The following is a 113,999-nucleotide window of genomic DNA, read 5'->3' on the forward strand; positions in this document are numbered from 1 at the left end:
GTGAATATTCGGATATCGACCTTTAGTGACGGATGCGTTTCGCCGTCGCTGGTAGTGCGAATGCCGGGGCGCGCAAAAGTCTGAGCGACATAGTCGCCACGGGTAATCTCACCCCAGACTTTGGTGGTGAGCTTTTCCCCGCGGTAGGTGGCCTTGCTGCCATAGCCCTTCGCCGGCTTGAAGAACAGATTACGACGGTCGTGCCAGAGTGCGTCAGCATTATTCTCCGAAACAATACTCGTCTTTGGAACGCATTCGCGAAGCACTGCGATCAGATCAGAAGCCAGTCCCCAGTCTTCGAGCTGGGCACCGTTCGACATCAGGGCAAGATTGCGCTTGTCGGCCAGCAAGGCGTGCACGTGCGGGTTCGGTGTGAGGACGACCCGCCCTTTCTCATAGGCCGCCCGCAATGCCGAATGACGCGTCTCCTCCAAGCCAAAATCGACCAGACGATTGTAGACAAGGTAGATCTTTTGACCGTCAAGCGCGAGCGTTTCACCATCGAATTCGAGGGTTGCCGCATCAGCGATTATCGTTTCGAAACCTGAGGCGTCGAGCAGGGCCTCAGCCAAGCGGAATTCGGGATAGAGAAACTGTCCAATCGGGTCATCATCGACGATAGCGATACGCACAGGCTCACCGATCCGGCCTTGCAACTGCCATTCGGCAACGAACATCTTCTTTACCGCGTGGGCGAAGCTATCCTCTGTTGTGCTGGCAAACGGGACCCTGCCGCCAGCACAGCACGCTCGCTGCGCCCGTGCCAAAAGCGCGTTTAGAAAAGCGCCGCCAGCATTCGAATTGACCTCGATCAGTTGCGGGCCTTTCGGGGTAATGTGGAAATCATATCCCATGAAGACACCGAGCGGTCCGAAATCCCTGACGGCGATTGCCGGACCATAGGCGAGCGCGGCGGCTTGGTAGCCTGCCAAGCGCGACACCGTCTCGATCGCGGTGATCACATGTACAATTTGGTCGAGCGTGTCGGTTGGAACGAAAATTGGGACATTGGAAAACAAATTTGGATGGGTGGCCGCGAGATCAGCAGCGAAGCCGGCCTCGCCAACCTCGTGATCAAGTGCGGCTGCCAGATCAGGCTGATCGAGTGTAATGCAAAAGCAGCCGCGGTTGAGGCGCTCCGCCCGGTTATCGGGCCCGTCAGTGGTCGTTGGATCGATGTCAGCCTCCTGTGCGATTGATGTCGGACGCTGGACCGTTGTCCGCCGGTACGATCTGTCCGCGTCGCGCCGATGCGATCGCCTGTTTAATCTGATCTGCACCGAGCCTCCCGACAAATAGCCGGTTGCCCATAACAAGTGCAGGCGTTCCGCCGATATTGAGCAGTCGTGCCTCGCGATCGGTTCGTTCCAGGCTGGCGTCGATGTCGCCACGATGGGCGTCGAGATCGACCAGCAAGCGTTGCCAGTCGGTGCCTGACCGCGCGGCTTGCGCGGCCAAGGACGTATCATCGAACCCTGTCGTGCCGCGCATCAACACATCATTCATGGCCGCGTGACGACCTTGCCATTGAGCGGCGATGGCAAGGCGGGCGGCGCGGCGCGAGCGATCCCCAAAGATTACCCAGTCCTTGTAGACAAGGCGCACCCTGCCATCATCCGAAACTGCCTTCTCAAGGTCCTTATGCAGCAGGCGGCATGACGGACATTGGTAGTCCGAGAACACGTAGATCGTCAGATCGTAGCGGGGCGGCGCGCGTGACGGCGCTACCGGATCCGCTAATTGCTCGGGTGACGTCAGAAGTACCGGATCGGGCAATCCGGGTGGCATGAGACGGCTACGCGCCAACAGGAGCAGTTGCGCTCCAACCACCAATGCGAGCATCGCCGCCAGGAGCTTGATGCTGCGCCATCGACCGCGGATAAGCTCAGGCTTGGCAGTCTCTGTGGTCATCCTAGAGCGTCACCGTGCGCAGCCGCAGGGCGTTGACGATGACCGAGACCGACGACAGTGCCATCGCGCCGGCAGCGATGACGGGGCTGAGCAGGATGCCGAACACCGGATAGAGGACGCCCGCCGCGATCGGAATGCCCGCGGCATTGTAGACGAACGCCAGCCACAGGTTCTGGCGGATGTTGGCCATCGCCGCATGGCTCAGCTTGCGGGCGCGGACGATGCCGGTCAGGTCGCCCTTGATAAGCGTCACGCCTGCCGCCTCGATCGCAACATCGGCGCCGGCTCCCATGGCGATGCCAACATCGGCGGCGGCGAGCGCGGGCGCGTCGTTGACGCCGTCACCTGCCATCGCGACCTTGCGGCCCTCTGCCTTGAGCCGCTGGATGACGGCGCTCTTCATCTCGGGCGACACTTCGGCCTCGATCTCGGTGATGCCGACCCTTTTCGCTATCGCTTCGGCCGTTGCCCGGTTGTCACCGGTCAGCATGACGACGCGCAGGCCGAGCGCCTTAAGCTGCGCGACCGCGTCGGCCGTTGTCGGCTTGATCGGGTCGGCAATTCCAAGAACTGCTGCCAGCTTACCGTCGATGCCGAGAAAGACGGCGGTTCGGCCCTCTGCACGCCAGGAATCCGCGGTGGCGGCCGCTTCGCCGGTATCGATGCCGTTTTCGGTCAACCATGCTTTGGTGCCGGCGATGACGGAACGGCTCTCGATGCGGCCACTGACGCCCTTGCCGATCGTAGAAGCGAACGCGTCCGCAGCTGGCAGCGTCAACTTGCGTTCGTGCGCGGCGGCGACGATCGCTGCTGCCAGCGGATGCGCGCTGCCCTGCTCGAGCGCCGCCTCGAGCCGCAGCGCGTCGTCCTCGCGGACGCCGTTGAAGGTGACGATGGCCTCGACCTTGGGTTTGCCCTCGGTCAACGTGCCGGTCTTGTCGACGACCAGCGTGTCGATGGTCTCGAGCTTCTGCAGCGCCTCCGCCGAGCGGATCAGCACGCCGATGCCGGCGCCGCGCCCGACTGCGACCATGATCGACATCGGCGTTGCTAGACCGAGCGCACAGGGGCAGGCGATGATCAGCACCGCGACCGCGGCGACAAAGCCATTGGCGACCGTGGGGGCGGGGCCGAACGCCACCCACGCGGCAAACGCCAGCACCGACGCAAGCAGCACCGCAGGCACGAACCAGCCCGCCACCGCATCCGCAAGGTTCTGAATCGGCGCGCGGCTGCGCTGGGCATCGGCAACCAGCGCAACGATGCGCGCCAGCATCGTATCGCGGCCGACAGCATCGGCGCGCATGACGAAGCTGCCGGTCTGGTTGAGCGTGCCACCGATGACCTTGTCGCCGGCAGCCTTGGTCGCCGGGATCGACTCGCCCGTGACCATCGCCTCGTCGACCGCGCTGCTGCCCGAGACGATGACGCCATCGACCGGCACCTTGTCGCCGGGACGGACGCGTAAGGCGTCACCCTTTGCCACCTGGTCCAGGGGAACCTCCTCGTCGGCACCGCCGTCGCGGAGGCGCAAAGCGGTCTTCGGAGCGAGATCGAGCAGCGCGCGGATCGCGCCACCGGTTTGATCGCGGGCGCGCAGTTCGAGAACCTGCCCGAGCAGGACCAGGACCGTGACGACGGCGGCTGCCTCGAAATAGAGCCCGATCATGCCGTGGGCATCGCGGAATGCTGGGGGAAACAGCTGCGGTGCCGCAACCCCGACCAGACTGTAGAGATAGGCCGCGCCAGTACCGATCGCAATGAGCGTGAACATGTTGAGCTTGCGGGTGACAAGCGAGCGCCAGCCTCGCACGAAGAACGGCGCACCGGCCCACGCGACGACCGGGGTTGCCAGCGCAAGTTGCAACCACGCGTTGACCGTATTCGAGATCGGTAGGCGCAGTCCGAAGACATGGCCGCCCATCTCGATAATGAACAGCGGTAGCGCGAATACCAACCCGATCCAGAAGCGCCGCGTCATGTCGGCGAGCTCGACGTTTGGCGGGGCGTCGGCGGTGATCTCGACGGGCTCAAGTGCCATGCCGCAGATCGGACATGCGCCCGGCCCGACCTGTCGGATTTGCGGGTGCATGGGGCAGGTGTAGATTGCGCCGGTTTCCGCTGGCGCGTCGGTCAAGGGTTTCGGCGTCAGGTAATGGTCCGGGCTGGCGACAAACTTGGTCTGGCAGCCGGCCGAGCAGAAATGATATTGCATCCCTGCATGTTCGGCGCTTAATTTGGTTGTCGCCGGATCGACAATCATCCCGCAAACCGGATCTTTCTCCGATGCCGTCGACCGTGCGTCATGATCGTTGCGGATTGTCGATTGAAGCATGGAGTTGTCGGTCATGGCAGTTCTTTCACGGCGGGCTGACGCAGCTGTCGTTCGACCGACGAGGGGAAGAGAAGCGGTATGAACACCCAGTATCTCCTTACCCAAGGCATCTAGGGTCTGACACCGTGCCATGGTCAAATGTCGATCATGCGCGGCTAGGGAGCCTGCCCCTGTGACTAATACGCGACCGGGAAGGTTTGCCCTTATAAAGCTGAGCCAGGCTGGACATCACGGCAAGCCCCTGTCGATCAGGGTCAGCGTGCTCGTGCGACTGGGGATGAGGGCAAATAGCAAGCACCGCGTAAGCGATGTTAGAGGGCGGGAGTGAATAGCATGGACGATATCGACAAAGTGCTGGCGAGACTCGCAGCTGCTCCCATCCCGGCCGGGTTAGATGGACTGGAGGCGCGGGTGTTCGCACGGATCGGGAAACAGCCGACCACGCGGTCTGCCGGGCTCGGCCTGGGTGCCATTATGGTTACAGCGCTGGCGATGGGCATGGCGAGTACCGGCATTCCCGCAGCAGCGAGCGCGGATGCCAGTGCCAGTCTCATGCCGCTTGGCGGCATTTTCCCCCTCGCACCCTCGACCTTGCTTGCAGGCACGCCATGACCTCGACCCCGAAGCTAGCCTTGTGCATCGTCCTGGCCTTCATTGCGGCGATCGGCGGCGTGTTCATCGGGCGCGCGCTGTTGCCCGCTCCGAGGCAGCCGAGCCAGGAACTGCACGATGTGCTGCACGAGAAGCTTGCCCTCGACAGTGGTCAGCAGGCTCGCCTGATGGTCCTCGAACAGCGGTACGCAGTGCAACGGCGTGCGCTCGAGCTTGAATTACGCGCCGATAACGCGCGGCTCGCCGAGGCGATCGAGGCAGAGCACGGCAACGGTCCGCGCGTCGCGGCCGCGGTCGATCAGAGCCATGGGGCGATGGGCGAGCTGCAGAAGGCGACGCTGGCGCACATCTTTGCCATGCGGCAGCTGTTGCGGCCCGACCAGACATCGCAGTTCGACCGGGCGGTGGTGAAGGTGCTCACCGACGATGCACGGTGAGCCTCGATTTAACGGCACTTTCCGATGGAGAGCTTGCCGCGCTTAGCCTCGCTGGCAGGCAAACCGCCTACGCCGAAATCATGCGCCGCCACGGCTCTGCTGTGTTCCGGCTGATACGAAACCATATCGGCGACCCGGACGAAGCGCTGGATTTGTCCCAGGACACGTTCATCGCGGCGTATCAGGCGCTACGTCGTTACGATCAAGCTCGTCCCATGCGGACATGGCTTTCGGCCATCGCGCTCAATAAATGCCGTGATTGGGGGCGGAAGCGCGCGGTGCGCCGCTTGTTGTCGTTTGCCGTTCCGATTGGCGCTCAAGCCGAGAACATCGCCGATGAGACGCCGTGCATCGATGACGCTGCCGCCGATCGGCAGGCCCTGGAGCGGGTGTCGCGCGCCATTGCCGAGTTACCCGTCAATTTGAAGGAACCACTGATCTTGCGAACGATCGAGGGGTTCAGCCAAGCCGAAACGGCGGCGATCCTGTCGATCAGCGAGAAGGCTGTCGAAACCCGGCTCGCCCGCGCCCGCGCCAAACTCGTGGAGAAACAGAGTAGCTGTTGAGGGCAGATATACGGGGCCGCGTATCACAGTTGAACGGACCAATGCGTCCAGCAGCGATCCAGGAGTCCCATGACCCGTATTCTCGACCGTCGCCAGCTGTTGCGCGGTGCTGCCGTCGCCGGCGGTGGACTCGCGCTCGTGTCCTGGATGCCCGCTTGGGCACAGACGGTATCGCGTGGCATTGCCGCGCCGCTACCAACCGTGTCCGGTCAGGACATCGCGCTCACCATCGCCCGCCAGACGATGATGATCGATGGCCATGAAAGCCACGCGATCGGCTTGAACGGCACGGTGCCGGGGCCGTTGATCCGGCTTCGTGAGGGCCAGAATGTTCGCTTGATCGTCAACAACGACCTCGACGAGGACAGCTCGATTCACTGGCACGGTCTGCTCGTTCCGATGCAGTTCGACGGTGTGCCCGGGATCTCCTTTCCCGGCATCAAGCCGCGCTCCCGGTTCGTGTACGAATTCCCGATCCGGCAGGCGGGCACCTATTGGTATCACAGCCATTCAGGGCTTCAGGAGCAGCTTGGCCATTACGGTCCGATCGTGATCGATCCGGCAGGCGCCGATCCGGTCCAGTTCGATCGAGAGCACGTCATCGTGCTCTCCGACCACAGCCAAGAGAGCCCCGACGTCATTTTCCGTCACATGAAGGTGATGTCGGGCTATTATAACCGCCAGAAGCAGACGCTTTCAGGTGTTCTCGCCGGAGACGATCAGCCGCTCGACGAACGTGTCCGCTGGGGCGGGATGCGAATGGACCCGGCCGACATCGCCGATGGCACTGGGGCTACCTATACCTATCTGGTAAATGGTCACGGACCGCGCGACAACTGGACCGCGCTGTTCAAACCGGGCGAGCGCGTGCGGCTGCGCATCATCAACGCGTCCTCAATGACGACATTCAACGTTCGCATTCCCGGACTTCCGCTGACGATCGTTCAGGCCGACGGTAACGACGTCAGGCCGGTCGAAGTCGACGAGTTCCAGATCGGCGTTGCGGAAACCTATGACGCCATCGTCACGCCGACCGACGACCGCGCTTATACGCTGGTCGGCGAAAGCGTCGACCGGTCCGGGATGGCGCGGGCCACCCTCGCCCCGCGCGTTGGCATGGTGGCGCCTGTTCCCGAGCTTCGCAAGCGCCCGCTGGCGACGATGAAAGACATGGGCATGGATATGCCAGGCATGGGCGGCATGAAGATGTCGGGTGCCGACACGATGGCGAAGCGCGGGCTCGATCCCAGCGCCGAGCAGAACGTGTCGGCCGCGCTTGCTACGGCGTCTGCCGCGGTATCAATGCCGACGGATCGTGGCGCGATGGCCGGCATGGATCACAGCAAGATGACTGGAATGCAGGGCGGTGCAAGCGGGATGGATCATGCCGCGATGGGTGGCATGCCAGGCCAGATGGACATGGGGTCGATGTCGATGCGCGACTTCTCCAAGGCACCCGACGTGAAGAAATCTGCGGGCGTATCGACAATCGCCGCCATGCCGATGGACCGAACTGACTATCCCGGACAGGGCCTGGAGAACGTCGGGCACCGCGTGCTGACCTATCGCGACCTGATGGCGACAACCCGCAATCCCGACGTGCGCGCGCCGTCGCGCAGCCTCGACATCCATCTGACCGGCAACATGGAGCGCTTCATGTGGTCGTTCGACGGGGTCAAGATGTCGGATACGATGGAGCCGTTCGCCTTTACCCAAGGCGAGCGCGTGCGGGTGACCTTGATCAACGACACGATGATGGCGCACCCCATCCACCTTCATGGTCACTTTTTCGAATTGGTGACCGGTCACGGCGACCATGCGCCGCGCAAGCACACGGTAATCGTCCAGCCGGGTGGCAAAGTAAGCTGGGATCTTACCGCCGATGCGGTCGGCGACTGGGCCTTCCACTGCCATCTGCTTTACCACATGCATGCCGGCATGATGCGCACTGTTAGCGTGCGTCCCAAGGGGGACGCAGCATGAAGTCGCTGCTGGTTGTGACGGTCGCTGCGACAATGCTCGGTCTGTCGTCGGCCGCGATGGCGCAGGACCATTCGATGGACGGGATGCAAATGCCGGGCATGAACATGCCGATGGCTAAAACGGCCACGCCCAAGAAAGCCGGCTCTCGCAAGCCGACACTCGTGCAACCGCCTCAGGGCGCAAACTCGATGGGCCAGACGAAGCCGACTCCGGCTGCTGCCCCCTCGGTGCAAATGCGAGGAATGGCCAGCGAAACGGGCGCGACACCGTCGCCGCAGTCTGACCAGGTAATGCCCGGAATGCAGATGCAGGGCGAAACAGATCAGAAGCAGATGGGCGCGATGCCCGACATGCAGATGTCCGGGACGGCGCTTTCCGCCGGCACTGCACCGCCGCCGCCGCTCCCGAGCGATCACTATGCCGATCGGTTCTTCCCCAGCACGGTAATGACCGATGCCCGTGACGGGATGATGCATGAGCAAGGCGGCCAGAAATTTTATCAGGTGATGTTCAATCTCGCGGAACTCCAGATCCGCCACGGCAAGGATGGATACCGTTGGGACGGCGAGGCGTGGTTCGGTGGCGACATCAATCGCGTCACGCTTAAATCCGAAGGCTCGGGCGCATTTCGCGAGGGCGTCGATAGTGCAGAAGTCCAGGCGCTCTTCAGCCGGGCGGTGGGACCCTATTTCAACCTTCAGGCCGGCGTTCGCCACGACTTCCAGCCATCACCGACGCGTACCTATGCCACCGCCGGATTCGAAGGGCTTGCGCCCTACATGTTCCAGTTAAGCGGCGCCGCATTTCTCTCGGAAAAGGGGGATTTGCTCGGTAGGCTCGAAGGCTATTACGACCAACGCATCACGCAGCGACTGATCCTGCAACCCCGCGCCGAGCTTAATTTCGCGGCGCAAGACGTTCCGGAAAATCGTTACGGCGCGGGCCTCGTCAACGCCGAGCTCGGGCTAAGGCTGCGCTACGAGATTGCCCGCGAGTTCGCCCCTTATATCGGCGTCTCCTATGAAGCGAAGACCGGACGCAGCGCTGACTTTGCGCGCGCCGACGGACAGAGCTCGACGACGACGAGCTTCGTCGCCGGGATCCATTTCTGGTTCTGACCGCAGCGAGGGACGGGACTTCACGATGAACAAAGACACTCTCCGACGCCACCTTCCCAGCATGACATTTCTTATGGTCACCATCGCAATCTCTTTAAGCGTGGCCGCGGCAGTCATTTTCTCGGGTGCATATAACGTCGCCGCTGATGAACCACACACGGCAGCGGGTTTCCAGCTTCTCGACAGTGTGCGCGAACGCTCGATCGCGGTTCGCGCGCGCGACATCAGTCCCCCTGCCGACCTGTCGTCGCCAAAACGGATAGCGATTGGGGCAGGCTTGTACGCGGAGATGTGCTCGGGTTGCCATCTTGGGCCGGGCGTCGAGCGCAGTGAGCTAAGCCAGGGCCTCTACCCCCGGGCGCCCGAACTTGCGCGACCGCAGAACATGACAGCGGCCGAGCAGTTCTGGATCATCAAGCACGGCGTCAAGATGAGCGCGATGCCTGCTTGGGGAAAGACGCATCCCGATCAGCTGATGTGGGATATGGTTGCGTTCGTCCGCGAAATGCCAAGCATGTCATCGGCACAGTACCGCACGCTCGTCGCGAGCGCCCCTGCCGACCACGATAAGATGATGGGCAAGGGCAGCGAAGATCACGACGGCCACATGCATTAATGCTGCCAGCGCATCTCTAGCCGAGCCGCAAAATTACGACGAAGGGAGGCTGACAATGCAACAGGGTGAAAAAATGAAGATGGGGTACGGCCGCTTCGCAGCGATGATCGCGACGTCGACCGTCGTAATGTTCGGCCTTATGTACCTGAACACCTATGCGTTGAGTCACGTCTTCTACAGCCAGACGCGAACCTGGATGGCTATCTACATGGGCGCAGTGATGGCGATCATCATGCTCGGTTTCATGTGGTCGATGTATTCGAGCAGCCGCGTTAATCTGGCGATCGTTGCGGGCAGTGCCATCGTGTTCGCCGGCGCACTCTGGCTGGTGCGCAGTCAGCAAACGGTCGATGACGTTTCCTACATGAAGGCGATGATCCCGCATCACTCGATCGCGATTATGACCAGCGAGCGCGCGCACATCAAGGATCCAGCGGTCCGCAAGCTCGCAGACGGCATCATCAATGCACAGGTTCGGGAGATCGCCGAAATGAAGAAGATGATCGCTAGGCTCGAGGCCACGCCGGTCCCGGAGGGTGCACCAGATCTGCCATCGTATCGCGACAGAGGCGCCGCCCAACCAACGCCGCAGACCAACGAAAGCGCCGGCATCAATACGCTTCAGCCGATCCATTGAAAGAGTCCGCTATGTCTGACGCCGTTCCTGAACTGCTTTCCGACGCGCAACGACGGCAACGCGCTCTAGCAAGCTGGGAAAATGAAGGCGGAGCCGGCCCGAACGGGCCTTTGGAGGCGGTTCATTTGCTCGCCGGAAAGGGGCCACTTCCCAAAATGGGCGAAGCCGAGATGGTGGCGCTGCACGTCAGGATAATCGCGCTTGAAAATCTTGTAGTCGCACTTCTTGCAACGGCATCGCCCCATCAGCGTCAAATCGCACGAGACATGGCCGCCTACATATCGCCACGCCCCGGTGCGACGGCGCATCCGCTGACGACACTTGCTGCGGGCCACATGAACGATCTTGTCGAGCGGGCGCTTCGCTTCGAGGCAATCGCGACGGACATCTCCAGCTCCTGATTGCGCTGGTGCCGCCGTCTGCCAATTAGCTTTCAGCTGTGCCGCCTTTACGCTGGGCCGGGACTACTCATCGACAGCGAGCTTTCAAGGGACATAGGCAACCGTGCCGGCGCGACCGGCGGATCCTTTGCCTAGTCGGGGTTAGGAGCGCTCCGCCCCTTCTCCCCCAGCAACTACAATCAACCAGGCTTGGCTCACTGCGCTGCGCCTTCACCAACACTTGGTCGGATTGCCATTTCTCCCTCTCTCGCGGCTGTTCGCCACGAGGCAAGGCCGATGGCGCGGTGCCATCGCCCTAACGGCAGATTGGAGAGAAGAGAGTGAACACTCAGCCCATTCTTTCGAACGACCTTGTTGCTAGCCCCCGCAAGGTGCGCAAGGTGAGCCCGACAGGCGAGGTGGGCTGAGAAGTCGCGATCAACGATCGACCCGTTTCGGCACCGGAAGTAACTCACTGAACGACCAGAGTCGGGCAATAGTTGCCGACCGCACATAGTGAACGTGCGGTCGCTTACCTCATCTCGCCGCCGCAAAGCGGTCGGGCCGGTTTCCTCCGTGATCACCTTCCGCGAAGGGGTGCCGTTTCCGACAACGCAATCTTCGGACTCCCTCCTTTCTCGAGCCCTTCGCCATGGTGCTCGTCACGACCCGCCGCCTTTCCGCAGCGCGCCATGACGTTTGAGGAGCCGTCCCATGTCCGCCAACGTCGCCGGACTTCCGTCCCGCTATCTGCGAACCCCAGAAGCTGCGCGCTTCCTAAGCCTGTCGCATCGGACGCTAGAGAAGCATCGATGCTACGGTACCGGTCCGCGCTATTCGAAGGTCGGCGGCCGCGTCATCTACCGGGTCGATGACCTTCAGGCTTGGGTCGATCGGGGCGTCAAATCCTCGACCAGCGATCCCGGCATAGACACCGTTCTTCCCGCGAAGCGTCACGCCGCGATCGCGCCGGCATACGCCACTAGCAATCGCTGAGCCTGCCGCGCCGTGCCGCACCGCAAGCGATCTTCAGAGCGCGACCAGCTCGAACTCTTCCGCCCGACCGCGCGCAACATCGCCCCACGGGATGCGCAGGATCTGATGGCCTATCCGTTCTTCAGCCTGGCCAAGTCGCGGCGAACGAAGCCGATCGATTTTCGCGCCGGTGACATCAGCGTTCGTGTCGACGCCGACAATGCCTACGGCATGGCGACAATCTGGGACGCCGATATACTGATCTGGGCGGCAAGCCAGATCGTCGACGCCCGCGACGCCGGCTTCCCCACTTCGCGCCTCATGGCGGCGACGCCGTACGAGATCCTGACTTTCATCGGGCGCGGCACCTCAGTTCGGGATTACCTGCGGTTGAAGGCCGCGCTTGACCGCCTCCAGGCTACAACCATCGCGACCTCAATCCGTCAGCCAACCGCGCGGCGGATGCACCGCTTTTCTTGGATCAACGAGTGGAAGGAGCGCGCAGACGGCCAAGGCCGCGTCACCGGTGTCGAGTTGATCCTTCCCGACTGGTTCTATTCAGCGGTGGTCGACGACGCGCTCGTACTGACGATCGACCCGGCTTACTTTAATCTGCTCGGCGGGTTGGAGCGCTGGCTATACCGCGTCGTCCGCAAGCATGGCGGCCACCAGCGCGGCGGCTGGCATTTCGATCTCCGCTATTTGCACCTGAAGTCGGGCAGCCTGTCGCCACTTCGCCGCTTCGCGTTCGAACTGCGGGACCTCGTCCGCCGCCAGGCACTGCCCGGCTATCGTCTAGGACTTGTCATCGAGCGCAAACGGACACTGCTGACTTTCGCGCCCGCCTGTGGACAGGCTGTGGAACCGCTCGTGCTATCGGGAACACCGGGGCTCGTGCTATCGGGAACACCCCGCTCGTGCTATCGGGAACGAAAATCCGGCTTAAGCCTTGGATATTATGCGGCAATTCCGCTTCGTAACTTAGAGTCTAACCAAGAATCTAACTTGGTTGTAGAGCGCGGCCGATCTGGGGATGGTTCTCCGACGGTCGCCTCGAACCGCCGAACGGCGCGATGATCGTCGCCTTGCTCAATCAGAAGGGCGGTGTCGGCAAGACCACGTTAGCGCTTCACCTCGCCGGTCGTTGGGCCAGAAAGGGAAGGCGCGTTCTCGTCGTCGATGCCGATCCGCAGGGGTCGGCGCTCGACTGGTCAGAGCAGCGCGCCTCGCTCGGCCATCCGCGCTTGTTCGGAGTTCTGGGGCTGCCGCGCGAGACGCTGCATCGCGAGCTTCCGGCAATCGCCGCCGATGTCGATCACGTCATCGTCGACGGTGCGCCGCGCATTGCCGGCGTCGCGCGCTCTGCGCTTCTCGCCGCCGATATAGTGCTCGTGCCGGCAACGCCGTCGCCGCTCGACGGCTGGGCGTCGGCCGAGATGCTGCGGCTGCTCGACGAGGCGCGCGTGTTCCGCCCGGACCTCGTCGCGCGCATGGTGCTCAACCGCTGCGCCACACGTACTGTAATCGCACGCCAGACCGCCGAGGCTATGGCCGACCAGGAACCGCCGGTTCTGATAGCACGGGTCGGCCAGCGAGTAATCTTTGCGGAAGCCGCATGCACGGGGCAGTTGGCGCAAGAGCTCGATCCCGGCGGCCTCGCTGCCGCCGAGATCGCCGCCCTGGCAACCGAGATCGACGGACTGAGCCGATGAGCGCTCCGCGGCAGTCCGCTCGCTTTGCAGCGCGACCCGGCACTCCGGATGCTTGGGTTAAAGCCAGCGCGTCGGATGGGCTATCCGTGAAGCCCGATCCGTACGATGCCCGGCTGACCATCGATATCACGACGACGCTGCGCGGGCGGATCAAGGTTGCCGCGTTCAGCCGCGGGCTGACGGTTGCGGACATGCTCCGGACCCTGCTTGAGCGTGAGTTCGGCGAAGGCGGCGGGCCATTGCTATGACCAATATCACCGAGGTCGAATTGACCCACATTCCCGGTTACATCGAGCGCTGGCTCCGGTTCGGCAATCCGGTGCGAGACCGCATCGTCGACCGCCGCCGGCGCATTATCGAATTCGCGCCAAGGCAGGTCTTCGCCTTCGTGCGCTGGGCGGCGAACGACCATGGGACCGTGCTCAGCAGGATCGATATTGCCCGTACGGTCGAAGCGGGAGAGCCGTCGACCACGATCCCCAGTGTCCGACCGGGTGGGGAAACCCTTCTGCGCCTGTCGGGTTGGCCGAAAGTCCAAGCTGTGCTCGCCGCGATCGACGCCGCCGAGAAAGTCGCTGCGGCGACTGACGTGTGCCCGGACCACTGGCGACACGTCCATCAACGGCTGACGGTCGGAGAACCGGCTCGAGCCTATTCGCGAGGTCAGCATCGCGCGTGGGTTCTCAGGCGGAGGGTCGGGCTGTGAACCGCTCCTCGCCATTGGCTGCAATCGCCGCGACGATGTCGATAGCAGCCGCGGTGCTGGCGACGGTAGCGTGGAAGATGCCACCACGGCTCATCTGGAATGTGTCCGCTAGCATTCCTCTAGGCCTGTACCTGGTCCGCCCGTCGCCTGATCCCCAACTGGGCGAACTGGTCGCCGCAATGCCACCGGGAGCACTGGCATCGTTCATGGCGACGCGGCGCTATCTCGGGGTCGGTGTTCCGATGCTGAAACATGTCGCCGCGCTTACCGGCCAGACGGTTTGCCGATCAGGGCGGCGGGTTCGCATCGATGGAGTCTTCATTGCGAGCGCGCGGCGCGTGGACAGCCTCTCGCGCGCCTTGCCGATTTGGAGCGGCTGTCATCGGGTGACGAGGAATGATGTGTTCCTGCTCAATTCAAACGTCAGCGACAGTTTCGACGGGCGCTATTTTGGGGTGCTGGCACGATCAACGGTGATCGGTCGCGTAGTACCGGTGTGGACCTGGAAACGCGAAGCATGACGCGAATGGGCCGCCGCTTCCGAATCAGCGGGGTTGCCATCACAGTTATCCTGCATGCGGCCGCGGCGACCGGCGAGACATTCCCGATCCGTCCCACATGCCGCGCCTTCATTGCTGACGCGGCACGAACAGCGGGGCTTCCTGATCCGTGGATAGCTGCCGTGATGCGCGCGGAAAGTGGCGGCGACCCAAATGCAGTTTCATTTGCAGGCGCTCAAGGCTGCATGCAGATTATGCCGTCGACCTGGCGCGATCTGCAGGGCCGCGGCATTGCTGGGCCCGATCCGTTCGACGCTCGGGCCAACATGCTTGCTGGCGCGATCTACCTGCGCACCATGCACGATCGCTTCGGTTGGCCCGACGCACTTGCCGCCTATCACGCCGGTGCCGGTCGCTTTGAAAACTATCTTGCCACTGGACGGCGGCTGCCATCCGCGACCTTGGTTTATGTCGATCGGATCTCGTCCTGGCTTGGTGGGGTGCGACCGGCGACGATCGTATCACCGGCCGTTGGTCATTTACGGCCATGGACTGAAGCACCGATTTTCATCGTCAGCAACACTCCTCGACAAAGTGCTGACAGAAATCAGCTCGGGCCGAGCGCACCTGTCCCGTTTGCCGGTGATGTCGACGAATTCCCCTTCGAGGAGACCGGGAAAAGCGCTCGAAGCCCGATCTTTGTAGTCAGTCGCCCATGATCTGCCCCCACGAGATCGATCGTAGGATATCGCACACTGGAGGGCCTGTGTGTGAGATGCAGCTCATTGGAAAGGCAAGGATAGGCGAGGGCAGGATAAAAGCCGCAAGGTGCGAGGCGGTCGGGGAGGCAAATAGCGCAGCGATATCAAGCATCGCTAGCACCTTGCGATCGAGCATGCCAATGTTTGCCGACGCGGAAAACGGCGGCTTTCCGCCATTTAACGCACCTTGCGTCGAAAATCGCGATGTCGACTGACGACGACCTTCGCATTCGCCCTGGACGCGTCAGAGCCGGCGGCCCTCGCGTCGAGACATTTCTCAACAGGGCCATCCGCGCCGCGCAAAAGGCGGGTGGCCTCCGGGTCCGGTCAGGCAAAGCCAGTCGGTTCGGTCGCGGTCGATCGGCGACACTGGCCGCATCCCACCGACTAGCCGACCGGTCGCGCGGTGCGATTATAAAGGCGCGGGTCGTGCGTCGGATGCGGACGCCGGGCGCGCTGGCGGCGCATCTGCGCTATCTCGGCCGCGACGGCACGACCCGTGACGGCGAAGCCGGCCGCTTATTCGACGCGCAGATAGATACGCCGGACCCGCATGCCTTCGCGGATCGATGCGACGGCGACCGCCACCACTTTCGCTTCATCGTCTCGCCCGACGACGCCGCCGATCTCGCCGACCTGAAAACTTTCACCCGCGAGTTGATGATCCAAGCCGAGCGCGATCTCGGCACGAAGCTCGACTGGGTCGCGGTCGATCACTGGAACACCGAGCACCCGCACATCCACGTTCTCGTCCGCGGTCGAGCCGACACCGGCGACGACCTCGTCATCAGCCGCGACTATATCAGCCGCGGCTTGCGCGCGCGGGCTGCGGGCCTGGTCACCCTCGAGCTCGGTCCGCGCACGGAGATCGAACTGCGCCGTAATCTCGACGCGCAGGTAGACGCCGACCGGTGGACAAAGCTCGATCGCGCGCTAGCGACGGAGACCAGTGACCGGATCGTCGATCTGCGGCCCGACCCCTTTGCCGTTCCCGATCCACTGCGCGAGACCAAGATTGGGCGGATCCGCAAGCTCGAACGCCTCAGGCTCGCCGAACCCGCAGGCGTAGGTCGTTGGCAGCTCGATGTTGACGTCGAGCTGCGACTTCGCGCGCTCGGCGAGCGCGACGACATTATCAGGCGGCTACATCGCAGCCTCGGCAATGATCGCAGTGCGAGCCTTGTGCTCGACGGCGAGCGCCAGCCGACCGGCGTCGTCGGCCGTCTCGTCGCTCGCGGCCTCGACGACGAGCTTCGCGGCAGTGCCTTCGCTATCGTCGAAGGCATCGACGGCAAGGCGCATCATCTCCGCCTCGGCAGCTTAGAAGCGACCGGCGACGGCCCGGTTGGCTCGATCGTCGAGCTGCGGCGGTTTGCCGACGCCAAGGGACAGCATAGAGCCGCGCTCGCGGTGCGCTCGGACCTCAGCCTCAAACAGCAGATCAGCGCAGACGGCGCGACCTGGCTCGACCGGCAGCTGGTCACGCGCGCACCGCTGCCGCTAAGCGATGGCGGTTTCGGCAGCGACGTCAGGCAAGCGCTGGGCGACCGGGCCGAATATTTGGCGGAGCAGGGCCTCGGGACGCGCGACGGCAACGGGCATTTCTCGCCGATACGAAATCTGCTCCACCGGCTGCGCGACAGAGAGGTCGCGGCGACAGGGCAGCGTCTCGCCGCCGAAACCGGTCTGACGCCGCACCCCCACGTGCCCGGCGAGCTCGCCGCCGGCCTGCCGGTCTCGGGCACCTACCGCAAGCGGCTGACGCTGGCGTCAGGAAGGTTCGCGATGATCGACGACGGCCTGGGTTTCCAGCTCGTTCCGTGGTCGCCCGGGCTTGAGCGACATCTCGGGCAGGCAGTATCGGGCGTCACGATGCCCGGCGGCGGGATCGACTGGACGATGGGGCGCAAGCGCGATCTCGGCATCTGACAATCGTCCGTTCTGCGCGCTGCGCTGCGACTGAGCGCGATCATTGATGCTGCACCCTTGAGCAACGCCGCCGATGGTGGCGAACGTGCGAATATGTCAGCAACGCGGATCCTTTGGGGCCAGCTGCTCCTAGTTTCGGTGATCGCTTTCGGATCTGTTTGGGCGGCTACGGAGTGGACGGCATGGCGGCTAGGCTTTCAGGCCGAGCTGGGCGCGCCGTGGTTCATGCTGGGGCATTGGCCGGTCTATGCGCCGCTGAAGCTGTTCTTCTGGTGGTACTGGTTCGACGTCTACGCCCCCCATGTGTTCGAGCGGGGCGCCGCTATCGCGGTGTCGGGCACGATCCTCGCCATCGCCGCGGTGCTGACGCTGTCGGTCCGCCGCGCGCGCGAAGCAAGCGAGGTGACAACCTATGGTTCGGCGCGCTGGGCGACGCGCAACGAGGTGGGCGCGGCCGGCATGACCGGCGACGCCGGCGTCATCCTCGGTCGATACGACGCGCACTACCTCCGCCACGATGGACCCGAGCATGTGCTGTGCTTCGCGCCAACGCGGTCGGGCAAGGGCGTCGGGTTGGTCGTGCCGACGTTGCTGACGTGGCCGGCGTCGTGCATCGTTCACGACATTAAGGGCGAGAACTGGACCCTCACCGCCGGCTGGCGCGCCAGGTTCGGCCGCGTCCTGCTGTTCGATCCAACCAACGCGGCGAGCGCCGCCTACAATCCGCTCCTCGAGATTCGCCGCGGTGCCAACGAGGTCCGCGACGCCCAGAACATCGCGGACATCTTGGTCGATCCCGAAGGCGCGCTCGAACGCCGGTCGCACTGGGAAAAGACCAGCCACGCGCTCCTTGTCGGGGCCATCCTGCATGTGCTCTACGCGGAGGCCGACAAGACGCTCGCCGGCGTCGCCAACTTCCTGTCCGATCCGCAGCGGACGATCGATGTCACGCTAAAGGCGATGCTGGCGACTCCCCACCTCGGCGACCGGCCCCACCCGGTTGTCGCCTCGGCGGCGCGCGAGCTGCTCAACAAGTCCGACAATGAGCGCTCAGGCGTGTTGTCGACTGCGATGTCGTTCCTCGGCCTCTATCGCGACCCCGTCGTGGCAAAGGTCACAGCGCAGTGCGACTGGCGGATCGACGATCTGGTTTCAGGGGACCGGCCGACGACACTCTACCTCGTCGTGCCGCCGTCCGACATCGCGCGGACCAAGCCGCTGATACGGCTCGTGCTCAACCAGATCGGTCGCAGGCTGACCGAACGGCTCGATCATGCCGGTCATCGCCACCGCCTGTTGTTGATGCTCGACGAATTTCCCGCGCTCGGCCGGCTTGACTTCTTCGAGAGCCAGTTGGCGTTTATGGCGGGCTACGGCATCCGCGGCTTCCTGATTGCCCAGAGCCTCAACCAGCTTGAGCGGGCCTACGGCCCCAATCACGCCATCCTCGACAACTGCCATGTCCGCGTCGCTTTCTCGACCAACGACGAGCGAACCGCCAAGCGGGTGTCGGACGCGCTCGGCACTGCCACTGAGATTCGCGATGCGCGCAACTATGCCGGGCACCGCATGGCACCGTGGCTCGGACATCTGATGGTCAGCCGCCAAGAGACGGCTCGACCGCTGTTGACGCCCGGCGAAGTGATGCAACTGCCGGCGACTGAAGCTGTCGTGCTGGTCTCCGGCCTGCCGCCGGTGCGGGCGACGAAGGCGCGGTACTTCGCGGATCGGCAATTGGCACGGCGAGTGTTGCCGCCCCCGGCAGCGACAGTCTGGCGCACCGCGCGAGATCACGATTGGGACGCAGACGCTCCACTTGTCGCTGCAGTGGCAATGGCGACCGAGCAGGTCGGCAAACAGACGGCCGATGGCGGGCTACGCCGCGAGCCGGAGCTTCCTGAACACGAGGAGGTGACTCCGCAACAGCCGACCATGGACGAGCCGGCGCCCGCGCCGGAAAACGAATTTGAGGCCGAAGTGGTGCGCACGCGATCGCTTAACGGCCAGCAGCGCGTGGCGGCGCGTCAGGCGTCGCTCGATCCCGGCGATGGGCTGGAATTCTACTGATGCGCAAGCAGCAGCTGACGGTGTATCTCGAACCGGCGACATTCGCCGATCTTTCGGCCTACGCGAGCCGACGCGCCCATCCAAAATCGCTGGTTGCGGAGGCCGCGATCGCATCGTTCCTTTCGCCAGACGCCGCCGGACGCCAGGAGGCAGCAATCGCCAAGCGCCTCGATCGGATCGTGCGCGTCTTAGAACGGCTAGAGCGGAACGACACGATCGCGGTCGAGACGCTGGCATTGTTCATTCGCTCCTGGTTGACAGCGAACCCAGCGACGACGGATCAGAGTTCGCCCGCAGCGCGGGCAAAGGGCGCCGAACGCTATGATCGCTTTGTCGAAGCTCTTGGTCGGCGGCTGTCGTCCGGCACTTCACTGGGTCGCGAAGTCGCGCAGGACATTCCGGCGGGGCTTACCAATTTAGGCGACTGATAAACTGACTCTCGCCCATTGATCAGGATAGCCCTGTAAATTTGCGGGCGGACTTTGAACCGAGCCGACGTCTTGAGAACGCGCCCGTGATCTGCTAGTGGTATTTCACTAACTAATGAATATTATTCAACATAATCCATATTATCGGACTTGAGATGAATGGGTAGGCCAACGGGAGATTGTAGCGTCGGCAGTAAAGCCAACCTGCATAGCCCGCCCGGCCGGCGACGGCGTCCCACAGCCGTAGCCTCAGTCGTCCTTGAACTCCTTGAACCACGCATTCCTCTTCGAAGGTCGTATCGCCCACAGGCACTTGCCGGACCGATTGTCGAACGGTCGCTTCCAGGGGCCCGAAAATCGATGCACGATGTGCCCTTCGCGCCCGTGGATTTTGTTAACGAGCGGCTTCTCGCCAAACTTTTCCGAAAAGGTTTTGAGCATCAAATGCTCGAAGTCCTTGAACGCGTTCGGCGACCGGCCATCGCCAACGGTCTCCATAAAGAACTTGAACGGCACGTCCCGTAAAGAGAGCGACATGTCGAAGATCCAATTGACCAGGTGCGAGCGGAGCCGGTTTGCTATTCTGCCGCGGCCAATATACATGACTTCCGACGGCCCGCACTCGTAGTTTACCGCGAAGCCGCCGCCAATTGCGATGACGTAGACGCCGTTGGCGATCCGGTTGAAGTCCTGCGACGCCAAGTAGTCGTTATCGTAGGATGCTCGCCACGTCTCCCGCATCTGCTGAATGATGAAGTCAACGGTCAGCTTGCGGATCGAGAGTTTAACCTCCGGGGGCTGCAAGGTATACCTATTAAGGTCGAACCCAAGCTGTCGCGCCACGTCGAAGATACTGATCGGACCCGTCTCCGCCCACCCGATCTCGATGCTAGCCATGCCTTATTCCATAACTCACGCGTCGCACAGCGCGCGCAACCGGTCTCGCATCCCCGTATGCTTGGCTATGTCGATTGTTGCTACCTCTACCCGATCATCGCATCCTAAAAGATTGATGCGGTATGCGTCTGCCAACGGCGCCTCTCCGAGCGCCTGGTTATGCGGATATAGCAACGTCACTCGGGGACAACTGTAGAGCCGACCATAGGTCATCATTTGGTAGACGTCAGCTTCGCTGACCCCTTGCTTCGGATCATCGACCCGCTCCGCCACGCGCTTCCATTTAATATCGATCACTTGCTCCACAAGATCACCACGCATCACGAGAATATCGGGGCGCGTCTGGAATAATCCGCGATCGTTCGCGTCGCGTAGGCAATGAAGCCGGCCGCCCTGCGCCACCACGCGCCGTCCGCTGCCTGCCAGCGCTCTTGCGAGCATCCGTGCGACGTAATCTTCGAAGAGGATGTTCATCTCGAACAGCAGCGAGAAGCCCGGCGACGCCCCCCTCGAAGTCGTTTGGAAACGATCGCCGAGCAGAAGCCGAGCGAAGTTCATCAGCGAACGCCAGCGCTCGTTCGTGCGATCGATTACCACCTGATCCCATCGCAGCTTGCTCAAAGCCACGTCGGCGATCTCGGCGTAGGCAAACGCGAGCTCGGCCAGGCGCCGCCTGTTGTCATCCGCCCGCGCGATCCGCGTCAGCCGAGTCACCACCGCCTTCATAATGTGATTAAGCGCTATGTCGCGCGACAAAGCGTCATAGCGACAGGCGAGCCGGTGCGGTGTTGCCGCGAGCCGCGTGAATTGCCGCATCACGTCCAGACGCCCGCGCAGTGTCGGCAGATCCTCTTCCTCCGCGATGTAGCGGCGCGGCATCCCCCGCCGGACCGCCTCCACCAGCCGGGTCGAGAACAGGCGGATCAGGATCTCAAGTAGCGTCTCGTCCTGGTCACCATGCACGGCAATCTCGCCTGCCGCCACCTCGAGGTCCAGCGCAACAGCGAGCATGTGGATCAGTCGACGTCGAATACCTCCGTCTCCGCCGGCGCCGTCTATTTTGGGAAGGATCTCCAGTACGGCCCCCTCCGCGACGATCATGCCGACCACACCGCGTGCCCGGAGCCCCTTGCGGCGATGCTCCAACACTCCGTCACCGCCACGGCCGGCGAGCGGCGACGCAGCTGCGACCGCAGCCAGGCGGTCTCCGAGATGCTCTGGGATGGTTGCAGGATCGTTCGGGTCTAGCCCGAACGGCAGATGCTCCCATTCCAGCAGCGTGCGCGGCCTCATGCCGTGGGCACAGCGAGCTTGTCGTAGGCGAAGTCCTCAGGGGCCCGTACAAGCCAGCGATAGCGCGTACGTCCCCCCTCCTCATCCTTTCCGAACGGCGACGCCAACGGCTCACGAATGAGAAAGCCACCCTCGTGCCGCTTGCCATCATCGGGGAAGACGTCGCCAAGTACCGCGGCGACCTTCGTCCAATCTTCGTAGAAATATTCCTGCAGCAGCGGGATTATTTTGTGCATCATGACTTCGTCGACGTCGCTGCGGCTTCTGCATGGCATGAGATAGGCGTGTCCAATCTGATGCTCGCGATCGAACAGGAATTCGATGCGATCGTTGATAGTGCTGAGCACTGCCGGCAGATCGATGCCGTCCACGTCCCCAAGTAGCGCAGGATTGGGCATCAACTCCTCGAACGTGAAGCGCCGACGGAGCGCGGTGTCGAGCAGCGCGATCGAACGGTCCGCGGTGTTCATCGTGCCGACGATGTGGAGGTTGGCGGGAACGCCGAAGTCGGTGACTTTGGAGTAGGGTAGCGCCACACGCAGCTCATTGTCCGCACCGATGCGCTTGTCTGCCTCCAGCAAAGTGATGAGTTCGCCAAACACCTTCGAGATGTTCGCTCGATTGATCTCGTCGCAGATCAGCACGAACTGCTTAGGCGTCGTCGGCGCCCCCCCGGTACCGGGCAGCAGCAGCGCTAGCGCCGCGCGATTCAGATGCTCCTCGCGCAGCAGATAGCAAGAGCGCATCGTGAACGGCTTGTCGTAGAAGGTGATGGGCTGCGGCTCATCCGGTAAGTAGAGCCAGCGCACGGCTCGGCGATGATTGTAGTCGCGCTCGCCGGTCGGCGCGTATTCATAGTCGCCCGTGATCTCTCCGATCGCCCGGTAACGCGAGTTGCCGTAGGAGACGACGACCAAATCACCCGTCTGCATCGAGCAGCGGAAGCGCCATAGTTGACTGATATTGCCGTCGTTGCCGCTGGTGCCGGGATGATCCTCGTTCCAACGCCCGTGGATGGCCTCGTAGCTGTCGAATGGCGTCCAGTCGACCTCGCCACCCCAGCCGAGAACAATATACTTTCCCTCGACCGCCGCGTCGAAGATGTGGTCCTCCTCCCCCGCGCGGCCCAGTGACATCTTGAACACTTGGCGCGCGCCGACATCGAACGGAACTCCGCCCGCAGCTGCGCGAGTAGCCTGCTCGGCCAGCGCCGAGATCTCGCGGAATACCCCAGGTTGCGCCTCGAGCCGAAATCCCGCCCCACCTTGCTCACCCTCCGCGCCGGTCGTTGGACGCAGGCCTTCTACGAAGTCCTCGTAGGAATAGCTCTGGTGGAAGGTGACAAAGCGAATGCGCCCGGCATCGGCGAGTTCGTCATAAAGCGCCTTTAGCGACTGGGGATCGCGATTTGCTTCCTCCCCGCAAAGCGCCACCGCGCGCCGCCGCGTCGTATAGGTCTTGCCGGTGCCAGGCGGGCCGTAGAGGATCAGGTTGGTTGGTGCGGGCATGGTCGGAATCTCGTTGTCGGAGGCGGGAGGCGATTGGGAGGCGTCGCTGAGCACAGACTGGCAGGTGCACCAGAGGAATCCCTGCACGTCCCAAAGGTCGCGTGGTCTCCAGTCCCATTCGTCTCGCATCACGTCCAGAATCGCCTCGGACATTGTCAGCGTGGCAGCGTATTCCTCGGCGGTCAGCGGGTTCCATCCATAGAGCTTCTTACCAAGCAACACCGTGCCGGCATTGTTGAACGGCGTCGTTCGCACGAACACGGCATCCGCAGGGCGGGTCAGCGCCAAGAGCAAGGTCGCGATGATCCTGCTATCGCCGTAAGGCTTGCTCGCCTGTCCCTCGACCATAATCGGCCAGACGACATCAACGAACGCCTTCACCGACACCGGGCGATCGTCGTCGGACCGCACCAGCGCGCCCGCCGCCGCGTCAAAAGCGCCGCCGCTACGCTGCCGCCACTCCTTGAGCAGCTCGTAGGTTTTGAAGTAGCCCAGCAAGTTGTGCTGCCTGCTGGCGGCGAGATCGAGCAGCGCGCTGCCCAGCACATCATCGGCATCGGCGGCATGCATTGACATCAGCCGCCGCGCCTCAGCTATGATCGGTCGCTTGTAATCGTCTTCCTCTAAGCCATAGCCCCCTAGGTCCACGAACGTGCGGAAGTCGGCGAACTTGGCGAGGAAGATCGTGCGCAGCCGTTCAAGTGCAGCACGATTTAGCTGCATGGTGCCTCCATCATACCAGTCGAGAACTCTTGCCAGTTCGGTAGGTGCGCCGATCGTCACGAGTGCCACGGCGCGGGCCGTGCCACCACCTGCCGGCGAATGCTTGAGGCGAGCGGGCAGGTTCGAATGGCGCGGCTGTGTCGCGAGATAGTGGCGCACCGTCAGCGCCGGCGGAGCCCGTTGTGCAGGCTCATCCTCAACCCACAGCTGAATACCAGAAACGTCGCGCTGCAAGGCGACCGCACGGCCATCCTTCAGCTCAAACCCCGCCATTTTTGCTGTGTCCGTTGAAGGCTGGCCGTACCGCCGCCGCAACTCGGTCTCGGCCCAGCCTACCGGCTCCCGCGCCTTGAGGTCGTAGGTGTAGCGGACGGTCGAGCTGTTCGCGGGGCCCTGCCGATCGACGATGCGAAGGTCAGCCATTCGCTCGAACGTGTTGCCCCCAATGGCCGAGCACACTGCCGGCATCGCATTGTCGAGCTCCATGGCGCGGTGCACGTCGCCGGTGACGACCGTCACCTCCTGCTCGCCGCGCGCCCTCGCCGGCTCAATGATGGTCGTTAATGTGTGCTGCCTGATCCGATCCGCCTGTCGCATGAGCGTGGGTTCGCCCCCGCCGCGGAAGCGCTGGTAGGCGGCCACTGCAGCACGGTACGACGCGAGGCTGTCGTAGAGATCCCCGTCGATCTTCAGCCGTGACGGGTTAGCTCGTCCTGCTCGTTGATCCTCCATGGAGTAAGCGAGCGATGCCATGATCGCCGCCAGACCGTCGCCATCGAACGCCGCGTCGAGATCACCGTAGTTCGCTTCGACACGACGCGCATCGGAACGACGCGTCGCGACGCTCGAGGACATTTGTCCCTCCGCCGCCAGCCAAACGCTAAAAGCATCGTCCTGCACTAGCCGATTCGCCTGGCGAACGTCGCCTCGAACTTTTGCATTACGGTCGATGCCCAGTGATGCTGCGCTTCCCAGTCCGCATCCTCATAGCCCTTGTCCAACGTTGCACGGATCACCGTCTTTTTGCGGCCTTCTTTCTGGTCCCACAGCAATCCTTCGCCAATCTCGGCATGGATCGCCGAGCGGTCCGCCGACAACCGCCCGAACTTGTGGCGTTCAGCGTCGTCGTCATTGTTGAGGTTCACCTGGATCTGATTTGCTGCCACGCTGAGACTGACATGCGAGCCCCGCACGAGGGGCGTAAGCGGCACCCAGTTCTGCCCGGGCTTTCTTACCGGCAGCCCCGCCGCCTGTGCCTCTGCGAAAAACATATCCAGATACCGCGTCAATCGTTCACTCATCACGTCCCCCCATTTGTGCGCTGACCCAGCGCATTGGTCACCGGCCGGTGTTCCTACGATTACCGCGTCCAGCTTAGGCTGGTTGAGATTTTGCAGCCCGAATAGCGCGCCGCCGAAAAAGAGCGTCGGTCGGGACCCACACTCGGCGGAGATGCCATATGCGATGATCGGGAGTAAGTGCCGTGCTGGGATACTCCCGGAAAAGGATGTCCGTGGGGGTATCGTTTAAATTCAGCAGATGCCGACGAAGCGTCATTGCGCTGATCGCAGGTGAAACACTGGTCCGTGCCAGCAATAGCGCCAGCTATACCGCCCTGCGCGTCCGACCCTAAAAGTCGTGGCGACGCGGACCCTAACACTCGGCTGCAGCTTCCGTCATTTCTAGGTCGCCGACCACCAACTCGAGCAGTGGCGGCGCTTCCGGTGACTCCAGCGTCTCGACGTCGCGAAGGCTCCTGGTGACCGCCCGGGTGCGCCGGCCAGCCTCATCGACAGTGCGCTTGGCCGTGTCTAGCTGCTTACCGAGCCTTTCCCAGACGTCACCGTACTTGACGAACTCTGCCTTCGCGAGGCCAAGGACCTGCCACACTTCACTCGACCGCTTCTCGATAGCCAGCGTCCGAAAGCCCATTTGAAGGCTGGTGAGGAGGGCGGCAAGCGTGGTCGGGCCCTGGATCATAACCCGGTGCTTATTCTGCAACTCCCTGGCGAGGCCGGGACGGCGGATCACTTCGGCGAACAAGCCCTCGGTGGGCAAGTACATGATACCGAAGTCGGTGGAGTGCGGCGGGTGGACGTATTTCTCGCAGATCAGCTTGGCTTGGACCCGGATGGCGCGCTCGAGCGCCGCGCCGGCCTTCTCGATTTCGTCGGCAGCGCCGCTGTCCTGCGCCACCAGCAGCCGGTCGTAGTCCTCATGTGGGAATTTGGCGTCGATCGGCAGCCAGAGCGGCGCCTCTCCGTGTCCCGGCAGACGCACAGCGAACTCGACGCTCTCACCCGAGTCCGGTCTGATGCGGACGTTGCTGGCGAACTGGTCGGCGGTTAGCATGTCACTCAAAAGCATGCCGAGCTGCATCTCGCCCCAACCGCCGCGCGATTTGACGTTGCTGAGCACGCGCTTGAGATCGCCGACGCCGGTCGCGAGGATCTGCATCTCGCCCAGCCCCTTATGCACCTGCTCTAGCCGGTCGCTGACCAACTGAAAGGATTCGCCGAGGCGCTTGTCCAGCGTGCCCTGTAGCTTCTCTTCGACTGTGGCGCGCATTTGCTCGAGCTTGTCGGCATTGTCGGCGCGCAGCTTCTCTAAGCCCTCCGCTACGGTGCCGCGCAGCGCCTCCTGCTTCGTCTCGTTGCTCTCGATGAGCTGACCGACCTTAGCGGTCACGCCCTCGAGGGCAATGCGCTGCTCGTCGCGACCGTCCCGCTGCGCGGCGAGCAGTCGGTCCGATAGGCTGGTAACGGCGTCGTTGGTCTCCTTCAGCCGTTCGGCCTGCGCGGCCGTGAAGCCGTCCGCGTTGCGCTGCACTGACTGCTCGAGCCTGTCCCGTCCATCGACGGCCTCGGCGCGCATGGCGTCAAGCCGGTCGGCTTGACCCTTCTCCAGCTTGTCGCGGCCGTCGGCCGCTTCGCGCCGCATCTCTGCGAGCTGGTCGGTCTGCGCCTTGCCGGCCTCCCCAACCCTCGTCTCTAGGCCGGCAAGGCGCTGGCCGATCGTCTCACCCTGCCCCGATACCGCGGATCGCACGTCCTCGCGCGAAATGTGCGCCTCGTCGCGGAACGCCGCCTGCAGATCGGCAGCCACCTGTTCCAGCACGGCAATTCGGGTTGCGAGCTCGGGCGGCATGGCAGCGGGCCTACCAGCCCTTATCAGCACGACCGCCGTCATGATCGCGATGGCGACCAGAATGACGAGACATGCGTAGACTGCGAACACCACCGGTGGGCTCCTTCTTTACCTGGCGGGCCGCCGCGAGGGACGGCCCGCCGGTCTCACTTCTCGAACACGGTCGTTTCAGGACTTGCCTTGCCGTGCTTTGTCGTTACGTAGCGCCCGCTGCCGGCGCTGCGGTAGTGCCCGCCTGAGTTGCCACTCTTGCCGGCCGCTTCTCTTACTGTCTTCCCGGGGTTTGAGCGACCGCTCGCGGCGCTGACGTAGCGGCCGGTGCCCGCGCTGCGATATCCACCACCTTTGGCCATCATCCGTTCCTTTCCGTTGAGCGGGTCGAGTCGCCGCCCGCATGCGCATCCTGTTCCTCGACGATGACAAAAGCTGTCACTATGGTTCGCTCACGCCACCAACAACTGCGGCTCGGTCCAGCGGCGTGCGTCCGCCGAAGCGGTCTCGAAGAACAGCACGGCGTCCTCGGAAAGCCGGATCGCCTGGCGCGCTCCGATCTTGATCCGCTCCCCGGCGCGCATGAGCCACAGTTCGCTTCCGGCCGGGCGTTTGGCTCTGGCCAGCAGGGTCGCGGGATCCACCACTTCGGCGTCGATGCCGAACAGCTGGCCGTCGATGTCGATGATGTGGCGCATTTCGATGTTCGAGATTTTCATATTCGTGACTCCACTGTCGATGGAGGCACTTTCGCGCGCGTGGGTGTCAGAATAGGTCACCCCCATGTTCCCGTAGCATGCAGAGCGCGTTCACGAGCGCCATCTCCTCGACGGTCCGGCACGGCGTCTCAAGCAGGAGGGGGCTGGCGAACACCATGGCCGCTGCCTGCGCCCGGGAGACGGCCACGTTGATGCGGTTGATCGAGAACAGGAACGCGATGTCGCGCGGCAGCTCCTCACCGCTCGAGGTCGTCATCGAAACCAGGCAGACGGGCGCCTCCTGTCCCTGGAAGCGATCCACGGTGCCGACCCGCACCGCTGGCGGCAACGCTGCCCGCAGCGCGTTCACCTGCGCGTTGTAGGGCGCGACGACGAGCACGTCCCCGAGACTCACGACGCGCTCGACCCCAGCGCGGTCGCGGTAGATTGCGCCGACGACCTGGTCGATGCGAGTCCGGATCGCCGCGATCTCCTCGGGGCTGGTCTGGGATCGCCCGAAGTGCTCGACCGCGCGCATGCCCGCACCGACCAGGTCGGTGCCGTCGGGAGCCGTCAGCGTCTGCAAACCGGCCGCCTCGTCGCTATCGAGACGCCCCTCGTAGACCGCGGTCGAGATGTAGCGGCAGACCGCCGGGTGCATACGCCGGCTGATCGGCATGAACACGCCCCGATCGGATGAGACGACGCGCTCGCCGTCGACGAGGTACTCGAGGCACGAGCGGCCGCTGTCGCCGGGATGCGTGCCCTGGATCGGCTGCGGCAGTTGCATTGGATCACCGACGAGGACGATGTTTCGCGCCGCTCGCGCCATCGCGAGGATGTTGGCGAGCGACACCTGGCCCGCCTCATCGACGACGAGGTGGTCGAACGCGGGCACCGCGTAGCGGGCGAAGTGCCAGGCGGTGGCGCCGACTACGTTGGCGGTGGCGATCTCTGGGGCGTCGTTGTCGGCGACCAGCGTAACCCCGGCGCGCTCGTCGTCGTCGCCGTCCTCGGAGGTCTTTTGGACGATGCTGCACCGGAAGCCCTCGGCACCCGCCCGCGCCGCGACGGCGGCAAGCAGATTGCCGATCGCCTTGTGACTGTTGGAGGAGACCGCGACGCGACGGCCCGCGCGCACGAGGTCGACGATCGCCAACGCGCTGACATAGGTCTTGCCGGTTCCGGGCGGTCCCTGAATAGCGAGCGTGGTATCCTCCATCGCCGAGATCGCCCGGCTGGTCTCGGCCGGCAGATCGCCGTCTGCGTCAACGATGCAGTGGCGCTGACCGTCCGTGAATGTGGGCGCAGCGCGCGCGAGCAGGTGTTCCGCCGCCTGGACGCGGCCGCTGCCGGCGATGATCTCCTCGGTCACGGCCGCCACCGCCTCGCGCAGCGCCCTCTTGTTGATCGGCTGCGGCGGCAGCAGATCGAGCCGGTCGTGGAGCGGACCCTTCTTCGTGGACCGCCTTAGCGTCAACGTGAAGCCGGCGTGGTCGATCTCGCGAAGCGATGCGTCCTCCAACCCTGTAGCGGGCTTGATGCTCGGCGTCTTGCCCGGCCGCAGCTTCGTCTCCTGCGGCGGGAAACGATAAGTGCGCTCCCACGACTGGGCGGTAACCTTCGACGCCGGACCGACCGCTTCGCACAGCGCGACGCATTCGAGGTCGTCGACCAACTCGGCGCTTTCCTGCGCGAGACGGTCGAATATGCCCCAGTAGGTTGGCTTGTCCTCGCGCTTGTAAAACAGGCTGAGGTCGAGGAGCAGATCGGCGACGCGTTCTCCGAGCCGGGCGCGGACCGGCGCGAGCCGGACCCGCAGCGCCTCGAGCTCTGCATCTTCTTCGTCGACGTTCGACAACGTGCCGGCATCGGGAACCTGGCCGAGCACGGGCCACGGCATCTCAAGCGGTCGCACATTGGCGACCAGCCAATCGCGCAGTAGCTGGGTCGAGACGCAGTCCGTCCTGTTGTAATCGTGGATTCGGTCGAGCAGCGACTGGTCGGCCGTCTCACGCCATTTCTCGTAGAAGACGATACTTGCGCCGGCGGTGGCAACATCGCCGTCGCGCTGATCCATGTAGAAGGCCTCGAGGTCCTTGATCGAATAGCCCTTCTCAGATGCGATCATCGCGCCCGACACGACCTTGAACAGGTCGACGAAGCGGCGCTCGCGCTGCAGCTGATCCATTGCCGCTTCGGCGACGCGGTGGTGGGCGGTCAGGCGTCGCAGCGCGGCGATTTCGTAGTTCGCGTAATGGTAGACGTGCGCGCGCGGGTGACGGCGGAGGTGGTCGACGAGAAACGCCAAGAGGTCGGCGACAGCGCGCCCTTCGGCGTCGCGGTCGTGCGCCCAGAAGGCGCGGAACGCCCACTCGCCATCCTGACGCAGCCAGAGCCCATGCAGGTATTCGAGGCCGCCCGGATAGTAAGGGTCGCCCTCGATATCGTAAAACACGTCTCCGTCGTCTGCGGCGGGCAGCATACCGAACCCCTTGCCAGGCTCGGCGTCTCGCAGTTCGAACGCGGGCGGGCCGCCGATGCGGCGAGCGGTCTGCAGACGCGCCTGCGCAGTGAGCCGGGTCTGGGTCTCGGCAGCCATTCGCTGCACTCTGTCGGCGCGCGCCGCGAGTCCTCCCATCGTCGCGACACCCGCCGCCTCGAGCTTCTGCCGCTGCGAGCGGCTTATGCCGGCGACGAGCGACAGGCTGTCCTCGCGTTCCCACTGCGCGCTGCAGCGGTCGCGCCAACGACACTGTGGGCAGGCGGTGACCGGCTCGGGCCGCGTCTCGGGGCGTTCAACCAGGAACGCCTCCAGCACGCGGCGCGCATGCCGGGCGTAGGCCGATACGTTGGCGAGCCGGACGGTAAAGCGTTTGCCGTCGCCCAACTGGAGGTGCGCCGCCTCGGGCGCGACGCCCTGCACCTCGGCTAGCAGATCGGAGTAGAGGCACAACTGGAGGACGTGCTTGGGATCGGGCTTCCGCTTCAGCTTGGTGTCGACGACCTCATAGGACCAGCCGCCGAGCGTCGACGGTCGCTCGACGCGCTCGAGGAAGTCCGAGTAGCCGCCCCACGCGCCGCCGAGCAGCGCGCCTTGAAAGACAATGTCGGGGCCCTTTGCCATCGCCTGATGGGTCAGTGCGACCGAAGCTTCGAGCGGCAGTCCGTCCTTGGGAACCTCGACGACCGATCGGCCCTGCCCCTTCAGTTCGTCCAAGAACGCGAGCTCGTGCGCATCCCCTTGGCGCTGGAGAAGTTCTGCTTCCGCGCCATCGTCGGCTGGCGCGAGGTCGCCGGCTTCCATCATGCGCAGATCAAGCGTGGTGGCATGGCGGCAGCCTTTGAACCGCATCAGGTCCGAGGCCGAGAGCCGCAGGGCACCATCGATCATCCGCATGCGCATTCCCCTTTCCTTGCCTATAGCAGTGCAGGACGACAAAAGCTGTCATGGGAGGGGAACTATGTCGTTCGCGAAGGCCCAGGAACTGCTGAAGCTCGCCATGATGGCGACACGCAGCGGCGGGGTAACACTCGAAGAAATCGTCGAGGCGTTCGGTTGCGTTCACAGGTCGGCGCAGCGAATGACTATCGCGCTCGAAGCGGCGTTCCCGCAGACCCGCTCGGACCACGACGATGACCGTCGACGGCGCTGGCGCATCGAGGCAAAGCACATCGCGCCGCTGCTCACACCTACGTCGGAGGAGATGGCTGCGCTTGGCGCGGCCATCGATGGCCTGGACGCAGCGGGCATGCGCAGCGAGGCATCGCAAGTGCGCGGGCTGCGACAGAAGGTGCGCGCACTCGTGCCGCCCGCAGCCGGCAGGAGGCTTGCAGTTGACGAGGAGGCGCTGGCAGAAGCGCTTGGCCACGCCGCCCGCCCGGGGCCTCGGCCCGCTGCGAACCCAGAGGTCGACGCCGCACTCTACGAGGCGTTAAAAGGCCCCTTCCTGCTACGCTTTCCTTACCGGACACGCGGCCAGGCGAAGCCGAAGGTGCGTACGGTGAGGCCGCATGGCCTGTTGCTTGGCACCCGCCGCTACCTCGTTGCGCGTGACACGGCGAAGCCAGCGTCGGCGCCGCTTCAGCACTTTCGCGTAGAGGAGATCGAGCGGGCCGAGGTGCTGCAAGAGAGCTTCAACCTCGACGCGAATTTTGACGTCCGCCGCCATGCCGAGAAAGGTTTCGGATCGTACGAGAATGCGGCAGAGCACGACGACGTAGTGTGGCGCTTCTCGGCCGAGGCAGCGCCGCACGCGCGGCGCTTCGTCTTCCACCCCTCCCAGACGGTCGAGGAGGAAGCGAGCGGTTCCCTGCTTGTCCGCTTCCGCGCCTCCGGGCACCTCGAGATGTGCTGGCACCTTTATGCATGGGGCACGTCCGTCGAGGTGCTCCAGCCGGCGGGGTTGCGCGAGATGGTAACGGGGCACCAGCGCAGGTTTGACGCGCTGCCCTGAGCGGCGCGCCCCCGCTGAGCATTGCGCCCAAGTTGCGGGCACCCGGTGTTACCGGAGAGGCCGAGGTGATCGTGGTCCGGCCGTGGGCGCCTACCTGCGGGGACGATTAGCGGGGTGGCCTGCCCGGACGTTCGCACCGGATATCGAGCGCTTTCCGCGCCTTGCACTAGGTGAAGTGCCCTTTGCGTTGCGCTCATACGGAACTACGGGCAAGATCATCCTCCGGCCTACTGAGGGGGTGGCGCTCGAAAGCCGATTAGTTGAAGGGGGAGCAATTCTGCGTTTCGTCGATCTTTTCGCCGGCCTTGGTGGTTTCCATGTTGCCTTGCAAAGACTCGGGCACGAGTGCGTGGCTGCGGTAGAGATCGACGAGAGCCTGCGCGACCTGTACGAACGCAACTTCGGCATGAGACCTTTCGGCGACATTCGGAGGGTAGATGCTGCCGATGTCCCTGCCCACGACATTCTCTGTGCTGGCTTCCCTTGCCAACCGTTCTCGAAGGCGGGAAGGCAGGAAGGACTCGACTGCGAGCGAAACGGGGACTTGGCCGCTGTCGTTATCGATTGGGCGCGGCGCTCCAAGCCGTCCTACCTAATCCTCGAGAACGTGCCGAACCTCCTGATGCACGACAGAGGCCGAACCTGGCGCTGGTTCAACCAGGAGTTGCGTCATGCAGGATATTCGGTCGACATCCGCGTGGTATCCCCGCATCGCCACGGTGTCCCACAGATTAGGGAGCGACTGTTTATCGTGGGCGCCCGCGACGGTCTCGATCATTTCGAATGGCCCGAGCCCGATCCCAGCGAAACCGATCTGCGCACCGTGCTGGAGCGCTACCCCAACGACGCGCTGCGCCTGTCCGACCACCACCTTGAGGTCCTGGACACTTGGGAGGCATTCCTAGCGGCGTACCCATCAAGTCATCGCAAACCGTGGTTCCCGATCTGGGCGGCCGAGTTTGGCGCCAACTATCCGTTCGCTACGGTCGCGCCAGGATCGTTGCCGGAGTCCGTTCTCCGGAAATGCCGTGGCGCGTTCGGTCGGCCGATCGCCGACGCCGCCGAAAACGAAGCTGTGTCGCTGCTGCCTCCCTACGCGCGGACGACGATGCCCATTTGGAAGGCCAAGTTCCTCCAACTGAACCGCGAACTGTACGAGCTCAACCGGTCATGGATCGACCCCTGGCTTCCCCGGTTGGCGCCGTTCGAGCACAGCTTCCAAAAGTTCGAGTGGAACTTCGACGGTGATGCCCGGACCCTCAGCAACTGCGTGATCCAGTTTCGTGGATCAGGCGTCCGCGCCCGCGATGCCTCGGCGGCTCCGGCGCTGGTCGCGGCCAGCACGACACAGGTTCCGGTAGTCGCCTGGGAGCGGCGATTCATGGGCGTCCGAGAGCGGGCCCGACTGCAGGACCTGGGCGACCTGGATCACCTTCCGCCGACCAGCGGGGCCGCCACCAAGGCGCTGGGCAACGCGGTTAATGCCCGCGTGGTCGAACTGATCGCCCGTAGTCTGGTCGGCAACCGCGTTGCGCTGTCCGTAGCGGCCTGAGTAGGAAGAGCATGGATCGCGTGAATATCCGCCCGGGCGTCAGCATCCTGTCGGTGCTCCCCCATTTAAACTATAAGCCATGGTACGCCCTCGCCGAATTCGTAGACAACGCGATCCAGAGCTACCTCAGCAAAAAGGCGGTGTTGCGCAGCGTTGAGGGCCAAAAGTTCGTACTTTCCGTGGATATCGACATTGACCAGTCTGCGCAGCGGATCCGAATCCGCGATAACGCCGGCGGGATCGAGCGTGCGAACTTCGCGCGGGCATTCCGTCCAGCGGAGGCACCGCTAGACGCGAGCGGCCTCTCCGAGTTCGGGATGGGAATGAAGAGCGCGGCCGCTTGGTTTGCTCCACGGTGGTCAGTGCGTACAAAGGCTGTAGGCGAAACGGTCGAGCGCACCGTAAGCTTCGACATCGCGAGCATCGTCCGCGATACGATCGAAGAACTGGACGTGTTCACTCGCAAGGCGCCTGCGGACCGGCACTACACAGAGATCGTGCTGGAGGACGTCCGGCGCATGCCCCAGACGCGCACTCTCAGTAAGATCACCGATCACCTGTCGAGCATTTACCGCTGCTTCATTCGGGCTGGCGAACTTAAGCTGTCGGTCGATGGAGTTCCTCTAGAGTTTGAGGAGCCCGATGTATTAGTCGCGCCGCCGTGGAAAAACCGCGAGGGCAAACCGGTCGAGTGGCGCAAGGATGTGTCGATCCAACTGGACGGCAAGCGTCGAGCAGAGGGTTTCGTCGGCATCCGAGCGAAGGGCTCGACGGCGCGCGCCGGCCTGGCGCTGCTCCGTCGAAATAGGTTGATCGAGGGAAGTGCGGATGAGACTTACCGCCCGCCTGAGATCTTCGGCGCGGCCAACTCCTTCGCTTATCAGCGCGTATTCGGCGAACTGAATCTCATCGGTTTCTCCGTGAGTCACACCAAGGACGGCATCCGCTGGGACGAGACCGAGGAGGACTTGGTCCGCAAGCTGAGGCGCGAGATCTCGAGCGGCAAATTGAACATTTTAGATCAGGCGCAGAACTGGCGCTCGACCGAAACAGGACGGGAAAACCGTCCGGCTGCCGAAAAGGCGGTCCAGCGGATGAAATACGAGGTCGAGACAGATGCCCTTGGCGAAGTGGTTGGACAGGTGCAGGCCTCCCACGACGGGCCCGAGGCAAGGCCTGCGGAGGAACCGCCCGAGGCGCCGCTGCCTGAGCAGGACGATGACGTCGCGCAGACTTTTTCGCTCGACGTAGCCGGCGGGCGGTGGGAAATCGACCTGGCTCTCGACTATCAGGATGCGACAGCGGATTGGATCAGGATCAGCGACCAGCCGAACGGCGCCGGATCGAAACCCCGCCGGCTCGGCATCAGGCTAGCGATGCTTCACCCGTTCACGCAGAGGTATTTCGGGAACGCAGGGCCCCTCGAGACCCAAGGCCTAGCGCGTCTCGCCGTCGGCCTCGTACTGGCCGAGACGGTGGCGCGGGATGGTGGGGTCAAGCTGGCGGGCCGGGTCCGCACGTCCCTGAACGAGTTGCTGCGCCTCGGTCTCGCGATTTAACTTAAGGCAGGATGAACAGTTTGATGGGTGATCCGCAGTTGATCAAGTTATCGACCGACGGCTGCGATAACGGGCGTTTGTGGGACCCGATTGTGGGACCCGAGGCGACGCTGTTGATGGAGCGTAAGCGGTTCGCCTCAGAACCGGCGCGCAAGGTGCTGGACGAGAGTGTGGCGATCCTCTCCAACTGCATACCGCCGCAGCAGCCTGGCGACCGTGCCGGGATAGTGATCGGCTACGTTCAGAGCGGGAAGACGCTAAGTTTTACCACTGTCACTGCACTCGCACGCGACAATGGTTATAGGCTGGTCATCGTTTTGGCGGGAACTAAGACGAACCTACTGGATCAAAACGAAGAGAGACTCACGGGCGATCTTGGTATCCTCGAGGAGCGTAGCCTCTTCTGGCGGGTAATGGCGAATCCGCGGAACGACTCCGCTACGGTTTCCGAGGTCCAGTCGGCGCTGAAGAAGTGGGAGCGGTACCCCGATCGCCCCGAGCGGTGCCGCACCCTCCTTGTGGTAGTGATGAAGAACGCTACCCGGCTCAAAAACCTGCGGCAGCTTCTAGAACGATGCGATCTCGCGAATGTGACCGCACTTATCATCGATGATGAGGGCGACCAAGCGGGCCTCAACACGCGTGTGCGGCAGAACGCCGAAAGTCCTACTTATGCTATGATCCTGGGGCTCAGGCGCGCGCTGCCGTCCCACACGTACGTGCAGTATACTGCTACGCCACAAGCGCCTCTTCTCATCAGCCGGATCGACCTCCTCTCGCCCAAATTCGCCCAACTTCTGGAGCCCGGTGAGGGTTACGTAGGGGGCCGGGACCTCTTTGGCGCGGGATCTCCATACGTCGAGCAGATTCCGGCGGCTGATCTACCAGGCGTCTGGGATGTGTCTGACGGGCCGCCGCCTTCTCTGGAACGCGCGATGCGCCTGTTCTTCATCGGGGCATCTGCGGGCGTGTTGAATGGCCGGGAGGGCAACCGGACGATGATGATCCATCCGTCCCATCTCACCTCGATGCACGACACATACGCCGCCTGGTCCAAGAGCATCAAGGATAGCTGGCTGGCCACCCTCGCGGAGCCCAAGACCTCCCCGGACCACGTGGACCTCCGACACGCCTTCGAGGCCTCCTACGATGATCTCAAGCGCACCGAGACAGACCTGCAATCCTTCGAGGTTCTCTGGGCCGAGTTGGAGTTCGCGATTGAGGAGACCGTAGTGCGAGTGGTGAACGCAACCAACGGGCGCATCCCGACATTTCCTTGGGGTGATAGCTACGGTTACATTCTGGTCGGGGGCGCCGGCTTGGATCGAGGGTTTACCGTCGAGGGGCTGACGGTGACTTATATGCCGCGCGGAGCGGGCACAGGCACCGCTGACACTATCCAGCAACGTGCCCGGTTCTTCGGGTACAAGGGATCGTACAAAGGGCTGGTGCGGATATTTGTCGATGTCGCTGTTGAGGATGCGTTCACCGCATACGTCGAGCACGAGGAGAGCCTGCGCAAGTCACTGATGCGCCACGCGGGTCAGCCACTTGTAAACTGGAAGCGTGCGTTCTTCCTAGATTTGAGCCTCCAGCCGACTCGCCGTTCTGTGATGGCGCTTGAGACGATGCGCGGACGGTCGAAGGAGTGGGTGTACGCCGCGTACGTCTACGATCCTGACACGGATCTCGCTGACCGCAACAGGGCGGTAGTCGATACGTTCACAACGAACATTCGCAACGTTATGGCGGCAATGCCGGGCAGCGCGGCCTGGACGTCGAACCAGCAGCACCTGAAAGCCGGCCCGCTGCGTCTGGACGTGGCGTACGAGCGTCTGCTGGTTCCCCTTATCGTCGAGGACGACGACGATGCCCTCGATCACCTTAACGCGATGATGCAAATCCGCGAGGAACTTGACCGAAACCCGAATGCAGCCTGCGACGTGTACCTGATGGGTGGCGGCGAACGGCGCGAGCGTGCCACACGGTTGTCGGGTGAGGTGGAGAACCCCTTCCAGGGTGCTAATCCGGGCAATGGATATCCGGGCGACCGTAAAATCAGATCTGAGGACCGCGTCACCCTGCAGATCCACCATCTTGATCTCACTCAAGCCAAGGCTCCCCTCGCGAGCGATGTTCGCCTAGTTGCGATCAGCATTCCCGAGAGGATGCGCCGCGACCTGCTGCTGCAGGTCGATGACTAGTTCGGCCGAAGAGTTGATAGCCTTGCTTGCGAGGTTGGCGTCGACGCCTCTGCCGACTGGCGAAGATTCGCTTCTCGCACTCGAGCATGTCGGACTGTCGTGCATGGTCGGCCGCACAAGCGCGGGCTGCGTGTGCGTGCTGGTCCCGACCGCCGGTCGCGCGCCGGGCCGCCACCTCCGCCTCCGCAACATCGAGGTACGTGAGGGCGTCAACTGCGAGGTGCTCGCCCCGGGCGGTCTTGCAAGAGCCATCCGGGGAACGCTGGTCGTCTGCCGGAGCGAGCAGTTAGGACTGATTCGTTTGTTCCTCGGTCTGCTCGCCGACGCGATGACGACGCTTGGAGCTTTGCCTGCTGCATCGGCATTCTCGAACTGGGTGGTGCGCGCCGCAGAACTCTTCAGCCGGCTCGAGAGTGAGGGCCGCCGCACCATGCAGGGCCTGTGGGCGGAACTCGTCGTCGCCTGTTCGCTGCCGTCGCCAGAGGTCGCCGTGAGGCGGTGGCACGCTGACCCGCTGGAGCGCTATGACTTCAGTTCGGGAACTTTCTCGCTAGAGGTCAAAAGTTGTGCCGATCTCGACAGGATCCACAGCTTTTCCCTTGACCAGTTGAGGCCACAACCGGGCGCACTTGTTTGGATCGCCTCGGTGGTAGCAAGGCCGGAGCCGCTTGGTCGTTCCGTACTCGACCTCGTGCACGCGCTAGAGACTCAAATTCCGACCCCAAGCGTGCGGGATAAGCTCCGTGAGATAGTGTTTGCATCGGCCGGCTCATCGATCGCTGACGACGATCGCTACCGCTTCGATGAGGCCGGCGGTCGGGCATCAATCAGGTTACTGGATGCCCGCGCGGTCCCATCCGTTCCCGGCCCGCTCGCACCGGAGATACTCGGCGTCCAGTTACGAGTAAGATGCGCCGCCGTACCCGCTGCCGGGGATTTAGCCGAGGCTGGAAAAAGGCTTCTCTAGGCATGCGGTTTGCTCACCCTAGAATCAGAACAGTTGTGCGGCATGGAACAGTTCTCTTCTCGGAGTTAATACGAACGAGGTGAAAAAGATGAGATTCGGGACTGACGGCAAGGGCCAGACTTTCATTGAGTGGAACAGGGGGAAGCCAGATACGAATGGTTGGGCCCGAGCCTGGATTTCCCATCGCGAAGGCGACAAGGACTGGGCGGCAACCGGCAGATACCTGAATGCGACGCGCATCGACGCGCCGGGCGGCGGCCCCTCGGGCACCGGCCTGGACTTTCCGATTGACAGCCCCCTCACCGACCATGACATTCTTCGGGCATACGTCATTTCAGTTAGCGCGATCACCGGCCACTCGCCGGATTCCGCTGGCTAGGACGTTGGCTTGTCCATTCCCCCTGGGTCTGAGCGCGAGAGCAGAAGCCGGTCATCGTAGTGTATGTATTGTAGTACTCCGGATGCAGTTGGAATGCGCAGCCAGCGCGAAGCAACCGCAGCGGCCGTGCGCGGTGGGCACCTGTCGCGCCTCGCTACCGTTCATCGTCGCAGATTGACGTCGCTCCATCGGTCTAGACTATGCGCTTCCTCGACGAGACGTTGCCTTGCGAGATACGGTCGTTAAGCGCCTAGAAGTCCTCTCGAGTAGAAATCTAGGGCGGCACAGCCGGGACACTAGGGTGAACCGCTGCCAATACACGATAGGCTTGGGTCCGATTTTGGACCCAGCGGAGGCGTAGGCAGCGACTTCAACTGCCTCGTTCTTGCCTTCCCAACCACGGACGTCGGAATGAGCGGGGCCAAATGATCCTAGGTTTAAGGTACTACAAGACCAAGGCTTCGGCGCGAGAGCCGCTTCTTCGCTTCATCCTCGACGGGCTGCGTGCGGCGGGCTGCCGCATCATCTTCGCCTCGCCGTTAGATCGCGCACCCTTCGTCATAACCTTCGAGACGCGCGAGGGAGAGCGGATGGGCATCGTCGTCTACGCCTTCCTCGCGACCCGGACGCCGACCCGCAATCGGCCGGAGGACGAGCGCAGCTTCCAGGTCAAGTACGGCAGCAAGGCGGATTATGCCGACAACAATTCGCACGTGGTCTGGCAAGATCCGCTCGGCCTTTACACGACGCTGCTGATCGGCATCGATCCCGAGGAAGGCATCTTCGTCGCTGCCGATCCCGAAGCGCATAACCCGACCAAGTTCTTCATCCGCCTCGAGTTCAAAGACGAGCATGCCGAAGCGATCCTGCGCGATGGCTGGCACGCCTGGGAGCGCGTCCGGCGCGCAGGACCCATGGCCGCGCCGGTCGAGGTGCTGGTCGGTGGAACCCGTGACAGCTTCCTCGATCTCGTCAGGCTCGAGCGGGCCGGCTACGGTCTCCCTGCGGGCGATCGTCAGCTGCTCGCCGAGAGGCCCGAGCTGATCGGCGCGCCTCGGCAGGAAATTGCCGACGATGCCGCGGCGGTCGCGACCCGGGTTCACCCGCTGCTGCGCGAGCTCGAGCTTGGCGCCGATGAGGTCCTAGAGCTGATCGCGGGCGCGCGGCGGCTAAAGATGGCCGTGCGCGGTTGGGTTGCTGAGGAGCACCTCCGCGCGACCTTGGCGCGGCTGGACGGCGTCACGCACTGCGAGCGGCTCGACGAGGAGGGTGGACCGGATCTTCTGATCAGTTACCGCGGCGGCCCAAGGCTGACGGTTGAATGCAAGAACGTGTTGCGCGTCCTCAACAAGACGAGGAACCTGCCGCGCATCGACTTTCAGCGGACGCGCGCCGCGAAGGGCGATCCGTGCTCGCGCTACTACGCGCCCAATGATTTCGACGTTGTCGCCGGCTGTCTGCACGCGGTGTCCGAGCGCTGGGAGTTCCGCTACGCTCTACCGACCTCCCTCGAGCCGCACCAGAAGTGCCTGGGCAAGCTCGCCAGCAATGTGCTCGTCGATGAAAGATGGTCGCCCGACCCACGCGGCGCTTTCGAGGCGGTGGCCTCTCGGTTAGGGTCGGACGTATGACCAGACGCCGCATCATCAGCCTGTTCACCGGTGCCGGCGGTCTCGATCTTGGATTCGAGGCGGCCGGCTTCGAGACCGCTGTCGCGCTCGAGATTGACGCTCGCTGCGTCGAGACGCTGCGCGCGAACCGCAGCTGGCCGGTGATCGATCGCGACATCCTGGAGGTGCCGACCGCCAAGCTGCTTGCGGCCGGCAAGCTGAAGGCCGGCGCGGCCGACGTGCTGATTGGCGGCCCGCCTTGCCAGCCCTTCTCCAAGTCAGGCTTCTGGGCGAGCGGCGAGGCGAAGCGGCTGAGCGATCCGCGCGCGGACACGCTGGGCGCTTATCTGCGCGTGCTAGGGGAGGCCCGGCCGCGCGCGTTCCTGCTCGAGAATGTCGAGGGGCTCGGGTTCCGCGGCAAGGACGAGGGTCTGAAGCTCATCGCCTCCGAGCTGGAGCGCATCAACTTCGAGCACGGCACGCGCTACGCCGCCTCCATCGCGGTGCTGAACGCGGCCGACTTCGGCGTTCCCCAACTGCGCCGCCGGCTGTTCGTGATCGGCGCGCGGGACGGCACGCGCTTCGAGTTTCCCGCGGCCAGCCACGTCGATCCTGCTGTGGCTGAAGCTGACAACCGGCCTCGTCATCGGACGGCTTGGGATGCGCTGCACGACGTGACAGTCGACGCCCCGGCGCTGAAGCCCACAGGCAAATGGGCCGAGCTTCTCACGTCGATCCCCGAGGGCGAGAATTACCTGTGGCACACCGAACGCGGCGGCGGCGAGCCGCTGTTCGGCTGGCGCCGCCGCTACTGGTCGTTCCTGCTGAAGCTCGCCAAGGCGCGCCCTGCCTGGACCTTGCAGGCCCAGCCCGGTCCTGCGACTGGCCCGTTCCACTGGACCAGCCGCCGGCTCAGCATGCGTGAGATGGCGCGGCTTCAGACCTTTCCCGACGATTTCCAGGTAACCGGCTCGGTCGCGGACGCTCAGCGGCAGCTAGGCAACGCGGTGCCATCGCTGCTCGGCGAGGTACTCGCCCGCGCGATCGCGCGCCAGCTGCTCGGCGTGGCCCTGGATCAGGATGAGCTGGCGCTGACGTTGCCGCTCGCGCCGCCGGCGCCTGCGCCGGAGCGCGTCGCCAAGGTGCGCTCCACCTATCTCGGCCTTCGCGGCGACCATGACGCGCATCCCGGAACGGGCAAAGGATACCGCGCTTCTGCGCGTTCAGAGTTGATGGCCGCCGAGTAGAGACCGACGCAGGATCTCGCGCAGCGCCTCGCGATTCCGGGTCTCGCATTCCAGCCCACGAGGCACCGCCAGCGGCCTGCTCGATGCCGTGCGGGCATGAAGGTCGCGCTCGACGTTCGTGCGCGATCGCCAGGCCGCGCGCTTCGGTGAAGGCGGCCGGGGCGGCTTCCGCTGCTGCTGATCAGGACAAGTGTGAAGTGAGGGCGGCGAGCCAACAATCTCGCCGGACCGCGTCGGGAATCAAGTATTTACCGACTGGAAAGACTACGCCTCCCTGGATATATTTGTTATTTCGCACTCGAAAGGTTGGCCTCCAGACGTTAATGCGCGGCACCTCGGCCATACGGTTAGACTACCGCTTCAAGTTTTAGCTGGAGCCGGCAGTCGTCAGTGACGTGAATTTCGGTTTTTGCGCGAAGCCGTCACGCCGAGATATCTGAGCAAATGGCCGCTTTCGGGCAGATCGGCCGCGGCCTCGAATGGCTGGGTTTGGGCGCCAAGCTGCCGACCCGGTATCATGAGTGAAGGGCAGATTACCGAATCTCGGCTCCCGAAAGCAACGGGGCCGCTATGCATCGCATTCCCGGACCCGCGGGCACGATTAGCAAGGGCATCTGCCGCGCGTTAAGAGTTCGGGTCACCTACCTTTGAGATACAATTACGACGCGCTTGCATTTCGAAACCCGCCTGCCTTCGTGCGCCACGCCACGACGGCCAAACTCGCCTGTTGATCCGCTGATGATAGGCGCTTCTTTGCTCATCCCCATCGACACCGGGGATGCAAATGACCGTCCTGCCGCTTCGCTCAGAGACCTTCGCCCGCGGCACCCGCATGCTGCGCACGGCGCTTGGTCCGACGATCGCGGGCTTGCTGGCCGATCCAGCCGTCGTCGAGGTCATGCTCAACCCCGATGGCTGTCTGTGGGTCGATCGACTCGGCGTCGGCTTGGCCGATACCGGCGAGCACTTCTCACCAGCTGACGGCGAACGCATCGTCCGCCTCGTCGCCCATCACGTCGGAGCGGAGGTTCACGCCGGGTCTCCGCGCGTCTCGGCCGAACTACCCGAGACCGGCGAGCGCTTCGAGGGATTGCTGCCGCCCGTCGTGGCCGCCCCGTGCTTCGCCATCCGCAAGCCCGCTGTCGCGGTCTTCACTCTCGACGACTATACCGCCGCCGAGGTCATGACCGCCGCGCAGGCCGCGCTGCTCCGCGACGCGGTCCACGAACGGCGCAACATTCTGGTCGCCGGCGGCACATCGACCGGCAAAACGACCCTGACCAACGCGCTGCTCGCCGAAGTCGCCAAGACATCTGACCGCGTCGTCCTGATCGAGGACACGCGCGAGCTCCAGTGCCTGACCCCTAACCTCGTCGCGCTGCGCACCAAAGGCGGCGTCGCGACGATGGCCGAGCTGGTCCGCTCGGCGCTACGCCTCCGCCCCGACCGTATCCCGATCGGCGAGGTGCGCGGGGCCGAGGCGCTCGACCTGATCAAGGCGTGGGGTACCGGCCACCCCGGCGGCATAGCGACGATCCATGCCGGCTCGGCGCTCGGCGCGCTGCGGCGGCTCGAGCAGCTGGTCCAGGAAGCGGTGGTCACCGTGCCGCGCGCGCTGATTGCCGAGACCATCGACCTGATCGCCGTCCTCGCCGGCCGCGGCAGCGAGCGCCGTCTCGTCGAACTCGCCCGCGTCGCCGGGCTCACCCCGTCCGGAGATTACGCCCTTCACCCTGCAGGAGACCTGTCATGACCTTGTCTGCCCGTACCCGTGTGCGTCTGTCCGGCGCGGCGCTTGCCATCGTTGTCGGGCTGACCGCCGCACCGGCCAGCGCCGCCGGCTCGAACATGCCTTGGGAAGCGCCGTTGCAGTCGATCCTCGACTCGATCCAGGGGCCGGTCGCCAAGATCATCGCGGTGATCATCATCATCGTCACCGGCCTGACTCTCGCGTTCGGCGACACCAGCGGCGGCTCGCGCAAGCTGATCCAGATCGTCTTCGGTCTTTCGATCGCCTTTGCGGCGAGTTCGTTCTTCCTGAGCTTCTTCAGCTTCGGCGGCGGCGCGCTCGTATGAGCGAGGCCACGCCCGGGTTCAGCGTCGCCGTGCACCGGTCGCTGACCGAGCATATGCTGCTCGGCGGTGCCCCGCGCGGCCTCGCCATCGCCAACGGCACGTTGGCGGCGGCGCTCGGGCTCGGCCTGCGACTGTGGATCGTCGGACTAGGATTTTGGCTCGTCGGGCATCTCGCCGGTGTGTGGGCCGCGCGGCGCGACGCGCAATTTGTCGATGTCGTCCGCCGCCACCTGCGCTACCCGGCATATCTCGGCGTCTGATCGATGTTCAACCTCGCCGAGTATCGCGCACAGCCGAACCGCCTCGCCGACTTCCTGCCATGGGCGGCACTCGTCGCCGACGGCGTCGTCCTCGACAAGGACGGCAGCTTCCAGCGTTCGGCGCGCTTCCGCGGGCCCGACCTCGACTCGGCGACGCCGACCGAGCTCGTCGCGGTGACCGCGCGCCTCAACGCGGCGCTGCGCCGGCTCGGCTCGGGCTGGGCGGTCTATGTCGAGGCGCAGCGCACCGCCGCCGGTCATTACCCGTTGAGCGACTTCCCCGATCCGGTGTCGGCGCTGGTCGACCGCGAGCGCCGTGCCCAGTTCGAGGAAGAGGGTGCGCATTTCGAGAGCGGGTATTTTCTGACCCTGGCGTGGCTGCCGCCGCCCGACGGCGCGTCGCGCGCCGAGGGTTGGCTGTACGAAGGAGGTACCCGTGGCAGCCGTGACAACAACTGGCGCGAGCGGCTGAAAAGCTTCGTCGATCGCACCGACCGCGTCCTCGACCTAATTGACGGGTTCGTGCCCGAAGCGGCGTGGCTGTCCGGCGCCGAAACGCTGACCTATCTCCATTCGACCATCTCGAGCCGTCGCCAGCAGATCGCCGTGCCGGCGACCCCGATGCACCTCGATGCGCTGCTCGCCGACGAGCCGCTGACCGGCGGGCTGGCACCGATGCTAGGCAACCAGCATCTGCGCACGCTGAGCATCATCGGCCTGCCCGGCGCAACCGAGCCCGGCATCCTCGACGAGCTGAACCGCCTGCCGTTCGCCTATCGCTGGTCGACCCGCGCGATCTGCCTCGACAAGGCCGACGCCGCCAAGATGCTCGGGCGTATCCGCCGCCAGTGGTTTGCCAAGCGCAAGTCGGTCGCGGCGATCCTCAAGGAGGTGCTTACCAACGAAGCGAGCGTGCTCGTCGACAACGACGCCAGCAACAAGGCCGCCGACGCCGATGAGGCACTGCAGCTGCTCGGCGCCGACATCGCCGGCTGGGCCTATGTCACCGCGACGATCAGCGTCGCACATCGCGACCCGCGGATCGCCGATGCCCGGTTGAAGGCGGTCGAGAAGATCGTCCAGGGGCGCGATTTCACCTGCATCCCCGAAAGCCTCAACGCACTCGAAGCGTGGCTCGGCTCGCTACCCGGCCATGCCTACGCCAATGTCCGCCAGCCGCCGATCTCGACCCTCAACCTCGCGCACATGATCCCGCTGTCGGCGGTCTGGGCGGGACCGGAAGCGAACGAGTATCTCGCCGGCCCGCCGCTGTTCTTTGCCCGCACCGAGGGCTCGACGCCGTTCCGTTTCTCGAGCCATGTCGGCGATGTCGGACACACGCTCGTCGTCGGCCCGACGGGTGCCGGCAAGTCGGTGCTGCTGGCATTCATGGCGCTGCAGTTTCGCCGCTATCCGCAAGCGCAGGTGTTCGCGTTCGACTTCGGCGGCAGCATCCGTGCCGCGACGCTGGCGATGGGCGGCGACTGGCACGATCTCGGCGGCGGATTGGCCGGGAACGATAGTGCTGCAAACGTCGCGCCATCGTTGCAGCCGCTGGCGCGGATCGATGAACCGGGAGAGCGCGGCTGGGCCGCCGAATGGCTCGCCGGGTTGCTGTCCCGCGAGGGCGTCGCGGTCGGTCCCGAGATCAAGGAACTGCTTTGGTCGGCGCTCGCTAGCCTCGCCTCGGCACCCGCGTCCGAGCGCACGCTCACCGGCCTGACCGTACTGCTCCAGTCGTCGGCGCTCAAGCAGGCGCTGCAGCCGTATACGCTCGACGGACCATGGGGCCGGCTGCTCGATGGCGACCACGAGGCGCTAGGGGTCAGCAGCGTTCAGGCGTTCGAGACCGAGGGGCTGGTCGGCACGGCGGCGGCAGCCGCCGTCCTCGCCTATCTGTTCCACCGCATCGGCGACCGGCTGACGGGTGCGCCGACGATGATCATCGTCGACGAGGGCTGGCTGGCACTCGACGATGCCGAGTTCGGGCGGCAGCTGCGCGAGTGGCTGAAGACGCTGCGCAAGAAGAACGCGTCTGTCGTGTTCGCCACCCAGAGCCTCGCCGATATCGACGGCTCTGCCATCGCGCCCGCCATCATCGAGAGCTGTCCGACCCGGCTGTTTCTGCCGAACGAGCGCGCCCTCGAGCCGCAGATCGCCGCGATCTACCGCCGGTTCGGCTTGAACGACCGCCAGCTCGAGATCGTCGCGCGGGCGACGCCGAAGCGCGACTATTATTGCCAGAGCAGGCGGGGCAACCGGCTGTTCGAGCTGGGCTTGAGCGATGTCGCGCTGGCGTTCACCGCCGCCTCGTCGCGCGCCGACCAGATCGCCATCGAGCGGCTGTTCGCCCAGCATGGCGCGAAAGGTTTCGCAGCCGCGTGGCTTCGCCACCGCGGCCTCGCCTGGGCGGCCGATCTGCTGCCCGCTGTCGACGTCCCCGTCGCTGTAAAACAGGAGCTATTGCCATGACCCGCCGTCGCATCGCCGTGTCGCTCGCGGCCATGCCGCTCATCTCGGCGATCTCGCTCGCCGCTGCGCCGCCGGCAGCGGCGATCATCGTGTTCGATCCGAGCAACTATGCCTCGAACGTCCTGCAGGCGGCGCGGTCGCTCCAGCAGATCGTCAATCAGGTCAGCCAGCTGCAGAACGAGGCACAGATGCTGATCGGCGAGGCGCGCAACCTCGCCAGCCTGCCGTACTCGGCACTGGCGCAGCTTCAGGGGTCGATCCAGCGGACGCAGGCCCTTCTCCAAAAGGCGCAGCAGCTCGCCTACCAGGTCACCGACATCGATGCCGCCTTCCGCACCGGTCGCTACGGCGCGGCGCAGCCGGGCCAGACCGGCACTCAGCTGTTCGGCAATGCCCAGTCGCGCTGGCAGACGTCGGTAGCGGCGCTCGAAGACGCGCTCAAGGTTCAGGCGGGCGTCGTCGGTAACCTCGACACCAACCGCACCCAGCTCGGCGCACTGGTCGGGTCGAGCCAGGGCGCGGTCGGTGCGCTGCAGGCGACCCAGGCGGGGAACCAGCTGCTGGCGCTGCAGGCGCAGCAGCTCGCCGACCTCACCGCCGCGGTCGCGGCGCAGGGCCGGGCGCAGGCGCTCGACGCTGCGCAGCGCGCCAGCGCCGCCGACCAGGCCCGCGAGCAGCTGCGCCGGTTTCTCGTTCCCGGGTCCGGCTATCAGCCGACCGCGATCACGATGTTCCACAACTGATGGCGCCGCGGCGACCCTCGACGCAGGCGGTGCTGCACGCCGGCGCCCTGGCGCTCGGCGCGGTCGCCGTGATCGCGGCAGCGGTCGGGACCGGAAGCTTGAGTTCGCCGAAGCCGTCGGTCGCGGCGTCGAGGTCAGCAAAACCCGCTGAGGCCGAACTCGATCGATGCCGCCATCTGACGCTCGAACGGGCTGACGATGTCGATTGCAAACGGTCTTGGGACGAACAGCGGCGACGCTTCTTTGGACGACGCCCGTGAACAACACCGGCGTCATCGACCAGTTTCTCGACGTCTTCACGCGCTACATCGACAGCGGGTTCGGGCTGCTGCGCCCCGAGATGGCCTATCTGGCGACGACTCTGATCGTCATCGATGTGACGCTGGCAGCGCTGTTCTGGGCGTGGGGCGAGGGCGACGACATTCTCGCCCGGCTAGTCAAGAAGACCCTGTTCGTTGGGGCGTTCGCCTATCTGATAGGCAACTGGAACACGCTCGCGCGGATCGTCTTCGAGAGCTTTGCCGGGCTGGGGCTGAAGGCGTCGGGGACGTCGCTGACGCTCGCCGACTTTCTGCGACCCGGGCGTATCGCCCAGGTCGGCATCGACGCCGGGCGGCCGATCCTCGATTCGATCTCGGGGCTGATGGGCTATGTCAGCTTCTTCGAAAACTTCATCCAGATCATTGTGCTCCTCGTCGCCTGGGGCATCGTCATACTGAGCTTCTTCATCCTCGCCATCCAGCTCTTCGTGGCGCTGATCGAGTTCAAGCTGACGACGCTCGCCGGGTTCGTGCTGGTGCCTTTTGGTCTGTGGGGCAAGACCGCGTTCATGGCCGAGCGCGTACTCGGCAATGTTATCAGTTCGGGCATAAAGGTGCTCGTCCTTGCCGTCATCGTCGGCATCGGCTCGACGCTGTTCGCCCAGTTCACTGCCGGGTTCGGCGGCGGTGCCGCGGGTGCCCAGCCGACGATCGAGGATGCGCTTGGCATCGTGCTGGCAGCGCTGTCGCTACTCGCGCTCGGCATCTTCGGTCCCGGCATCGCCAACGGCCTCGTCGCCGGCGGCCCGCAGCTCGGCGCAGGCGCAGCGGTCGGCACAGGCCTCGCCGCCGGCGGCGCAGCGTTCGCCACTGTTGGAGCGGCGCGACTTGCCGGTGGCGTTGCTGCCGGTGCCGCTGGCGGTATCGCGCGCGGCGGTGCCTATGCCGCCGGAGCCGCAACCGCCGGTTATCGCGGCGGTTCGGCCGGAAGCAGCGGCATCGGCGCGGTCACCGGCGGCGCTGGCGGCGTCGCGCGCGCAGGCGCCACCGCGGTTGTCAGCCCGCTGCGCCGCGCCGCAGCGTCGATCACCAGCTCGTTCGACGCCGGTGGTCGCGGTGCCGAGACCGGGTTCGCACCGCAGGGCGCGGGCGCTGCCACCAGCCCGGCAGGCGGGGCAAGCACGGCCAACGGCACCCCGCCGGCATGGGCGCAGAACATGCGCCGTAGCCAGACGGTCAGTCACGGCGTCGGCCTCGCGACTCACGCCATTCGCGCTGGCGACGGCAGCGGCTCGGGATCCTCGGTCAGCGTTGCGGAGAAGGAATGATGGCGACCTGGTTCAAACGTAGCGGCGTCCGCTTCGGACGCACTCCCGAGCCCGAGACGCCGTACCAGCGCGCGGGCCAGGCATGGGATGACCGCATCGGCTCGGCGCGCGTTCAGGCGCGCAACTGGCGGTTGATGGCGTTGGGTGAACTTGCCCTCGTCGCCGGCTTGTCAGGCGCGCTAGTCTGGACCTCTCAGCAAGGCAGCGTCGTGCCATGGATCGTGCAGGTCGACCGCACCGGTCGCGCCCAGGCGATCGGCCCTGCCGACGCCAACCGTACCGCAACCGACCCCGAGATCGCGTGGCACCTCAGCCAGTTCATCGAGAATGTCCGCGGCGTTCCCGCCGATCCGATCGTGCTGCGGCAGGACTGGCTCGCGGCCTACGACTTCGCCACCGACCGCGGCGCGGCGGCACTCAACGACTATGCTCGGGTCAATGATCCGTTCGCGCGGGTCGGCAAGGAAGCGGTCGCGGTCGATGTCTCGAGCGTCATCCGCGCCAGCCCGGATAGCTTCCGCGTCGCCTGGACCGAGCGCCGCTACGACAACGGCCAGCTTGCCGCGACCGAGCGCTGGACCGCGATCCTCACCGTCGTTCTGCAGCCGCCGCACGACGCCGAGACGCTCAGGAAGAACCCGCTCGGCATCTACGTCCACGCCATCAACTGGTCTCGGGAGCTTGGGTCATGACGATTGCATTTTCACGCCGATCCGTATTCGCGGCTTTGCTGATTTCAGGCTTTACGGTCGGTGCCTCTGCCGACGAGCGAACTTTCGCGACCGGCCCGCATGTCGGGTTTGCCGATCCGCTTCTGCCGGTGAGCGCATCGCAGCCGCTGATACCTGCGGGTGTCGCGGCGACGCCCGAGACGCTTCTGGCAGCGCCTCTGCTCGGGCGGTCCGCAATCCGCGCGACCGCAGGCGGCTCGGATATCGCAGCGCCGCTGGCCCGCGTCGTCGCCGCGAACGCCGCAGCGCGCGTGGAGCCGAGCCGGTTCGGCTATCTCAATGCCATCCAGCAATATGCCTTTGCCGACGGCGACCTGTTCCAGGTCTATGCCTCGCCGGGGAAGGTCACTGACATCACCCTGCAGGAGGGCGAGACGCTGGTCGGCTCCGGGCCGGTCGCCGCCGGCGACACCACCCGCTGGATTATCGGCGATACCGAGAGCGGCGTCGGCACGACCCGGCGTGTCCACATCCTCGTCAAGCCGACGCGGCCCGATCTCGTCACCAACATGGTCATCAACACCGACCGGCGGACCTATCATCTCGAGCTCCGCGCCAACCCGAGCGCGTGGATGGCATCGGTGTCGTGGCGCTATCCGGCCGACGAACTGATCGCCCTGCGGCGCAGCGCCGAGCGGGCTCGCGCCGCCGCACCGGTCGCCGCCGGAATCGACCTTGATACGCTCAATTTCGCCTACACGATCAAGGGCGAAGCCCCGTGGAAACCGCTGCGCGCATTCGACGACGGCACGCACGTCTATATCGAGTTCGCACCCTCGGTCGCGCAGGGAGAAATGCCGCCGCTGTTCGTCGTCGGCGCCGACGGCAGGACCGCGGAACTCGTCAACTACCGGGTTCAGGGCCACCGCCTTATCGTCGACCGGCTGTTCGCGGTTGCCGAGCTGCGTCTCGGTGCGAAGCATCAGCAGAAGGTGCGGATTGCGCGGACCGGCGGAGCGCGCTCGTGACCGGGGTCGGCGAACGGTCGGACGGACTTGAGGACGAGCCGCCGCCGATGTCCGAGTCTGAGATCGCCCGAGAGATGCGCCTGCGGCCCGAACCGCCGCGGGTCACCCGCGTGTCGCGCAAGGTCTTGATCGGCGGTGGGGCGGTGGTCGCGCTGGGGCTGGGCGGCGCGCTGATCGTCGCGCTGCAGTCGAAGGATGCCAAGCCGCCAGCGCAGGAACTCTATACGACCGGGCGCAAGTCCGCCGCCGAGGGGCTAGCTGCGCTGCCGCGCGACTATAGCGCGATCCCGAAGCTCGGGCCGCCGCTGCCTGGCGATTTTGCTCGGCCGATGGTCGACCAGGCGGAGCGCGCGCCGATCGGGGCAAGTCCGACGGCTGGGCAAGCGATGCCTGTCGATTCGGTGCGCCAGCAGCGGCAGCAGCAGCGCGAAGCCGCGATCGGTGCCAGCGTTTTTGCGACCCGTGCATCGGCCGCAGGTGCTGAGGGTGCGCGCGATGCTGCGCCAGCACCGACCGCAGGCGAAACGCCGACCGTCGCTTCGAACGCGCAAACGCCGGGCGCGGTCGAGCGTCGGACGGCGTTCCTCGCCGGCGCACCAGACCGCAGGACGATGAATTCCGGCGCGCTCGAGCCGCTGGCGTCGCCCAACGTTGTGCAAGCTGGCAGCATCATCGCCGCCGCTCTCGTCACGGGCATCCGCTCGGACCTGCCGGGCCAGGTCATCGCGCAGGTGACCGAAAACGTGTTCGACAGCCCGACAGGGCGAACTCTCCTAATCCCGCAGGGCGCGCGGCTGATCGGCAGCTACGACAGCGACGTCGGCGCCGGTCAGTCGCGGGCGCTCGTTGCCTGGACGCGGCTGATCATGCCCGATGGCCGGTCGATTGTCCTCGACAAGATGCCGGCGACCGACGTGGCGGGTCAGGCCGGGTTGCAGGATTGGGTCGACTATCACTGGGGCGGGCTGCTGCGCGCGGCGGCGATCTCGACGCTGCTCAGCGTCGGCGCACAGAGCGGCTCGTCGGGCAGTGCCGATGACCTGACGCGAGCGCTGCGCGAGGGGGCGAGCGATAGTATTTCTCGAACGGGGAGGCAGGTTGTCGATCGCGAACTTGGACGACCGCCGACGATCACCATCCGGCAAGGCTATCCGGTGCGGGTCATCGTTACGCGCGACATTGTGATTGATAGCTGAGGCAACTGGCCACAAGTCCTTTTTAAGCATTTAGACCTTGAGTGGAGAACGGACTTGCTGGATCGGATCGGCCGGAGCCCGAGAATGCCGCTTGTGCGTGCGCCAATGAGGAATCGTTGAGCCCATCACAGCTTTCTAGAAACAGCACTCTAACTTGCTAATCCTACAATCAAGTTATCAGCCTCAAAGTCTGCGCGTCTATCGATAGCAATATCCAAATTCGCGGAAAAGCCGGACTTAAATGGACCTTTCGGTTGAATTACTTGTTAATATCCCTGTCGGCGGCGCTCCCGGCTTGCAGCTTGCGGCCTACCCGACCTACAATGCCTCAGACGCGCCAAACTGCTGTCCGTGGTCGAGCGGCCGACTGGTGGCGGTGAGGTGTAGCTCCAGCTGGTCCATCCGCTCGTATGTCACTGCGCGAAGCTATACTCCATCGCTTAGGGTGATCCGTCCAACTCCGGGGCATTGCACACCTTCGCCTCAGGCTGGGTGCCATCCTGGAAGGGATAAGGCGCGTAGCCATGATTTTTCAGACTCCACTTTTCGACCGTGAGGCCCCTGTCGGCAAGGTAAGCGCGAAATTCCCCGTAGAACGAAATCCAAAAGGTGTGGCCAGCGCAGAAGATGCCACCATAGGGAATCATCAAAGCATTTAGCGCCGAGCCCGAATTCTGGTCGACAGCCTTCGAGTAGAACGTCCAACTCTGGCCGCCTGAATCCTCCATGATTCCAAAGGCACGTCGGCCAGCGACGGGATGCTCATCGCCAATCTTGAGGTCGACCGTGGCAAAGACAAAGTCAGTGGGGGATGAGCAGATCACCTGCACGCCGCCGGCTTTTTCCACTGGGTAAATGCCCATGCCCGTCTTTCCCGATCGAAAGAGCGCCGAGACCGGCCACACCGACCCGAGGTTGAACACCATCAGCGCGCCCATCGGGTTGCTGGACGCCCAAAGGTCGGCATTGGCCTTGCGTACCGCATCTTCCTTGGCGAGGCTGGTCTCGTATGGGCCAAAGCCATACCGGCCGGCCTTTGCCTTCGAGAAGGCCGGGAACTGCTGGCGGACCTGCTTAAAGAAGTCCTCGAGCGTGACTCCAGCCGGCTTTTTGAACCGAACAAAGTAAAAGTCGATGTTCGCTGGTCCCAAACCGTCGGTAACAGGCTCGAACCGGTTCACGCCCGGGGCGAGCGGCGGCTGCGGAATCTCGAGCAGATCCCGGAAATTCTTCGGGTCCCGCTCTGTTGGATTGGCTAGCGGCTCGAAGCAGCGTGCGAGTACCGAGTTGCACCAAAGCAACGCAATAACGATCGCGGCGAGCGACAGGATGTGCTTGCGCATATTAAGAATCCTCCAGCGGGAACGATGAGAGATCGCTGCCGAGGCGCCGCCGGATTATCTCAAGGCCCTTCCCGGCCGTAGTAAAGAGCCCCTCGAAATAGCGGCGATTATCGACCACGTACGACCGGAACGGAAGCCGCCTGCTTCCGCCACGCCCGCTTTCGCTCACGCCATCGCGGAACTTCTGCACCTCTGCCTCGAAGTCCATGGTCGTGTCGCCAACGGGGCCGATCGTGACGCGGACCTGGTCGCCCTGGCGAAGCCAGGTCACCCGCTCACCCTGGAGGACCTTGCTATAGACGAACTGCCCCGTCCGCGAGAGCTGCAAGCCCTCGTGCGCCAGCGGCTGGTGGCGGTAGAGCGCAAGGCCGATCCAGCCACTAAAGTCGTTGCCCAGGTCCACGTCGCAAAACCACAATCCTTGGGCGTCGTCGAACTGCACGGCAAAGCTTGATAGCGAGAAGCGCGAATCCTCCACGGCATCCGGATCACTCACAACGTCGTCAACGTAGAGCGTCGCGGGCACACCTTCAGGGCTATCGATTGGATAGAGGATGGGATCGAAGTGCGGGTCACCAATACTACGGAAGTCGGCTGCCCGCGGTAAGCGCTTGCTCGCCTCGGCACGCACCCGTGCCACCGGATCCTCGCCCCATTGGGTAAAAGCCGGATCGATCGTGTCGCGCTTGCCCGTCGGCAACGGGCCGGCATGGCAAGCAATGGCAATGCGCTCCCCAGGGCCGGAAGCAAACCAAGGCCGCCGGAGGTAAAGCCGGAAAGCGTAAAGCCGCTCGCGGACCTGGCGCCGCTCATCACCTGAATCGACCCGGCGAACCAGCGGCGTGGCGTGGCTGATCACGGGCGGTGGGAGCACCATTGAGGCGGGGACGTCGGCCGCTAACGGCTTCGACGCCAGCGAGAAGTCGTCCTTGCCATCCTGTGGGAATTTATCAGCATATCGCGCCTTGGCGGTCGCCGTGATGGCGAGCCGAGCCCGTTTAGCATTGCCAAGCGCTAGCTCCACGCCCGCAATGTCCCCCTCGGGCTTGGGCGAGGGCGCTGCTCCGCCCATGAAGATGCGGTTTTCCGCGCATTGCTTTCCGATCACGCCGAGCGCTGCGGCAAGGGCGGCACGCGATGCTACCATGCCCTTGACGAGTGGCTGGCGAGCCTGCGCGAGCATTGCGCCGCTGGCATCGCCGAAGGTGACGCTGCGGGGCCGTGCAATCACGCTACCAGGCCGCAAGAGATAGCGCTCGTGCGTCGGGTCGTCGTCAATCTCCGACCAAGTCGCGCTAAGTTGCACGTCACTCGTCGATGGCGCATCGTTCTCGACATAGCCGACCAATTGCGCGCGATCGGAGAGGCGCTCGCGCTTCATCAATGCGACCGACTGGCGCGTCGGCGAGACAGAATTGGCTTCGCAAACGACGCGCGGCGCTAGGGCCGGCTTGGGCATGCAATGCACCGCCCGGATGCGATGCTCGACGACGGACAGTGCGGCACCAAAGGCTCGGCCATTCGTCCCTAGATTCGCCAATAGCGTGGTGGATTGCGCAAAGCTCGCAGTGCGTGCCACGCGATCGGCCGAGACGACTGGTGTAAGGACGAGCTCAATATCGGCATAGGGCGGGACCTCGACCTTTACACGCCTGCCGCGGTTGTTCACCGACAAGCGCAGGTCCGTGCCCGAGCCTGCGATGAAATCGACTTGGAATGGGCCGAAGTTGCGCCAGAGACCCGCTTGGCCGAAGCTCGCTGTCACTGGGCCGACATGCCGCGGCTCTATTAACTCGCAGTAGGCCCCGCCAGCATAGGCATAGTCGCGATCATCCGACCGAGGATCGCCGTTTCGCACCCACACCTCGACATTGACTTGGCTAATGTCGGGGTCGCAAAAATACTTGGCGTCATACCCGCTCTCCGCCAGGTATCCGGGCAGATCGGTAACGAACGCGCGATCCTCGTCGACCGTTATTTCCTCAATGCTGGTAAGGAATTGGCCATTGTAGCGAGCAGTGTCGAGGTTAACAGGGCTTGGCGCGACGAGGACCGATTGTATGCGAACTTGGTCGGTCAGAAAGATCGACAACTCGGGCGAGTGGTGATCAGCTTTGAGGCCGCTGAGCGGGATCACCTCACCTGGGCGGTATGAGCGCGCCCGCAGGTAGGAGGCGGTCTGGACTTGGCTGGTTGCCAGCGCATCGACGCGCGGGTCGTCAGCCTTTAGGCTAAGGCCGCCCAAGAGCACTGTGCGGAGCCGCAAGCGATAGTCGGTCCCGAACCGAAGCGGCGTTACTCCAATGCTGCCCAACTGCTCGATCCTGAACGGTGCGCCGGGATGTGGTTGCTGCTCTTCAAAGTCGTCGAGCATCTTGCGCAGGTTGATGCGCTGGGTCGAGCTCAGTCCCTCGAAGCGAATAATTTCGGTGCTGGCCTGCCCCGTGTCGTCATTGGCCGGCTCGCGCGGGGCAAACGTCTCGCTCGTCCCCGTGACTTGCTTGCCGGAATGCACGAACGTCACGCGTTGGGATTGACGATGTACGCTCTTAAAGCGCGATTGTGCGGCGCCGACTGGTGCTAGGTCGAGGCGATAGCCGACCCATAAGTCTTCGAGGAATAGGCAAGGAAAGTCTTGCACCCGGCTGGCCGCCGCAAGCGCTTTGGGAGTGACTAAGTCTTCCACGGCAGCTGATATGGTAAGCCCTGCTGCCTCCAACTCGTTGTAGCCAAATTGCTGGTCAGCGAGTACGACTGGCGGAAGATAGTCGCGCCCATCACGTCCCGCAGTCGTCACCGGCGGCATGTTGGCGAGCGAATTGTTGGCCTGTAGAGTTGTCGCCTGGATCGCTGCGACTTCAGCATTGACCCCGGTGCACGAGTAGCGTGGCTTGCCCTTGACGTCGTTTATCGCCGCAAGTCCGCCGTTGGTCGTCACTGTCGCGCCGCGGTCGACAAAGCTGAGCGGGTGGGTCGATAATCCCCTCCGGAACGCAGTCACCTGGCAAACAACCGATGATAGGCTGGTAAGACCCGCAGCATCGATCGCTATCACATAGTCGCCGACGATAGGAGTAGCTGCTTGCGCTGACCATTCGGTCGTGATGCCGCAACTCCGCGCAAGCAATTCATTCGTGAGCGCGGCGTGTATGGCGGCGTTCAGATCGGCAGGGTCGACATCTACGGCGATTCCCGCAGCGATCGACTGGAGCATGGCATGGCTACGCGCTGGCACGTCGCGCGGGGCCATCCGCTTCTCGGCCAGCGCAATGTCACGTCGCAGCTGGTTTATCAACCTCGCGCCACCGACCCCGATGCCGGCCTTCTGCGAGCTGAGATTTCCGGCGAGCAATTGCACGAGCCCATATTGGACTTGGCTGTCGACAGCACGCTTACGGGCATACGACACTGATCGGTCGGTAAGGTCTTGCGTTCCCGAGGCGAGCGCGGTCTTCCCCGTCATACTGACATGGATCATATCGCGCAGCAAAGTCACGCGATCATGCATACCGGCAATATCGGCGAGGTCGCTGGCGACGCGAGCATCGTGCGAGTTGTCATGCCGCGGGGCGGCATTCTGAACTGTGCGCGGCCGCGCCAAATAGTCGGCAAGGGTGCGACGAATAGTGGCGAACTGAGTGGCGCCCCGAAAGCGCAACTCTACCGGGATGACGCCTGGGGCGCCGGCAACAAGTGACTTAGATCCGGCGAACCACGCTTCGTAGCGCATCGCTAGGGCACGGAGCGGAGCAGCGCCGTCCCGCGATAGGATGGGATGGTCGCTGACCGCAGCGGCTACGGCTTGTGGCGAGACTGGCCCGGCCGCGAATTCGATCGTCGACACCAATCCAAGGTCAAACGTCGCCGACGCGTTCGTTGCGCTGGACGGATCAAGCGGGATGACGACCAAGCTGTATGTCGTCATGCGGCGACCCCTTCGTCACGATATTCGGCGAGTAGCCGCTTGAAGGCGGCGCGTGCCTCGGCCGAGGAAGCGCGGTACGGCTTCTGCGCGACGACCGTCCCATCGCCTTGGCTTCGAATGGCCGCCGAACTGCTTCCGGCAATGAATGCTGTTGATTGCCTACCGGCCAAGGAACTGCTGCCACCCTCCTTACCTTTATCGTAATGCGCGGTGAACGAATAGGAATAGCGAACGAACGCGATCTTGATGGAAACACTGACCAGCGCGTCCCCTGAAACGCTCCCAATGTTGGGATAATATGTCATCGAGATATAGATCAGGCCGTCGAAGTTGATGATCCCGGCTACAGACAAGTGTGCAGACGCCTTGACGAAGGCGGTCAGCACCACCGTCGTGACGCCATTGCCATCGCGGTTCAACTGAAAGAATAAGCCGGCCATCAATGAGGCTTCGCCGCGCGCAATCGCCCAATCGATGGGAACCAGCGCGCCGTATTCCATGCTAATCTCGACGAGCCGGCACCCGCGCGTCGTGGCCTCGAGCAGCGCATAGGCCTTGCCGCCGTACCAGGGGGGCACGAAGATCGTCATCGGCTTTTCGCGTGATGACAGTCCGAAGGCCACGCTCAGCACGTCGCGCCCCATCAAAGGGATCGTGACCGCCCAACTGAATGCGAGGTTGGTGACCAGTGCAGGGCCGATCGGCAGTGAACCGCCCCCAACCGGGAAATTGAGGACCTGTGAGATTTCCGCCTTTTGTGGAGTGATCGCGACATGGATCCCGCTATCGCTGCCGAGCCCTTTAAGCATACTTTCAATCTGGTTGATGAAGTCGAGTGCCCCCAGCAGCTTGACGTCGCCGAGCTTGACCGCAAAAGACTTCTTCCCGTCACTGCCGATGTCGAAACGAACCGACTCAAAGCCGATTTCGATGGCCTCGAAGATGATTATGGTAAAGGCGAAGATCTCGGTCTTGGCCGTTACCGTCGGGGATCCGGGGTGGAAATCGAGTCCCGGCGGATCTGTTGTGATCCGGGGCGTGCCAAGGTCGATCCGGGCGAGCGCCTCGATCGATATCTTGGTCTGCCCTGGAACCGGGACGAAGCTAACTGGGCCAAGGTCCTTTCGATCGAAGCGGCTATTCGACCATGACAGCGATGCCTCGATCCCGAGCGAGATTGGGCGCCGCGTTGGATCTTCCCTAGGATCAGCGCCAAGCTGCTCGAGTAGGACTGGCAGTTGGGCCGCCGCATTGCCGCTTGCTTGGATAGCCGACAACCATTCGATGCCGGATAGCTGCACGTTCCACGATAGCGGCTCGGCATGCCCGGGGTCGGCGCCTGCGGCCAATGGCTGCGCGCTCGAATCGTCCGCGCCGGCAAGCCCGATCGCATCGAACAGCTTTGAAAACGGCAGGCCGGGAATGAGTTCGGCATCCCGACCGAACAAGTCGCCAAGCTTGAGGCCCGGCGCGAAGGGGCTCGCGGCGGAGGGCACGCGAGCAAGCGCCGCAAATGGTGCAATCGGCGCAAACCCCATCAGCGCCCGCGCGGCGGCGATGGCGCGATCGCGGTCGGCGGCCGTCCGGCTTTCTTGGAAGGGGGTCTGGTCGATTGCGATGCGCGTTTGGCTGAACGCTGCGAAGTCGAGGCGGTGCGCGGCTTCAAGCGCCGGCTTTGCTGCAGCTATGCCGGACCAGCGATGCTCGTTGAACGTCGCATCGCCCACGATGCCGTAGCGGCGATTGATGATATTGGCATGCGTATCCGGGACCGTTAGCCCACCGACGCCGTCGCTTGAGGCTTGCCGTCCGAAGCTTATCTCATTGTCGATGCCTAAGAAAAGCGCGTCGGGCGGCGCAGCTTCGGCCTTTGAAACCTTGTAGTAGAGGTTGCGGATGCCGGACACGATATCGCTCGGCATGCGGTCAGGCGGTGCGGCGCGTTCTGCAACCAACCCTCGCCGCTCGAGCATGAAGACGAATGGGGCGTTGGCGTCGTCTGCGTTTGCCGGAACATTACGGAAATAGTCCTCTGGCGGCGTAGTGGGCTCGGGGTCAAGGTAGGGAAAGTCGGTGAAGCGCGTGTCGCGATACGTTGTAAGTAGCGCTGTAGGCTCGCCTGATAGGTGTTCTGTCGCTTGGTTACGAATACGCATGGTGCGCGCTCGCGGCCGGAACGGCGTGTCGGGGACGGCGTCGGGATCAAGGTCCGGAACATTGGCACGCGCCCATTCAACCCAGTCGAGCTTCGCAGACGCCTCGCCTTTCGTGTTCGCGCTTGCCAATTCGACGATTGCGGCGCCGTAGGAGACGAACCGGCCTGGCTGCTCATTCCATAGCCGGTCGACGGCACGAAGCCCTTCGCGGCCCACCGAAATCATGTGGCTTGGATCGCCAAGCCTATCAGCGGGAGCCTGCCATGGATAGCCAGGCTCCCAAACCAAGCCGTTGCGTGCACGCGCGCCGTTGCTGACATAGACCATTGGCATGTCTGCCACATGCTGGGTGCCGCTCCAGTCGGTCCCCTTGTGCGCAAACCGCACCGGTGCGCCCGCAACCATCGGGATGAAATAGTCGTACTTCTCGTATTCGGCAGGGTCGCCCCCGGGGGGCGGGTCGAGCGGCGCGGTTTTTTCCGTGGTGATGGAAAGCGATCGGAATGGCGTCTCCAGGTGACCCGGATGAATCTTGTTGGGTTGCGCAATCCGCAAGAAAGCTTGCTTGTTGAGTGGCGCGACGAGGCGGCCAGTCGGATCGCGCGTAAAGATCCGCTGAGTCGAGATAATCAGCTGGCAGGGCGTGCCGAATGGATAGAGGAAGCCTTCATTCAATACCTCAACGAATTGGTCGCGGCCAAAGCATGCGTAATGGAGCCAACCCGCTTGGGTGCTCCCTGGATAAGGCTTGAAGGCCGTGTGCAAGGCGAGCGAGCCACCGCGAGAACTTAGCAACAGGAGGTCGACGTCGATCGACCGTCCTGGTGCATAGGCTGCAGGAAAGCTGGTATTCTCGTCGCGCAGCGCAATGCTAGCGGACGCGCGGAGCGGCTTGACTTGGCCGGTATCGGGGAAGCGGCGGCTCAGGCTGGCGGCAAGCCTCGCCCGATCAAAATCAGTGAGCGCGGTCACCGGAAGCGGCGTCGCGCGAGCCGTCGCGTAGGTCACGACCAGTGTTCCCTGAGCGAGCGATCCGGTGGTCGACACGCGCTTGAATCCGCTGACGGAGTATATTTCCATCTTGATCGGCGACGCGCGGTGGGCAGGAAGCGCTGCGCGTATATGTGTTGACCATAATTCGACCCAGCTGCCCGATCGTCGTGGCTGGGGGGCCCCGCTTGCGCCCAGTTTCTCATTGGTTGCAGGCGCCAACTCGATTCCGCTGGGTAAATCGATCCGGGAAAACGTGTCGCGAATGCTGCGCGGGACCTCCAACTCATAATCTTGGGCTGCGCCGGCAGGATCCGGCGCCAAGAATTCGAAATTGTCCCAATCGAGTAGCTCGCTCGCTCGCAGCCGAAGTGACTTCGATGGCACGCGAAAGACTAGCGTCGAGTGAGTACCCGAAACGAGACGGACTGACGCGAGTTCCGCTTCGCTCACAACATCAGGTATCGAAGGGTAGTTTAGGGCCGTCTCGGCGTAATGCTGTGGTGGAAGGGTGAATTCGAGTAAGTAGTCGCTGGCAAAGTTGAGCGGCGTGAGCCGGCGCGAGCCGGGGTGCAACCTAAAGCCGATGGCCCGGACCTTGAGGAAAGCCTCGTCTATGTCGCGCCTGACGGTGAATTCGGGCCAAGCCAACGGCGCGCCCAGCTTACCTGCGACTTCAAAGGATACGGTACCGGTGCCAGCGACTGCGGGAACAGATAGCGCTGCGCCATAGCTCATGAACGCGCGACGGGAGAGGCCTTTTGTCTTTCCCGAAGGGCTGTCTGTCTCGCGCATTTGATATGCTCCCCTTTATCTTATCTAGTGATAACTGGAGTCCGGGTTGCTATGGTGCCTCTCGGGGCGGGGTGGTTCAACCCTCATGGCAGCAACGGCGAGCCTCGGCCTGCCTACCGTGGTTCGCGGTCGCGCATGGTGGAAGCAAAACCTCTGTGCGGGAGGGATGCCGCGACAAAGTTGAGATGTAGGAACCTACTGAGCTGCTGCCCGTTTCTGCCGACATTCGGGGCCGGGTTACCATCTGATGGACCGGTCTCGAACTGGCTAGGTTTCGACGCAGCTTCACTTATGTTACGCTACGTTATCGTTCATGTCGTCTACAATCGCTTTGATCTGGCCGAACAGGATGACGGCGTCGGAGCGGGCCTCCGCTTTCTTGCGGTTGATGGGTCCCCAATGTCCGCGTTCCTGCCGCAAAAACATTGCGGTATATAGCGTTGCGAACAGCGGGCATTCCTTCATCTGGTTCTGAAAAGCGGCCTGTTGCCCGCGACCGACATCGGCAGGCCAGTGGTTCGGCTTCGTGCAACTTGCGCCCTCGCCGAATATATCCATCAGATCTTGCCGTCCGGCAAAAGCTTTAACCAAGGCTTGCCGATCGGTATCACCATGTATCGAGTCGTAACTTACCTGGAATAGTCCAGCCTCGGCATTATCGGGCGTCGTCGGGACTGGACGTCCTCTCGGGCCGCGATCCTCAGCCGTATCCGGACCGTCGCAATGGCGGCCCGAACTTTCACGCATCCCGAGGCCCAGCATAATCGCAAACACCGAAATTAGCCGGTCTGCCGCGGTTGACGTTTTCGCACCCGCCGCAGCCAGTTCCATTTCGTACCAGTCGAGCACGTCATGCGCCGAACTGCCAGTGCGCGGCCCTGCCGCTTTGACCATGAAGCGATCCTGCGCCTTCAACATACGATAGGCCTGCGCGAATGCGACGCCCATGCCTTTGGTATAGCCGCGCGGCGCAACACCGCGCTTGTCGGGCCAAAAATAGGCCACGAGCGGTGAGGCCATAGCAGCCGCGAGCACCGGTGCATTGTCGACGAGCATCAAGGTCTTCTGCGGATACATCGAGCTTCGCACGTCAAGGGCGTACATATCTGTTAAGGAAGTGGCCGGACGTTTTCAGCGCCATTGGCCGTTCGTCTATCGCGTTGGTGCCGAGATTTCCCGGACAGTTGGTCACCGAACTCGAGATATCCTGATTAGCCCCCACGACCTGCAAGGACTTATGGCCAGCCGTCATCGCCTCAAAAATAGTGACATGGCCGTGATCGGCGTCGCCATAATTGGTGAAGACGCAGATGTCCCCGCGCTGCGGTGTTGTGACCGGCGTTCCGAACTTCAGGAAAGCCTGCGAGCTCTCGCGATGCTTCGGTGGCGTGATGCCGCCCCGCTCGAGACACCAGCTTAGCGTAACCGCGCACCAGGCGGTACAATCGTTCGTGATTATGTAACCCATGTCATGCCAGATGCGCACCAGAAGTGGATTAGCGTGCTTGGCCCAGCGCCGATTCCACGGCTCTCCCACCGAATTGCTGGGAGCCTTGGGGTTTTTGTCGAGCCGCGCGAGCGCCAGCATCGTGGCCATGTAGTCGCCCTTTGGAATGAGCGCGAGCACCTCGGGTACGAGCGCTGTATCCTTAGGATCTGTTGGAAGCGTCCCCTTTATGCCAACGCTCTGGCCAAAGAAGTCACGCCTCTCTTGTCCGAAGACCGTGGCCGACGGGAATAAAGTGGCCGCCGTCGCCCCGATCACGATTTGGCGCTTCGAAATGAGCATGAGTCGACCCCTGTAGACGTTCGCAAAGCTTCGCCCAATCACGGAATTAAGCAAGTGAAACTGTGGGCTTCAACCAAACCTGACCGTATCGTTTCAGACCGACCCTGAGGATATCCCCGATCTAGGACTTCAAATCGGCAATGTATCGAAACTGCCGAAACGCTGGCATCAGTAGCGCGCGCCAAGGAGCGACGCTGCTGACGGTTCAACTTTGCACTTCCCGGTCCAATTCGAGCGATCGACTCTTCCTGACTCAGAGGCGGCTTTACCCGACGATCCCGCTTTACCTCGAGCGTCGCATGTCCGAACTAGGGTCAGGACTCATTGATCAGAGCCAGAAGATGACGGTAGCGGCGATGGCGATGGCTGAGAAGAAGGTGTGGGCGCAGCGGTCGTAGCGGGTGTGGATGCGCCGCCAGTCTTTGAGTTTGCCGAACATGTTCTCGATGCGGTGGCGCTGGCGGTAGATGGTCCGGTCGTGCGGGATCGGGGTTTTTCGATTGGCCTTCGACGGGATGCACGGCGCGATGCCCTTGGCGATCAGGGCGGCGCGGAACCAGTCGGCGTCGTAACCCCGGTCGCCGAGCATCGCCTTGGCCTTGGGCAAGGCATCGAACATCAACGCTGCGCCCTTGTAGTCGCTGGTCTGCCCTTCGGTGAGCAGCATGACCAGCGGCCGGCCCTGGCCGTCACAGACCGCGTGCAGCTTGGAGTTCAGGCCGCCTTTGGTCCGGCCGATACATCGGGGAAGAGCCCCTTTTTGAGCAGACTGGCAGCGGTCCGATGCGCCTTCAGATGGGTCGCGTCGATCATCAGCCGGTCGGGCTTACCGCCCTTGGCCGCCAGCGCTGCGAAGATGCGGTTGAACACGCCCAGCCGGCTCCAGCGGATAAAGCGGTTGTAGATCGTCTTGTGTGGGCCGTAATCCTTGGGCGCGTCCCGCCAGCGCAGCCCATTGCGGATCACGAAAATGATCCCGCTGATTACCCGCCGGTCATCCACCCTCGGCACACCGTGCGACAACGGAAAATGCGGCTCGATCCGGCGCATCTGCGCCTCCGACAACCAGATCAGATCACTCATCGCGACGCCTCCTCAGCGCCGCGATTGAATCAGATCAGCGTCGTCGTGGGAATCCCTTTAATAGGTCCTGAGCCTAGAAAACTGCGGCAACTCGTTTGCCAGCTTTCGGCCCAAGCCACCAAGCTACCGCGGAACCATCGGCGAACTCCAGTTGGGCGGCCGCAAATATCGTGCGGCTGACTGCTTGCTGCTGGCTCCGCAGATGATCCTCAAGCAGCTTGTGGCGGGTAATGTACCCGGCGTTCACTCCAGGCACCGCGTGATTCATCAACAGTCGCGCGTCGAACTCGGAGACCCCGGCGGCTTGAGCGAGCGTCCGAAAACTCTGCCGTAGATCGTTCCCCCATTTAGATAGGCTGTCGCGATCCTCCTTCTGCTCAACCAGGTGACCCGACCCACTGTCCGCCGGGAATACCCAGTTGGTTGCGTGAATAGGATGCATCTGCCGGCCGAAACGTCGGGCGCGCATCAGGCACCGGATCATCTCCCGCGACAGCGGGATATCAAATGCCTTCTTGGCGCCACCCTTTGGAACGGCGATGTGCAACAATCGCCGTTTGAGGTCGATGTGGTTCGGCTGGATCGTCTTTAACGCTGGGCCGGCAGCCCGACAACAGTGTGAAAAGGTGAAACTCGCGTCGTATGGGATTTTCGAGAGCAGCCACTTCGGCAAACCAGGCAGAGACGTCAGCGAGCCCAAGCGCGCTGTCGCGACGAGTTTCCCCATTCCAGTCGATAGCAGTTACCGGGTTGTCTGCTGGCAAGTAGCGGTGGGTTTTGCGCGCGTGATTGTAAATCGCGCGCAGCGTTCTCATGCTGCCGTTGGCGATATACGGCCCGTTATCCCTGCTCACAGCGTCATGTTTCGATGCGACCAAGGCAGGTTGGTCAGCAAGCTCCGTCAGCTCGAGATCGAGCCATTCGGCGAAGATTCGTTCCACATGATCCTGATAGCTGGCAATCGTGCCCACGCTTCGGCCCTTTCTCACCATATGACCGTCGCGGTACCGTTCCCAAGCAGATCGGAGCGTGACTCCGGTCGACTTCGGCACCGGCGCGGGGCTCGCGTTCTTTACCTGCACCGTCTCGGGTCTCGGATGCTGACCCTTCGCGATCAGGGCGAGGAACGATTTTCCCGTGTTTCGCGCGTCTCGAGTGCTGACGTCGCCCGCCTCACCAATAGCCACGCGAATTGTCTGTCGCTGGCCGTCTCTCCGGAGATCGCCCTGTACGGTGAAGGTTTTCTTGCGTTTGCCGACGACGACAAAGAAGCCTTTCAGCTCCGTGTCGCGGGCAAGATACCAGCCTGATGCCGGAAGAGGCAGGCGCGCTACGTCCTTGTCGGTGAGATGAACTCGGATATCACCCATAAAAACTCAAACGGTTTTTCAAACGGTTTTGGCGGAGCGCCGGTCTAAATGGGGCACCACTCTACGTCACCCAGTAGTACTATTTTACTACGGTTTGACAAGTGCTTAGCCTGTTTCCAACAACAATATCGCATAGAGAAAAGTTCTGGCGTAGGATTGGGTATGAACTACGAATCTGAGGGTCGGACGTTCGAATCGTTCCGGGCGCACCATTTTCCCGTTAAATTTGAAAAGCTTAGCCGTTTGTGGCGAGGCGACCCCGGACTAAAATTTATTTTAGTCCGGGTTTTAGTCCGGGGAATCTTTTTTTGGCGCTATGCGTGTGCCGCTATCGGACAGCCCGCGATGGTTCGCGCGTGGCGCTCGTCGAATCCGGAACTAGGGCGAGTCCGCTGGACCGCTTCACGTCAGCGACGACCCAATCTCGGCCCTTCAGAGATGCTTTTCCGCCTCCCAAAAGCGGCCGGTCGTTCATCTCGGATCCACGGCTAGAGTATCCGTTATGATCAAGCGGGTTTTGGTGCCCAGGATCTGCCTGTCCACAGGAGCGCGTTGGCAAGGATGACGAGCTTGCGAATGACTGCCGTGATCGCCACCTTGGGCGGTTTTCCGGCGGCGACGAGAGCTGTATATTTTGCTCTCATGTCTGGGTTGAACCGGGTGGCGACCAGTGCTGGCATGTAGAGCGTTTGTCGCAGCTGGGCACGGCCGCCCCGGATATGACGCTTGCCGCTAGGCGGATCGGTCAGTGGATGGCCTCTACTTTGCTGATCGAGCGGTAGAAGTTGCACCGCTAAGGCTGCCTTCGCACGCGGCGACCAGCACTTCCGCCGCTGCGGCTCGTCCGGAATATCGCCATGCATCTTGGACAGTCGACTTGACCGCCGAGCATCGTCCTCTGGTGCGATACACCGTCGATTGGCTGTCCACACAGTGCCACAAAGTCCGTCCGAGGCAGCCTAGCGAGATGCATCATGGTCCGTACGTCCTAGTCGCGGCACGCCCATGCGGCCCCCCTGCGGTAACGACCGAGACACTCGTTGGTACCGCAATGGTAAGCTGGCAACCGCGCCAAAACATGCCTCGCGAAAGCGGGGGGCGTGCATCTGCGAGGCATCCAGGGACACCGAGATCGGGGGTGCACCTACTCGGATGCTGGAAAACTAGCTTTTGGGAGGGCCTGTCTACATCGGAAATTAGCGCGGGAGGAAAAACTTTTAAACGGTCACAGCTCTTTACGAAGGCGAAACGCTGATTTGCGAGGTTGATCTTGTTGCAGCGCGGGGGCGATGCAACGGGCCGTCCGCTTACCTACCTCGCTACCCCTGAGGATGCGGGCGGCCCATCGGGGCGGTTCTTACGCAGAAACCGATAGGGTGATAGTTGCGGCGCCTGGCAGCCAATGGCGTTATCCCACAGGTAGGCCGTGGGGGCGCTGCCTGTGGGACGTACGCAACACGACTTGATGCTTCGCACTCACTTCATTCCGCCTAACACACAGTGATTACAAGTCCGATACGATCGGTTCGTCGATTCCGGACACCTCGACCGGCAACGCTGCGTTCTGCTTCTGCCCTCGGCAACGTTGCGGGCATCGACCCTCAATGCTTGTCCGACAAGCTGGACCAGGATACGCATGGGGCTGTGTCGGCTGCCGGCCACGACGCTTCCATTCACTACGCCCTCGCAGCCAACCATGCCGACCCCCGGCTTGCTTGCCTTCAATGTCCTCGGCGATCACCGATACGAGGCCGGACAGCGTAAAGCAGCAATGGCTTATCGGGTCCCCAGCTCCCGCCAAATTGTGACCTGGCGCCAGATTTAAAAAGCAGTCGCAGAAAAAGCCGCCCGCGTAGTTCTGGAGGGACATCCGTAAGGAGGCGCGGGCGGCTGATGCGTGTTGTGCTCCACGCATAATGATCGTGTACCATCAGCATGTTAAAGGTCGCCAGCCCGTAATGCGCAGATAGTGCGCCGTATCGATACTGTGCGTGATCCAGGGCACGGGAGGGGGCTTAACTAGTAATTGGTGCTTGTCGCAAGCCCCAGCCGCTACCTTACCGACCCTGCAGCCTTCGCCATGTCTGACAATGTAAGCTCGGCGGCGTCCGCTGCAGCAAGCAGTCGATTTGCGGTTTCGCGAGCAGCCACAGGGGTCAGGCAAGGGTTCGGTCTCCCACCAATCACGACCTCGCCGCCTACCGCCGTTACGGGGAGTCCGTCCGACACCAATCGCATTGGGTTTTCGGTCATACGCGAAACACACTTTCAACTAGCCAACGCACCGTCTCCGGCCGCGGCGGCGAGAAGCATCGCTATGACTCCCCCTGAAGCGGCCGACGCTACTCCGGTGAGGGTTCTACTTCAACGCGTGTCCGTGTCGCTCCGAAAGCGAACCCCGGCGAGCTTCGGAACTGGTGTTCATTAGTCTTGACAAGGAGTTGCATGCGGGCAGGATGTCCCTGCGCTGCCGGAGAGCCACATGACGGTCGTCGGACGGGTCATCAGGCGGCTTCGCGATCCCGGCGCGCTGAGACCCTATCTGCGCAATCTCAACGCCTCGTTCTCGCAATACGGCGAGGACCGAGTGTTCGACGTGCTGCTCCAGCCGGGCGCGTCGGGGACCTACGTCGACGTCGGCGCGCACCATCCGTACGACGGGTCGAACACCTACGGGCTGTATCTGAAAGGCTGGCGCGGGCTAACGGTCGACCCGAATCCCGCCTTCGCGAGCGATTACGCGCGCTGGCGGCCCGGCGACACGCATCTCGTCGAGGGCGTCTCGGCGGAGCCGTGCGAACTCACCTACCACGCCTACGCCAACAGCCTGTACAACACGCTGTCGGACCGGCGCGCCTCGCAACTGGCGACCGACGGCATGGTCGCGACCCGGCGTATGATCGCCACGCGGCCGCTCAGCGCCATCGTCGCGGAGCATCTGCCGGGCCGCCAGATCGACCTGTTGTCGGTCGACTGCGAAGGCCTCGACCTCGAGGTGATCCGCTCGCTCGATCTCGCGGCCAACCGGCCGACCGCGATCATAATGGAGGATTTCGGCCGATTCGCGATGTTCCGCGACGGGTCGGGGCAGAGCGCGCTGCACGCCTTCCTTCTGGAGCACGACTTCGCACCGGTCGCGCAGCTCGCGTTCTCGTCGATCTACGTCGCGCGCGACTACCTTTCGCTGGTGGCGCGCAGCCGCGCCTACGACCTCGCCCGCATCCAAGACGGCATCCTGCCGACGGCCGCTGCGTCCGCTGAGCCTAAGACTGGCGCACCCGCACCGTCCCCAGCCCACGCACCGCTTGACCTCTAGTCCGCTACTGCGGCGACAAACGGTGCAGGAACATAACGAGTTATCAAGGGGTATCATTACGGCTCGCGACCTCGAGCCGTGTGTGCGTAACCCATCTACCGCGCTGCAGCTCATAAGAAGGGCGCAGCGCCAGCTAAAGGTCGCCGCCCGCGCGTCCAAAGCGGTGCCATGGTGGCGCGGGCGGCGAAGCGCATTGGAGTGGCCGCGATCGCATCGAGCTTAGACGGGCAGACTAAAGGATCGATTACGCCGCAGCCGTGTCGCGTCTGCTGCCAGCGCAGTGCCAACCCAAAAGGCGAAACGGCAGCCTGCGAAGAAGACTGTCCTGTAAGGAATTTAAGTCCGTCGCGAACGGGTGGCTAAAATCACGGGTGCCGCTCGGCAGCGCGATCTGCGGGTGGCGATTAACGGGCCGACGCTGGGTCCCACCCCCCTGCGTCGGCCCTTGCCGCGGTCTGTTGGGCAGAACGACCGCAGGCTGCCGGATAGTTAACAGGTTGTTACCTGGGCGAAATGCGCGAAAACGATAGTGATGGCTAGAAGCCGACACTGCCCGGCAGCGGCGAATTGCATTGCGTCTCCAGCTCAATGTCTGCCGACCCCGCCCCGCCCTATGGCTGACTGGCAACTTCATTGCCTACGCCTACCAAAAACCGGGGCGTCAGCCGAGAATGGCGAGCCTGTAGAGGACTAGTCATTCGCAAGGGATGGCGCCACTCTACCCGGCGTGCGTGCGGCACCACCTTCTCCACCGCAGCCTGAAGAGTTGCCACACACGTGCTGCGGAAATTCAAGCTAGCACTCAACGGTTAATATGATAGCAATACATCCATCATTCAGGAGCGACCGCCATTCGCTATGTCATTGCCGCAGCGTTGATCGCTGGTTTAGCTTCGGGCGTTGGTAATGCGGCCGTCCTTGTCGATACCGGGCTGACGCCGCGTGTGTCGATCCGCGCGGCATATGACGAATACTTCACCTGCGACGACGAGGGCGACACCTGCGATCAAGACTACGAATTCATCACCAACCAGGCGAGCCGCTTTAATGTCGCCGCTGCCGGCGTCGCCATTAGCCTCACCGTTGCCGCCGCTCACCAGGACGGCTTCGACAATTATTCAATTTACCGAGACACCGGCGGCAAGCTCGTTCCCGATGCTTCTCACCTAGTCTGGTTCAGCGGCTATAACCCCGTACCGATATCATCGACAGCACTTAGCGACCCTGGGTTTGATATCGACGGTCGCGCATCTCTCGACACTTACGCTTTAGGAAATCTAGCGTTGGGTGACGGTGACTATTGGATAACGATCTCGGTGAACGGACCGACCATTGGATATGAACCGGTTCTTTTTGCTGGGACGAATTCGGGCACGAATGCCAAGCAGGCGTACTTCGACAACGAGACTGGCCCGTTCGAGTATCGCAATTTCGATGGTCTGCAAGCGAGTGTTCGTCTCGATGGCACCCTCAGCGCGGTGCCTGGTGTGCCGGAGCCGGCGACGTGGTCGTTGCTAGTAGCGGGATTCGGCATCATCGGCGCAACTATTAGACGCCGTAAGTCAGCGGCATCGAACGAGGCCTAGGCACTAATAATCCCCTCGTGACGCTCGATCGGGGTATAATCAGTCGTCGCAGCGATCGAGTGTTGGACTGCGATTTCTAGCTGCGCTGTCAGCCAGGCAACGAAGGCGACCACAAAGCGTGTGGCGCGCCGCTGTTAGCTCGGCCGTCCAACCGATACCTGCCACTCTCTACCGGCAGACGCTGGCACAGCTTCCTTCGCGTGGTTGATGCCAAGCAGCGGCGTGATGCTCCCAGCAATGCTACTTGATCCTCGGGGGTACGGTCCTATCGCTCATTGCGATCATCTCTGCCGCGGTCATCGTCTTGATCGTCACGCCGGATCGGCCGCACCGACGAGATTTTGTCTTCCATACCCACGCGGCTGAGGTGGCCGACCGAGCGGTCGATCGTGACGCACCTGCCGCGAAAGTCGTCGTCCTCGCAAACGAGCCAGCGTCCACTGTTGACCCGTACCGACGAGATCTTGTCCTCCATGCCGATCTCGCCGAGGCGGCGTACGCCGCGGTTAAGCGTGACGCTGCGCCCACCGAAACGGTCATCGGCATAGAAGGTGGCGCTTGCCCCGCCCCGCCCACGCGGGTCACCATCACGATGATCGTCGTAGCGTCGATCGCCTTGCTGACCACCGCGCGTAACGGCTTGCGGGTTGCCGTAGCGCGGGTCTTGCTGCGGAGAATCACGCTGGTCACCGTAGTTTGCCTGCGCGCGCGCTATCGTCGACCCAGTCGCAAAAACGAGAGTGGCGGTGATGGCGAGGCAGGTGAGCGAGCGATGCATGACCGACCCTTTATAGTCGGTGGGGAACGCGCGAACTGCCTGGTCGATCCTCGTGACCGATTTGGGTAAGGCGTCTGTTGAGCATTCTCAACTGACTGTATCGGCGCTAAGCGGCCAGGTCCGCCCGTCGCGCCACGAGGTTCCGCACCGTTGTTGCATGCCAAGCGCCGCCCCGAGCCGTGCGCACACCTCGCGCATTCAGTGCCTCGGCGATCTGCCACAGCGTGTTCATGCCGGCGGCCGTTATCTGGTCGACGATCGGCAGGACATTAGCCGCAAATGCACCCGCTCCAGCCCGGTTGCTGGCACTACCCAGCGTTTGGGCGGTCCCAAGGTTGGTCCGGTTGCTCAACTTCACGCCCTGCGCCTTCTTAGCCGCCAGAGCTTCCTTGGTGCGGTCCGAGATAAGCGCCCGCTCCTTCTCGGCCAGAGCCGCGTAGAGATGCAGGACAAACGGATCGGTGTCGGCACCCAGCTCGGCAACGACGAACGGCACCCTGCGCCATCAGGCCGCTGATGAAGTGCACGTCACGCGACAGGCGGTCGAGCTTGGCGACCAGCTCAGCGCCACCAGCCTTGCGGGCCTAGGGCAAAGCGGCTGCGACGGAACAAGGTCAAGATCGTCTCGATTACCCAAGCGTTCGGAGATGACGCAGGCGGTGATTTTGCCTTGGGTGTGCTGGCGCTTGGCGACGAATACACATCCCGTGAAACCGCGAAGCATGTTTCGCGAGCAATGCTCGCCAATGCCGAGGCCGGGTTCAGCAACGGTCAGAGGCCGCCTATCGGCTATGTAGCGGTCGAGGCCGAACGACGCGGTCAGAAGATCAAAAAGAAGTTTGCCATCAACGAGGCTGAGGCTAGCGTCGTGCGAACGCTCTACGATTTATATCTGAAGGGCTCGCCCGCCGACGGCCGAGCGCTGGGTGTCACCTCGGTGGCATCGGAGCTCAACCGGCGTGGACTGCGCTATCGCGGTCACCCCTTCGCGGTCTCTAATGTTCACTTCGTGCTGACCAATACGGCTTACCGAGGCGTAGCTTACTACAACAAGCGCTGTTCAACGACGCTTGAGCAGCGTCCCGAATCCGATTGGATCGGTGTCCCCGTTCCGGCGATCATCACTGAAGCCGACTGGTACGCGGTCCAGGCCAAGCTCCGGGTGTCGAACCCGCGCAAGACGCCACCGCGTGTGGTCTCGGGTCCGACAGTTCTCATCGGTCTTGCGATATGCGGCTGCGACGACGACGGCTGCAAAGGTGGGATGACGATCTCGACCGGCAAGTCAGGAGCCTACAAATACTACGCCTGCTCACGGCGCGCGAGGATGGGGACAACCGCCTGTGCGGGTCGGCGCATCTCGATGCCGGTTCTTGATGAGCTCGTGATGAAGACACTCACCAACGCCGTGCTTTCATCCGACCGTCTTCCTGTCCTGCTTGCTGCATGCCTCGACCAGTCGGAAGCTGCCGACGTGGCACGGACGGCAAACCTGAAGTCGCTTCGTACGCAGAAGACCGGCGCCGATGCCATGCTTGGCGGTCTCTATCGCACAGCGGCGATGATTGAGACCGGAATCGACAACGTGATGAAAGGCGAGATCGAATCGGCTCGTGGTCGGATTGCCACGCTCGCCTCGGAAATCAACCTCGTCGAGCAACAGTTTAGCTGCCGATCTCAGCGAATCACTCCGGAGATCCTCGAAAGGTTCGGCATCCTTCTGCGTCAGCGCCTTTCCGGGACCAATTCCACTGTCCGTCAGAGCTATGCGCGACTGCTTATCGACCGCGTCGAGGTCGGACGCCAACGCGTCCGGATCGTTGGCTCGAAGACTGCGCTCGCGAGTTGCGTCGCTGCGACTGACCGGCACCCGAACGAGGTGCCCAGCTTTGAACGGAGATGGTGCACCGGAAGGGATTCGAACCCCTGACCCCTGCCTTCGGAGGGCAGTGCTCTATCCAGCTGAGCTACCGGTGCGTGGCGGCGTCACTAGCAGGCCGGCTCGCGCGGCGCCAGTCGCTTGGCGGGGAGCCGGTCACTTGGGCGCGGTAGGGTCCTTCGGGATCGGGGTGTAGGGCACGAACTTGCCGAGGCCGCAGCTGGCACCGGTGCGCGGGCCGCCGCCCTGGATGATGACCGTTATGATGTCGACCGAGCACAACTGGCTGATCGAGGTCGAATAGCTGAATGCCTTCTCGAAGCCGAGCTGGGGGCAACTGCTGGGCAGGACGTTCCTCAGAACTTTGCCGTCGCGCAGGATGAAGTCGATGGTGCGGTCGTCGACGACCTTGGCCTCGCGGATCCGTGTCAGCTGGACGCATTGCTCGGCGGGCGCCTCGCTCGCGACGGTATTGCGCGGCGGTGGCGGCGGAACCGCGGCGGTGGGCGGCGTTGTCGAGGCGCAGCCGGCGAGCAGGCCGAGCGCGGCGATGGTGGGAATTGCGAAGCGCATGGCATTCTCCCGTCGGCTCTCGATGCGGCCGGCTAGCTGCACAATAGCTTAACCGGGCGCGCGGGTCCGCACGCTTTTCTCGGGCGGCGCGGCGGTCTTGGGCTCGAAGGCGCAATCGACCGCGACCGGGCAGCGCCAGCACTCGGGGCGGCGCGCGATGCAGGTATAGCGGCCGTGCAGGATCAGCCAGTGGTGCGCGTGGACCCGGTAGCGCGGCGGAATTACCGCCAGCAGTCCATCCTCGACGGCGCGCGGCGTTTTACCCGGGGCCAGGCCGGTGCGGTTGCCGACCCGGAAAATGTGGGTGTCGACCGCCATCGTCGGCTCGCCGAACGCGACGTTGAGCACGACGTTCGCGGTCTTGCGACCGACGCCGGGCAGCGCTTCCAGGCTTTCGCGGTCGTGGGGTACTTCGCCGCCGTACCGGGTCGCGAGCGTTTCACTCAGCGCCGCGACGTTCTTGGCCTTGGTGTTGAACAGTCCGATGGTCTTGATCAGCTGGCGGATGCGGTCCTCGCCGAGCGCCGCCATCGCCGCCGGGTTCGGTCCCGCCGCGAACAGGCCGGGCGTCGCCTTGTTGACCCCGGCGTCGGTGGCCTGCGCCGACAGAACCACGGCGACCAGAAGTTCGAACGGGTTGCGGTAGCTCAGTTCGGTCTTCGGCTCGGGGTCGAGCGCGGCGAGGGTGCTGAAGAAATGTTCGACTTGCTGCGGCGTCATGTCGTGGCGTCTGTGCGGCGAGCGCGATTGGCTGTCCAGCGGCATGGGATTAGGCTGCGGGCGATTTCGGAGCTGAAGCCATGGCGCTGATCGACCTGACGCTGCGACCGAACCGCTCGCTGTCGCGCGTCCACGCACGCTGGCTGGTCGGCACGGTGGCGGCGGTGTTGCTGCTCGGCGGGCTTCGTTTCGTGGTGCTCGGGGCGTGGCCCGTGCTGCCGTTCATGGCTGTCGACGCCGGACTGTTGTGGTGGGCGTTCCGCGCCAGCTACCGCTCGGGACGGGCCTTCGAGACGGTGCGCCTCGACGAGGCCGCGCTGACGGTGCGCAAGGTCTCGGCATCGGGGACGGAGCGGCGCTTTAGGCTCGAGCCATTCTGGGCGCGGGCGCGGCTGGAGCCGCTGGCCAGCGGCGACAACCGGCTGTGGCTGGCATCGGGGCAGGTCCGGGTCCGGGTCGGAGCGGAGCTGTCGCCGCCGGAGCGCGCGGATGTTCACGCGGTGCTGGTCGATGGGCTGGCGAAGTGGCGCGCGGGCTAAACCCCCAGCACGTCCGCCATCGTGTACCGCCCGGCCGGCTTGCCCGCGAGCCACGCCGCCGCATGCACCGCGCCGCGCGCGAACACCTCGCGCGACTCGGCCTTGTGTCCGAGCTCCAGACGCTCGCCTTGCCCGAGGAACATCACGAGGTGGTCGCCCGCGGCCGAGCCGCCGCGCAGACTGGCAAAGCCGATATGACCCTGGACGCGCGGCTTGCCGGTGCCGTGGCGGACCGGCGCGCGTAGGGTTTCGAGGGCGACGCCGCGGCCCCGGGCGGCGGCTTCCCCGAGCGCCAGCGCGGTGCCCGAAGGCGCGTCGACCTTCTCGCCGTGGTGGAGTTCGGCGATCTCGATGTCCCACTCCGGGCCGAGCGCTGCCGCCGCCTGCTCGACCAGCCGCGCCAGCAGCGTCACGCCGAGGCTGGTGTTCGCCGCCTGCAGGATCGCCACCGATTTCGCCGCGCGGTCGATCGCCTTGTGGTCGGCGGCGCTGAGCCCGGTGGTGCCGATCAGCAGCGCGGCATGGCTGTCGCAGACCGCGTCGAGGGTCGCGGGCAGCGCCGCGGGACTGGTGAAATCGACGAGTACGTCACTGGCGTGCGCGAGCGGGGTCGGGTTCGAGCAGATGATCAGGCCGCCGCCGAGCTTGGTCCCGACCGACGGGTGCCCGGCACGCTCGATCGCGCCCGACAGCTTCAGCCGCCGGTCGGCGGCGACCGCGGCGATCACCGCCTGGCCCATCCGTCCGCCCGCGCCGAGTACGCCCACCCGTACGATCTTGCCCGCGTCGATCATCCGCCTAGTGGACCATTATTGCCGGGCCGCTGCAACTCCCGGTGCTGATAACCGACGGCCTGGTGGGCCACCATAGACCTCGGCGGACGCCTATGCGATGTCGCGCCGGTGTTGAACGCGGCCAGACAGAGTGACCCCGTGGCGGTCGGCGGCGCCTCGTCATGTCGGTAAAACGCAATATCGCGGCCAATTACGTCGGGCAGATCTTCGCCTCGGCTCTCGCGCTGGCGCTGGTCCCGGTCCACATCGGCTACCTCAGCATCGAGGCCTATGCGCTGGTCGGGCTGTTCGCGGTCGCCCAGGCGTGGCTGACCCTGCTCGACCTCGGCCTGGCCGTAGAGCGTTGCGGGGGCGACCGGCTTTGTGCGCTCGTCGAGCCAGGCGTGGCTCCAGTCGTATTCCGCGCCGGTGCTCGCGACCACGACCCGCGTGCCGCCAGCCGCCGCGAAGCCGCGCACCAGCCGCAGTGACGCCGCGACCCAGTCCAGATTCTCGGGCGGGTTCCTGAAGCGCCCGGGTACCACGTACCGGGCGAGGTGGAGCAGGTGGCTCGGGGTGATGGGGGTGAGCAGCGGCGCAATCGTCTCGCGGCCGTTGAAACCGCTGGCACCGGTGACGACGACGCGCGTCACGGCTGGAAGTCGGGGAAACTGACTTCGCGGTTGGAAATCAATCGGGGCGTGGGGGGCCATGCGATGCCGAAGGCGGGGTCGTCCCAGCGCACGCCGCTACCGGGCACGAAGACGATGCCCATGTTGTACAAGATCTCGCTGTCGTCCTCGAGCGTGAGAAAGTCGTGGGTACAGCCGGCGGGCAGGTAGAACAGGGGTCGTGGTCGTCCGACAGCTCGACCTCCACCTGCGCGCGGAAGGTCGGCGACCCCGGCCGCAGGTCGAAGCCGACGTCGTGGATGCGGCCGCGGACGCAGTGGACCAGCCTCGCCGTGCGGGGCGGCCTGCAGGTGCATGCCGCGCAGCGTGCCAGCGGGGGGCGACAGGTTGGACTGGACCGGCTGGAAATCGCTGCCCGCGGCCGTGAACTCGGCGGCGCAGAAGATTCGCGCAAAGCTGCCGCGCTCGTCAGTGCTTAGCCCGGTGAGGACCACGAACGCACCGTCGATGGCGGTCGATGTAACTCTTAATGATGTGCCAAAGGATCGGCTTGGGCTTGAGGTGGGTTTCCTCCGGAGGCCTCAGCGGGGCGTGCGCGGGCGGTGCCCGGCGCGGCGGTTCAGCCGCAGAAACTCGGCAGCGCGACCGGCGCGGACGCGGTGTGCTGGGCCCAGCGGCCCGACTGGTTGCGGTAGTAATTGCCGACTGCGACGCGGTTGCGAAACTGCACGCAGGCCGCCGCCGCACCGACATCGGCCACCGTGACGCCCGGCTTGGCGCTGGCGGTGTCGGTGTAGATCGCACGCCGCTGGATGTTGATCGCGTCGACGCGGGCCTTGAGCTCGGCCGCGCCGCCGGCCTTGACGATGCCGAGGTAGCCGTCGGCCTGCTCGCCGACGAAGCCGCTGGCGCGCGCGCCCTCGACGACCGGGTCGGCGCCCTGCGCGAGCACGGGGAGGGCAGCGAAGGCGACACTTACGACGGCGAGGCGGAGGATGTTCATCGGGCTGGTTCCAGTCTCGGCAGGGTTCAGAAGACGGCAGGATTCTTCTTGATGAGGTCGGCGACGTCCTTCTCGAGGCGGACGACGACCTCCTGCTTGATGTTGACGTTGAGGTTGATCTCGATCGGCTTGTCGGGCGCGCGCAGCTGGATGCAGCCGCTGCACAGCAGGGCGGCGGCGAGCGCGGCGGCAACGGTCGTGCGGCTGTTCATTCCGTCCCCTTCTCGGCGTTATCGCCGCCATAGCATGGTTCTCTGGCGCCGCGCCGCTTTACCGCGGCTGAACCCCGCCCTGGTCCTGAGGCGTGGCGCCCGGGCGGATCAGCGGGCGCACGTCGCTGAACGAGGCGGCGGTGCCGAGCAGGGCGCGGAAGGGCGCGCGCACGGTGACGTTGAACTTGAACGGCAGTCCCGTCGCCTTGATCGGCAGCGGCCCGCCGCCCAGCGTCGTCTGCGCCTCGTTGGTGCCGGTGAAGCGCAACTGGGTAACCAGCTCGCCGTCGAGATCGCCGTCGAGGTCGAGGGTGAGGCTCTTGTAGCGTAGCCGCCGCAGCGCATCGAAGGCGAGCCGCGCGCCGGCACCGAGGTCCTCGCCGCCGACCGCGCCGACATACTGCACCAGCCCGCCCCCCGCCCGCGCGACCAGCGTGCCCGCCGCGATCCGCCCATGACCATCGGCGAAGACCAGCGGCAGGCGGCCGTCGAAAATGCCGGTGACGTTGACGTCCTTGATCTCGAACTTCTGCAGGAACAGTTGCGCGTCGAGGCCGTCGACGGTCAGCAGGAAGTCGCGGCGCAGGTCGCCCGCCCGGATCGTCACCGGGGCCAGGGTCAGCGCGCCGCCCGCGTACGGCCAGCGGAGGCTCTCGATCGCCGCGGCGTCCGGCCCGAGCATCCGGAAGAACACCACGCCGTCGTCGACCGCGACGCCGGGATTGATCCGCTTGATGGTCAGCGTCTGGCCCGGCGGCGTCGTCATCGCCAGCAGGTCGTCGAACGCCAGCGTCCCCGCGACGTCGTCGACCGGCCCGAGCGAGGCGGTGGCGAGCGAGACATGGTCGACCCGCACCGTGCCGCCGCTGGTCAGCATGTCGGCGGTCCAGTCGAAGCGCCCGCTGCCGATCACCGGCCCGCGGACGTTGTCGACGACGCCGCGCAGCGCCTCCGTCAGCTGGAACGGCTGGAGGTCGGGGCCGAAGGTCAGCGTGCCGGTCTCGACCTTGGCTTCGCCGCGCCCCGAGGCGAGTGCGTGGGTCGCGGTGAAGCCGAACAGGCGCTTGCCGCCCGCCGCGAGCCGCCCGTCGCCGTGTGCCTTGACCAGCCCGTCGGCGATGGTCGCGGAGACGGCGGCGATGTGGATAGGCTCGAAGCGCGCGGGCAGGGTGCGGTCAGTGACGCGGGCCTCGCCGCCGGACAGGCTGAGGCGGCCGCCGGCCAGCTGCCATCTGGCGGAAGCGCTGCCGATGGCGACGGCGAGGCCGGGGTCGTCGAGGCGTACGCTCTCGACGCGGCCGCTCCCCCTCAGCCCCGCGAGGTCGAGGCTGCCGCCGATGGTCCCACTCCCGCCACGCGCGCCGTAGCGGCCCTCAACCCGGACCGGGGCCAGCACGGCGGTCGGGTGCTTGCCGGTGCCGCCGAGTGCGATCCGCAGCGTGCCGGTGGCGAGCGCAACGGGGACGTCGCCGGACACGCCGCGCAGGTTCAGTGGGTCGACCACCGCGCCACCGCTCAACCGCCCGCCGCTCAAGGTCGCGATCGCCCCGCCGTTCGGGCAGATCCGCGCCGCTCCCGGTCCGGTCCGCAGCGCCGCGCGGGACAGCCCCGCCCAGTCGACCGCCATGCAGAGCGTGCCGAAGACGACGCTCCCGTCGGCCCCGAGGCGCACGACCGTCGCGCCACCCAGCCCGCGCGTGACGACACCGCCGCCGACCGCCCCGGAAGCGCGCACATCGGCAGCGACCGTCGTGCCTGCGGGATCGCTGTTCAGGTCGAGGCGGAGCCGCTGTACCGCCGCTCCGCCGACCGCCCACGGCGCGATCGTCAGGCTCGCGCGACCGCTCCGCAACGGCCCGCTGCCGGCGACCGTGATGCGCGGCAGGCCACCACCGGCGAGGGTTGCGCCGCCAGCAAGGGTCACGCCGAGGCCCGGCACCGCGACGCTGCGGACGAGGCTGATCTCCCCGGTCTGGTCCAGCTTGAGGCCGCTTGCCGAGCGCAGGCCGAGCCCGCTCACCGTTCCCCGCTGGCCCGCCGCATCCGCCGATACCGTCACCCGCGCCGTCGCGTCGAACGATCGCGCCGCCGCGTCGCCGCGCGCCACCAGTGCTTCGAGGAGCGGTTCGACCAGCGTCCCTGCAAAGCTGCGCGCCGACCGCCGCAGCGCGGCCGTGCCGAACCGCGCGCTGCCGCCGTCGACCGTGACCACCCCGTCGCCACTGGCCGAACTCGACCCCGGCACGAATTTGTAGTGACCCGCCACCGAAGCCGTCCGCGCGCCGAACTGCTGGCCCTGCACGCCGGCGATGCTCGCCGCGATCGGCCCCGCGACCGGCCCGTTGAGCGCCGCCGCCGCCGCACCCAGCGTCAGGCTCGCCGCGCCGCTCCGGTAGCCGAACCCCGCCACCCGGGCCGTCGTCAGCTTCGCCGTCGCAGCGTAGCGGTCAAGCTTTGGCGGCAAGGTTGCAGCAACGGTCCAGTGCACGGCATCGGCGGCCCCGTCCGCGCAGGTCACGCCAGGCGCGCTGCCTTCGGCGGCGATCTGTGCGGCATCGCGCGAGGTCGAAACCCGGAAACTCGTCGCCGCCAAGCGCGCCGTGCACCCCACCAGCGCCAGCGTCGCCGGCTCGATCCGCCCGTGCCCGGCGAAGCCGTTCCGCAAGCGCCCGTTGCCCTCTAAAGTCCCGTTCAACGCCCCGGCGGGCGTCGCAACCTGAACGACCGCGCCGACGATCCGCACGTCGATGTCGGGCAGCGGCTTTGCCGGCTGCCCGGGAGCGGGCAGCAACCGGTCGAGGCTGCCGAGGCTGAGTCCCGAGCGCCCCAGTGTCGCCCGCAACTTCGGCCGCAGGATCGTGATCGTGTCGACGCGGGGCGAGAGCGGCGACCAGCCGATGGTTGCGTCGATGCGCTCGGCGGCGAAGTCCGGGCTCGCCATTGGACCTAGCGCGACATCGGCGAGCGTCACCCCGCCCGGCGAGATCGCGGCGATGCGGTAGCGCGCCTCGACCTGCTGGCCTGCGAACCACTGCGCCACGACCGCCTCGCTCAGCGGTCGCCGCGCGGCCCACACCACGGCCAGCACGATCACGACGATGGAGAAAGCAGCCAGCAAGAAACGGGAAAATCGCGACATCGCTGCTCCGCCGCGTGCCCGCCGCTGATAGGCGGTGGCGGCCCCGCCCGCAACTTTGCGTCGCGGTTTACGGCTTCCTTACGGAGCGGCGGCGATGGCGCATGGCCCCGCGGCGCCCGCTTGGACCACGGTGACCCGACCGCGCGGCTCGAGATGCCGTCGCGTCGTCGGAGGTCCAGATGTTCGATCGACAGGCGAGCGCGGTCCAGGCGGGCCATGCCCCACTCGTGCTCCCGACCGCGCTGGGCCGGTGGCGGCGCATCTCGCGCAGCCTCGCACATCCCCTGGTGCGCCGTGCGGGAACCCGCGTGATCGGCCTGCTACTCGTGCTGGTCGCTTGGGCTGCCGCCCGCGCCATGATCGGCCTCGTCGCCGCCCGGCACCCGGCGACTCCGGTCGAATGCCTGCTCGCGGGCGTTGCCTTCGTCGGTGCGAGCTACGGCAGCGCGCTGCTTGTGCTCGGCGACCATATGTTCGACCCCGTCGAGGTCGCGCCGCGCTGGTGCCGACACGCGGCCTGACCATCAGGGGTATCCGTGGCCCGCCGTCATCCCGGGCCCCGCCGTCATCCCGCGCACCGCCGCAATCCCGCGCACCGCCGCCATCCCGGGCCCCGTTGTCATCCCGGGCTTGACCCGGGACCCAGCTAACCCGGCGCTCCGAGCCTCGGAGGAAGCTGGGTCCCGGGTCAAGCCCGGGATGACAGCGGGGCACTCATGCCCCCAGCACCGCCTCGACCAACTCGAGCTGCGTCTGCCAGCGTCGCAGCGTGCAGCCGCGCCCCGGCTCGAACGCCATGCACTCCTCCGGGTCGATGCCGCGCACTCGACAGGCGGCGCGGGCGGCGCGTTCCAGCCGGGTCGCGGGCAGCCGCACAAACATCGGGCGGCGTTCATAGCCTTGCCCGTAGCGCAGGCCGGGCTGGCTCACTGGCCGCGCCTCGCGCCGCGCATCGCCGCCGCGTCGGCGATCAGGATGACCGCGCCGGGGATCGCCTCGCACTCGTCGCGGGCGAAGCGCATCGCCTCGCTGCGGCTGATGAACTCGCCGCCGATCAGGCCGTGGTTCTCGCGGACGGCATAATGTCCGGGCGCGTCCTCGCCGATCATGAAGACCGTCCGGTCGCACTCGACCGGCGTCGTACAGGCACGCAACATCGACTTTCCTCCGGCCGCGAACGCGACCGACCCCGAGATAGGCGGGCAGGGCAGAGGTTTTCCATGCGAAGCCTGGGCCTGCGCCTAAGCAAAGCGTGAAGGCGGCCCCGCCTTAACAAGCGCGCCGGCAACCTCTACGAATCCCGGTATGGCTCCGCGCAACATCGTCATCCTGACCGGCGCCGGCGTCTCCGCCGAATCGGGCGTGCCGACCTTCCGCGGCCCCGACGGCCTGTGGGAGGGGCACCGCGTCGAGGATGTCGCGACGCCAGAGGCCTTCCGCCGCGACCCGGCGCTGGTACAGAAGTTCTACGATGCGCGCCGCGAGGCTCTGACGCGGGTCGAGCCCAACGCCGCTCATCGGGCGCTGGCCAGGCTCGATGCCGAATGGCCGGGGGAACTGCTGCTGGTCACCCAGAACGTCGATGATCTCCACGAGCGCGCCGGGTCGAGGCGGCTGCTCCACATGCACGGCGAGCTCAAGCGGGCGCTTTGCCGGGCCTGCGGGGCGGCACCGGAATGGACGGGAACGCTGGCCGACAACCCGCCGTGCCCGCGCTGCACGGTGCGCCGGCTGCGCCCCGACATCGTCTGGTTTGGCGAGATGCCGTACCACATGGACCCGATCGAAGCGGCGCTGACGGCGTGCGATCTTTTCGTGTCGATCGGCACCTCGGGGGCGGTCTATCCGGCGGCGGGGTTCGTCGACACGGCACGCCGGGTCGGGGCGGAAACGCTCGAGCTCAACCTCGATCCGTCGGCAGGGACGCCGATGTTCGCCGAGGCGAGGCATGGTCCGGCGGGAACACTCGTGCCGGATTGGGTAAACGAGATTATAAAAGCAAATTCAATAACATAATGGAAATGGTACGAAACGGTAAAGGTCGTATAGGCGTACCAGTCGTAAAGGTCCGAAGGTCAGCCCTCGCCCGTTTCCGCCTCGATCCGCTCCATGTCGGCGTCGCTCAGCCCGAAGTGATGCCCGACCTCGTGGACGAGGACATGGGTGACCAGCCTCTCCAGGCTATCGCCGCCGTCGGCCCACTCGTCGAGCAGCGGCCGCCGGTACAGGAAGATGATGTCGGGCAGCGCGCCGGTCGGTTCGTCGCCCTTCATGCCGACGTGGCGGCCCTGGTACAGCCCGAGGATGTCGAACTCGGTCTCCAGCCCCATCTCCGCCATGACCTCGGCATCGGGGAAGTCCTCGACCCGCAGCAGCGTGCTGGCGAGGTGCTGGCGGAACAGTTCGGGCAACCGCTCGACCGCGGCCTGGGCCAGCGCCTCGATGGCCGCGATGGTCGGCGGCAGGGTTTGACGGCTGGTCATGCGCTGGCGGATAGACCGGCAGCCCTGAGGAGTCACCATGCCCGCGCCAAGACTGACCGACCCCGAGATCGACGCTGCCTTGGCGAAGCTGCCGGGCTGGACCCGCTCGGGCGATGCCATCGAGCGCAGCTACCGCTTCCCCGGCTTCGTCGAGGCCTTCGCCTTCATGACCCGCGTCGCGCTGCTGGCGGAGAAGGCCGATCACCATCCCGAATGGTCGAACGTCTACAACAAGCTCGAGGTGCGCCTGACCACCCACGACAGCGGCGGCCTGACCGCGAAGGACGTCGCGCTGGCGACCGCGATGGACGCCTGAGAGAAACTTGCCGCTGTCCTACGTGTCGCCCATTTGGTACAACCCGCTCATTGGATCCCGGACGCGAGTTCTTTCACACCGCCCGCCATCTTCTTGGCGACCTGGGCACCTTGGCGAACTTGGCGTGAAACCTCGAAACCGCCGCGCGGGCTGGATCGAAGAGTTTCACGCCAAGCTCGCCAAGGAGCTAAGGGCGCTAAGTCGAAGCGAAGAAGACTATTTTAGCGCGGTGCCATCCGGATCGCGCCGTCGATGCGGACGTCCTCGCCGTTGAAGTAGCTGTTGCGGCACATCTCGAGCGCCAGCGAGGCGTACTCGTGCGGGTGGCCGAGGCGCTTGGGGAACGGCACGCTGGCCGCCAGCGCGAGCTTCACGTTGTCGGGCGCGGCGTTCATCAGCGGGGTCGAGAAGATGCCCGGCAGGATGGTGTTGACGCGGATGCCCTCGCTCATCAGGTCGCGCGCGATCGGCAGGGTCATGCCGATGACGCCGCCCTTGGAGGCCGAATACGCCGCCTGGCCCATCTGGCCGTCCTCGCCCGCGACCGACGCGGTGTTGACGATAGCGCCGCGCTCGCCGTCCTCCATTGGCTCGAGGGTCAGCATGCCGGCAGCGCTCTTCGCGATGCAGCGGAACGTGCCCACGAGGTTGATCTGGATGACCTTGTTGAAGGCATCGAGCGGGAAGTGCTTGATCGCGCCGGTGGTCTTGTCGCGGCCGGCGGTCTTGGCGGCGTTGCCGACACCGGCGCAGTTGATCAGGATACGCTCCTGGCCGTGTGCGGCGCGGGCCTTGGTGAAGCCGGCTTCGACCGATTCGTCGCTGGTCACGTCGACTTCGCAGAAGATGCCGCCGATCGATTCGGCCACGCCGGGCCCCTTGGTCGCATCACGGTCGAAGATCGCAACCTTGACGCCTTCGGCGGCCAGCGCCCGCGCCGTCGCCTCGCCCAGCCCCGATGCGCCACCGGTCACCACCGCCGAACAGCCACTCAGTTTCATGCGTCTTCTCCCAAGGTTTGGGAGTGCTTAGTCCGTGGTTGACGTGCACGGCAAGTCAGGTCTCGCTGGCAACGCTCGCGGCTGGCCCCGGAAGCCGGCTTCGGCGCGCCGCCGCCGACTCGCGTACCGCCAGGTAGATCGTCGATCCGATGATGATCGCGCCGCCCGCCAACGTGCCCGCGTCGACGCGCTCCCCGAACAGCCAGACGCCGAACAGCGTCACCAGCCCAAAGCGCATGAAGTCGAACGGCATCACCGCGCTCGCCTCCGCCAGTGCGAACGCCCGTGTCAGCGCGATCTGGCCGACCGCCGCGAGCAGCCCGATGCCGATCAGCAGCGGCCAGGCGTGAAGCGACGGCCAGCGCCAGTAGAAGCTGGCGGCGATCAGCGAGGGGATCACCATCAGGATGAACGACCACGACGCGACGGCGCGCGGATCATCTGAGCCGACCAGCGCCCGGACCGCGATGTACGAGGCTGCGGTCGCGACCGCCGACAGCATCGCCGCGCCGACGCCGGGGGTCAGCGGCAACGCACCCGGCCGCAGCACCAGCATCATGCCGATGAAGCCGGCGGCCAGCGCCGCGATCCGCCGGCCATGGATGCGCTCGCCCAGGAACAGCACCGCCCCGATCGTGGCGAACAGCGGCGCCGTGTAGTTGATCGCCAGCGCCGTCGCGAGCGGGGCATTGGCAACCGCGTAGAAGGTCGCAAGCGTCGCCAGGAAACCCGAGGTGGCGCGGCGCAGATGGATCGGCATCCGTGTCGACTTGAGCAGACCGCGGTTCATCAGAAGCATCGGGGTCAGCGCGAGCAGGCCGATGCCCGTCCGGAAGAACACGATCTCGAACGGGTGAAGCTCGGTACTTGCCAACCGGATCAGCGCCCACATGATGCCGAATGAGACGGACGCGAGCATCATCCACATGATGCCCCGGCCGGTCGTGCTGTGTCCGGCAATTAGAGCGCTCATTCGACAGGGGCATGTGACGAAGACGCCTGCCTGGCAAGGGCACTGAATGGCGGGGCAGCCACACCGTCGCTGCAGGCCCTACCGGCCGGGCTGCGGCCCGGCCTCAGCTGTCGAGCAGCCGGGTCAACTGCGCGACGTCGCCGTCGAGCTCGGGATCCTTGGCGCGGAGCTCGTCGATGCGCTTGACCGCGTGCATGACGGTGGTGTGGTCGCGCCCGCCGAAACGCCGCCCGATCTCCGGCAGCGAGCGCGGGGTCAGCTTCTTGGCGAGGTACATCGCGACCTGCCGCGGTCGCGCCACCTCGACCGCCCGCCGCGCCGAAAGCAGATCGGTCAGCTTGAGGCCGAAGTACTCGGCGACCTTGCGCTGGATATCGTCGATCGTGACCTTCTTCTCGTGGGCGCGGAGCAGGTCGGCGAGCGTCTCGCGCGTAAACTCGATGGTCACCGGCTTGCCGACCAGCCGCGCGTAGGCGACGACGCGGTTGAGCGCGCCTTCCAGCTCGCGGACGTTGGCGGTGATCTTGCGCGCCAGGAAGTCGATGACCTCGGCTGGCACCTCGACGCCGTGCATCGCGGCGGCCTTGCTGTGCAGGATGTTGAGGCGGAGCTCGTAGTCGGCGGCGTTGATGTCGGCGACCAGCCCCCACGCCATCCGGCTGAGGATGCGCTCCTGGATGCCCTCGAGGTTCTGGGGCGAGCGGTCGGCGGTGATCACCAGGCGCTTACCGGCGCTGATGATCTCGTTCATCGTGTGGAAGAATTCTTCCTGTGTCGATTCCTTGCCGGCGATGAACTGCACGTCGTCGATCATCAGCAGGTCGACCGAACGCAGCCGCTGCTTGAAGCTGATCGTGTCCTTGGCGCGGAGCGCGGCGAGGAACTCGACCATGAACTTCTCGGCCGACAGATAGGCGACCTTGGCGTTCGGCTCACGCGCGATAAGCTCGCCACCGATGGCGTGCATGAGGTGGGTCTTGCCGAGGCCCGTGGTGCCGTGGAGGAACAGCGGATTGAAGCTGACCGGGCCACTGCCCGCCAGTGTCTGCGCGGCATTGTAGGCGAGTTCGTTCGACTTGCCGACGACGAAGCTGTCGAAGCTGTAGCGGGGCTCGAGCGGCAGCCCGATGCAGGGGGTGGACTGCTGGCTGAGCGGTGCTGCGGTGGCGGGTAGCGGGGCAGGCGCGACATCGCTCCGCACCGCCAGCGCGATGTGGCGGACGCCGGGCAGCTGGGCAATCCAGTGCGTCCGCAGGCGCTCGAGGAAGTTGCTCGACACCCAATCCGCGAGGAAGTGACTCGGGGCCGCGAGGTGCACCGTGTCACCGTCGACGCCAACCAGCGCCAGCGGCCGCAGCCACGATTCGAAGGTCGGGACGCCACACTCGTCGCGGAGCGCAGAAAGGATATTGGTCCAGGCGGTAGCGGCACGCGGGCTGGGTACTAGGCGCGCGGGCTCGGGGCGGGCGGCGGCGAACAAGGCGGAAGCACGGGGCCCGGCATCGGTGAAGCGCGGTGCCCGCGCGCCTGGCATCAACGATGCATTCGTCATGGACAGATTCGCCGTCAAATCGCTCTGTCCCACTCCCCAACCCACCGTCGAACGCCTCCCAGCCGCCGGTCGCTGGTGCGACCGGTCATTGTCAAAATCCCTGCCGGTTCGGGCACGGCACTCTACGATCATAACTCCACGAACGCAGAGCTTCAGACGCAGACACAGGCCTTCCGGCCCGCGTCTTCACGGTGTTTTCGTCCCGAATCGATTGGGAAGTTTCCCCCCGCGGCGCTTGGCCGTCGACCCACTAAGCACCCTTCAAAAATGCCGATCAAGGGTCCGAATCTGCGCGAAACTGAAATAAAGTCGTTGACACGAAAAGGCGTGATTTTTCGGCAAATGTTGCCAAATCGTTGATGTTTCGTGACGTATACGTGACGGTCGTCAAGATTCGACTAACGTCACAAGAAACCTAAGCTATTGCTTCCAAACGAAAAAGGCCGCCCGACTCGGGCGGCCTTCAAAATTGAAGCTGAATGGCTTCGTTCAGGCGAGCGCGGCGACCCGCTTCGACAGGCGCGAGATTTTACGGCTGACGGTGTTCTTGTGCAGGACACCCTTCGAGACGCCACGCATCATCTCCGGCTGGGCCGCGGCAAGCGCTGCGACGGCGGCTTCCTTGGCGCCGGTCTCGATCGCCGACTCGACCCGCTTGACGAAGGTGCGGATGCGGCTGACCCGCGCCTTGTTGATCTCGGCGCGGCGATCGTTGCGGCGGATGCGCTTTTCAGCTTGCGGCGTATTGGCCATTATCGTCCTCAAGAAACCAGGTTCGCACCGGACCCAACCGATGCCGCGGCACGGAGTGACCCCCGAACCGGAAGGCGGCGTCACTATAGGCGGCAGAGCCTGTCGTCAAGGCTCGGCGTACACGCGCGCCTCGATCCTAGCGGTGTGTAAATGCTGCCGGCCGCTTGTCGATGAATGCCGCCATGCCTTCCTTCTGGTCCGCCGTCCCGAACAGGCCGTGGAACAGGCGGCGCTCGAAGCGGACGCCCTCGCTCAGCGTCGTCTCGAAGGCGCGGTTGACCGCCTCCTTCGCGGCCAGGACCGACAACAGACCGTAGCCGGCGATCTGCTCGGCGGTCTTCATCGTCTCCGGCAGCAGTTGGTCGCCCGGATAGATCCGCGCGACCAGGCCGATGCGCAGCGCTTCCGCTGCGTCGATTAGGCGACCCGTCAGGATCAGGTCCATCGCCACCGCCTTGCCGACCGAGCGCGTCAGCCGCTGCGACCCGCCCGAGCCGGGGATGACGCCGAGCTTGATCTCGGGCTGGCCGAACTTCGCCGCCTCGCTGGCGAACGCCATGTCGCACATCATCGCGAATTCGCAGCCGCCGCCGAGCGCGAAGCCGTTGACCGCGGCGATCGTCGGCTTGCGGGTCCGGGTCAGCTCCTCCCAGGTCGCGGTGATGAAGTCCTCGCCGTAGACGTCGGCGAAGCTCTTTGGGGCCATTTCCTTGATGTCGGCACCCGCCGCGAACGCCTTGCCCGCGCCGGTCAGCACGATGCAGCCGATGCCCGCGTCGGCGTCGAGCTCGCGCAGGCCCTCGCCGATCTCGCTGGTCAGGCGGTGGTTGAGGGCGTTCAGCGCCTCGGGCCGGTTGAGGGTAATGACCCCAACGCGGCCGACACGCTCGAGAATGATCGTCGAATAGGGCATTGGATTACCTCTGGCACCAGCTGCAAAAGAAGCTCGATCGCCCGCTCTGGACGATGCGCTTGATACTGTGACCGTCGCGCGGGCAGGGCAGCCCCTCGCGGCCATAGACTCGGAAGCTCTTCTGGAAATAGCCCAGCGTGCCGTCAACCTGTGCAAAGTCACGTAAAGTCGAGCCGCCGGCCTTGATGGCGTCTTCCAGCACGATAGGGATCGCGGCGGCGAGAGCCTTGATCTTGGCGGCTGGCACCATGCCACCCGCCTTGGCTGGGTGGATGCGGGCGCAGTTGAGCGCCTCGCAGACGTAGATGTTGCCCAGCCCGGCGACGACGCGCTGGTCGAGGAGCAGGGCTTTAACCGGCGCGATGCGGCCCTTGAAGGCGGCGCGCAGGTGGGCGGTCAGGTCGGCTCCCAGCGGCTCGGGGCCGAGTGCGGCGAGGGCCGGGTAAGCATCCAGCTCCGCGGTCGGCACGAGGTCGAGCGATCCGAAGCGCCGGGCATCGTTGAACGCCACGACATGCCCGTCGTCGGTCGTGAAGACGGCATGGTCGTGCTTCTCGATCTCGGTCGGATCGAGCCGCATCCGCCCCGACATGCCGAGGTGGAAGATCAGCGTGTCGTCGCGGTCGGTGGCGATCAGTCCGTATTTGGCGCGGCGCGAGAGCCCGGTGATCCGCGCGCCGACGAGCCGCTGGACGAGGCCGTCGGGGAAGGCGCGGCGCAGGTCGGCACGGTGAAGCTCGACTCGTGTCAAGCACCGCCCGTCGAGCACACGCCGCAGCCCGCGCACCGTCGTCTCGACTTCGGGAAGTTCGGGCATCCCCTGCGTCCTATGACCGGTTTGCCCCTCTGCCAAGCCTCGGCTAGACCCCGCGACCATGAACGAGCCCGTTTCCCACGACACAGTCAGCTTCGGGTACGAACAGGTGCCGCGCGAGGAAAAGACCGCCCGCGTCGGCGAGGTCTTTGCGAGCGTGGCGAAGCGCTACGACCTGATGAACGACCTGATGTCGGGCGGCCTCCACCGCGGCTGGAAGGACGAGTTCGTCCGGATGCTGAAGCCGCGTCCCGGCGAGCAGATCCTCGACATGGCCGGCGGCACTGGCGACATCGCGTTTCGGATGGCCGCCAAAGGGGCGGCGGTGACTGTGGCAGACATCAACCCGGCTATGCTCGAGGTCGGCATCGAGCGCGCCGCCAAGCGCGGCCTGACCGGCCTCGTCTGGCAGGAGCAGAACGCCGAGACGCTGACCGCGCCGTCGACCAGCTACGACGCCTACACCATCGCCTTCGGCATCCGGAACGTCACCGATATCCCCGCCGCGCTGAAGGAAGCGCACCGGGTGTTGCGCTTTGGTGGGCGGTTTTTCTGCCTGGAGTTCTCGACCACCGAATGGCCCGGCTTCGGCAAGATCTACGACCAGTATTCCGAGAAGCTCGTGCCCCAGATCGGCAAGTACGTCGCGAAAGACGAGGCGTCGTATCGTTACCTGATCGAGAGCATCCGCCGCTTCCCGCCGATGGGCGAGTTCGCGGGGATGATTGCAGCGGCCGGGTTCGCGCAGGTCAAGGCGCGGCCGATCCTGGGCGGCCTGGTCGCGATCCACAGCGGCTGGAAAGTTTGAGCATCTCCCACGCTCCGCAGGGGAGAGAGCGAGAGACGCGCCACTTGGCGCGGCCCGGGGAGAGGGACGTCTTTCGGCTTACGCCGGTCGGGCTTACTCGGCACATCCCCACCCCTCCCTCTCCCTGGTCGCTGAAGGGCGACCTGTCCCTCCCCCCCAGGGGGGAGGGTAGATGACCTCGTCCCTGACCCATGCCGTCCGCCTCGCGCGCTGGGGCCGCATCCTCGGCAAGCACGGCGCGCTGCGGCCGGTCGAAGCCGACCGCAACGCGCCCGCCGGGCTGCGGCGGCTGGCGTGGGCGATGCGGTTGGGGACTTTCGCTCCAAAGATTCCCGAATATGCCCGCGCCTTCGAGGCGATCGGTCCGGCCGCGATCAAGCTCGGACAAGCGCTCGCGACCCGCGCCGACCTGATCGGCATCGATGCGGCGCACGACCTGTCGCGGCTGCAGGACTCGCTGCCGCCGGTCGGCTTCGAGGTTATCGAGGCGGCGCTCGTCGATGCGTACGGCGGCCCTTGGCAGCGGCTGTTCACGAGTATCGACCCGGTTCCCGTCGGGGCGGCGTCGATCGCGCAGGTCCACCGCGCCGTCACGACCGACGGGCGGACGGTGGCGATCAAGATCCTCCGCCCCGGCATCGAGCGCGCCATCACAGAGGCGATCGACACTTACGAATGGGCGGCCGCGCACGTCGAGAAGCTCGGCGGCGAGGCCCAGCGGCTGCGGCCCCGCGCGGTCATCGCCAGCTTCAAGTCGTGGAGCCTCGCCGAGCTCGACCTGCGCCGCGAGGCCGCGTCCGCGTCCGAGCTCGCCGCCTCGATGCAGGCCGAGCCAGAATTCTTCGTGCCCGGCATCGACTGGGCCCGCACCACGCGCCGGGTCCTCACGATCGACTGGATCGACGGCGTCAAATTGTCGGATGCTGCCGGGGTCGCAGCGCTCGGCCTCGACCGGAAGCGGCTGGCTGCGACGCTGGTCCGGAGCTTCCTGCGACAGGCGATCGCCGAGGGGTTCTTCCACGCCGACATGCACCAGGGCAATCTGTTCGTGCTTCAGGACGGGCGGATTGCGGTCGTCGACTTCGGCATCATGGGCCGTCTCGACCGGCGCGCTCGCGTCTACCTCGCGGAGATTCTCTACGGGCTGATCACCGGCGACTACAAGCGCGTCGCGGAAATCCACTTCGAGGCGGGCTACGTGCCGCCGCACCACGATGTCGGCGAGTTCGCCACCGCGCTGCGCGCTGTCGGCGAGCCGATCCGGGGCCTGCCGGTACGCGACATCTCGATCTCGGACATGCTCGACGGGCTGTTCTCGATCACCCGCAGCTTCGAAATGGCGGTCCAGCCGCACCTGCTGCTGCTCCAGAAGACGATGGTGATGGTCGAGGGGGTCGCACTCAGCCTCGATCCGCAGGTCAACATGTGGGAGGTCGCGGCGCCGTTCGTCAGCGACTGGATGCGCGACGAACTCGGTCCCGAGGCGCGGCTGGCAGACAGCTTCGTCCGCAATTTTCGGGCGCTTCGCGAGCTGCCGCGCGTGCTGCGCCAGCTGATCGACAAGGTGCCCGTCGAGGGCGCAGCCCCCGCGACGGCGAAGCTCGTCGAGGAAGCCCCCGAGGTGAAGGTCCGCGCCCGGGTGGTCGGCGGCGGCGTGTGGACCTGGCTGGGCGGGGCGGTGCTCGTCGCGATCGGGGTCGGCGTCGGGGCACTGCTGTGACCGTCACCCGCTTTGCCCCGAGCCCGACCGGTCGCATCCACGCCGGCAACGTCCGCACCGCGCTGGTCAACTGGCTCGCGGCGAAGGCGGCCGGTGGCGAATTCATCCTCCGCGTCGACGACACCGACCTTGCGCGGTCGGAGGAGCGCTATGTCGACGCCATCCACGCCGACCTCGGCTGGCTTGGGCTGGTCCCCGACCGCAGCATCCGCCAGTCGGAGCGGTTCGCGCTGTATCAGGCGGCGCTCGAACGTCTCGCCGCCCAAGGCCGCGCCTACCGTGCCTACGAGAGCGCGGTCGAACTCGACATCAAGCGTAAGGTCCAGGCGTCGCAGAACAAGCCCCCGGTCTACGACCGTGCCGCGCTGGCGCTGACCGAAGCTGACCACGCGCGTTTCGCGGCCGAAGGGATCACCCCGCACTGGCGCTTCCGGCTCGACATCGCTGTACCCGTTGTCTGGAACGATGCCATTCGCGGCGAGTGCCACGTTGACCCCGCTTCGTTGAGCGACCCGGTCGTTCGCCGGGCCGACGGGACGTGGTTGTACATGCTGCCATCGGTCGTCGACGACATCGATCTCGGCGTCACGCTGCTCGCGCGCGGCGAGGACCATGTCACGAACTCCGGCGTCCAGCTGCAGATGTTCGCCGCGCTCGGAGCCACGCCGCCAAAGTTCGCGCATCTCGCGCTGCTGACCGGCGCGGACGCCGCGCTGTCGAAGCGGCTCGCCTCGGAAGGAGTCGATGCGTGGCGGGCTGCGGGTATCGAGCCGCAGGCGGTCGCGGCGCTGCTCGCCCGCATCGGCACCAGCGAGTCGGTCGAGCCGGTCAGCAGCCTCGACGCATTGGTCGCGGGTTTCGACTTTGGACATTTCAGCCGGGCGACGGCCCGCTTCGCCCCCGACGAGTTGGCCCAGCTCAACGCCCGCACCGTCCACCTGCTCGACTTCGCTGCTGTCCGCGGTCGCCTGCCCGACAGCATGACCGAGGCAGCATGGCTGGCGGTGCGCGGCAATCTTGCGACCGTCGCCGAGGCTGCCGCGTGGTGGCAGGTCGTCGCGGGCGAGATCGAGCCTGCAGTCGCTACCGACGATCGCGCCTTCATCGCCGAAGCCCGGGACGCCCTCGCTGCCCTGCCGTGGGAGGGCGACGTCTGGCACGCTTGGACCGGGACGCTCAAGGCGGCGTCGGGGCGCAAGGGCCGCGCGCTGTTCCAGCCGCTCCGCCAGGCGCTGACCGGGCGCGACCACGGTCCCGAGATGGCGGCGCTGCTGCCGTTGATCGGGCGCGACGCGGCATTGGCGCGCTTGTCGAGCGCCGCCGGTAGCTTATCTTCGCCTGAGACCTAGCCGGAGCCCGCCGTGTCGTATCTCAATCCCAACGCTGCCGAGACGCGCCGGATGCGGCTGCTGGTCGGCAGCGGTGCCGTGCTGGCGACGGTGCTGATCGGCCTCGGCTTTTACGCCGGCGGCGGTGCCGAGCGTCTGGAGCGCGTCGAGAACATCATTTACGTCAACAGCTGGGGCGCCAACCGGACGCGCCAGGACGCACTCGACGACCGTAGTCGTGAAGCCGCAGACCTCGCCCGGCGACTGCAAGCATCGCGTGCCTACATTTCTTCGCTCCCGCCCGAAAAACGTAAGCTGGCGCAAGCCGAATATGATCGTTATCTTGCAGCACCGGCAAAGGACCGGGTCAACTAGGCTGACGTCTTAATCGTTTCGAAACCTGTTATGATCGTTTCGGCGTCGTGACGGACCGCAAAAACCGGCAGGCGCGTGGCAAACTCTTGGGAGGGTCGTCATGTACTACGCCAGTGCGGGTCCCGCGAGCCGCCGTAATCCAGCCGGTCTCGCCGTCACCGTCGCGCTTCACGCGGCTTCGTCGCCGCAGCGCTGATCGGCTTCGGGGTCGTCACCCCCGATCCACAATTGTTCCGATCGATCCCGACGACGCAGATCCCCGACACGCCGCCGCCTCGGACCAACGCGGAGGTTCCAAAGACGATCTTCGACAAGGTCGTCGTCTCGGTGCCCGAACCCGTGATCAACCAATTCGACACGCCCAAGGCCGACGACACGGTGCCGCTGACCCTCGATCCCACTGGCGGTGTCGACGGCGATATCATCGCGGGGCTCTCGGGCGGCACGGTCGAAATCGTCAAGCCGCCCGCTGGCATCACCCGCAGCGCCGCGATCGACCCGCGCTACCGTGCCGACTTCGAGGCACCGTACCCGCCCGCGTCGCAGCGCCTCGGCGAGGCCGGGACCGTCGTCGTGCGGGTCGTCGTCGGCATCGACGGGCGGGTCGTCCGCGCCAGCATCGCGCAATCGAGCGGCTTCCCCCGTCTCGACGACGCAGCGCTCAAGCGGGCGCTGGCCAAATGGCGCTTCGTACCCGCGCTGCGTGACGGCGCGCCAGTCGAGGCGGAGCGCGAGGTGCCGGTTACCTTCCGCCTTCTCCAGGGTTAGCAGCCGCCGCGCTTGTCGCCTAAGCAGGGGCGATGAACGCTATCTCGGCCAATAAGGACGACCGTCCCGGCAACAGGGACAACGACGACCACTGGATGGGCGCGGCGCTGGAGTTGGCCGGGCGCGGCCTCGGGCTGACCGCACCCAATCCGAGCGTTGGCTGCGTGCTGGTCATGAATGGCCAGGTTGTCGGGCGCGGCTGGACCCAGCCCGGCGGACGGCCGCACGCCGAGGCGGTCGCACTGGCCGAGGCAAACGAGGCGGCCCGCGGCGGCACCGCCTACGTCACTCTCGAACCCTGCGCCCACGACTCGGCGCGCGGCCCCAACTGCTCGGGGCTGCTGGTCGAGGCGGGTGTGGCCCGGGTGGTGGTCGCCGTCGTCGACCCGGACCCGCGAACCGCCGGCGCAGGCATCGCCCGGCTCCGCGCTGCGGGTATCGAGGTTGTCGTCGGCGTTCGCGAGGCCGAGGCGAGGGGCGTTGCTGCGGGCTTCTTCAGCCGCCAGTTGCGCGGCCAGCCGTTCATCACCCTCAAGCTGGCGCTGTCGCTCGATGGCTGCCTGGCGCTCGCGGATGGCCACAGCCAGTGGATTACCGGGCCCGAGGCACGTGCCCACGCGCACCTCGAACGCGCGCGCAGCGACATGATCGTTGTCGGGCGCGGCACCCTCGAAGCCGATGATCCCACGCTCGACGTGCGCCTGCCGGGACCGGAGGGGCGACGCCCGCGCCCGGCAGTGCTCAGCCGCTCGCTGACAGCGATCCCCGCCGACCGGCGCATCGCCGGTGCGCTGCTTCTCCGCGACATCGCCGAGATCGATGCGATGCCCGAGGTGTCGATTGTGCTCGTCGAGGGCGGCGCGGGGGTGGCGACGGCGCTCCTCGCCATCGACAGGGTCGACCGGCTGCTGATTTATCGCGCGCCGATCGTGCTCGGCGGGATGCGCGGGATCGGCGATCTCGGGCTGGGCAGCCTCGACGCAGCGCACGGTCGCTGGCGGCGCAGCGAGGTGCGGGCGCTCGGCGTCGATCTGCTCGAAGTTTACGAACGGACGCGCTGACGGACCACTCGCCGCTGCGGGGATGACGGCGGGGCGCACAGTCGCTACCTAACCTGCATGTTCACCGGCATCATCACCGACATCGGCTCCGTCATCGACACCGAGGCGCGCGGGGACCTCCGCGTCCGCATCCGCACCGCCTACGAGCTGGACGGGGTCGCGCTCGGGGCGTCGATCGCCTGCTCCGGCGTCTGCCTGACCGTGGTCGAGAAGGGTCCCGACTGGTTCGCGGTCGACGTCTCGGGCGAGACCCGTTCGAAGACCGCCGACCGTTGGCAGGCCGGATCGCGGCTCAACCTCGAGCGCGCCCTGAAGGTCGGCGACGAACTCGGCGGGCACATCGTGCAGGGCCATGTCGACGCGGTCGCGCGGCTGGTTTCGGCAGTGGGCGAGGGCGACTCGACCCGCCTGACCTTCGTCGCGCCCAAGGCCATCGCCGGGTTTATCGCGCCCAAGGGCTCGATCGCTCTCGACGGCATCTCGCTGACCGTCAACGCGGTTGCCGATGTCGGCGACGGGGTCGAGTTCGGGGTCAACATCATCCCACATACCGCCGCCTGGACGACACTCGGCGAAACCATGACACCGGGCGCCAGCGTCAATGTCGAGATCGACGTGCTGGCGCGCTATCTTGGCCGCATGCAGGAAGCCAGCTCAGCCGCTTGACACTCTGATGTGAGGTTCTACCTTGCGTCACATCGGAATGTAGGACGCAAGCCAATGAGCAGTATGTTGATCGACCGCGTCCGCAGCCTTGTGTCGGACGGTACGACGACACGGTCGGGCCTCGCTCGCGCCGCCGGGCTTCATGCAAACTCGCTGCGCAGCCTCGACGATCCCGACTGGAACCCGACCGCGGACACGCTCCGCAAGCTCGAATCCTACCTCGCCGGCAAGCATTCGGGCCGCGTCATGGCGTCGCCTGAGGAAATTATCGACGAGGCCCGCAACGGCCGCATGTTCATCCTGGTCGACGACGAGGACCGCGAAAACGAGGGCGATCTCGTCATTCCCGCGCAGATGGCGACGCCGGATGCGATCAACTTCATGGCCCGCTACGGCCGCGGCCTGATCTGCCTCGCGCTCGCGTCGGACCGCGTCAAGGCGCTCGGCCTGCCGCTGATGGCGCAGCACAACGGCACCCGCCACGCCACCGCCTTCACCGTTTCCATCGAGGCCCGGGACGGGGTCACCACCGGTATCTCGGCCGGCGACCGGGCGCGGACCATCTCGGTCGCCATCGATGCCGGCAAGGACGCCGCCCACATCGTCTCGCCGGGCCACGTCTTCCCGCTGGTGGCGCGCGACGGCGGCGTGCTGGTTCGCGCCGGGCACACCGAGGCCGCGGTCGACGTCGCGCGGCTCGCCGGCCTGAACCCGTCGGGCGTGATCTGCGAGATCATGAAGGACGACGGCGAGATGGCGCGCCTGCCCGACCTGCTCGAATTCGCCGCCGCGCACGGCCTCAAGATCGGCACTATCCGCGACCTGATCGCCTATCGGCTGCGCCACGACCACCTCGTCCAGTGCATCGCTCAGGTGCCGCTCGACAGCATCTACGGCGGCCAATGGACCGCCAAGACCTACGTCAACAAGGCCGAATACGCGGAGCACATCGTCCTCCAGAAGGGCCGTATCGACCCGACCCGGCCGACCCTCGTCCGCGTTCACGCGATGAGCATGTTCTCCGACCTGTTCGGCGAGACCGGCGACCGCGCCGGGCAGCTGCAGCGCTCGATGCAGGCGATCGGCGAAGCGGGTGCAGGCATCGTCGTTCTCATCCGCGATGCGCGCCCGGACGCCATCTCGAGCCAGATGCGCGCACGCGGCGCGGGCGAGCCCTTCGAACTCCGCGACTACGGCATCGGCGCGCAGATCCTCGTCGACCTCGGCGTTACGGACATGGTGTTGCTGACCAACGCCCATCGCAACATCGTCGGGCTGCAGGGCTATGGGCTCGACGTGGTCGGCGAGCAGGCGATACCGGCGTAGGACTGCGCTTACGCCCTACCTGCAGCCCCGCACCACAGGAATACCGACCATGCCCCACATCCTCATCGTCGAAGCGCGCTTCTACGACGCCCTCGCCGACGCCCTCCTCGATGGCGCCCGTACCGCGCTCGAGGCCGCCGGCGCGACCCATGAAACCCTGACCGTGCCCGGCGCACTGGAGATCCCGGCAGCCGTCGCGCGCGCCAGCGAGAGCGGCAGTTTCGACGGCTTCGTTGCGCTCGGCTGCGTCATCCGCGGCGAGACCTATCACTTTGAAATCGTCGCCGGCGAAAGCGCGCGCGGCCTGATGGCGCTGTCGCTCGACGGCTTGGCGATCGGCAACGGCATCCTCACGGTCGAGAACGAGGCCCAGGCCTGGGCCCGCGCCCGCCGCACCGAGAAGGACAAGGGCGGCGAGGCGGCCAAGGCGGCGCTGGCGATGATCGCGGTGGGTGAGCGCTTCGCCGCCGAGTGACGGCGAAGCGCCCCGCAGTTCAGGCGACAGCGACCCGGCGGCGGCGCAGGTTGGCTCCGACCAGCCCGAAGCCGCCGATCATCAGCAGCCAGCTCGCGGGCTCGGGCACCGCACCGCCGATAGCCGTACCCGTGAACTGGGTGATCGTCGCGGCGGTGTTGGCGAAGCCGGTGGTGGCGTTGCCGTCGAACACCGAATTGACGCTGTAGACACCGTCGTTGAACTGGTTGGCGACGTCGTAGGAGGCGAGGAAGAAGCCCGGGCCCGACACCGACGTGCCGTTCGGGATTAGCACGTCGAGCAGCAAATTGCCGGCCGACGGATCGTAGCTGAAGCCGTTGCTGAAGTTGACGACATAGTCGAAGCCATCGGTCGCGGCGGCAGCAAACGACAACGCGCCCTCGAAGACGGTCGTCACGTTGCTGCCGATGTTATCGGCGAAGGTCGACGACAGCGGCGTGCCCTGCTCGTCGCCGAAGGCCGTCGTCGACAGGCGGATGACGACGTTGCCGTAGTCCGCGCCGTTGTGGAAACCCGGGGTCGACCGGAACGCGAGCCCGGTCAGCGTCTGTGCGCCGCTGAAGAAGCTCGACGCATAGACCTGCTGGGTGCGGCTGCCGGTCGTGCCACGGTAAGTGAACGGTGCCGGACTCTGCGCTTCGCCACTCGGCGGGTTGGCGGGTGTGACGGTAACGATATCCGCGGCGACTGCCGGCGCGGCGGCCGCTAGCAGGACGGCAAGAGCAAGCAACTTAGGCATGGTAAACTCCCTGAACGCAATGTCCCCCGACAAAGCCTGTGGATCGGTTTCGTTAATCTTCGTCAATTAATCGAAAGTCCGTCGTGGCTGTAACGAGGGCCCAGGCGGGGGCCAGCCATGCGGTGGGCGCGGGGTGACGGCGGACCCTCACCCCGCTACAGGGGCGCCGATGGCCACCAAGAAGAAACCCCGCACCGGCAGTGCAAGATCGGCGGCGCGACTGGCGGCGGTGCAGGCATTGTACCAGCGCGAGATGTCGGGCGGCTCGGTCCCGGCACTACTCCACGAGTTCCACCGCCACCGCCTCGGCGCGACCATCGAGGACGCCGAGTACCGGGAAGCCGACGTCGACTTCTTCAACGACCTGGTCTCGGGCTCCGTTGCCCGTGAGGCCGAACTCGACACATTGATCTCCGCGGCGTTGGCCGAGGGCTGGGCGATCGATCGGCTCGACCGCCCGATGCGCGCGCTGCTGCGTTCTGGGGTCTACGAGCTGGTCGCGCGTCCCGACGTGCCGGCGGCCGCCGTCGTCGACGAGTATGTCGACGTCGCCCATGCCTTCTACGAGGCGCGCGAGGCCGGCTTCGTCAACGCGCTGCTCGACACGGTGGCGCGGCGGGTGCGTGAGTAGCGCCCTCTCGCTGTCATCCCGGCGAACGCCGGGACCTAGCTGTGCCAAGGCTTCGGAATGCCGTGGCTCGGCTAAAGCTGGGTCCCGGCGTTCGCCGGGATGACAGCGTAGCCACCGGGATGACACACTAGCCCATGCGCGAGCGTCAGCTGATCGCCGACCTGCTCGCGCCGTTGGCCACGCACAAGGCGGCACGCGGCCTGAGCGACGACGCCGCGGTGTGGCCGCCGCCGCTCGGGCGCGAGGTCGTGTTGACCCACGACACCATCGCGAGCGGGGTCCACTACCTCGCCACCGATCCACCGTCGGACATCGCCTGGAAGCTGCTCGCGGTGAACCTGTCGGACCTCGCCGCGATGGGCGCGACCCCGGCCGGCGTGCTGCTCGGGGTGACGCTCGGACCCGCCGAGGATGACGACTGGCTGCGCGCTTTCGTTACCGGGCTCGGGCGGGCGCTGACCCACTTCGAGGTCGCGCTGTTCGGCGGCGACACGGTCAGCTGGGGCGGCGCGGCGGTGCTCGGGTGCACGGCGCTCGGTCATGTCGAGCATGGCGCGGCGCTCGGGCGCGGCGGCGCGCATGTCGGCGACGAGGTCTGGGTGAGCGGCACCATCGGCGACGCCGGGCTCGGGCTGGTGGTGGCGCAGGGCGATGCAGCCTCCGACAGATACCTCCTCAACCGCTACCGCCGTCCCGACCCGCGCCTTGCCCTCGGCCGCACCCTCGTCGGCCTCGCCAACGCCGCGATGGACGTCTCCGACGGCCTGCTCATCGACGCCGAGCGGCTGGCCGCAGCCAGCGGTGTCGCCGTCGAGATCGACCTGGGCGCGGTCCCGCTGTCCCCTGCAGCCCGCGCCCGCGCGGGCGATGGCGAGGTAGCCCGCCTCGCGTTCGCGACCTCGGGCGACGACTACGAGTTGCTGTTCACCGCTCCTGTCGACGCCGGTATCGCCGCGCTCGCCACCGCCAAGGTTCCGCTGACCCGCATCGGCCGGATCGTTTCGGGAACGGGAGTCGCGGTCCTCGGCGCCTCGGGCCCCCTCACCCCAACGCGCCTCGGCTACGAGCACTAGCAGTAGCGCTGCTTGCCACATCGTCACCGGTTTGCCACAACCGCGCCAATTAAACTGCGCGGCCCTCGAATGGCGGCGTCCAAATTCTGGGGGTTTCAGGCGCATGAACATTATTCTGCTCGCGATGGTGTGCGGGCTCATCGCCGTCGCCTACGGCATCATTACCGCGATGCAGGTGCTCCGCGCCTCCCCCGGTAACGAGCGCATGCAGCAGATCGCCGCCGCCATCCAGGAGGGAGCAGGCGCGTACCTGACCAAGCAGTACACCACCATCGCCATGGTCGGCGTGCTGATGATCGTGCTCGTCGGCGTCTTCCTCGGGCTGGTCCCGGCGGTCGCCTTCGCGGTCGGGGCGCTGCTCTCCGGCGCGACCGGCTTCATCGGCATGAACATCTCGGTGCGCGCCAACGTCCGCACCGCCGAGGCCGCACGCCACTCGCTGCAGGGCGGCCTGACCATGGCCTTCCGCTCGGGTGCCGTGACCGGTATGCTCGTCGCCGGGCTCGCGCTGCTGGCGATCTCGGGCGTGTACTACGCGCTTCTCTATGGTGGCCTGGAGCCCACGAGCCGCCCAGTCGTCAACGCCCTGATCGCGCTCAGCTTCGGTGCCTCGCTGATATCGATCTTCGCGCGCCTCGGGGGCGGCATCTTCACCAAGGCCGCCGACGTCGGTGCCGACATGGTCGGCAAGAACGAGCTCGGCTTCGACGAGGACGACGACCGCAACCCCGGCGTCATCGCCGACAACGTCGGTGACAACGTCGGCGACTGCGCCGGCATGGCGGCCGACCTGTTCGAAACCTACGTCGTCACCATCGGTGCCACCATGGTGCTGGTCGCGCTGCTCGTCGCCGGTTCTGATGCCGTCAAGCTGATGCAGCTGCCGCTGCTCGCGGGCGGCGTCTGCATCATCACCTCGATCATCGGGACGTATTTCGTCCGTCTCGGCAAGTCCGGCTCGATCATGGGGGCGCTGTACAAGGGCTTCATCGTCACGGCGGTGCTGTCGATCCCGGCCCTGTGGTTCGCGACGCAGATGATCTTCCCGAACATGGAGCAGGTCATCGGCACGGCCGCCGAGGCAACCGGCAGCAGCATCACCCCCGCCGTCGCCGCCGGCACCGCCTTCACCGGGCGCGCCTTGTTCTACTGCATGCTCGTCGGCCTCGGCGTCACCGGGCTGATCGTCTGGATCACCGAATATTACACCGGCACCAACTACCGCCCGGTCCAGTCGATCGCCAAAGCCTCGGATAGCGGCCACGGCACCAACGTCATCCAGGGCCTCGCGGTCTCGATGGAGTCGACTGCGCTGCCGACTTTGGTCATCGTCGTCGGGATTATCAGCAGCTACCAGCTCGCCGGCCTGATCGGCATCGCCTTCGCCGCCACCGCGATGCTGGCGCTGGCCGGCATGGTCGTCGCGCTCGACGCCTACGGTCCCGTGACCGACAACGCCGGTGGCATCGCCGAGATGGCTGGCCTCGAGGGCGAAGTCCGCCAGCGGACAGACGCGCTCGACGCGGTCGGCAACACCACCAAGGCGGTCACCAAGGGCTATGCGATCGGCTCGGCCGGCCTTGCCGCGCTGGTGCTGTTCGCGACCTACACCGAGGACCTGAAACGCTTCTTCGGCAACGTCGTCGTCGATTTTTCGCTGTCCAACCCCTACGTCGTCGTCGGGCTGCTGCTCGGCGCGCTGCTACCATACCTGTTCGGCGGCATGGCGATGACCGCGGTCGGGCGCACTGCCGCGGCGGTCGCTCAGGACATCCGCGCGCAGTTCAAGGAGAACGGCCCGGCGATCATCAGCCGCCAGGCTCGCCCGGACTACGCCCGCACCGTCAGCCTGGTCACCGCGGGCGCGATCCGGGAAATGATCATCCCGTCGCTGCTGCCGGTGCTCGCGCCGGTCGTCGTCTATTACGCGATCACCGCGGTTGCGGGGCAGGGCAACGGCTTTGCCGCACTCGGCGCGCTGCTGATGGGCGTCATCGTCTCCGGGCTGTTCGTCGCGATCTCGATGACGTCGGGCGGCGGTGCGTGGGACAACGCCAAGAAGGTCATCGAAGTCGGTGCCTATGGCGGCAAGGGCTCGCCCGCCCACCAGGCCGCAGTCACCGGCGACACCGTCGGCGACCCGTACAAGGATACGGCCGGCCCGGCCGTCAACCCGATGATCAAGATCACGAATATCGTGGCGCTGCTGCTGCTCGCGGCGCTGGCGGGGGCGTAAAGCGGGGTCGGCCTGGCGAGAAATTGTCATTCCCGCGAAGGCCGGAACCCAGCTAGCTCACAGGCTCTGAATTTGGAGCGTTTGGGGCAGTTGGGCTCGGGCCTTCGCCGGAACGACAAGTCATCTCAGCCACATACCACCCGTCGCGCTCAACGCGGTCCGTCGCGGCCCGTGCTGTCGCCGCCCGGCGCCGTGCCCGCGCCGACCTGGCCGATATTGCCGAACAGGTCACGCAGCAGGTTCTTGTCGCGGCCCAATGTCGGGGTCTTGTCGCGGACCGGGTTGATGCTCGCGGTCTGCTCGAGGCCGCGGCGGTCGATACCGGTGACATTGCCGCGGGCGTCGAAGCTGATGCGGATCACCGACTGGCTCGTCGCCTTGGGGGCCGCGAACGCCAGCTGCGTGGTGTTGCGCGAGACGTAATACCACTCGCGCTGGTCGAACTCGCTGGTGAAGGTCGGGCGGCCCAGCGTCTTGGCCACCGACTCCTGGTTATCGACGCCCGGCTGGATCGCCGAGACCAGCGACTCGTCGACGATATAGCCCATGTTCTGCTTCAGCCGGCTGCACCCGGGCAGCACGGCAGCGGCGACGGCCACCGCAATTAGGACACGTGACGCCCGCATGGGCAAACTCCTGGACACTGCGGCACCCCGACCATTGCAGCGGGGCGCGGCGGCCTCAATATGCGCCCCACGGGTTTTGAACAAGGTTGCCAAATGAAATGGCCTGACTGGACGGGGCGGCGGACACCGCCTGGGGATGCGCTGTACCGGCGCATTGTCGAACTGGCGCGGTCGCCGTCTTGGTTCCAGGCCGGCGGCGTGCCCGACACCGTCGACGGGCGCTTCGACGCGGTCGCGCTGGTGCTGGCACTGGTCATGCTGCGGCTGGAGCGCGAAGATGCCGCGCGTTTCTCGGTCGACGTCACCGAGCGCTTCATCGCCGACATGGACGGTTCGCTGCGCCAGATGGGTATCGGCGACCCGACTGTCGGCAAGCAGGTCGGCCACATGGTCGGCGCGCTCGGCGGGCGGTTGGGAGCCTACCGTGAGGCGCTGGCCGGGCAGGCTCCGCTCGCCGAGGCGCTGGCGCGCAACCTGTACCGCGGTGCCGCCGTCGATCCGGTCGCGCTGGCGTGGAGCGAGGGCGAGGTCCGGCGCCTGGTGGCGAAGTTCGACGCCCTGCCCGAAGCGGCAATCCGGGAAGGACGCCTGTGACTCCCGAGACGCCCGAATTTTCACGCCCGATGCGGCTCCACGACATCGGCTCGGCGGCGCGCGAGATCGCCTTCACGGCCACGCTCGACGAGCGCGCGGCGCTGGTCAAACGCTTCGACCTGCTCGATCTCGAAGCGCTGACCGCGACGCTGTCGGCCCGGACCGAGATCGGCGGCATCCGCGTCACCGGGCGCGTCGTGGCGAAGGGCTTCCAGCCGTGCGGGCTGTCGGGCGCGCCGGTCAACTTCGCGGTCGACGAGCCCGTCGACCTGCGGTTCGTGGCGCTCAAGACCGGCGGCGAGGACATCGAGCTCAGCGACTCCGACCTCGACGTGCTGCCGATCGAGGGCGAGGCGATCGACCTTGGCGAGGCGGCGGCGCAAAGCTTCGGGCTGGCGCTCGACCCCTATCCGCGCGCGCCGGACGCCGAACTGCCGCCCGCGGTCATCGCCGAGGACAAGGTCGTGCCATTAAAGCGGCCCAACCCGTTTGCTGTCTTGAAGCGGGAGTAGCGCGTCACGGCGCGATGCGCTGCCCGTCCCACGCGAAACAGCCGCCGCTGTCGGCCGGCGTCAGGCCCGCCAGCACGTCCAGCAGCGCCTCTGCCGACCGCTGCGGCGTGAACAGCTGCCCGGGCGGGACGCCGCGCTGGAAAGGCTGGCTGAGCCCGGTGTCGACGGTGCCGGGGTGGAGTGCGATACAGACCGCCTCGGGCCGGGTCCGCGCCAACTCGATCGCCAGCGTCCGGACGATCATGTTGAGCGCCGCCTTCGAAGCGCGATAGCCGTACCAGCCGCCGAGCCGGTTATCGCCGATGCTGCCGACCCGCGCCGACAGCGCCGCGAACACCGCCGGGCCACGGCTCAAGAGCGGCAGGAAGTGCTTGGCGACCAGCGCCGGGCCGATGGTGTTGACCGCGAAATAGCGGGCGAGGCCGTCGGCGGACAACTCGCGCGACGACTTCTCGGGGGCGATGCCATCGCCCTGCAGGATGCCGGTTGCGACGATCACGAGATCGACCGGGCCGCCGGAGCCAGTCCGCCCGGCAGCGGCCGCAATGCTGGCCTCATCCTCGATGTCGAGGTGGTCGTCGCCGGTCGTCGCACGGGAGAGGGCGAAGACCTCGCTGCCGGACTGGCGGAGCGCCTCGGCCAGCGCCCCGCCGATGCCGCCCGATGCGCCGACGACGACCGCGCGATCGTATCGCCTCAGAACGGCACGTCGTCGTCGAGGTCGTCCGCGAAGTCGCCGCCGGTGAACGCGGGCTTCTTGGCCGCACCGCCGCCGCCGTTGCCGCCGCCGAAGTCGCGGCCGGGGCTGCCGCCACCGGCACTACTGCCACGGTCATAGTTGCCGCCGCCACCTTCGCCGCCGCCGTCACGACCGCCGAGCAGGGTCAGGTTCGAATTGAAGTTCTGCAGCACGACCTCGGTGGTGTACTTGTCGGCGCCCGACTGGTCCTGCCACTTGCGGGTCTGCAGCGAGCCCTCGAGGTAAACCTCGCTACCCTTCTTGAGGTACTGGCTGGCGATCTTGCCGATACCCTCGTTGAAGATCACGACGTTGTGCCACTCGGTCTTTTCCTTGCGCTCGCCGGAATTCTTGTCGCGCCAATTTTCGGACGTCGCGAGGCTGAACTTGACGACGCGCCCGCCGTTGCCGAACTCCTTGGTTTCCGGGTCCTTGCCCAGGCGTCCGACGAGAATGACTTTGTTGACTCCGGCCATGCGCTGATCCTTTCTCGATCCAACAGAACGTATAAAGAACATAGAGCGCGTCGAACGACTCGCCATGTCGGGAGATTAACCGTCGGCGCTTGAAATTGCGACCGCGTTGCGCCACCGTGAAGGTGTGTGAGGGGAACAAGACGGTGGCGAACGAGATCGAAGCGCTCGGGCAGCTCGCGACGGCGGGCCTTGCCGCGTCGGGGGTCGATCCGTTGACCGGGAACGAGCGGCCCTCGACCCGTCGGCGGCTGGCGCGCGAGCGGGCGGTGCGCGAGGCGCAGTGGTGGCGCCGGCATCCGGTCGAACCGGCCGACACCCATGTCGCACCGCACACCTGCGCCAACTGCGACGCCCACCTGCAGGGCGACTTCTGCCACGTCTGCGGGCAGTCGGCGCACGTCCACCGCAGCGTCGGCCACCTGGTCGAGGAGTTCGCGCACGGGCTGTACCACTTCGACAGCAAGGCGTGGCGGACCCTGCCGGCGCTCGCCTTCCGGCCCGGCAAGCTGACCCGCGACTACACCCACGGCCGCCGCGCGCGCTATGTCGCGCCGCTGGCGCTGTTCCTGCTGTCGGTATTCCTGATGTTCTTCGTGTTCGGCTTCAGCGGCGGCTCGCCGAACTTCGACCCGGCGGTGTTGAGCGGCGGCAAATCCGACAAGGTCGCGAACGCGCGCGAAGCAGTGAAAGACGCGCAAGCGGAGGTCGTCGATTCCCAGACCGAGCTCACGCAGGAGCGCAAGGATACCGACAACACGCCCACCGCTATCCAGCGCTACGAGGCCACGGTGAAGACCAACCAGGCGGCGCTGGCGACTGCGCAGGCGTCCCTTGCCAAGGCACTGGCCGCGCCGCCGTCGGCCGACAAGCCGGTGGTCATCGCGCCGGGGACGAAATGGACCGATGCGCTGGCCGAGCAGGCGCGTGCCGGCAAGATCAACGTCGACACCGGCATTCCCTGGGTCGACACCAACATCAAGAAGGCCCTCAAGGACCCGGAGTTCGCTTTCTACAAGGTCCAGCAGAAGGCCTATAAACTCAGCTTCCTGCTGGTGCCGCTATCGCTGCCGACGCTGTGGTTGTTGTTCCTGTGGCGGCGCGACGTAAAGATCTACGACCACGTCGTGTTCTCGCTGTACTCGCTGTCGTTCATGTCGCTGCTGTTCGTTGTCGCGGTCCTGCTCGACAAGGGGAGCACCTGGGTACCGGTGCTGGCCACCGCCGCGAGCCTGCTGTTCTTCGCTCCGCCGGTGCACATGTTCGCGCAGTTGAAGGGCGGCTACGCGCTGAGCAATTGGGGGGCCGCGTGGCGGACCGTGATCCTCGCCTTCGCCTCAATAATGACGCTCGCGGGGTTCGGAACGCTGATCATCGTGCTCGGGCTAGCGGACTAAGCCCCCAGCCAGACTGCGATCCAGTACGTCGCGCCCGCCGCGACATAGGCCATCGCGAACAGGTACCCGAACATGAACGCCGGCCACGCCCAGCCGCCGGTCTCGCGTCGCGTCACCGCCAGTGTCGAGATGCACTGCGGCGCGAACACGTACCACGCCAGGAAGGCGAGGGCGGTGGCCAGGCTCCAGCGGCCGCGCAAGCGCTCGACCAGGGGCTGCGCGTGGTCGGCGTCGGCGCCCTGCAGCGAATAGACCGTGCCGAGCGCCGACACCGCGACCTCGCGCGCCGCCATGCCGGGGACCAGCGCCAGCGCGATCTCCTTGTTGAAGCCGATCGGGCGGAACACCGGCTCCAGCGCCGCGCCGATCTTGCCGGCGATCGAGTATTCGAGCGCGGGGCGGGTCGCGCCCTCCGGCGGCTTGGGCCACGACGCCAGCGCCCACAAAGCGACGGTCGAGATCAGGATGATGCCGCCGGCCCGGCCCAGGAACGCCCAGGCGCGCTGGTACAGTCCGATGCCGATGTCGCGCGGGGCCGGCCACTGGTAGGCGGGCATCTCCATCAGGAAGGTCGGGGTCGTGCCCTTGGTCACGGTGCGGCGCAGCGCCCAGGCGGCGACCAGCGCGCCGACGACGCCCGCGACGTACAGCCCGAACAGCACCAGCCCCTGCAGCCCAAGCACGCCGAGCACCGGCCGGTTCGGGATGAACGCCGCGATGACGATGGCGTACACCGGCAGCCGCGCCGAGCAGGTCATCAGCGGCGCGATCAGGATTGTCGTCAGCCGGTCCTTGGGTTCGTCGATAGTGCGCGATGCCATGATGCCCGGGATCGCGCAGGCGAAGCTGCTGATCAGCGGGATGAAGGCGCGGCCGTTCAGCCCGACGCGCGCCATGACGCGGTCCATCAGGAAGGCGGCGCGGGTCATGTAGCCCGACTGCTCGAGACAGAGGATGAAGAAGAACAGGATCAGGATCTGCGGCAGGAAGACGATCACCGCGCCAACGCCGCCGAGCACGCCGTCGTTGAGCAGGCTGCGGAACCAGTTGTCCGGCAGCAGCGTGCCGAGCTGCGCCTGCAGCCACGCGACGCCCTTCGCCAGCATGTCCATCGGCACCTCGGCGAAGCTGAACACCGCCTGGAACATCAGGAATATCAGCCCGGCGAGCAGTATCGGCCCCCACAACGGGTGCAGCGCGATACCGTCGAGGCGCTGGGACCACTTGCGCTTGATGCCCTGCGACAGCGTCACGGTGTCGGCGATCACCCGCGCCTCGCGCTGCAGGAGCCGGATATCCGACTCGGGCGGGATCGCGGGGATGGGCGCGTCAGCGAGGCGCGGCGCGAGTTCGGCGGCAAGCTCGGCCAGTCCCCGGCGGCGGACGGCGACGGTCGGCACGACGGGCATGCCGAGGATACTGCTCAGCCGCGCGACGTCGATCTGGGTGCCGTCGCGCTCCGCGAGGTCGATCATGTTGAGCGCCACGATCATCGGCAGGCCGAGGCGGCGCAGTTCGAGCACAAAGCGCAAGTGGTTGCGGAGGTTGGTCGCATCGACGACCGCGACGATCGCGTCCGGCCGGCGTTCGCCGACCTGGGTGCCCATCACCATGTCGCGGGTGACGGCTTCGTCGGGGGAGCGCGGCGACAGGCTGTAGGTGCCGGGCAGGTCGACGAGTTCGGCGATGCGCCCGTCGGGAAGTGCGAGGCGTCCAGACTTCCGCTCGACGGTGACGCCGGGGTAGTTGCCGACCTTCTGGCGGCTGCCGGTCAGCGCGTTGAATAGACTGGTCTTGCCGGCGTTGGGGTTTCCGACCAATGCCGCGAGCGGCATCGCGAGCGTGCTCACTCGGCGGCCTCGCGGAACGGCTCGACGCTGATGCGGACCGCGAGCGCCTTGCGCAGCGCGACGGTCATGTTGCCGACCCGGACCGCGATCGGGTCGCCGCCGACCGGGCCGCGGTGGAGGACCTCGACATCGACGCCGTCGTCGAAGCCCATCTCGTGGAGCCGCCGCGTCGCGCTCTCGTCGCCGACGCTGTCGATGGCCGAGATTTGCGCCCGCTCGCCGCGCCGCATCGTCAGGATCGTTCCCATGGCACGGCTATAGCGCGCCGCGAAAGAGAATGCGAACGATTATCAGAGGGGATGATCGATCAAGTTCAGTACGGCAAGCACCTGAATTCATGTTAGGATAGAGGCAACAATGGGGGGAGTCGCGCGATGCGCCTTTTGATTGTGATTGTAGCCGCGGCCCTTGCCTTGCCGGCCACCGCTACCGAGGCGACGATACTTTTCGACTCGGGGCATACTTCGGCGGCAGCGCTCTTTCCCGACGACTACGAATATTTCCCCTGTGACGACAACGACGTCTGTACCGATGTCGAGTATCAAAAAATCGTCGCAAGCAAGTTTCATCTTGTCACCGGCGGTCTTGTCACCGCGCTCAGTTTCGCCGTCGCGGGCGAGATTGACGGGACGAGCTATGAGATCGTTGCAGACGAGGCGGGCAGGGTGCCGGCGGGTTTCGGCGACGGCAGCGGAGTGTGGACGAGCGCGATGGGCACGCTGGTCGCGACTTCACTGGCGGATCCTGCTTATCCGGCGCAGGGCTTGCGCTACGATTATTCCGGCTTCGGCATCACCTTGGCGGCAGGCGACTACTGGTTCGTGGCGCATCCGCACTATCCGCACTTCGATCGTGAAATCGTCTATGCCGGGACCGGGATGAGCGCCAACGCCGAGCGGGTCGAAACGATCGTCGGCGACGGACCGAATTACGGCCCGCTCTATGGTGCCGGTCCTCAGGTCGGCCTGCGCCTGGAAGGCATCGCAGTTGTTCCAGAACCCACGTCATGGGCGCTGATGCTGGGCGGTTTCGGCGTCGCCGGTGCCGGACTCCGCCTGCGCCGGCGTCAGACCGCCGGGTAGCGCAGCCGCCCGAGAAAGCGTGCCGGGCTCGGGAAATGCAGGCCGGTCAGTCGTGCCTTCGTCTTCTCGAAGCGCATGATGCCGTCGATGCGGCGGTCGAGGAACGCCGGCCAGCCCTCGGAATCGTCGAGCCAGACCAGCAGTGTCGCGGAATAGACCGCCCCCAGGATCATGCGCTTGGTGTAGTGGTTGTAGTCGGTCGCGGTGTCGCCGGCGGCGCGCCACATCGTATCGGCGGTGCGCCACAAGGTCCGCGCCGCGACCGCCGGGTGCAGCGCCAGCACCGCCAGCGTCCGCCGCACGACCTCGCGTTCGCCGTCGGCCTGCTGGAGCCGGGTCGCGACCGCCAGCCGGATACGCTCGCGAATCTTGTGCCCGGACAGGTCGCCGAGGGCCGCCAGCATGCGCGCGTCGGCCAGGGCGATATACGCCTCGACCATCTGCAGCGTGCCGCCCCTGAAAGCGACGGCGGCGAGGTCGGGGTCGATCCCGGCGTCCAGCGCGCCCGCTGCGACCGACTCCTGGCTCCAGCCGTCGAAGGCGACACTGGGTAACATCGCCGCGATCAGGCGCGGGCGGAGTTCGTCGAGGGTCTCGTCCGCGGCGTCGGGGACGGCTGCGCTGGTCTCGGAGATCATGCCGTGGTTCATAGTCGGGGGCGCGGCCCGGTGGAAGTCGCGCGTTGACGCGGGCCCAAGCGTTGACGCGGGTCGAAGCGTTGACGCGGGCAGAAGCGTTAACACAGGCTGGTCACGCACCCGGGGCTCTGCTATGGCCCCGCCCTTCGCGTTCGCCGACTCGTGGTCGACGGGCGTTCAACCCAATGACAAGCGCACGCCATGCTGAGGCGCGACGCGTGAATGGAGTGTACGGCTTGCAGATCGTAGTTCGCGACAACAATGTCGACCAGGCGCTGCGCGCGCTCAAGAAGAAGCTGCAGCGCGAAGGCGTCTACCGCGAGATGAAGCTGCGCCGTCACTACGAGAAGCCGAGCGAGAAGCGCGCCCGTGAAAAGGCTGCCGCCGTCCGCCGCGCCCGCAAGCTCGAGCGCAAGCGCGCCGAGCGCGACGGCGCCAAGTAGCACCCATGGCCTCGAACGCGCCGGGTGTCCGGCCGTCGTCGTACACCGGCCGCTGGATCGTCATCGGCCTCGTCGTCGCGGCGCTGGTCGGGCTGCTGGTCTGGGTCGGCACCAGGACTGCTGTCGACGCGGTTCGGCCTGCCGACATGGCTTACCTTAAGCATAACCGGGAGAAACCGGGCGTGATCACCACACCGAGCGGCCTGCAGTACGAAGTCATCACCGAGGGCAAGGGCACGCGCCCGGCGCGCACCGACACGGTCGCGGTCCAGTACGAAGGCAAGTTGATCGACGGCACCGTCTTCGATTCGAGCTACCAGCGTGGCCAGCCGGCGGTGTTCCCGCTCGACCAGGTCATCCCCGGCTGGACCGAAGGCGTCCAGCTGATGACTCCTGGGTCGAAGTACCGCTTCACCATCCCAGCGGCGCTCGGCTACGGTGCCAAGGGTGCGGGCGGCGTCATCCCGCCGAACGCGGTGCTGCTGTTCGACATCGAGTTGATCGCGATCAAGGGCAAGTAGGGTCGACTTGCCCCCCGGTCGTCACGCAGGCGACTTGCTCCGTTGTCCTGCGCCGTGCCAAACGCACGCGCAGTGACCAAGTTTACACCCCCAGCCGCCGCCACGACTCCCGCCCGCCGTGGCCTGATGTTCGTACTGTCGTCACCCAGCGGGGCGGGCAAGACGACGATGTCGCGCCGCCTGATGGAGGGCGACAGCGAGATCGTGATGTCGGTGTCGGTGACGACGCGGGCACCACGCCCGGGCGAGGTCGACGGGCACGATTATTACTTCATCGACGACGCCAAGTTCGACGCGATGCTGGCCAGTGGCGACCTGCTCGAATGGGCGACAGTGTTCGGGCACCGCTACGGGACGCCGCGCGAGCGGGTGCAGGCGGCGCTGCACGAGGGCCGCGACGTACTGTTCGACATCGACTGGCAGGGCACCCAGCAGCTCCAGCAGACTGAGTCGGGCAGCGACCTCGTGCGGGTCTTCATCCTGCCCCCGCACATGGCCGAGCTCGAGCGCCGACTGCAATCGCGCGGCACCGACAGTGCCGCGGTCATCGCCCACCGCATGCGCCGCGCCGCGACCGAGATCAGCCACTGGGGCGAATACGACTACATCCTGATCAACGACGATCCCGAGCAGTGCCTCGCGGAGATCAGCGCGATCCTGAAGGCGGAACGCCTGGCGCGGCGGCGGCAGCTCGGGCTGGCCGCGTTCGTCCGCGACATGCTGGCCGCGAAATGAGGCGCGCCGCTGTCGTGCTCGCCCTGCTGCTGGCCACCCAGCCGGCGTGGGCCGAGCCGCGGCCGTGGCGGCAGGTGATCACCAACCCCGACCGCAAGCGCCTCGCGGAACTGTGGAAGACGTGGCAGCTGGCCAAGACCCAGGTCGCCGATGCCGGTCACGCGGCCGAGTGGACCGCGCTCGGCGACCTCGTCGAGCCGCTTGCAACCGCCGAGTTCAGTCCGCCGCCGCCGGGCCAGTACCGCTGCCGCACCGTCAAGCTCGGCACCCGCAACCCTGGGATGCCGGTGTGGGCGATGTCGGACACGACGCCGTGCCGCATCGATATCGACGGTGAAAACCTGCGCTTCGCCGACGGCGGCGGGGTCCAGCGCACCGCCGGCCTGCTGTATCCCGACGGCGAGCGCTTGATCTACCTCGGTGCGCTGACGCTCGGCGCCGAGCCCGGGCGCTTCAAGTACCGCCGCGACGGCGAGCGCGACCAGGTCGGCGTGCTCCACCGCATCGGCCGCGCCCGGTGGCGGCTGGAGCTGCCGCTGCCGAAGTGGGAATCGACCCTCGACGTCATCGACATCGTGCCCTCCCGGTAAGCTCGCCTAAACCCGCCCTCACTTCTCCCGAAACGCATTGTCCGTGAGCTTGGTCACCGGCGTCAGCAGGTAGCTCAGCACCGAGCGCTTGTGGCCGAGCAGGTCGACCTGCGCGACCATACCCGAACCGACCGGCAGCGGCCGCCCGTCCTGCCCCTTGAGCGCCTGCCCCGCCGTCCGCACCCGCACCGCATAGTGGCTCTCGCCGGTGCGCTCGTCGACGATGGCGTCGGGCGAGATGCGCTCGACCGTGCCGGCCAGCGACCCGTACACCGAATAGTCGTAGGCAGTGAGCTTGACGGTGGCGCGCTGGCCCGGATGGACGAAGGCAACGTCGGCCGGCTTGACCTGTGCCTCGACGACGAGGGCGTCGCCGCGCGGCACGATCTCGACCAGCGGCTCACCTGGCCGCAGGCTGCCGCCGACCGTTGCGACGAGGACGCGGTTCACGGTCCCGGCCACCGGGGCGCGGACGACGGTGCGGCTCAGCCGGTCCCTGGCGGCGGGCAGCGCGACGCCCTGCGCGGCAAGGTCGGCGCGCGCCTGCACCAGTTGCTCCGACGCCTGCGCGCGGAAGCGGTCACCGACCCCGCGCAGCCCCGCGCTGGCCTCGGCGACGGCAGCGTGGGCGCGGCGAACGGCGAGCGCGGCACCGACGCCGGCGCCGCGGGCCTGGTCGAGGCTGGCGCTGGCGCGGAGCAGGGTGATGCGCGGCTCGATACCCTTGTCGACGAGCGGCGCAACCATCGCCACCTCCTGCGCCGCGAGCGCCGCTGCCGATCCGCGCGACGCCGCCTCGGACTGCGCCTCGCCGAGCATGCGCTCCGCCTGCGCCAGCTTTGCCGCCTCGATCGCGGTGCTGGCGGCCGCCTCGTCCCGGCGGGCGGCATAGAGCGCGCGCTCGGTGGCGGCGAGTTCGGGGGCGGCGGCGAACACCGGGGCATGGCCGCCGACCTCCGCCGACAGCCGGGCGACGCGGACCGCGAGCGCATCATAGGCGGCGCTGGTGCGGCCATAGTCGGCACCGACCTGCCCCCGGTCGAGGCGGATCAGCGGCTGGCCCGCGACCACGATGGTCCCCGGCCGGACCAGGATCTCGGCGACGATGCCGCCCTCGAGATTGGACACGACCTGCAACTGGCTGGCGGGCACGACGCGGCCCTGGGCGCTGGCGACCTCGTCGACGCGGGCGAGGCCGGCCCACAGGATCGTCGCGAAGGTGAGGGC

Annotated in this window: 109 protein-coding genes and 1 tRNA gene (2 of these 110 only partly in view); 64 read left to right on the forward strand and 46 right to left on the reverse strand. The window is 65.5% G+C overall.

The genetic code is table 11. The features are described 5' to 3' along the window. The 3 genes from KX816_02220 to cadA all read right to left on the reverse strand — a co-directional run. Positions 1–1,091, reverse strand: the 5' portion of a protein-coding gene (locus KX816_02220; GenBank protein QXQ08352.1) for a hypothetical protein. Its footprint begins 112 nt before the window's first position; only the first 1,091 of its 1,203 coding nucleotides appear in the window; its start codon is at positions 1,089–1,091; the stop codon falls past the left edge of the window. A gap of 88 nt (positions 1,092–1,179) precedes the next feature. Then, the gene (locus KX816_02225) at positions 1,180–1,911 is read right to left on the reverse strand and encodes a thioredoxin domain-containing protein (protein QXQ06904.1); all 732 of its coding nucleotides are present in this window, start codon (positions 1,909–1,911) and stop codon (positions 1,180–1,182) included. A gap of 1 nt (position 1,912) precedes the next feature. Beyond that, positions 1,913–4,246, reverse strand: a complete 2,334-nt coding sequence (cadA, locus tag KX816_02230) for a cadmium-translocating P-type ATPase (protein ID QXQ08353.1) — start codon at positions 4,244–4,246, stop codon at positions 1,913–1,915. A gap of 333 nt (positions 4,247–4,579) precedes the next feature. Between cadA and KX816_02235 the strand changes: the two genes are divergently transcribed. From KX816_02235 to KX816_02320, 18 genes are all read left to right on the forward strand, one after another. Beyond that, positions 4,580–4,858 (forward strand): hypothetical protein, encoded by a 279-nt coding sequence (locus tag KX816_02235; GenBank protein ID QXQ06905.1) that lies wholly within the window; start codon positions 4,580–4,582, stop codon positions 4,856–4,858. After that, entirely contained in the window at positions 4,855–5,295 is a 441-nt protein-coding gene (locus KX816_02240; protein QXQ06906.1) for a periplasmic heavy metal sensor, read from the forward strand. Before KX816_02235 ends, KX816_02240 begins: the two co-directional genes overlap by 4 nt. After that, positions 5,292–5,861 carry an RNA polymerase sigma factor gene (locus KX816_02245; GenBank protein QXQ06907.1) on the forward strand — a complete coding sequence of 190 codons (570 nt, stop codon included), beginning with the start codon at positions 5,292–5,294 and terminating at the stop codon, positions 5,859–5,861. Before KX816_02240 ends, KX816_02245 begins: the two co-directional genes overlap by 4 nt. A 69-nt stretch (positions 5,862–5,930) precedes the next feature. Further along, positions 5,931–7,844, forward strand: a complete 1,914-nt coding sequence (locus KX816_02250) for a copper resistance system multicopper oxidase (GenBank protein QXQ06908.1) — start codon at positions 5,931–5,933, stop codon at positions 7,842–7,844. Next, positions 7,841–8,962: a copper resistance protein B gene (locus KX816_02255; protein ID QXQ06909.1), complete on the forward strand. Its 1,122-nt coding sequence runs from the start codon at positions 7,841–7,843 to the stop codon at positions 8,960–8,962. Before KX816_02250 ends, KX816_02255 begins: the two co-directional genes overlap by 4 nt. 25 nt (positions 8,963–8,987) lie before the next feature. Then, positions 8,988–9,578 carry a cytochrome c gene (locus tag KX816_02260; GenBank protein ID QXQ06910.1) on the forward strand — a complete coding sequence of 197 codons (591 nt, stop codon included), beginning with the start codon at positions 8,988–8,990 and terminating at the stop codon, positions 9,576–9,578. A 55-nt stretch (positions 9,579–9,633) separates the two neighbouring features. Beyond that, complete coding sequence (locus KX816_02265; protein ID QXQ06911.1) at positions 9,634–10,215, forward strand: DUF305 domain-containing protein; 582 nt, start codon at positions 9,634–9,636, stop codon at positions 10,213–10,215. 11 nt (positions 10,216–10,226) lie between these two features. After that, on the forward strand, positions 10,227–10,616 hold the full coding sequence (locus KX816_02270) for a hypothetical protein (protein QXQ06912.1): 390 nt from the start codon (positions 10,227–10,229) through the stop codon (positions 10,614–10,616). A gap of 693 nt (positions 10,617–11,309) precedes the next feature. Beyond that, entirely contained in the window at positions 11,310–11,591 is a 282-nt protein-coding gene (locus tag KX816_02275) for a helix-turn-helix domain-containing protein (protein QXQ06913.1), read from the forward strand. A gap of 12 nt (positions 11,592–11,603) precedes the next feature. Continuing rightward, positions 11,604–12,647, forward strand: a complete 1,044-nt coding sequence (locus tag KX816_02280; GenBank protein ID QXQ06914.1) for a replication initiator protein A — start codon at positions 11,604–11,606, stop codon at positions 12,645–12,647. Continuing rightward, positions 12,644–13,282 carry an AAA family ATPase gene (locus KX816_02285; protein QXQ06915.1) on the forward strand — a complete coding sequence of 213 codons (639 nt, stop codon included), beginning with the start codon at positions 12,644–12,646 and terminating at the stop codon, positions 13,280–13,282. Before KX816_02280 ends, KX816_02285 begins: the two co-directional genes overlap by 4 nt. Beyond that, positions 13,279–13,530 (forward strand): hypothetical protein, encoded by a 252-nt coding sequence (locus KX816_02290; GenBank protein QXQ06916.1) that lies wholly within the window; start codon positions 13,279–13,281, stop codon positions 13,528–13,530. The genes KX816_02285 and KX816_02290 overlap by 4 nt, the downstream gene beginning before the upstream one ends. Next, a complete protein-coding gene (locus tag KX816_02295; protein QXQ06917.1) occupies positions 13,527–13,988 on the forward strand; it encodes a DUF2840 domain-containing protein in 462 nt (153 codons plus the stop codon). The genes KX816_02290 and KX816_02295 overlap by 4 nt, the downstream gene beginning before the upstream one ends. Further along, entirely contained in the window at positions 13,985–14,509 is a 525-nt protein-coding gene (locus KX816_02300; GenBank protein ID QXQ06918.1) for a S26 family signal peptidase, read from the forward strand. The genes KX816_02295 and KX816_02300 overlap by 4 nt, the downstream gene beginning before the upstream one ends. Before the next feature lie 5 nt (positions 14,510–14,514). Further along, positions 14,515–15,207 carry a lytic transglycosylase domain-containing protein gene (locus tag KX816_02305; protein QXQ06919.1) on the forward strand — a complete coding sequence of 231 codons (693 nt, stop codon included), beginning with the start codon at positions 14,515–14,517 and terminating at the stop codon, positions 15,205–15,207. Between the two features lie 246 nt (positions 15,208–15,453). Then, positions 15,454–17,178, forward strand: coding sequence for a DUF3363 domain-containing protein (locus tag KX816_02310; GenBank protein ID QXQ06920.1), 1,725 nt, complete (start codon positions 15,454–15,456; stop codon positions 17,176–17,178). A 93-nt stretch (positions 17,179–17,271) separates the two neighbouring features. After that, a complete protein-coding gene (locus tag KX816_02315; GenBank protein QXQ06921.1) occupies positions 17,272–19,245 on the forward strand; it encodes a conjugal transfer protein TraG in 1,974 nt (657 codons plus the stop codon). Then, positions 19,245–19,673 carry a CopG family transcriptional regulator gene (locus KX816_02320; protein ID QXQ06922.1) on the forward strand — a complete coding sequence of 143 codons (429 nt, stop codon included), beginning with the start codon at positions 19,245–19,247 and terminating at the stop codon, positions 19,671–19,673. The genes KX816_02315 and KX816_02320 overlap by 1 nt, the downstream gene beginning before the upstream one ends. A gap of 249 nt (positions 19,674–19,922) precedes the next feature. On the opposite strand, the gene KX816_02325 is transcribed toward KX816_02320, so the two are convergent. The 7 genes from KX816_02325 to KX816_02355 all read right to left on the reverse strand — a co-directional run bounded on the left by KX816_02325 (position 19,923) and on the right by KX816_02355 (position 31,330). After that, positions 19,923–20,570: a hypothetical protein gene (locus KX816_02325; GenBank protein ID QXQ06923.1), complete on the reverse strand. Its 648-nt coding sequence runs from the start codon at positions 20,568–20,570 to the stop codon at positions 19,923–19,925. Positions 20,571–20,585: 15 nt separating this feature from the next. Beyond that, the gene (locus KX816_02330; protein ID QXQ06924.1) at positions 20,586–21,863 is read right to left on the reverse strand and encodes an McrC family protein; all 1,278 of its coding nucleotides are present in this window, start codon (positions 21,861–21,863) and stop codon (positions 20,586–20,588) included. After that, positions 21,860–22,999: an AAA family ATPase gene (locus KX816_02335; GenBank protein ID QXQ08354.1), complete on the reverse strand. Its 1,140-nt coding sequence runs from the start codon at positions 22,997–22,999 to the stop codon at positions 21,860–21,862. The genes KX816_02330 and KX816_02335 overlap by 4 nt, the downstream gene beginning before the upstream one ends. Positions 23,000–24,993: 1,994 nt before the next feature. Further along, positions 24,994–25,395 (reverse strand): DUF4268 domain-containing protein, encoded by a 402-nt coding sequence (locus tag KX816_02340; protein QXQ06925.1) that lies wholly within the window; start codon positions 25,393–25,395, stop codon positions 24,994–24,996. A 352-nt stretch (positions 25,396–25,747) separates the two neighbouring features. Next, the gene (rmuC, locus tag KX816_02345) at positions 25,748–27,283 is read right to left on the reverse strand and encodes a DNA recombination protein RmuC (GenBank protein QXQ08355.1); all 1,536 of its coding nucleotides are present in this window, start codon (positions 27,281–27,283) and stop codon (positions 25,748–25,750) included. Between the two features lie 401 nt (positions 27,284–27,684). Continuing rightward, positions 27,685–27,951 (reverse strand): hypothetical protein, encoded by a 267-nt coding sequence (locus tag KX816_02350; protein QXQ06926.1) that lies wholly within the window; start codon positions 27,949–27,951, stop codon positions 27,685–27,687. A 46-nt stretch (positions 27,952–27,997) separates the two neighbouring features. Continuing rightward, the gene (locus KX816_02355) at positions 27,998–31,330 is read right to left on the reverse strand and encodes a TM0106 family RecB-like putative nuclease (GenBank protein QXQ06927.1); all 3,333 of its coding nucleotides are present in this window, start codon (positions 31,328–31,330) and stop codon (positions 27,998–28,000) included. A 184-nt stretch (positions 31,331–31,514) separates the two neighbouring features. On the opposite strand from KX816_02355, the gene KX816_02360 reads away from it, so the two are divergent. The 18 genes from KX816_02360 to KX816_02445 all read left to right on the forward strand — a co-directional run bounded on the left by KX816_02360 (position 31,515) and on the right by KX816_02445 (position 51,939). Beyond that, positions 31,515–32,387 carry a WYL domain-containing protein gene (locus KX816_02360; protein QXQ08356.1) on the forward strand — a complete coding sequence of 291 codons (873 nt, stop codon included), beginning with the start codon at positions 31,515–31,517 and terminating at the stop codon, positions 32,385–32,387. 82 nt (positions 32,388–32,469) lie between these two features. Continuing rightward, a complete protein-coding gene (locus KX816_02365) occupies positions 32,470–33,939 on the forward strand; it encodes a DNA cytosine methyltransferase (GenBank protein QXQ06928.1) in 1,470 nt (489 codons plus the stop codon). Between the two features lie 11 nt (positions 33,940–33,950). Then, positions 33,951–35,498: an ATP-binding protein gene (locus tag KX816_02370; GenBank protein QXQ06929.1), complete on the forward strand. Its 1,548-nt coding sequence runs from the start codon at positions 33,951–33,953 to the stop codon at positions 35,496–35,498. Positions 35,499–35,509: 11 nt separating this feature from the next. Beyond that, entirely contained in the window at positions 35,510–37,702 is a 2,193-nt protein-coding gene (locus KX816_02375) for a Z1 domain-containing protein (GenBank protein QXQ06930.1), read from the forward strand. After that, a complete protein-coding gene (locus KX816_02380) occupies positions 37,695–38,669 on the forward strand; it encodes a PD-(D/E)XK motif protein (GenBank protein ID QXQ06931.1) in 975 nt (324 codons plus the stop codon). The genes KX816_02375 and KX816_02380 overlap by 8 nt, the downstream gene beginning before the upstream one ends. Before the next feature lie 88 nt (positions 38,670–38,757). Further along, positions 38,758–39,048: a hypothetical protein gene (locus tag KX816_02385; GenBank protein ID QXQ06932.1), complete on the forward strand. Its 291-nt coding sequence runs from the start codon at positions 38,758–38,760 to the stop codon at positions 39,046–39,048. 590 nt (positions 39,049–39,638) lie between these two features. Continuing rightward, positions 39,639–40,679 (forward strand): hypothetical protein, encoded by a 1,041-nt coding sequence (locus KX816_02390; GenBank protein ID QXQ06933.1) that lies wholly within the window; start codon positions 39,639–39,641, stop codon positions 40,677–40,679. Beyond that, a complete protein-coding gene (locus KX816_02395; protein QXQ06934.1) occupies positions 40,616–41,905 on the forward strand; it encodes a DNA cytosine methyltransferase in 1,290 nt (429 codons plus the stop codon). The genes KX816_02390 and KX816_02395 overlap by 64 nt, the downstream gene beginning before the upstream one ends. A 784-nt stretch (positions 41,906–42,689) precedes the next feature. Further along, the gene (gene trbB / locus KX816_02400) at positions 42,690–43,658 is read left to right on the forward strand and encodes a P-type conjugative transfer ATPase TrbB (protein ID QXQ06935.1); all 969 of its coding nucleotides are present in this window, start codon (positions 42,690–42,692) and stop codon (positions 43,656–43,658) included. Then, positions 43,655–43,981, forward strand: coding sequence for a TrbC/VirB2 family protein (locus KX816_02405; GenBank protein ID QXQ06936.1), 327 nt, complete (start codon positions 43,655–43,657; stop codon positions 43,979–43,981). Before trbB ends, KX816_02405 begins: the two co-directional genes overlap by 4 nt. Beyond that, positions 43,978–44,241: a VirB3 family type IV secretion system protein gene (locus tag KX816_02410; protein QXQ06937.1), complete on the forward strand. Its 264-nt coding sequence runs from the start codon at positions 43,978–43,980 to the stop codon at positions 44,239–44,241. The genes KX816_02405 and KX816_02410 overlap by 4 nt, the downstream gene beginning before the upstream one ends. A gap of 3 nt (positions 44,242–44,244) precedes the next feature. After that, positions 44,245–46,713 carry a conjugal transfer protein TrbE gene (locus KX816_02415; GenBank protein ID QXQ06938.1) on the forward strand — a complete coding sequence of 823 codons (2,469 nt, stop codon included), beginning with the start codon at positions 44,245–44,247 and terminating at the stop codon, positions 46,711–46,713. Then, positions 46,710–47,456: a P-type conjugative transfer protein TrbJ gene (gene trbJ, locus KX816_02420; GenBank protein QXQ06939.1), complete on the forward strand. Its 747-nt coding sequence runs from the start codon at positions 46,710–46,712 to the stop codon at positions 47,454–47,456. The genes KX816_02415 and trbJ overlap by 4 nt, the downstream gene beginning before the upstream one ends. Then, entirely contained in the window at positions 47,456–47,716 is a 261-nt protein-coding gene (gene trbK-alt, locus KX816_02425) for a putative entry exclusion protein TrbK-alt (protein QXQ06940.1), read from the forward strand. The genes trbJ and trbK-alt overlap by 1 nt, the downstream gene beginning before the upstream one ends. After that, positions 47,713–49,044 (forward strand): P-type conjugative transfer protein TrbL, encoded by a 1,332-nt coding sequence (trbL, locus tag KX816_02430; GenBank protein ID QXQ06941.1) that lies wholly within the window; start codon positions 47,713–47,715, stop codon positions 49,042–49,044. Before trbK-alt ends, trbL begins: the two co-directional genes overlap by 4 nt. Further along, complete coding sequence (locus KX816_02435; GenBank protein QXQ08357.1) at positions 49,044–49,736, forward strand: conjugal transfer protein TrbF; 693 nt, start codon at positions 49,044–49,046, stop codon at positions 49,734–49,736. Before trbL ends, KX816_02435 begins: the two co-directional genes overlap by 1 nt. Next, positions 49,733–50,743, forward strand: a complete 1,011-nt coding sequence (trbG, locus tag KX816_02440; GenBank protein QXQ06942.1) for a P-type conjugative transfer protein TrbG — start codon at positions 49,733–49,735, stop codon at positions 50,741–50,743. Before KX816_02435 ends, trbG begins: the two co-directional genes overlap by 4 nt. A gap of 47 nt (positions 50,744–50,790) precedes the next feature. Next, complete coding sequence (locus tag KX816_02445) at positions 50,791–51,939, forward strand: conjugal transfer protein TraI (protein ID QXQ08358.1); 1,149 nt, start codon at positions 50,791–50,793, stop codon at positions 51,937–51,939. A gap of 440 nt (positions 51,940–52,379) precedes the next feature. Here KX816_02445 and KX816_02450 read toward each other — a convergent pair whose 3' ends face one another. From KX816_02450 to KX816_02490, 9 genes are all read right to left on the reverse strand, one after another. Beyond that, the gene (locus tag KX816_02450) at positions 52,380–53,282 is read right to left on the reverse strand and encodes a hypothetical protein (protein QXQ06943.1); all 903 of its coding nucleotides are present in this window, start codon (positions 53,280–53,282) and stop codon (positions 52,380–52,382) included. A gap of 1 nt (position 53,283) precedes the next feature. Next, positions 53,284–57,207, reverse strand: coding sequence for a hypothetical protein (locus tag KX816_02455; protein ID QXQ06944.1), 3,924 nt, complete (start codon positions 57,205–57,207; stop codon positions 53,284–53,286). Then, on the reverse strand, positions 57,204–61,148 hold the full coding sequence (locus tag KX816_02460; GenBank protein ID QXQ06945.1) for a hypothetical protein: 3,945 nt from the start codon (positions 61,146–61,148) through the stop codon (positions 57,204–57,206). The genes KX816_02455 and KX816_02460 overlap by 4 nt, the downstream gene beginning before the upstream one ends. Before the next feature lie 294 nt (positions 61,149–61,442). Beyond that, complete coding sequence (locus KX816_02465; GenBank protein QXQ06946.1) at positions 61,443–62,225, reverse strand: hypothetical protein; 783 nt, start codon at positions 62,223–62,225, stop codon at positions 61,443–61,445. A 13-nt stretch (positions 62,226–62,238) separates the two neighbouring features. After that, on the reverse strand, positions 62,239–62,937 hold the full coding sequence (locus tag KX816_02470) for a CHAP domain-containing protein (protein QXQ06947.1): 699 nt from the start codon (positions 62,935–62,937) through the stop codon (positions 62,239–62,241). A gap of 328 nt (positions 62,938–63,265) precedes the next feature. Then, positions 63,266–64,020 (reverse strand): IS5 family transposase gene (locus KX816_02475; GenBank protein QXQ06948.1). Its coding sequence is split into 2 segments (ribosomal slippage): positions 63,266–63,687 and positions 63,687–64,020, totalling 756 coding nucleotides; the frame shifts between segments, so codons are not numbered across the junction. Between the two features lie 73 nt (positions 64,021–64,093). Continuing rightward, a complete protein-coding gene (locus KX816_02480) occupies positions 64,094–64,567 on the reverse strand; it encodes a hypothetical protein (protein QXQ06949.1) in 474 nt (157 codons plus the stop codon). After that, complete coding sequence (locus KX816_02485) at positions 64,524–65,390, reverse strand: Arm DNA-binding domain-containing protein (protein ID QXQ06950.1); 867 nt, start codon at positions 65,388–65,390, stop codon at positions 64,524–64,526. Before KX816_02485 ends, KX816_02480 begins: the two co-directional genes overlap by 44 nt. A 506-nt stretch (positions 65,391–65,896) precedes the next feature. Next, positions 65,897–66,253: a transposase gene (locus KX816_02490; GenBank protein ID QXQ06951.1), complete on the reverse strand. Its 357-nt coding sequence runs from the start codon at positions 66,251–66,253 to the stop codon at positions 65,897–65,899. 1,619 nt (positions 66,254–67,872) lie between these two features. Here KX816_02490 and KX816_02495 point away from each other — a divergent pair. Then, entirely contained in the window at positions 67,873–68,706 is an 834-nt protein-coding gene (locus KX816_02495; GenBank protein QXQ06952.1) for an FkbM family methyltransferase, read from the forward strand. An 875-nt stretch (positions 68,707–69,581) separates the two neighbouring features. Continuing rightward, positions 69,582–70,292 carry a PEPxxWA-CTERM sorting domain-containing protein gene (locus tag KX816_02500; GenBank protein QXQ06953.1) on the forward strand — a complete coding sequence of 237 codons (711 nt, stop codon included), beginning with the start codon at positions 69,582–69,584 and terminating at the stop codon, positions 70,290–70,292. A gap of 265 nt (positions 70,293–70,557) precedes the next feature. Here KX816_02500 and KX816_02505 read toward each other — a convergent pair whose 3' ends face one another. Together KX816_02505 and KX816_02510 are read right to left on the reverse strand one after the other, a co-directional pair. Beyond that, the gene (locus KX816_02505) at positions 70,558–71,070 is read right to left on the reverse strand and encodes a beta/gamma crystallin family protein (GenBank protein QXQ06954.1); all 513 of its coding nucleotides are present in this window, start codon (positions 71,068–71,070) and stop codon (positions 70,558–70,560) included. 106 nt (positions 71,071–71,176) lie between these two features. Next, positions 71,177–71,566, reverse strand: a complete 390-nt coding sequence (locus KX816_02510; protein ID QXQ06955.1) for a recombinase family protein — start codon at positions 71,564–71,566, stop codon at positions 71,177–71,179. A 174-nt stretch (positions 71,567–71,740) separates the two neighbouring features. Here KX816_02510 and KX816_02515 point away from each other — a divergent pair, with 174 nt between their 5' ends. Next, a complete protein-coding gene (locus tag KX816_02515) occupies positions 71,741–73,000 on the forward strand; it encodes a recombinase family protein (GenBank protein QXQ06956.1) in 1,260 nt (419 codons plus the stop codon). Here the strand turns inward: KX816_02515 and KX816_02520 are convergent. The 3 genes from KX816_02520 to nth all read right to left on the reverse strand — a co-directional run bounded on the left by KX816_02520 (position 72,971) and on the right by nth (position 74,242). After that, positions 72,971–73,047, reverse strand: a tRNA-Arg gene (locus KX816_02520). The two genes, KX816_02515 and KX816_02520, sit on opposite strands and share 30 nt — an antisense overlap. A 58-nt stretch (positions 73,048–73,105) precedes the next feature. Then, positions 73,106–73,522, reverse strand: coding sequence for a hypothetical protein (locus tag KX816_02525; GenBank protein ID QXQ06957.1), 417 nt, complete (start codon positions 73,520–73,522; stop codon positions 73,106–73,108). A 48-nt stretch (positions 73,523–73,570) separates the two neighbouring features. Further along, positions 73,571–74,242 carry an endonuclease III gene (gene nth, locus KX816_02530; GenBank protein ID QXQ06958.1) on the reverse strand — a complete coding sequence of 224 codons (672 nt, stop codon included), beginning with the start codon at positions 74,240–74,242 and terminating at the stop codon, positions 73,571–73,573. A gap of 80 nt (positions 74,243–74,322) precedes the next feature. On the opposite strand from nth, the gene KX816_02535 reads away from it, so the two are divergent. Beyond that, positions 74,323–74,781, forward strand: coding sequence for a DUF2244 domain-containing protein (locus tag KX816_02535; protein QXQ06959.1), 459 nt, complete (start codon positions 74,323–74,325; stop codon positions 74,779–74,781). Here KX816_02535 and dapB read toward each other — a convergent pair. Then, positions 74,778–75,557, reverse strand: coding sequence for a 4-hydroxy-tetrahydrodipicolinate reductase (gene dapB, locus KX816_02540; GenBank protein QXQ08359.1), 780 nt, complete (start codon positions 75,555–75,557; stop codon positions 74,778–74,780). The two genes, KX816_02535 and dapB, sit on opposite strands and share 4 nt — an antisense overlap. Positions 75,558–75,736: 179 nt before the next feature. Between dapB and KX816_02545 the strand changes: the two genes are divergently transcribed. Further along, entirely contained in the window at positions 75,737–76,045 is a 309-nt protein-coding gene (locus KX816_02545) for a hypothetical protein (GenBank protein QXQ06960.1), read from the forward strand. Positions 76,046–76,203: 158 nt separating this feature from the next. Here KX816_02545 and KX816_02550 read toward each other — a convergent pair whose 3' ends face one another. The 4 genes from KX816_02550 to KX816_02565 form a co-directional block, all read right to left on the reverse strand. Next, the gene (locus KX816_02550) at positions 76,204–76,680 is read right to left on the reverse strand and encodes a dTDP-4-dehydrorhamnose 3,5-epimerase family protein (GenBank protein QXQ06961.1); all 477 of its coding nucleotides are present in this window, start codon (positions 76,678–76,680) and stop codon (positions 76,204–76,206) included. A 125-nt stretch (positions 76,681–76,805) separates the two neighbouring features. Beyond that, positions 76,806–77,189, reverse strand: a complete 384-nt coding sequence (locus KX816_02555; protein ID QXQ06962.1) for a YdbL family protein — start codon at positions 77,187–77,189, stop codon at positions 76,806–76,808. A gap of 26 nt (positions 77,190–77,215) precedes the next feature. Next, complete coding sequence (locus tag KX816_02560; GenBank protein QXQ06963.1) at positions 77,216–77,401, reverse strand: YnbE family lipoprotein; 186 nt, start codon at positions 77,399–77,401, stop codon at positions 77,216–77,218. A 58-nt stretch (positions 77,402–77,459) separates the two neighbouring features. Next, on the reverse strand, positions 77,460–80,519 hold the full coding sequence (locus KX816_02565; protein QXQ06964.1) for a YdbH domain-containing protein: 3,060 nt from the start codon (positions 80,517–80,519) through the stop codon (positions 77,460–77,462). A gap of 200 nt (positions 80,520–80,719) precedes the next feature. Between KX816_02565 and KX816_02570 the strand changes: the two genes are divergently transcribed. Beyond that, entirely contained in the window at positions 80,720–81,061 is a 342-nt protein-coding gene (locus tag KX816_02570; GenBank protein ID QXQ06965.1) for a hypothetical protein, read from the forward strand. A gap of 193 nt (positions 81,062–81,254) precedes the next feature. On the opposite strand, the gene KX816_02575 is transcribed toward KX816_02570, so the two are convergent. Continuing rightward, positions 81,255–81,470, reverse strand: a complete 216-nt coding sequence (locus tag KX816_02575) for a hypothetical protein (protein QXQ06966.1) — start codon at positions 81,468–81,470, stop codon at positions 81,255–81,257. Further along, the gene (locus KX816_02580) at positions 81,467–81,697 is read right to left on the reverse strand and encodes a hypothetical protein (protein ID QXQ06967.1); all 231 of its coding nucleotides are present in this window, start codon (positions 81,695–81,697) and stop codon (positions 81,467–81,469) included. Before KX816_02580 ends, KX816_02575 begins: the two co-directional genes overlap by 4 nt. Positions 81,698–81,845: 148 nt before the next feature. Between KX816_02580 and KX816_02585 the strand changes: the two genes are divergently transcribed. Further along, positions 81,846–82,556, forward strand: a complete 711-nt coding sequence (locus KX816_02585) for an NAD-dependent deacylase (protein QXQ06968.1) — start codon at positions 81,846–81,848, stop codon at positions 82,554–82,556. Positions 82,557–82,615: 59 nt separating this feature from the next. Here the strand turns inward: KX816_02585 and KX816_02590 are convergent, their stop codons facing one another. Then, positions 82,616–83,023, reverse strand: a complete 408-nt coding sequence (locus KX816_02590; protein QXQ06969.1) for a metallopeptidase family protein — start codon at positions 83,021–83,023, stop codon at positions 82,616–82,618. Positions 83,024–83,060: 37 nt separating this feature from the next. On the opposite strand from KX816_02590, the gene KX816_02595 reads away from it, so the two are divergent. Then, positions 83,061–83,339 carry a 4a-hydroxytetrahydrobiopterin dehydratase gene (locus KX816_02595; protein QXQ06970.1) on the forward strand — a complete coding sequence of 93 codons (279 nt, stop codon included), beginning with the start codon at positions 83,061–83,063 and terminating at the stop codon, positions 83,337–83,339. Positions 83,340–83,560: 221 nt separating this feature from the next. Here the strand turns inward: KX816_02595 and KX816_02600 are convergent, their stop codons facing one another. The 6 genes from KX816_02600 to mutM form a co-directional block, all read right to left on the reverse strand. Next, positions 83,561–84,340, reverse strand: a complete 780-nt coding sequence (locus tag KX816_02600) for an SDR family NAD(P)-dependent oxidoreductase (protein QXQ06971.1) — start codon at positions 84,338–84,340, stop codon at positions 83,561–83,563. Between the two features lie 55 nt (positions 84,341–84,395). Continuing rightward, a complete protein-coding gene (locus tag KX816_02605; protein ID QXQ06972.1) occupies positions 84,396–85,313 on the reverse strand; it encodes a DMT family transporter in 918 nt (305 codons plus the stop codon). A gap of 103 nt (positions 85,314–85,416) precedes the next feature. Beyond that, positions 85,417–86,847 carry a chromosomal replication initiator protein DnaA gene (dnaA, locus tag KX816_02610; protein ID QXQ08360.1) on the reverse strand — a complete coding sequence of 477 codons (1,431 nt, stop codon included), beginning with the start codon at positions 86,845–86,847 and terminating at the stop codon, positions 85,417–85,419. A 507-nt stretch (positions 86,848–87,354) separates the two neighbouring features. Next, complete coding sequence (gene rpsT / locus KX816_02615) at positions 87,355–87,618, reverse strand: 30S ribosomal protein S20 (GenBank protein ID QXQ08361.1); 264 nt, start codon at positions 87,616–87,618, stop codon at positions 87,355–87,357. A 136-nt stretch (positions 87,619–87,754) separates the two neighbouring features. Next, positions 87,755–88,531, reverse strand: coding sequence for an enoyl-CoA hydratase (locus KX816_02620; protein ID QXQ06973.1), 777 nt, complete (start codon positions 88,529–88,531; stop codon positions 87,755–87,757). A 4-nt stretch (positions 88,532–88,535) separates the two neighbouring features. Beyond that, positions 88,536–89,348, reverse strand: coding sequence for a bifunctional DNA-formamidopyrimidine glycosylase/DNA-(apurinic or apyrimidinic site) lyase (gene mutM, locus KX816_02625; protein QXQ06974.1), 813 nt, complete (start codon positions 89,346–89,348; stop codon positions 88,536–88,538). Between the two features lie 58 nt (positions 89,349–89,406). Here mutM and KX816_02630 point away from each other — a divergent pair, with 58 nt between their 5' ends. The 9 genes from KX816_02630 (at position 89,407) to ribH (ending at position 97,872) form a co-directional block, all read left to right on the forward strand. Further along, positions 89,407–90,153, forward strand: a complete 747-nt coding sequence (locus KX816_02630; protein QXQ06975.1) for a class I SAM-dependent methyltransferase — start codon at positions 89,407–89,409, stop codon at positions 90,151–90,153. 172 nt (positions 90,154–90,325) lie between these two features. After that, positions 90,326–91,873: a 2-polyprenylphenol 6-hydroxylase gene (gene ubiB / locus KX816_02635; GenBank protein QXQ06976.1), complete on the forward strand. Its 1,548-nt coding sequence runs from the start codon at positions 90,326–90,328 to the stop codon at positions 91,871–91,873. Further along, the gene (locus KX816_02640; protein QXQ06977.1) at positions 91,870–93,222 is read left to right on the forward strand and encodes a glutamate--tRNA ligase; all 1,353 of its coding nucleotides are present in this window, start codon (positions 91,870–91,872) and stop codon (positions 93,220–93,222) included. The genes ubiB and KX816_02640 overlap by 4 nt, the downstream gene beginning before the upstream one ends. Before the next feature lie 51 nt (positions 93,223–93,273). Next, positions 93,274–93,576 carry a hypothetical protein gene (locus KX816_02645; protein QXQ06978.1) on the forward strand — a complete coding sequence of 101 codons (303 nt, stop codon included), beginning with the start codon at positions 93,274–93,276 and terminating at the stop codon, positions 93,574–93,576. A gap of 228 nt (positions 93,577–93,804) precedes the next feature. After that, positions 93,805–94,344, forward strand: coding sequence for a TonB family protein (locus KX816_02650; protein QXQ06979.1), 540 nt, complete (start codon positions 93,805–93,807; stop codon positions 94,342–94,344). 95 nt (positions 94,345–94,439) lie between these two features. After that, on the forward strand, positions 94,440–95,405 hold the full coding sequence (gene ribD / locus KX816_02655; protein QXQ08362.1) for a bifunctional diaminohydroxyphosphoribosylaminopyrimidine deaminase/5-amino-6-(5-phosphoribosylamino)uracil reductase RibD: 966 nt from the start codon (positions 94,440–94,442) through the stop codon (positions 95,403–95,405). Positions 95,406–95,462: 57 nt separating this feature from the next. After that, positions 95,463–96,071, forward strand: coding sequence for a riboflavin synthase (locus KX816_02660; GenBank protein QXQ06980.1), 609 nt, complete (start codon positions 95,463–95,465; stop codon positions 96,069–96,071). Between the two features lie 54 nt (positions 96,072–96,125). Beyond that, the gene (gene ribB, locus KX816_02665) at positions 96,126–97,397 is read left to right on the forward strand and encodes a 3,4-dihydroxy-2-butanone-4-phosphate synthase (GenBank protein QXQ06981.1); all 1,272 of its coding nucleotides are present in this window, start codon (positions 96,126–96,128) and stop codon (positions 97,395–97,397) included. Between the two features lie 49 nt (positions 97,398–97,446). Then, entirely contained in the window at positions 97,447–97,872 is a 426-nt protein-coding gene (gene ribH / locus KX816_02670; GenBank protein QXQ06982.1) for a 6,7-dimethyl-8-ribityllumazine synthase, read from the forward strand. Between the two features lie 19 nt (positions 97,873–97,891). Here the strand turns inward: ribH and KX816_02675 are convergent, their stop codons facing one another. Continuing rightward, positions 97,892–98,632 carry a PEPxxWA-CTERM sorting domain-containing protein gene (locus KX816_02675; GenBank protein ID QXQ06983.1) on the reverse strand — a complete coding sequence of 247 codons (741 nt, stop codon included), beginning with the start codon at positions 98,630–98,632 and terminating at the stop codon, positions 97,892–97,894. Positions 98,633–98,801: 169 nt separating this feature from the next. Here KX816_02675 and nusB point away from each other — a divergent pair, with 169 nt between their 5' ends. The 3 genes from nusB to KX816_02690 all read left to right on the forward strand — a co-directional run bounded on the left by nusB (position 98,802) and on the right by KX816_02690 (position 102,572). After that, positions 98,802–99,263: a transcription antitermination factor NusB gene (gene nusB / locus KX816_02680; protein QXQ06984.1), complete on the forward strand. Its 462-nt coding sequence runs from the start codon at positions 98,802–98,804 to the stop codon at positions 99,261–99,263. A gap of 134 nt (positions 99,264–99,397) precedes the next feature. After that, complete coding sequence (thiL, locus tag KX816_02685) at positions 99,398–100,336, forward strand: thiamine-phosphate kinase (protein QXQ06985.1); 939 nt, start codon at positions 99,398–99,400, stop codon at positions 100,334–100,336. A 103-nt stretch (positions 100,337–100,439) separates the two neighbouring features. Beyond that, positions 100,440–102,572 (forward strand): sodium-translocating pyrophosphatase, encoded by a 2,133-nt coding sequence (locus KX816_02690; GenBank protein ID QXQ06986.1) that lies wholly within the window; start codon positions 100,440–100,442, stop codon positions 102,570–102,572. 149 nt (positions 102,573–102,721) lie between these two features. Here the strand turns inward: KX816_02690 and bamE are convergent, their stop codons facing one another. Continuing rightward, positions 102,722–103,198 carry an outer membrane protein assembly factor BamE gene (bamE, locus tag KX816_02695; GenBank protein ID QXQ06987.1) on the reverse strand — a complete coding sequence of 159 codons (477 nt, stop codon included), beginning with the start codon at positions 103,196–103,198 and terminating at the stop codon, positions 102,722–102,724. 93 nt (positions 103,199–103,291) lie between these two features. Here bamE and KX816_02700 point away from each other — a divergent pair, with 93 nt between their 5' ends. Next, positions 103,292–103,792: a ubiquinol-cytochrome C chaperone family protein gene (locus KX816_02700; protein QXQ06988.1), complete on the forward strand. Its 501-nt coding sequence runs from the start codon at positions 103,292–103,294 to the stop codon at positions 103,790–103,792. Further along, positions 103,789–104,304 (forward strand): DUF177 domain-containing protein, encoded by a 516-nt coding sequence (locus KX816_02705; GenBank protein ID QXQ06989.1) that lies wholly within the window; start codon positions 103,789–103,791, stop codon positions 104,302–104,304. Before KX816_02700 ends, KX816_02705 begins: the two co-directional genes overlap by 4 nt. A gap of 4 nt (positions 104,305–104,308) precedes the next feature. Here KX816_02705 and KX816_02710 read toward each other — a convergent pair whose 3' ends face one another. After that, positions 104,309–105,004, reverse strand: coding sequence for an SDR family NAD(P)-dependent oxidoreductase (locus KX816_02710; GenBank protein QXQ08363.1), 696 nt, complete (start codon positions 105,002–105,004; stop codon positions 104,309–104,311). Then, positions 105,001–105,519, reverse strand: coding sequence for a single-stranded DNA-binding protein (gene ssb, locus KX816_02715; protein ID QXQ06990.1), 519 nt, complete (start codon positions 105,517–105,519; stop codon positions 105,001–105,003). The genes KX816_02710 and ssb overlap by 4 nt, the downstream gene beginning before the upstream one ends. A gap of 143 nt (positions 105,520–105,662) precedes the next feature. On the opposite strand from ssb, the gene KX816_02720 reads away from it, so the two are divergent. Further along, on the forward strand, positions 105,663–106,913 hold the full coding sequence (locus KX816_02720; protein ID QXQ06991.1) for a DUF3667 domain-containing protein: 1,251 nt from the start codon (positions 105,663–105,665) through the stop codon (positions 106,911–106,913). Here KX816_02720 and KX816_02725 read toward each other — a convergent pair. Together KX816_02725 and KX816_02730 are read right to left on the reverse strand one after the other, a co-directional pair. Next, on the reverse strand, positions 106,910–108,748 hold the full coding sequence (locus KX816_02725) for a ferrous iron transporter B (protein ID QXQ08364.1): 1,839 nt from the start codon (positions 108,746–108,748) through the stop codon (positions 106,910–106,912). The genes KX816_02720 and KX816_02725 overlap by 4 nt on opposite strands. 11 nt (positions 108,749–108,759) lie before the next feature. After that, the gene (locus KX816_02730; GenBank protein QXQ06992.1) at positions 108,760–109,011 is read right to left on the reverse strand and encodes a ferrous iron transport protein A; all 252 of its coding nucleotides are present in this window, start codon (positions 109,009–109,011) and stop codon (positions 108,760–108,762) included. Positions 109,012–109,473: 462 nt separating this feature from the next. On the opposite strand from KX816_02730, the gene KX816_02735 reads away from it, so the two are divergent. Continuing rightward, positions 109,474–109,845 carry a PEPxxWA-CTERM sorting domain-containing protein gene (locus tag KX816_02735; GenBank protein QXQ08365.1) on the forward strand — a complete coding sequence of 124 codons (372 nt, stop codon included), beginning with the start codon at positions 109,474–109,476 and terminating at the stop codon, positions 109,843–109,845. Here the strand turns inward: KX816_02735 and KX816_02740 are convergent. Continuing rightward, complete coding sequence (locus KX816_02740) at positions 109,830–110,483, reverse strand: COQ9 family protein (protein QXQ06993.1); 654 nt, start codon at positions 110,481–110,483, stop codon at positions 109,830–109,832. The two genes, KX816_02735 and KX816_02740, sit on opposite strands and share 16 nt — an antisense overlap. 236 nt (positions 110,484–110,719) lie before the next feature. Between KX816_02740 and rpsU the strand changes: the two genes are divergently transcribed. The 4 genes from rpsU (at position 110,720) to KX816_02760 (ending at position 112,772) form a co-directional block, all read left to right on the forward strand. After that, positions 110,720–110,926 (forward strand): 30S ribosomal protein S21, encoded by a 207-nt coding sequence (gene rpsU, locus KX816_02745; protein QXQ06994.1) that lies wholly within the window; start codon positions 110,720–110,722, stop codon positions 110,924–110,926. Between the two features lie 5 nt (positions 110,927–110,931). Next, on the forward strand, positions 110,932–111,447 hold the full coding sequence (locus KX816_02750; protein QXQ06995.1) for an FKBP-type peptidyl-prolyl cis-trans isomerase: 516 nt from the start codon (positions 110,932–110,934) through the stop codon (positions 111,445–111,447). A gap of 126 nt (positions 111,448–111,573) precedes the next feature. Beyond that, a complete protein-coding gene (gmk, locus tag KX816_02755; GenBank protein QXQ08366.1) occupies positions 111,574–112,182 on the forward strand; it encodes a guanylate kinase in 609 nt (202 codons plus the stop codon). Further along, on the forward strand, positions 112,179–112,772 hold the full coding sequence (locus KX816_02760; protein ID QXQ06996.1) for a DUF4893 domain-containing protein: 594 nt from the start codon (positions 112,179–112,181) through the stop codon (positions 112,770–112,772). The genes gmk and KX816_02760 overlap by 4 nt, the downstream gene beginning before the upstream one ends. An 18-nt stretch (positions 112,773–112,790) precedes the next feature. Here the strand turns inward: KX816_02760 and KX816_02765 are convergent, their stop codons facing one another. Beyond that, positions 112,791–113,999, reverse strand: partial view of an HlyD family type I secretion periplasmic adaptor subunit gene (locus KX816_02765; protein ID QXQ06997.1) — the 3' portion only. It continues 90 nt past the right edge of the window; only the last 1,209 of its 1,299 coding nucleotides appear in the window; the start codon falls outside the window, past its right edge; the stop codon is at positions 112,791–112,793.

The sequence above is a fragment of the Sphingosinicellaceae bacterium genome (genome assembly GCA_019285715.1).
In the GTDB taxonomy this organism is placed as follows: domain Bacteria; phylum Pseudomonadota; class Alphaproteobacteria; order Sphingomonadales; family Sphingomonadaceae; genus Glacieibacterium.

Coding starts and splice junctions, on each gene's coding strand:
- KX816_02225 (QXQ06904.1), bottom strand. CDS start 1,911: ATGACCACAGAGACTGCCAAGCCTGAGCTTATCCGCGGTCGATGGCGC.
- cadA (QXQ08353.1), bottom strand. CDS start 4,246: ATGCTTCAATCGACAATCCGCAACGATCATGACGCACGGTCGACGGCA.
- KX816_02235 (QXQ06905.1), top strand. CDS start 4,580: ATGGACGATATCGACAAAGTGCTGGCGAGACTCGCAGCTGCTCCCATC.
- KX816_02240 (QXQ06906.1), top strand. CDS start 4,855: ATGACCTCGACCCCGAAGCTAGCCTTGTGCATCGTCCTGGCCTTCATT.
- KX816_02250 (QXQ06908.1), top strand. CDS start 5,931: ATGACCCGTATTCTCGACCGTCGCCAGCTGTTGCGCGGTGCTGCCGTC.
- KX816_02255 (QXQ06909.1), top strand. CDS start 7,841: ATGAAGTCGCTGCTGGTTGTGACGGTCGCTGCGACAATGCTCGGTCTG.
- KX816_02260 (QXQ06910.1), top strand. CDS start 8,988: ATGAACAAAGACACTCTCCGACGCCACCTTCCCAGCATGACATTTCTT.
- KX816_02265 (QXQ06911.1), top strand. CDS start 9,634: ATGCAACAGGGTGAAAAAATGAAGATGGGGTACGGCCGCTTCGCAGCG.
- KX816_02270 (QXQ06912.1), top strand. CDS start 10,227: ATGTCTGACGCCGTTCCTGAACTGCTTTCCGACGCGCAACGACGGCAA.
- KX816_02275 (QXQ06913.1), top strand. CDS start 11,310: ATGTCCGCCAACGTCGCCGGACTTCCGTCCCGCTATCTGCGAACCCCA.
- KX816_02285 (QXQ06915.1), top strand. CDS start 12,644: ATGATCGTCGCCTTGCTCAATCAGAAGGGCGGTGTCGGCAAGACCACG.
- KX816_02290 (QXQ06916.1), top strand. CDS start 13,279: ATGAGCGCTCCGCGGCAGTCCGCTCGCTTTGCAGCGCGACCCGGCACT.
- KX816_02295 (QXQ06917.1), top strand. CDS start 13,527: ATGACCAATATCACCGAGGTCGAATTGACCCACATTCCCGGTTACATC.
- KX816_02305 (QXQ06919.1), top strand. CDS start 14,515: ATGGGCCGCCGCTTCCGAATCAGCGGGGTTGCCATCACAGTTATCCTG.
- KX816_02310 (QXQ06920.1), top strand. CDS start 15,454: ATGTCGACTGACGACGACCTTCGCATTCGCCCTGGACGCGTCAGAGCC.
- KX816_02315 (QXQ06921.1), top strand. CDS start 17,272: ATGTCAGCAACGCGGATCCTTTGGGGCCAGCTGCTCCTAGTTTCGGTG.
- KX816_02320 (QXQ06922.1), top strand. CDS start 19,245: ATGCGCAAGCAGCAGCTGACGGTGTATCTCGAACCGGCGACATTCGCC.
- KX816_02325 (QXQ06923.1), bottom strand. CDS start 20,570: ATGGCTAGCATCGAGATCGGGTGGGCGGAGACGGGTCCGATCAGTATC.
- KX816_02330 (QXQ06924.1), bottom strand. CDS start 21,863: ATGAGGCCGCGCACGCTGCTGGAATGGGAGCATCTGCCGTTCGGGCTA.
- KX816_02335 (QXQ08354.1), bottom strand. CDS start 22,999: ATGTCACTGGGCCGCGCGGGGGAGGAGGACCACATCTTCGACGCGGCG.
- KX816_02340 (QXQ06925.1), bottom strand. CDS start 25,395: ATGAGTGAACGATTGACGCGGTATCTGGATATGTTTTTCGCAGAGGCA.
- rmuC (QXQ08355.1), bottom strand. CDS start 27,283: ATGACGGCGGTCGTGCTGATAAGGGCTGGTAGGCCCGCTGCCATGCCG.
- KX816_02350 (QXQ06926.1), bottom strand. CDS start 27,951: ATGAAAATCTCGAACATCGAAATGCGCCACATCATCGACATCGACGGC.
- KX816_02355 (QXQ06927.1), bottom strand. CDS start 31,330: ATGCGGATGATCGATGGTGCCCTGCGGCTCTCGGCCTCGGACCTGATG.
- KX816_02360 (QXQ08356.1), top strand. CDS start 31,515: ATGACTATCGCGCTCGAAGCGGCGTTCCCGCAGACCCGCTCGGACCAC.
- KX816_02370 (QXQ06929.1), top strand. CDS start 33,951: ATGGATCGCGTGAATATCCGCCCGGGCGTCAGCATCCTGTCGGTGCTC.
- KX816_02375 (QXQ06930.1), top strand. CDS start 35,510: ATGAACAGTTTGATGGGTGATCCGCAGTTGATCAAGTTATCGACCGAC.
- KX816_02380 (QXQ06931.1), top strand. CDS start 37,695: ATGACTAGTTCGGCCGAAGAGTTGATAGCCTTGCTTGCGAGGTTGGCG.
- KX816_02385 (QXQ06932.1), top strand. CDS start 38,758: ATGAGATTCGGGACTGACGGCAAGGGCCAGACTTTCATTGAGTGGAAC.
- KX816_02390 (QXQ06933.1), top strand. CDS start 39,639: ATGGGCATCGTCGTCTACGCCTTCCTCGCGACCCGGACGCCGACCCGC.
- KX816_02395 (QXQ06934.1), top strand. CDS start 40,616: ATGGTCGCCCGACCCACGCGGCGCTTTCGAGGCGGTGGCCTCTCGGTT.
- trbB (QXQ06935.1), top strand. CDS start 42,690: ATGACCGTCCTGCCGCTTCGCTCAGAGACCTTCGCCCGCGGCACCCGC.
- KX816_02405 (QXQ06936.1), top strand. CDS start 43,655: ATGACCTTGTCTGCCCGTACCCGTGTGCGTCTGTCCGGCGCGGCGCTT.
- KX816_02410 (QXQ06937.1), top strand. CDS start 43,978: ATGAGCGAGGCCACGCCCGGGTTCAGCGTCGCCGTGCACCGGTCGCTG.
- KX816_02415 (QXQ06938.1), top strand. CDS start 44,245: ATGTTCAACCTCGCCGAGTATCGCGCACAGCCGAACCGCCTCGCCGAC.
- trbJ (QXQ06939.1), top strand. CDS start 46,710: ATGACCCGCCGTCGCATCGCCGTGTCGCTCGCGGCCATGCCGCTCATC.
- trbK-alt (QXQ06940.1), top strand. CDS start 47,456: ATGGCGCCGCGGCGACCCTCGACGCAGGCGGTGCTGCACGCCGGCGCC.
- KX816_02435 (QXQ08357.1), top strand. CDS start 49,044: ATGGCGACCTGGTTCAAACGTAGCGGCGTCCGCTTCGGACGCACTCCC.
- trbG (QXQ06942.1), top strand. CDS start 49,733: ATGACGATTGCATTTTCACGCCGATCCGTATTCGCGGCTTTGCTGATT.
- KX816_02445 (QXQ08358.1), top strand. CDS start 50,791: ATGTCCGAGTCTGAGATCGCCCGAGAGATGCGCCTGCGGCCCGAACCG.
- KX816_02450 (QXQ06943.1), bottom strand. CDS start 53,282: ATGCGCAAGCACATCCTGTCGCTCGCCGCGATCGTTATTGCGTTGCTT.
- KX816_02455 (QXQ06944.1), bottom strand. CDS start 57,207: ATGACGACATACAGCTTGGTCGTCATCCCGCTTGATCCGTCCAGCGCA.
- KX816_02460 (QXQ06945.1), bottom strand. CDS start 61,148: ATGCGCGAGACAGACAGCCCTTCGGGAAAGACAAAAGGCCTCTCCCGT.
- KX816_02465 (QXQ06946.1), bottom strand. CDS start 62,225: ATGTATCCGCAGAAGACCTTGATGCTCGTCGACAATGCACCGGTGCTC.
- KX816_02470 (QXQ06947.1), bottom strand. CDS start 62,937: ATGCTCATTTCGAAGCGCCAAATCGTGATCGGGGCGACGGCGGCCACT.
- KX816_02485 (QXQ06950.1), bottom strand. CDS start 65,390: ATGGGTGATATCCGAGTTCATCTCACCGACAAGGACGTAGCGCGCCTG.
- KX816_02490 (QXQ06951.1), bottom strand. CDS start 66,253: ATGCATGGCGATATTCCGGACGAGCCGCAGCGGCGGAAGTGCTGGTCG.
- KX816_02495 (QXQ06952.1), top strand. CDS start 67,873: ATGACGGTCGTCGGACGGGTCATCAGGCGGCTTCGCGATCCCGGCGCG.
- KX816_02505 (QXQ06954.1), bottom strand. CDS start 71,070: ATGCATCGCTCGCTCACCTGCCTCGCCATCACCGCCACTCTCGTTTTT.
- KX816_02525 (QXQ06957.1), bottom strand. CDS start 73,522: ATGCGCTTCGCAATTCCCACCATCGCCGCGCTCGGCCTGCTCGCCGGC.
- nth (QXQ06958.1), bottom strand. CDS start 74,242: ATGACGCCGCAGCAAGTCGAACATTTCTTCAGCACCCTCGCCGCGCTC.
- KX816_02535 (QXQ06959.1), top strand. CDS start 74,323: ATGGCGCTGATCGACCTGACGCTGCGACCGAACCGCTCGCTGTCGCGC.
- KX816_02545 (QXQ06960.1), top strand. CDS start 75,737: ATGTCGGTAAAACGCAATATCGCGGCCAATTACGTCGGGCAGATCTTC.
- KX816_02555 (QXQ06962.1), bottom strand. CDS start 77,189: ATGAACATCCTCCGCCTCGCCGTCGTAAGTGTCGCCTTCGCTGCCCTC.
- KX816_02560 (QXQ06963.1), bottom strand. CDS start 77,401: ATGAACAGCCGCACGACCGTTGCCGCCGCGCTCGCCGCCGCCCTGCTG.
- KX816_02570 (QXQ06965.1), top strand. CDS start 80,720: ATGTTCGATCGACAGGCGAGCGCGGTCCAGGCGGGCCATGCCCCACTC.
- KX816_02580 (QXQ06967.1), bottom strand. CDS start 81,697: ATGTTGCGTGCCTGTACGACGCCGGTCGAGTGCGACCGGACGGTCTTC.
- KX816_02585 (QXQ06968.1), top strand. CDS start 81,846: ATGGCTCCGCGCAACATCGTCATCCTGACCGGCGCCGGCGTCTCCGCC.
- KX816_02590 (QXQ06969.1), bottom strand. CDS start 83,023: ATGACCAGCCGTCAAACCCTGCCGCCGACCATCGCGGCCATCGAGGCG.
- KX816_02595 (QXQ06970.1), top strand. CDS start 83,061: ATGCCCGCGCCAAGACTGACCGACCCCGAGATCGACGCTGCCTTGGCG.
- KX816_02600 (QXQ06971.1), bottom strand. CDS start 84,340: ATGAAACTGAGTGGCTGTTCGGCGGTGGTGACCGGTGGCGCATCGGGG.
- KX816_02605 (QXQ06972.1), bottom strand. CDS start 85,313: ATGAGCGCTCTAATTGCCGGACACAGCACGACCGGCCGGGGCATCATG.
- dnaA (QXQ08360.1), bottom strand. CDS start 86,847: ATGCCAGGCGCGCGGGCACCGCGCTTCACCGATGCCGGGCCCCGTGCT.
- rpsT (QXQ08361.1), bottom strand. CDS start 87,618: ATGGCCAATACGCCGCAAGCTGAAAAGCGCATCCGCCGCAACGATCGC.
- KX816_02620 (QXQ06973.1), bottom strand. CDS start 88,531: ATGCCCTATTCGACGATCATTCTCGAGCGTGTCGGCCGCGTTGGGGTC.
- mutM (QXQ06974.1), bottom strand. CDS start 89,348: ATGCCCGAACTTCCCGAAGTCGAGACGACGGTGCGCGGGCTGCGGCGT.
- KX816_02630 (QXQ06975.1), top strand. CDS start 89,407: ATGAACGAGCCCGTTTCCCACGACACAGTCAGCTTCGGGTACGAACAG.
- ubiB (QXQ06976.1), top strand. CDS start 90,326: ATGACCTCGTCCCTGACCCATGCCGTCCGCCTCGCGCGCTGGGGCCGC.
- KX816_02645 (QXQ06978.1), top strand. CDS start 93,274: ATGCGGCTGCTGGTCGGCAGCGGTGCCGTGCTGGCGACGGTGCTGATC.
- ribD (QXQ08362.1), top strand. CDS start 94,440: ATGGGCGCGGCGCTGGAGTTGGCCGGGCGCGGCCTCGGGCTGACCGCA.
- KX816_02660 (QXQ06980.1), top strand. CDS start 95,463: ATGTTCACCGGCATCATCACCGACATCGGCTCCGTCATCGACACCGAG.
- ribB (QXQ06981.1), top strand. CDS start 96,126: ATGAGCAGTATGTTGATCGACCGCGTCCGCAGCCTTGTGTCGGACGGT.
- ribH (QXQ06982.1), top strand. CDS start 97,447: ATGCCCCACATCCTCATCGTCGAAGCGCGCTTCTACGACGCCCTCGCC.
- KX816_02675 (QXQ06983.1), bottom strand. CDS start 98,632: ATGCCTAAGTTGCTTGCTCTTGCCGTCCTGCTAGCGGCCGCCGCGCCG.
- nusB (QXQ06984.1), top strand. CDS start 98,802: ATGGCCACCAAGAAGAAACCCCGCACCGGCAGTGCAAGATCGGCGGCG.
- thiL (QXQ06985.1), top strand. CDS start 99,398: ATGCGCGAGCGTCAGCTGATCGCCGACCTGCTCGCGCCGTTGGCCACG.
- KX816_02690 (QXQ06986.1), top strand. CDS start 100,440: ATGAACATTATTCTGCTCGCGATGGTGTGCGGGCTCATCGCCGTCGCC.
- bamE (QXQ06987.1), bottom strand. CDS start 103,198: ATGCGGGCGTCACGTGTCCTAATTGCGGTGGCCGTCGCCGCTGCCGTG.
- KX816_02700 (QXQ06988.1), top strand. CDS start 103,292: ATGAAATGGCCTGACTGGACGGGGCGGCGGACACCGCCTGGGGATGCG.
- ssb (QXQ06990.1), bottom strand. CDS start 105,519: ATGGCCGGAGTCAACAAAGTCATTCTCGTCGGACGCCTGGGCAAGGAC.
- KX816_02725 (QXQ08364.1), bottom strand. CDS start 108,748: ATGCCGCTCGCGGCATTGGTCGGAAACCCCAACGCCGGCAAGACCAGT.
- KX816_02730 (QXQ06992.1), bottom strand. CDS start 109,011: ATGGGAACGATCCTGACGATGCGGCGCGGCGAGCGGGCGCAAATCTCG.
- KX816_02735 (QXQ08365.1), top strand. CDS start 109,474: ATGGGCACGCTGGTCGCGACTTCACTGGCGGATCCTGCTTATCCGGCG.
- KX816_02740 (QXQ06993.1), bottom strand. CDS start 110,483: ATGATCTCCGAGACCAGCGCAGCCGTCCCCGACGCCGCGGACGAGACC.
- KX816_02750 (QXQ06995.1), top strand. CDS start 110,932: ATGGCCTCGAACGCGCCGGGTGTCCGGCCGTCGTCGTACACCGGCCGC.
- gmk (QXQ08366.1), top strand. CDS start 111,574: ATGTTCGTACTGTCGTCACCCAGCGGGGCGGGCAAGACGACGATGTCG.
- KX816_02760 (QXQ06996.1), top strand. CDS start 112,179: ATGAGGCGCGCCGCTGTCGTGCTCGCCCTGCTGCTGGCCACCCAGCCG.